A 107,577-nucleotide genomic window follows, 5' to 3' on the forward strand; every position below is an offset into this window, starting at 1 on the left:
GGTCTTCTTCAGTTTTGGGTGGCGGTGGCATTTTTGCATATTGGGGTTTCATCGGCGGTCGTCCTGATGGTTTACGGGGAATAAGTCCTTTTATGCCACTTTTTTCAAACCGTTTCAACCATGTCCCGACTAGAGCGTTGGAAGGAATATTGTAAAAACGAGCAGCTTCTCTAATACTCATTTTCTCATTCAAAATAGGTTGAAGAACCTGTAATTTAAATTTGATTGTGTAGTGTTTACCCATAAAAAATCTGCACCTCAATTGTTGGTTTGTTGAGTCCAACTTTTGGGGTGCAGATCAAATTTGACCGCACTTTTTTATTTATTATTTGGTTGCAGTTTTCATATTGCGAACAAATTCGGCAAGTTCAGATAAGCATTGAGCCTGATTATCTAAGTTTCGCTCAATGATTTTTACCGTTGCAGAGCCTGAAATAGCTCCCGCTGCACCCAGTTGAAGGGCTTCTTTCACCTGAGCTGGTTGAGCAATACCAAAACCTTGTAGAATTGGTGGAGCCTTGTGGGCTTTGAGTTGCTCTACGAGCGTATCTAAGTTTGCAGCGTGAGCTTGATTCTCCGCACTTGTTACACCTGCACGAGAAACTAAATAGGTATAACCTTCGCTGTTTTCAGCAACGCCTTGTACCGTTTTGACATCAGCATTTGGTGGGCAAATAAAGACAGGTTGAATGCCATGCTTTTTAGCAACTTGAACATAGTCTTCTTTTGCTAATAGTGGAATATCTGCCACTAAAACTGCATCCACGCCGACTTCTGCACAACGTTGATAGAAATTATCTAAGCCTTTTGCAAAAATTAAATTTGCACAAAGGAGTAAGCTAATCGGAATTTCTGGATATTTTGACCGCACTTTAGCGAGCAATTTAAAGCTATCTTCTGTGCTATGTCCAGCATTCAATGCACGATTATTAGCCGCCTGGATAACAGGACCGTCTAATAGCGGATCAGAAAATGGAAAGCCTAATTCCAAAGCATCTGCGCCATTTTCGACTAACGTGCAAATAATCTCAAAAGAGCGATCAAATGTTGGATCGCATAATGTGACGAAAGGTACAAAAGCCCCTTCTTTTTTCGCTGCAAGTTCTGCAAATTTAGTTTCAAAACGGCTCATTATTGCATTCCTTTTTCTTTTAAAACTTTATCAACAGTGAAAATATCTTTATCACCACGACCAGAGAGATTCACCACTAAGATTTGTTCTTTATTCGGTTCTTGATGAACCATTTTTAACGCATGCGCTAATGCATGCGAACTTTCCAATGCAGGAATAATTCCTTCATGTTTTGCTAATTCTTGGAAAGCATTTAACGCTTCATCATCTGTAATACTTGGGTATTCTGCACGACCAATACTTTGCAAGTACGCATGTTGAGGTCCTACAGAAGGGAAGTCTAATCCAGCAGAAATAGAGTAGGATTCTTCTACTTGACCATCTTCAGTTTGCATTAATGGTGATTTCATACCGAAATAAATACCGACTTTTGCATGGCCTAATGGTGCACCATGTTCACCACTTTCAACGCCGTGACCAGCGGGTTCCACACCAATTAAGCGTACACCTTTTTCATCAATAAAATCAGTAAACATACCAATTGCATTCGAACCACCACCGACTGCCGCAATGACAGCATCGGGTAAGCGACCTTCTTTTTCTAAAATTTGACGTTTGGTTTCTTCACCAATCATTTTTTGGAATTCACGCACAATCGTCGGGAATGGATGAGGACCAGCTGCGGTACCCAATAAATAATGGGTATTTTCATAATTAGCTGACCAATCACGCATTGCTTCACAACACGCATCTTTTAATGAGCAAGAACCTTTTTGTACAGGAATTACTTCTGCCCCCATCAAACGCATACGGAAGACGTTTGGTGATTGGCGTTCCACGTCTTTAGCCCCCATGTAAACACGGCAAGGCATATCTAACATTGCACAAGCAAGGGCTGTCGCAACACCATGTTGGCCCGCACCGGTTTCGGCGATAATGCGTGTTTTACCCATGCGTTTTGCCAATAAAATTTGACCTAATACTTGGTTGGTTTTATGGGCACCACCGTGAAGTAAATCTTCACGTTTTAAATAAATTTTTGCTTTTGTCCCTTTGGTTAAATTACGACAGAGGGTAAGAGCGGTCGGTCTGCCTGCATAATTTTTAAGTAAATCTTGAAATTCACGTTGGAATTCAGGATCGTCTTTTGCTTCAACAAAGGCTTTTTCTAGCTGTTGTAGTACCGGTACGAGAATCTCCGGGACGTACATTCCACCAAATTCACCGAAATAAGGATTTAAAAGGGTTTCTGACATAATATTTCCTTGTTATTTTTGAATTCTTGCGACATTAAGTGGTGCAAAGGTTTGTGCAGTAGGCATCACTTCAATGCGATTAATATTGACATGTTCAGGTTGTTGATTGAGCCATAGAACAATATTAGCAATATCTTGTGGACTGACATATTCCACATTTTCATAGAGTTTTTCAGCTCGGGCATCATCGCCTTTAAAACGGACATTCGAAAATTCAGTTCCACCGCAAAGACCAGGCTCAACATTGGTCACGCGAATTTGTGTGCCTGCAAGATCGGCTCGAAGATTTAAACTAAATTGTTTGATAAAAGCTTTAGTACCACCGTATATATTTCCACCTGGATAAGGATAAGTGCCTGCAATTGAGCCTAAATTAATAATATGGCCTGAATTATGTTCTACCATTTGTGGTAACACAAGACGAGTGATGGTGACGAGACCTTTAATATTGGTGTCAATCATTTTCATCCAATCATCTAAACTCGCTTTATCAGCACTTTCTAAGCCTAATGCTAATCCTGCATTATTCACCAATAAATCAATGGATTGCCAGCTAGCGGGAAGGGAATGGAAAGCATCTTCTGTTGCCTGGCGATCTGAAATATCAAAGGCAAGAAAGTGGAAGTTTTCACCTAATTCTTGCTGTAATTGTTCTAAACGAGTGACACGACGCCCTGTGCCAATTACACGATAGCCATTTTCAATGAGTGTGCGACAAATTGCCGCACCAAATCCGGCAGTTGCGCCGGTTACTAACGCTGTTCTTTGCATAATGTTTCCCCTTAGCAATCAGATTAATTTAATAAAATCGTCTTAAAAACTGACCGCACTTTTTCGCTGTCTTTTACGCCAGCAGCAGTTTCTACACCAGAATTGAGATCAACCCCTAGGCAACCTTGCTTAATGGCTTGTTCAATATTGTCAGGTGAAATACCACCAGCCAAAATAATTTTGTGTTTCAAGTTTTCAGGAATGAGTGACCAATTAAAGGTTTTTCCTGTGCCACCTTGTTGATTAGCAGATTGGCTATCGAAAATATAGCGTGCGATATTTAAATCATCCGTAAAATCAACCGCACTTTGTGTCTCAGTATCGACTGAAATGGCTTTCCAAATTTGAGTTTCCTCAGGCAGTTGGTGACGAAGTGCGGTAATAAATTCAGCCGTTTCTGAACCGTGTAGCTGAACGGCATAAAGCTGCAATTGTTTAGCGATTTTTACAATAAAATCAATTTCTTGATTCTGGAATACGCCCACAAAACGAAGTGGTGATGCTGTCACTAATTCTTGGGCTTGACGTAGGCTCACACAGCGTTTTGAATGTTCGACGAAAATTAAACCACCGTATAATGCTCCGTTTACGTAAACCTCTTTGACATCTTGTATACGAGTTAAACCGCATACTTTATTTTCGCCAAAAATCACTTCACGCACAGCATTATTTAAATCAGCACTACCCATTAGGCTGCTGCCGATTAAAAAGCCATGTGCCACTTTTTGCAAATCACGAATTTGACTGTGATTATAAATCCCTGATTCGCTGATAATACGTGCATCAGCGGGGATACGATCGGCATATTTTTGTGTAAGTTCTACCACGCGGTTTAAATCAACGGTGAGATCGTGAAGATTACGATTGTTGACTCCGATAATTTTTGCACCTAAAGCAAGGGCACGCTCAAATTCTTCTTCATTGCTGGTTTCTGTCAATACCCCCATGCCAAGAGAATGTGCAAGATCAGCCAGTACGCGATAGGTTTCATCATTCACCACTGAAAGCATCAATAAAATAGCATCAGCTTGATAGTAGCGTGCAAGATACACCTGATATTCGCTGATCATAAAATCCTTGCATAATACAGGTTGTGAGACAACGTCACGTACTTGCGGCAAATATTCAAATTTACCTTGAAAGTATTTCTCATCCGTTAGCACAGAAACAGCTGACGCATAATGTTTATATACATTGGCGATTTCTTCTAAGTTAAATTCACCACGAATCAATCCCTTAGATGGCGATGCTTTCTTACATTCCAAAATATAAGCAGGCTTTTGATGTGTGCCTTTAGCCAACGCATCATAAAAAGAGCGGTCAGATTTTTGAATGTTTTCTTTAAATTGTGAAAGCGGAAATTCGGCTTCCTTCGCTTTAACCCATTGGGCTTTGTCTAAGACGATTTTTTGTAGCACCGTAGCAGAGTCAATTGGTTTGGTGAAATCTTGCGTGATCATAAATTTTCTTCTTATTTTATTGGGGCTTTATTGCGGTGTATAAAATCGGCCTTTATCTTAATATTTTGTTAAATTTTGTAGTGTCTCAAACGCTTTGCCTGATGCGAGATGAGCCAACACATTTTGAACATTTTGTTTTAAGTCATCATGACCAAATAATTTCAACAATAATGCTACATTTGCAGCAACTGCATTGGCATGTTCCTCTTTTCCGTCACCTTGTAAAAGTGCGGTCAGATATTGGGCATTTTCTTGCGGTTCGCCGCCACGTAAATTTTCTAAAGATTGTGTTTTTAAACCAAAATCTTCCGGTGTTAAGGTGAAGTAGTCAATTTTGCCGTTTTTAATTTCGGCGACTTGCGTTTTACCGTGTACGGCGACTTCATCAAGACCGGCACCATGAACTACAAAAGTATGTTGATGACCTAATGCGACAGCGGTTTCAGCATAGGTTTTCACTAATTCAGGGGCATACACACCAAGCAAATGATAAGTTGGGCGAGCTGGATTAATTAATGGACCTAAAATATTAAAAAGCGTACGCGTTTTTAATGCCGAGCGAACAGGGGCAACATGTTTAAAACCGCTGTGATATTGTTGAGCAAATAAGAAACATACGCCAATATCATCAAGCGCTTGACAAGCTTGTTCTGGTGTGACGTTGACATTCACACCGAGTGCGGTTAATACATCACTGGCACCGGATTTACTTGATACGCTACGGTTACCGTGTTTGGCTACTTTTGCCCCCATAGAGGCTGCAACAATGGCACTAGCAGTAGAAATATTAATGGTATTTTGACCATCGCCACCTGTTCCTACAATATCCGCAAAAGGGTAGTCAGGGCGAGGGAATGGTTTGGCATTTTGCAAAGACGCAGATACCGCACCACTTAATTCATCGATGGTGGCACCACGTACTTTTAACGCAATCAGCATGGCAGCGATTTGTTCGTTATTCAGTTCGCCTTGCATAATAGCATTAAAAATGACCGCACTTTCTTCTTTATTAAGTGTTTTTCCGCTGTAAAGTTGTTCTAATAATTGAGCCGTTTGCATAATCTTGTCCCTTATACGTAAATATCGTAATCTAAATCGCGCGCTTCATCGCCAGTCATACCACGGAAACCCCAACAATGCGCCGGTTGTTCTTTAATCGTAATTTCAACGTTGTGAGATTTAATCCCAATTTTGTATTCGAGTTCGCTGAAGAGCATTTTGATTAAACGTTTTTTCGTCCCTTCCATACGACCTTGCATAAGGTTAATTTCAATAACGGTGTAATCATCGTTACGATCGATAGGATAAAGAAAATCTTCTTTATCTAAACATAAGAAACGAATCGCATGCTTTCCGCGAGGAATGTCTAAACCAAGGTTTAAACAGTTATAAATTACTTCAGCAATATCTTGACGACGAGGTGCAAGCACTTCTTTTAATCCATATACGGTAATCATTTTTCTTCCTTAATCTCTGTTTAATAACCATTCCACAGATTGTTGTAATAATTTCGAACCTTGCACGGTAAGAATGCTTTCTGGATGGAATTGGAAAGCACAAATTGGCAAGGTTTTATGACGAATTGCCATCACAATACCATTGTAATCGGCATTGACAATAAATTCGTCAGGCAGATTTTTACCCATTAAAGAGTGATAACGTGCCACAGGCATTGGGTTAGCAATATCTTTAAACATGGCTTGGTTATCATGTTGAATGCGAGATACTTTACCATGTAATACTTCGCCTGCATGTACAACCTCTCCACCAAAGGCTTGAATAAGTGCTTGATGGCCTAAGCAAATACCGATAATTGGCACATCATTTTTTAAACGTTCAATAAGTGGGAGTAAGATACCTGCCTCAGCCGGAGTACCTGGCCCTGGAGATAGCGCAAGAATCGTATCCGGTGTATTTAATGCTTCTTGTACCACTTGTTCTAAATTAGTGTCATTACGATAAATTTTTACGTTATGCCCAAGCACACGGAATTGATCCACTAAGTTATAAGTGAATGAATCAAAATTATCTAAAAAGAGAATATTAGCCATAATTTATCGTCCTTATTTTGCTTGGGTATTGATTTGTTTGATTGCTTTAAGCACTGCAGCCGCTTTATGGCGAGTTTCATCCGCTTCCATTTGAGGATCAGAATCCAATACTTCGCCACAGCCAGCTTGAATATGGGCAATGCCATTTTGTACAAAAGCAGAACGAATCACGATACAGGTATCAAAATGACCATCAGAGGTGAGATAACCGACCGCACCGCCGTAGCTGTGACGTTTTTGCTGTTCAAATTGATAGATTAACTGCATCGCTTTGATTTTAGGCGCACCAGTTAAAGTGCCCATATTCATACAAGCTTGATAAGCGTGTAAGGCATCAAGTTCAGGACGTAATTTACCCACTACGCGAGAAACCAAGTGCATGATGTGAGAATAGCGATCCACTTGCATTAGTTCAGCGACTTTACGCGTACCGCTTTGGCAAACGCGAGCAATATCATTACGGGCTAAATCCACCAACATTAAATGTTCAGCTTGTTCTTTATGATCAAGACGCAATTCTAATTCCAAACGCGCATCCAATTCAGGGTCAATATTGCCATGCGCATCAAACCCACGCGGGCGAGAACCTGCAATTGGGTAAATTTCTAATTGGCGATTGTCCGGTGCATATTTCAACGCACTTTCTGGTGATGCACCGAATAAAATGAAATCCTCATCGTTCATGTAGAACATATATGGGCTTGGATTGTTATGTTTTAATTGTGCATAGCTCGCAAGGGTATTCGGGCAGGCCAATGAAAAACGGCGAGATGGCACGATTTGGAACACATCACCAATATTAATATGATGTTTTAATGCTTTTACAATGCCGATGAATTCAGGATCTTCAAAGTTGGTGTTGACCTCATCACTTGCCGCTTTAATGGAAAGTACACCATCAATATTTCTTAATTTTTGTGCAATAGAAAGTGCGGTTTTCGCGACTTCCACTTGCTCTTCTTGGCTAAAACAGAAGCTTTTTAATGTAGCTTGTTGGCTTTGGTGATCGATGGTGATTAAGTTTTCTGCGAGATAGAAACTGTAATCCGGGCAGTTAATGCCATCATCTTTTAATTCAACATCTTGCATTGGAATAAAATTTGCCACCAAATCATAAGCAAATAAACCACCTAAAAAGACAGGTGTGCTGCTATGTTGATAATGGTTAGAAATTACACGAAGTCCATCAAAAATGGTTGCAGCTTGTAATTTGCTGTCTTCATCTAATTGATTGTCGAGCGGCGCGAATTGCACAGAAAATTCATTCTCAAAATTGACCGCACTTACGGTACCGAGTTGGCTTAACACTGGATGAATTTCGTTTAACACTTGTTTACCGTTCGCATTCAGTGCTCTAAAAGTCACTTGATTGCCTAAACAAGTAATTTTAACGGAAGCATTAATTAGAATAAGGCTCTGTAAGCTATTTTTACTACCAATTTCGGCAGAGTCGAGGAGAAGAGAATTTGAGTTCTGTTTGCAAAGCGTATTAAAAATTGCGGTGGTGTCGGCGTGATAGGGAACCGGTTGAGAGGTCACCGCAATAAAAGGGGTATTTTTCATAATCAATCCTGTATTCTGAACTTTTGCACTATTAAACTAGTACATAATGCATAAGTCAAGAAAATAATCAAAAAATTGGCGTGATTTTACAATATTTTTTTAATTTTTAACCAAAGATATTAAAAATAGAGGAAGTTGATTAGAAAAAAGCCATTTCGAGGCATATCTCAAAATGGCTTATCTGGGGATTTTAGTAATTAGAGAGATGCAACAATCTCATCAATTTTATTTCTTGCTGAACGTTGTGCTTTTTCAATTGCCTCTGCACCTAATCCAATACCTTTTGCATAAGCAAACTGAACATCGGTAATACCAACAAAACCTAAAATGGCTTCTAAGTAATTTGTCACATTGTTGTTTTCATCATACATGCCACCAAAACTTGCTAATACAATCGCTTTTTTACCTTGAAGTAAACCTTCAGGGCCATTTGCAGTGTATTGGAAAGTCACACGAGGGCGAGCGATAAAATCAAAATAAGATTTAAGTTGTGTTGGGATGCCTAAGTTATACATAGGTGCACCAATTACAATAATATCAGCGGCTTTTAATTCAGCCACTAACTCATCAGATAAGGCTAAAAGTGCATTTTCTTCTGCAGTTTTAGGTTCGCCACGTACCGCAGTTGCCGCCGTTGCATCAAAATGGGGAAGTTGTTGCGCCGCTAAATCACGTACCACAATGTTGTGGTCTTTTAATTTTTCAATGGTGTAATCGGCTAATTTATTACTTTGAGAGTTATCTACAAGGATGCTTGATTTCAATACTAATACGTTCATAGAGTTTCCTTTAATTGCTGTTTATCAAAAGTGCGGTCATTTTATCGGAAATTTTGAATAGATAAAGTAGCTATCAGGAAAATCATTATTTACTCATTGGAAAGAATTCAGCAAGATATTAACAAGTGTGGTGGAAAGTGCTAAAATTCTCCGCCGTACTTGGTTTGCTCGATAGTGGGAGTGAATGAAAGTGCGGTTTGTTTTTAATCATTATTTGCATGTTGCCTTTCGTATGGGCGACCACTGTATAAGGAAAAATTATGCCTATTATTACTTTGCCGGACGGTTCTAAACGTGAATTTGATCGTCCAGTTTCTGTGTTAGAAGTGGCTCAAGATATCGGAGCCGGTCTTGCCAAAGCAACCATCGCTGGCCGTGTAAATGGCGAACGTCGTGATGCGAGTGACATCATCAATGAAGATGCCAACCTTGAAATTATTACTGCAAAAGATGAAGACGGTTTAGAAATTATTCGTCACTCTTGCGCACACTTGCTAGGTCACGCTATCAAACAATTATTCCCAGATGTCAAAATGGCAATCGGTCCAACGATTGAAAATGGCTTCTATTATGACGTGGATTTAGACCGTTCTTTAACGCAAGAAGACATTGATGCTATCGAAAAACGTATGCTGGAATTGGCGAAAACCAATTATGACGTAATCAAAACTCCGGTAAGCTGGCAAGAAGCAAGAGATACTTTTGAAAAACGCGGCGAGCCATACAAAATGGCTATCTTAGATGAAAACATTGAACGTACCGCAACGCCTGCGCTTTATCATCACGAAGAATACATTGATATGTGTCGTGGGCCACATGTGCCAAATATGCGTTTCTGCCAACACTTCAAATTAATGAAGGTTGCAGGTGCATACTGGCGTGGTGATAGCAAAAATAAAATGTTACAACGTATCTACGGTACGGCTTGGGCAGATAAAAAACAATTAGCAGAATACTTAACTCGCTTAGAAGAAGCGGCAAAACGTGACCACCGTAAAATCGGTAAAGCGTTAGATTTATATCATATGCAAGAAGAAGCACCGGGTATGGTGTTCTGGCATAACGATGGTTGGACAATTTTCCGTGAATTGGAAACCTTCGTACGTACTAAATTAAAAGAATACGATTATCAAGAAGTGAAAGGTCCGTTCATGATGGACCGCGTGTTATGGGAAAAAACAGGTCACTGGCAAAACTACGGTGATTTGATGTTTACTACACAATCAGAAAACCGTGAATATGCGATTAAACCAATGAACTGCCCGGGACACGTTCAAATCTTTAACCAAGGTTTAAAATCTTACCGTGATTTACCAATCCGTATGGCTGAATTTGGTTCTTGTCACCGTAACGAACCATCAGGTTCTTTACACGGTTTAATGCGTGTCCGTGGCTTCACTCAAGATGATGCACACATTTTCTGTACTGAAGATCAAATTGAAAGCGAAGTAACCAGCTGTATTAAAATGGTTTACGACATTTACAGCACTTTCGGTTTCCAAAATATTCAAGTAAAACTATCTACTCGTCCTGAGAAACGTATCGGTGCAGATGATATGTGGGATCGTGCAGAAGCAGGTCTTGCGGCAGCATTAGCTCATAACGGTCTTGAATATGAAATTCAAGAAGGTGAAGGTGCATTCTACGGTCCGAAAATTGAGTTTGCGTTACGTGACTGCTTAGATCGTGAATGGCAATGCGGTACTATCCAATTAGACTTTGCATTACCAGGTCGTTTAAATGCGTCTTATGTGGCAGAAGATAATGATCGCCGTACACCAGTTATGATTCACCGTGCGATTTTAGGTTCGATTGAACGTTTCATCGGTATCATTACTGAAGAATATGCGGGTTTCTTCCCTGCATGGTTAGCACCAGTTCAAGCGATTGTGATGAACATTACAGATAGTCAAGCAGACTACGTTCAAAAAGTGGTGAAACAACTTTCTGATGCTGGATTACGTGTTAAAGCTGATTTACGTAATGAAAAAGTTGGCTTCAAGATCCGCGAACATACCTTACGTCGCGTGCCTTATATGCTCGTTTGCGGTGATAAAGAAATCGCAGAAGGCAAAGTGGCTGTACGTACCCGTAAAGGTGCAGATTTAGGTACTTTCACTATTGAAGAATTTGCTGAAATCTTAAAATCCCAAGTAAGACAACGTGAGTTGAAATTGTTGGGTGAAGAGCAATTAATTCTTTAAAATCTTAATTAAAAATGACCGCACTTTGATGTGCGGTTTTTTATATTCACGGTATAAAAATAAACTCAAGTATCTCTTTCTTCTATATAATAGCCTTATTACAAGGAGGCGCATATGACAGCTCAAATTCAACAATTAACACCAGAATTAACTTTAGAACATATTAATGAAATTCCTGTTTTAATCTTAAATCACCCAGTAGGATCGGCTCGAATTGCATTACAAGGGGCGCAGCTATTAAATTGGCAGCCTAAAGGGGCAGAGCAGGATATTTTTTGGTTAAGTGAGATTGAACCTTTCACACAAGGTGTGGCAATTCGCGGCGGTGTACCGCTTTGTTACCCTTGGTTTGGAGGCGTTAAACAACCTTCACACGGTACAGCGCGTTTACGTTTGTGGCAATTAAGTGATTATGATCTTCAAGCAAGTAAAGTGCGGTTAGAATTTTCACTGTTTTCTGAATATGGTGTGATTGAAGCCAAAATGAAAATGGAATTTACCGATAAATGCACAATGACTTTAACGCATTTAGGGCAAGAACCTGCTCAAGCCGCATTGCACAGCTATTTTAATATTGGTGATATTTCACAAATTGAAGTCGAAAATTTACCAAGTCGTTGTTTTGACTCATTACAAGGTAAATATACAGAAGTACCTGCAACTCGCAGAATTGAACAGGGCGTAGATTGTATTTATTCATTAGAAGAAAATAAAACATTGTTGGTGGATAAAGCATTTAATCGACGTATTCAAATTACCCATCATCATGCAGATTCAATTGTGCTATGGAATCCTTGGGAGAAAACACCAAGTGCGATGCAACCAGAAGGATATAGAACAATGGTATGTATTGAAACCGCAAGATTAGAAAAATTGCTTCAATTTGGAGAGAGTATTTCAGCTGAAATAAGTGCTTTAACCACTGATATTTAAAGGAATAGAAATCCTTGTTGCACAAACGTGGCAAATACTATAAAATTTTGCCCGTTTTTTGCTTGTTTTTATAGCAAATGATTGAAGAAATCTTCTGTTTTAAATGCAGTGGGTTTTATATTAAATAAATAGAAGGAATAACATTATTAAAACCGTAAAAAAAGCTCCGGCAGCTAACCGCCCGAATCGCATTAACGATGAAATTCGAGTAAAAGAAGTTCGTTTGATTGACCAAGATGGTGAACAAGCGGGGATTGTATCAATTCAACAGGCCTTAGAGATGGCAGAACAAGCAGCGCTTGATTTAGTTGAGATCAGTCCGAATGCCGAACCACCGGTTTGTCGTATTATGAACTACGGCAAGTTCCTCTATGAAAAGAGCAAAACCGCAAAAGAGCAGAAGAAAAAACAAAAAGTTGTACAAGTGAAGGAAATTAAATTCCGTCCAGGTACAGACGAAGGTGACTACCAAGTTAAATTACGTAGCTTAATTCGTTTCTTAGAAGATGGTGATAAAGCGAAAATTACCGTACGTTTCCGTGGTCGTGAAATGGCTCACCAAGATATCGGTTTAGACGTATTAGAACGCGTTAAAAACGATTTAGCTGATATTTCAGTAGTGGAATCTGCACCAGGTAAATTAGAAGGTCGCCAAGCGGTAATGGTGTTAGCACCTAAGAAAAAATAATTTTTTATTTAGATTTGATCTAGATAATCGAATTTTCACTTCGGTGAGAATACAACTGCACATTGGGCAAACTACGCAGCCTAATTGCTTTTGGATAAGGGCAATTCAATTTGCCATATTGGAATAATTAGTGCCTACAAGTAATCTCCAGATTCGCCTAATTATGTGTTTAACTTAAAATGCGGAGTTTTTTAACAATGCCTAAAATTAAAACAGTACGTGGTGCTGCTAAGCGTTTCAAAAAAACAGCTTCTGGCGGTTTCAAGCGTAAACAATCTCACTTACGTCATATTTTGACTAAAAAGACAACTAAACGTAAACGTCATTTACGTCATAAATCAATGGTTGCGAAAGCAGACCAAGTTTTAGTAGTAGCTTGCTTACCATACGCATAAGCCGTTATTTAAGCAAAACGTACGATTAGTTAAATTAGTTAAAAATATTACATAGGAGATTAAATAATGGCTCGTGTAAAACGTGGTGTTATTGCAAGAGCACGCCATAAGAAAGTTCTTAAGGCTGCTAAAGGTTATTATGGTGCACGTTCACGCGTGTATCGCGTTGCTTTCCAAGCGGTGATCAAAGCTGGTCAATACGCATATCGTGACCGTCGTCAACGTAAACGTCAATTCCGTCAATTATGGATTGCACGTATCAACGCTGCGGCTCGTCAAAATGGTTTATCTTACAGCAAATTCATCAACGGCTTGAAAAAAGCGTCTGTTGAAATCGACCGTAAGATCCTTGCTGATATCGCTGTATTCGACAAAGTGGCGTTCGCTGCATTAGTTGAAAAAGCAAAATCTGCACTTTAATTTTTTAAAGTTTAGATTCAAAGATTAGGACGCTGAAAAGCGTCCTTTTTTATTACCTCCCCAAAAGAAAAAACCGCTACTCAAAACTTGAATAGCGGGGAGGTCTTAATTTATAAGAAACTTCAAAAAGATAACTGCAATATGCAGTGCACTAGCAATGTATCAGACTGTGTGTTTTTGAAATAGTTCGATATTTTTGAAAAATATTTTTAAAAATATCAAAATTAAACCCAAATGAACGAATTTAGCCCTTTATAAAGGCGATAATTTGCTCTTCAATCCCTTTTTCATCTAATTGAATTTCAGCAAGCGCTTCTTGTTGTGTACCTTGCGGAATAAAAATATCAGGTAAACCGAGCTGTAAAAGTGCGGTTGTTTTTCCATGAGAATTTAGCACTTCTGAAACCGCAGAACCTGCACCACCTTGAATCGCATTTTCTTCCAATGTCACAATGACGTCATGGGTATTCGCCACTTCTAGAATACGAGCTTCATCAATTGGTTTCACAAAACGCATATCGACAACAGTCGCATTGAGTTTTTCTGCCACAGATAAAGCATCAGGTAAGAGTGTGCCAAAATTCAAAATCGCGATTTTTTCACCTTGACGAACCATTTTTGAACGACCAATTTCTAATTCTGCAAGTGGGGTTAATTCTACGCCGATTGCATTTCCACGCGGATAACGTACCGCAGCTGGTTTACCACATTTATACCCCGTATAAAGCATTTGGCGACATTCGTTTTCATCACTTGGTGTCATAATGATCATATTCGGAATGCAGCGCATAAAACTTAAATCAAAAGCACCTTGGTGAGTTTGACCATCCGCTCCTACAATACCAGCTCGATCGATAGCAAAGAGAACAGGTAAGTTTTGAATGGCGACATCATGAATAAGCTGATCATAAGCACGCTGTAAAAAGGTAGAATAAATAGCTACAACAGGTTTATAACCACCAATTGCAAGGCCCGCAGCAAAAGTGACAGCATGTTGTTCAGCGATGGCAACATCAAAATATTGTTGTGGGAATCGTTCTGAAAATTCTACCATGCCAGAACCTTCACGCATTGCAGGGGTAATACCGACTAATTTATCGTCTTGTTCCGCCATTCCACATAACCAATCGCCAAAGATTTTTGAATAGGTTGGTTTGGCATTTGATTTAGGAAGTTGGCCGCTTGTTGGGTCAAATTTTGGTACGCCATGGAAACCGATCGGGTCTTTTTCTGCAGGCTCGTAACCTTTTCCTTTTTTAGTTTTGATGTGTAAGAATTGCGGCCCTTTGAGATCACGCATATTGCTTAAAGTAGCAATTAATTCATCAATATTATGCCCGTCAATTGGTCCAATATAGTTAAAACCGAGCTCTTCAAAAAGCGTACTTTCTGGAGAGAACATCACACCTTTCATGTGCTCTTCAGTTTTCTTCATAAAGTTTTTAACAGTTGGCACTTTATCTAAAATTTTCTTACTGCCATCACGAACTGTTGAATATAATGAACCAGAGAAAATACGGGCTAGATGATTATTTAATGCGCCGACATTTTCAGAAATAGACATTTCATTGTCATTTAAAATGACCAACATATCCGTATGCAAGGAACCCGCATGGTTTAAGGCTTCAAATGCCATACCCGCAGTGATTGCACCGTCACCAATCACACAAACGGTTTTACGCCCCGCATTTTCACGTTCTGCCGCAACAGCAATACCTAGTCCAGCACTGATAGAAGTAGAAGAGTGACCCACACTTAATACATCAAACTCACTTTCTTCACGCCAAGGAAAAGGATGAATGCCGCCTTTTTGGCGAATAGTGGACATTTGATCACGACGACCTGTTAAGATTTTATGTGGATAAGCTTGATGGCCCACATCCCAAATTAATTGATCAAAAGGGGTTTTGTAAATGTAGTGTAGTGCAACCGTCAATTCAACGGTACCAAGACCAGATGCTAAATGACCACTGGTTTGACTAACGGATTCCAACAGATAACTCCGTAATTCCTGACAAAGTTGCGGAAGCTGATCTTTATTCAAAAGACGCAAATCTTCCGGCGAATTAATTAAGGATAAAAGAGGATAGTTGTTCATATATTCGTTAGTCCTAAAATGTGAAAAAAGTGACCGCACTTTGAAAAATCAAAGTCAGTGCTGTCACTATTAACTTTTACGGTTGACAATAAATTCAGCTAATGCGCGTAATGCGGTAGTATCAAAAGGTAAATTGTCTAATTCATGTAAGGCGGTTTGATAGAGTTCTTGCGCTTTTTGTTTTGCGCCCTCTAACCCTAATAGCTTTGGATAAGTGCTTTTATCTAAATCTAAATCAGAACCCACCGGTTTACCGATTTCCGCACTGTCGCCTTCAATATCTAAAATGTCATCTTGTACTTGGAAAGCCAGACCAATGGCTTGTGAATAACGTTCTAGTTGTTGCTCTAATTCTTTGTTTTCAAAGTGAGGAGAGCATATAAAACCCATTTTTAATGCGGCCGTTAGCAATGCACCAGTTTTGTTGCGATGAATAAGCTCTAATTCAGTTAAATTAACTTGTTTATGCTCAGAAATTAAATCTAAACTTTGCCCTAAACACATGCCTTGTACGCCAGATGCTTGAGCCAATACTTTAACTAATTGCAACTTTTGCTCTGCAGAAAGAGAAGGGGCTTGCGTAAGAATTTCAAAGGCAAAAGTTTGTAACGCATCGCCAGCTAAAATGGCCGTCGCTTCATCAAAAGCAATATGACATGTTGGTTGACCACGACGAAGTTCATCGTTATCCATGGCAGGCAAATCATCATGGATTAAAGAATAAGCATGGATAGATTCAATGGCTGCTGCCGCGTAATCTAAAGCAGGCATTTCTGCGGCTAGCATTTTTCCCGTTGCATAGACAAGGAAAGGACGAACGCGTTTGCCACCTAGCAATAAGCCATATTTCATGGCATCACGCAAAGGGGCATTATAAGAGTCAATTTCTTCAAATTGATTGGCTAAAAACTGATTAATACGATCTTGAACTTGTTTGAGTTCAGTGCCGAATTGATAACTCATGGATTACTCGTCCCCTTGATAATCACTTAATGGGGCGGTTTCGCTTTTTTGTAACAAAATTTGAATACGTTGTTCGGCTTGTTGCAAGCGTTCTTGACCAAGTTGAGTTAATTTAATGCCGTTCTCAAATTCTTTCAGCGCATCTTCCAATGGCAATTCACCGCTTTCAAGTTTTGTCACAATTGTTTCTAATTGTGCAAGTGTTGTTTCAAAATCAGGTTCAGCATTTGCTAGTTTACGCGCCATTAAATTATCCTTTTCAGATGAATAAATTGCTCCGTATTGTACTTGATTTTTATAGGGATGTTAAAAACTTATTTCAAAGTGCGGTCAGTTTTTCGTGAGAATTTGAACTTTGTGGGATCTGGAATTTAGCGTACAATACGGCCATTTTTTATTATTCAAAGATTATTATGAAATTTATCGTTAAACTTTTTCCTGAAATTATGATTAAAAGCGAAACCGTGCGTAAGCGTTTCGCAAAAATTTTGACCTCTAATATCCGCAATATTTTACAGAAATATGATGAAGAAACGGCGGTTATTCGTCATTGGGATTACATCGAAGTGCGCTCAAAAAATGAAGCCAATCGTGAAGAGTTGATTGCGCTTTTACAACGCATTCCGGGGATTCATCATTTTTTAGAAGTGGAAGAAAAACCGTTTACCGATTTACATCATATCTTTGAGTTGACCTTAGCGGATGTCGCAGCTCAGCTTGAAAACAAAACCTTTTGTGTACGTGTAAAACGTAAAGGTAAGCATGATTTCAGTTCCATTGAAGCAGAACGTTATATCGGTGGTGGTTTAAATCAGCATGTTGAAAGCGCAAAAGTACGCTTAAAAAATCCTGATGTAACCGTTCGTATTGATATTGAAGATGACAAAATGATGCTGGTGAGAGCTCGTCATGTTGGTCTTGGTGGTTATCCAATTGGGACACAAGAAGATGTGCTTTCATTGATTTCAGGTGGCTTTGACTCTGGCGTATCCAGTTATATGCTTATTCGTCGTGGTTCACGTGTGCATTACTGTTTTTTCAATTTGGGGGGAGCAGCCCATGAAATTGGCGTGAAACAAATGGCTTACCATATTTGGAATCGTTATAGTTCATCACATAAAGTCCGTTTTATTGCCATTCCTTTTGAAGGCGTAGTGGGTGAGATTTTAGAGAAAGTCGATAACGGCCAAATGGGCGTCGTGTTAAAACGAATGATGGTGCGAGCTGCAAGTAAAGTTGCACAACGTTTTGATATTCAAGCTATCGTTACTGGTGAGGCGCTCGGACAAGTTTCGAGCCAAACTTTAACCAATTTACGCTTAATTGATGAAGCATCCGATGCATTAGTATTACGTCCACTTATTACCCATGATAAAGAACAGATTATTGCAATGGCGAAAGAGATTGGTACGGATGATATTGCTAAATCAATGCCGGAATTCTGTGGGGTAATTTCTAAAAATCCAACGATTAAAGCGGTACGTGAAACAATTCTTGAAGAAGAAAATCACTTTGATTTTGTCGTGTTGGAAAGTGCGGTTGAAAATGCACAATATTTAGATATTCGCCAAATTGCAGAAGAAACTGAGAAAGAAGTGGTAGAAGTGGATACCATTTCAGTGCTTGGTGAAAACGATATTATTTTAGATATTCGTAGCCCTGAAGAGACAGATGAAAATCCATTTGAATCAGACGAGCATCAAGTGATGCAATTGCCGTTTTACAAATTATCTTCACAATTCGGCTCATTAGATCAAAGTAAAAACTATGTGCTTTACTGTGAACGAGGCGTGATGAGTAAACTGCAAGCACTTTATTTAAAAGAAAATGGTTTCACGAATGTGAGAGTTTTTGGGAAAAAATAAGGAAAAAATGACCGCACTTTAACGTGCGGTTTTTTTATTCGTAATCTAATTCACCCACTAATTCATCGATAGCTTTGGCAAGTAATGTTCTGTCATGACGATAGCTGATATCATCTGCATTCAAACGTTTAGCTAAGATTTTAACGGAAGAAATGGCAGACAAATCGACCGCACTTTGTTCACGATAAGGGGTAATAGCACCATTAATGACTGGTTCACCAACAATTTCATTAATTTTCAGAATACGATCTGCTAGTGAAAGATGAGAGGCTGCGCCAATTTCTGTCCCTAAATTATCAATAAAAATAACTTTCGCTTTGCTATTACGCAGGGCAGTCGCTACTTCAGGTAGCAATAGCGGGGGCATAATGCTTGTCATAAAACTTCCTGGGCCAAGTAAAATGACTTCCGCTTGCTCCAATGCTTGGATGGCTTCTTGTGCGGCTTTAACCATAGGCACTAAGAAAAGTGATTGGGGTAATTCTGTTAAATTATCAATGCTCACTTCACCGACAATACTGGAGCCTGAACCTAAACTCGCGGCAAGATGAACAGGTTCTTCTGACATGGGAATAATGTGAGATTTTACTTTGAGTAATTCACGAATCAAGTTAATGGCTTCAATGGGGCGAATATGCATATCTTCTAAGGCTTTGAGCATTAAATTGCCTAAATTATGCCCAGAAAGTTCACCTTCGCCAGTAAAGCGGTATTCAAATAATGCGGAGGCTGTACTTGGCTCAATGATGATTTGGTTTAAGCAATTACGTAGATCGCCCCACGCAATACCACCTTGTTCTTGGCGAATGCGACCCGTTGAACCGCCGTTATCTGTGGTGGTGACAATACCGGTTAAACGCTCTTTCATAAAACTAAGCGCCGATAATACACGTCCTAATCCATGACCACCACCAATGGCAACAATATGTTTGATTTCGTCTAAATGTTCATGACGGCTGTGACGAGATAAATCAGACATTTTTCTTCCTTTTTTACCTATAAATTATTATAAAAAATAATGTTATATATTTTTTTATATAGGTCAATTCTGTTATTTTTATCAATATAGTTGGGTTATTCTACCAAATTATTGCTATTAACCGCTTGCTTTTATTACAATACCAACACAATTTATTTTTAACGCATAACTCCGAGCTTGTTTAGCCTAAGTTTCACAAGAAATACGGTGGCAAGCCAATAACGCGGTACGTTATTCAGGGATACGCTGGAAACGGTTTATCCTCTCCATATTTAGAAAGGTGTAAAATGCAATCCATTCCTATCAAGAACGTAGGAGAGTCTCGCTTAGTCGATCCTTTCCAACGCCAATATTACTATCTACGACTTTCGATTACCGATCAGTGTAATTTTCGTTGTACCTATTGTTTACCTGATGGTTATCAACCCGAAGCTAACAAACCAAGTTTCTTAACTTTAAAAGAAATCACCTATCTTGCTCAAGCGTTTGCTGAAATGGGCACAGAGAAAATCCGTTTAACGGGTGGCGAACCGACTTTACGCAAAGATTTTATTTCTATTGCTGAAAGCATTGCTAATATTGATGGAATCCGTCAATTAGCTGTCACGACAAATGGCTATCGCATGGCAAAAGATGTGGCTGATTGGAAGAAAGCAGGGGTTACGTCTATTAACGTCAGTGTTGATAGCTTAGATCCAAAAATGTTCCATCAAATTACAGGTATCAATAAATTTGATGACGTGATGCGTGGTATCGATCGTGCATTTGAAGTGGGCTACAATAAAGTCAAAGTCAATTCAGTTTTAATGAAAAATTTGAATGACAAAGAGTTTGAGCAATTCCTTGTTTGGGTGAAAGATCGCCCAATTCAAATGCGCTTTATCGAACTGATGCAAACAGGTGAAATGGATAGTTTCTTTGATAAATTCCATCTTTCAGGACAAGTATTAGCGGATAAATTGCTGAAAAACGGTTGGCAATTACAGCATAAATCCCACACTGATGGCCCAGCTAAAGTCTTTACGCATCCTGATTATGCCGGTGAAATTGGCTTAATTATGCCTTATGAGAAGAATTTCTGCGCAAGCTGTAATCGTCTTAGAGTATCAGCGAAGGGCAAACTTCATCTCTGTTTATTCGGCGAAGAAGGCATTGAATTACGTGATTTATTACAATCGCATGAACAGCAAGATATTTTGCAAGCACGTATTTTTTCTGCATTGCAAGGCAAACGTGAACATCATTATTTGCATATCGGTGATAGTGGCGTAAGAAATCATTTAGCTTCTATCGGTGGCTAGAAGAAAATAGGTGACTTTTACTGTCACTTATTTTGCTTTCGTCACACATGTAAAACATTCAATATTTTAACCGCACTTTATTTTATTATGACTACATTTACGCATATCAACTCTCAAGGTGAAGCCAATATGGTGGATGTTTCTGCAAAAGCAGAGACTGTTCGTGAAGCTCGTGCTGAAGCCATCGTTACTATGTCAAAAGAAACCCTTTCTATGATCGTGGAAGGAAAACATCACAAAGGCGATGTATTTGCTACTGCTCGCATTGCTGGAATTCAAGCGGCAAAACGCACTTGGGAACTTATCCCACTTTGCCATCCCTTATTACTTTCTAAAGTAGAAGTGAATTTAGAACCGCTACTTGAAACCAATCAAGTTCGTATTCAATCTCTTTGTAAATTAACCGGAAAAACTGGCGTAGAAATGGAAGCATTAACGGCAGTAAGCGTAGCAGCCTTAACTATTTACGATATGTGTAAAGCCGTACAAAAAGACATGGTGATTGAGCACGTTCGCCTGTTAGAAAAGAGCGGTGGAAAATCTGGCCATTTTATTGCGGAGGAAAAATAAGATGTTAAATGTTTTATTTTTTGCTCAAACTCGTGAATTAATTGGGGAAGATTCTATTCAGCTTGAAGGTGACTTTGCGACAGCAGAAGCGGTGCGTGAACATCTTGCTCAAAAAGGTGATAGATGGGCGTTAGCGTTAGAAAAAGGGAAACTTTTAGTCGCTATCAATCAAACTTTGATGCCATTAGAAAGTGCGGTCAAAAATGGGGATGAAATTGCGTTTTTCCCACCGGTAACAGGAGGCTAAATGGCTGATATTCAAATTTCAGTACAAGAACAACCTTTTGATCAAAATGCAGTTTACCAATGGCTATCAGAGCAACATTCAGTTGGCGCAACGGTTGTTTTTGTGGGTAAAGTACGCGATCTTAATTTAGGCGATGAGGTATCCAGTTTATATTTAGAATATTATCCCGCAATGACAGAAAAAGCCTTACGTGAAATTGTAGAACAGGCGAAAGCGCGTTGGGATATTCAGCGTGTGTCTGTAATTCATCGAGTAGGATTGCTACATACTGGCGATGAGATCGTATTAGTGGGGATTAGTTCTGCTCACCGAGGTGATGCCTACCACGCTAATGAATTTATTATGGACTTCTTAAAATCTAAAGCCCCGTTCTGGAAAAAAGAACAAACCCATCAAGGCGAGCGTTGGATTGAAGCAAGAGAAAGCGATAAAGAAGCGTTAGAGAAGTGGTAATGACAAAGTGCGGTTAAACTTAACCGCACTTTTGCTTTTTATAAATTAAAGTACTTTCACAATACTTTCACATAAATAACGAATATTGTCTTCTGTGATACCCGCTACATTGATACGACCAGAGCGAACAGCGTAAATCGCAAATTCTTCTTTTAAGCGATCAACTTGTTCAGGTGATAAGCCGCTGAAAGAGAACATACCGTTTTGTTCCATGATAAAGCTGAAATCTTGTTCTGCACCGTATTCTTTTAATAACTGAACGAATAAATGACGCATTTTTTTGATGCGTTCACGCATTTCAGTTAATTCATTTTCCCATTCTTGACGAAGTTGTGCATCATTTAATACGGTCGCTACGGTCGCCCCACCGTGAGATGCTGGGTTAGAGTAGAGTGTACGAATAATTGACTTCACTTGTGTTAATGCGGTGGAAGCAATTTCTGCATTTTCAGCTACAAGGGTAAAGGCACCTACACGCTCATTGTATAAACCAAAGTTTTTAGAGAATGAACTCGCCACTAATAATTCTTTATGATTTGCCGCAAATGCACGTAAACCGTAAGCATCTTGATCTAAGCCATTGGCTAAACCTTGATAAGCAAAGTCAAAGAGTGGTAACCAGCCATTTTTTGCTGAAAGCGCAGCTAATTCTTGCCATTGTTCTGGGGTTGGGTCAATACCGGTTGGGTTGTGACAGCAACCATGTAAAAGCACCACATCACCTTCGCTTGCTTGGCTTAAATCTTCAAGTAAATGTTCCCAGTCAAGGGCTTTGCGTTCAGCATCATAATAACGATATTCACGAATCGTCATGCCCACCGCATTGAAAATGGCATTGTGGTTTGGCCATGTTGGCGTACTAATCCACACATTTTGAGCTTTGGTTTGGCGTTTGATGAATTCCGCAGCAATGCGTAATGCACCTGTGCCCCCTAAACTTTGAGCAGTTCTTGCACGGTTTGCTTTAATGACTTCTGAATCTTTACCGAAAAGGAGTTCTTTTGTGCGTTCGTTATAATCGGCAATACCATCGATAGTCAGATAGTTTTTCGTTTTTTCGTTATCAAATAAGCGTTTTTCTGCTTCTTTCACTGCACGCATAATCGGTGTTGTACCTTGTGCATCTTTATAAACGCCAATACCTAAATTGATTTTATTTTCACGGGTTTCAGATTTGAATGCTTCGCCTAAGCCTAAGATAGGATCGGCCGGAGCCGCTTTGATATGTTCAAACATAGCTTTTCCTTATGTATGTGTTGTGAGATGAGTAATTTTATACTTCAGTCAATGGATTTTATCAAGAAGAACCTGATAAAAATCAACCGCACTTTGATGTTTTTAGATATTCATCAAAAAGTGCGGTTGTTTTTTCGATTATTTTAATTTCTCAATCGTCCAATTTAAACCAGATTGATAGTCTTCAGGGAGTTCGTGACGAAGTTTTTCAAGCTGTTGAATAATGATCGTTTTATCAGGATGCGTAATATTGATATGACCTAATTTTCTACCTGGACGAACTTCCTTGCCATACCAATGTAATTGGGAGAAAGGAGTGTTCAACCATTGTGGATTATGTTCTGTACCAATTAAATTAACCATGACACTTGGTGCAATGGGCTGTAATGATGGAGTGGGTAAATCTAGTAAAGCACGTAGATGCAATTCAAATTGACTAATCGCACAGCCTAATTGTGTCCAATGTCCGCTATTATGCACTCTTGGGGCAAGTTCATTAATTAATAATTTATCGCCTACTACAAAGCATTCCATCGCCATTACACCCACATATTCAAGCTTATCCATAATTTTTCCAAGCATAGATTCAGCCTGAATTTGTTGGCTTTGTTGTTGAGGGAATGAAACATCTGTCACACTGTAACGTAAAATGCCATTTTGCTGTAGGTTATGTGTCACTGGATAGAAACGTTTTTCACCATTTTTAAATCTTGCGCCTAAGATAGACACTTCATAATCAAAAGGAATAAATTTTTCTGCGATAACTTCACCAAATAAATCGTCCGTAATGTCACGTTGATTATTTTCAGTGATAATCCATTGACCACGACCGTCATAACCACCAGTACGACGCTTTACTACGACTTTTTCACCCACGTTTTTAAATACTTCAGGCCATTGCGTTTTATCTTTTAATAAACACCATGGCGAGGTAGAGAGATTGAGTTCATCCAGTAAAGATTTTTGGGTAAAGCGATCAGCCAATAAGCCAAAAACATTCTGATTAACGAAATTCTTATGATGACCTAATAATTCGGTTAACGGTGTTTTTTCCCAACGTTCAATTTCTGCGGTGATGATGGCATCTTTGGGTAAATCAAATACAGGTGCATTGAACTCAAGCGGTTGGACATGAATATCTAAAGGTGCGCCTGCATAACGTAACATTCTGCCAAGTTGACCATTACCAAGCACATAAACAGTAGGATATAGGGTAGAGTTTTGCATAAAATTTCTCATCAAATCTAGCTAAAAAAACAACCGCACTTTGAAAAGTGCGGTCAAATTTAACGGTGTTTTATGTACGTGGATCAGGATTATCCAATACCATATTGGTTTGATTTTCGCGGAATGCTTGTAGGCGAGCGAATAACACATCATCCCAACCCGCAAGAATTTGTGCGGCGAGTAATCCTGCATTAGCAGCACCGGCTGGGCCAATCGCTAACGTACCGACAGGAATGCCTTTTGGCATTTGTACGATAGAATAGAGACTATCAACACCGCTTAACATAGAGCTTTTAACAGGGACACCCAATACGGGCACAAGTGTTTTAGCCGCAATCATACCAGGTAAATGAGCTGCACCACCTGCACCCGCAATAATCACTTTGTAACCATTCTTTTGTGCATTTTCGGCAAATTCAAACAGTTTGTCGGGGGTTCGATGTGCGGAAACGACTTCAACATGATATGCCACATTGAGTTCATCTAAAATTTGAGTGGCTTCTTGCATGGTTGCCCAATCACTTTTTGAGCCCATAACAATAGCAATTTGTGCGGTATTTGACATATTTTTAAAAATTTATCTGATAAAAAACGATGCGTAGAATAGCATACTTGCCTACTTTTAAGCAAACGTTTGCTATATGGTAAAAACTGAAAATTCCATTGCAAGTTTTCCCATAAAATCTTATCCTAGTACGAGTTTTTTTCTTAGAAATAGAGCCGATTATGTTAGCTAAAGCGAAATATAGAAAAGATTACAAACAACCTGATTTTACAGTTACGGATATTTTCCTTGATTTTCAATTGGATCCTAGCCATACCGTTGTTACAGCAAAGACAACCTTCCAACGTTTAAATGATGAAGCAACCCATCTACGATTAGATGGTCATGGCTTCCAATTTGCTTCCATTAAATTCAATGGCGAAGATTTTAAACATTATCATCAAGACCATGAAAGTTTAACGTTAGATTTAACCAATCAAAGTGCGGTCAATTTTGAACTTGAAATTGTGACGAATCTAGAGCCTGCACAAAACACCTCTTTACAAGGACTTTATCAATCTGGTGAGGGTATTTGTACACAATGTGAAGCAGAAGGTTTCCGTCAAATCACTTATATGCTTGATCGACCAGATGTATTAGTGCGCTATACAACCAAAATTACCGCAGATAAGACTAAATATCCTTACTTGCTTTCTAATGGTAACCGTATTGCAAGTGGTGAATTAGAAGATGGTCGTCATTGGGTTGAATGGAATGACCCATTTCCGAAACCAAGCTATTTATTCGCTCTAGTTGCGGGTGATTTTGATTTATTACAAGATACCTTTACGACAAAAAGTGGTCGTAAAGTGGCCTTAGAGCTTTATGTTGATCGTGGAAATCTTGCTCGTGCCTCTTGGGCAATGGAAAGTCTGAAAAAAGCGATGAAATGGGATGAAGACCGTTTCAATTTAGAATATGACTTAGATATTTACATGATTGTTGCTGTGGACTTCTTCAATATGGGCGCCATGGAAAATAAAGGGTTGAATATTTTTAACTCTAAATTTGTGTTGGCAAATCCACAAACAGCAACCGATGATGATTATCTCGCCATTGAAAGCGTGATTGCACATGAATATTTCCATAATTGGACGGGAAACCGTGTAACTTGCCGTGATTGGTTCCAATTAAGTTTGAAAGAAGGTTTAACAGTTTTCCGTGATCAAGAGTTTTCATCTGACACCGGTTCTCGAGCAGTCAATCGTATTAATAACGTGAAATTCTTACGTACGGTGCAATTTGCCGAAGATGCAAGCCCAATGTCACACCCAATTCGCCCTGAAAAAGTCATTGAAATGAATAACTTCTATACAGTGACCGTATATGAAAAAGGGGCAGAAGTGATTCGTATGTTGCACACCTTATTAGGTGAACAAGGTTTCCAAAAAGGGATGCAACTTTATATTGCTGAAAACGATGGTAAAGCGGCAACCTGTGAAGATTTTGTTTCTGCAATGGAACGTGCGAATGACGTTGATTTAGCACAATTCCGTCGTTGGTATAGCCAATCGGGTACGCCAGAATTATTAATTAGCGATGCCTATGATGAACAAACCCATACTTATCGTTTAACGGTTTCGCAATCTACGCCGCCAACAGCGGACCAAATGGAAAAAGTAAACTTACATATTCCATTGAAAATTGCGCTTTATGATGCCAAAGGCACGAAACAAATGTTACAGCATAACGGTGAGTTGTTAAGTGATGTGTTAAATGTGACAGAAAAAGACCAAGTGTTTGAATTCCATGGTATTTATGGTCGCCCAACTCCTGCGTTATTATGTGATTTCTCTGCACCGGTGAAGCTCGATTATGATTACACCACAGAGCAGTTATTAGGTTTACTTAAATTCGCTGATAACCAATTTGCTCGTTGGGATGCGGCACAAATGCTGTTTACACAAGAATTGCGTCGTAATGTGGCGCATTTCCAACAAGGTGAAGCCTTTGACATTTCGCCTGATGTTTTGACTGCACTTGCGCATGTATTGGAAAATTACGAACAGGATATCGAATTAGCCACATTAATCCTGACCTTGCCAAAAGACATTGAGTTTGCTGAAAACTTCAAAACGATTGATCCAGATGGCATTTCTGCTGCAAGAGAATTTATGTTGGTACAAATCGCAGAATACTTGAAAGAAGATTTGCTACGTATTTATACACATATTCGTCTTGAAAATTATCAAGTGGCTCAAGAAGATATTGCTTTACGAGCAATGCGTAATCTTTGTTTAAGTTATTTGGCTTACACCAATTTAGGCAATAATGTAGTGCAAAAACATTACAATAATGCCAATAATATGACGGATACTTTAGCGGCATTAAATATGGCGACCAAAGCTGCGTTACCTTGTCGTGATACCTTGTTGACCGATTTTGAACAAAAATGGCAACATGATGGTTTAGTCATGGATAAATGGTTTGCTTTACAAGCTACTCGCCCAGATGAAAACGTATTGGAAATTGTACAAGTGTTAATGGATCACCAGAGTTTTAACTTCAACAATCCAAACCGTTTACGTTCATTAGTGGGTAGCTTTGCAAATCACAACTTAAAAGCTTTCCATCATATTAGTGGTTCTGGCTATCGCTTCTTAACGGATGTCTTAATTCGTTTAAATGAAAGCAATCCACAAGTAGCTGCGCGTTTAATTGAGCCATTAATTCGTTTCTCACGTTTTGATGCACAACGTCAAACACTAATGAAACGTGCCTTAGAACGTTTAAGTGCGGTTGAAGATCTCTCAAAAGATTTATTTGAGAAGATTGAAAAAGCCTTGCAATAAAACAAAAAGTGCGGTTAATTTTGACCGCACTTTCCATTTACAGTGAACTATCCTGAGAGATAAACGAGTATGTATTCTTTGATCCGTAAAGCCATCTTTTCCCTTGATCCTGAAACTGCCCATGATTTAGTGATTAAATCATTGCACGTAGCGGGTAAATCGCCTTGTCAATTTTTATTGAAACAACTTTTGGCTTGTCCACAAGGTACGCCTAAGCAGGTAATGGGCATTACGTTTAAAAATCCTATTGGGTTAGCGGCGGGAGCAGATAAAAATGCCGAAGCGATTGATGGATTTGGTGCGATGGGATTTGGTTTTATTGAAGTCGGTACGGTTACGCCTTTAGCGCAAGAGGGGAATGCGAAACCTCGTCAATTCCGTTTAGTGGAAGCGGAAGGGATTATTAACCGTAATGGATTTAATAATTATGGCATTGATTATGTGGTCGAGAATGTTAAAAAGGCAAAATTTGATGGCGTAATAGGGATTAATATTGGTAAAAATAAAATCACGCCGCTTGAGAAGGGGAAAGATGATTACCTATTTTGCCTAAACAAAGCCTATAACTATGCGGATTATATTACGGTAAATATTTCATCACCAAATACACCGGATTTGCGTCAGTTGCAGTATGGTGATTACTTTGATGATTTACTGCAAAGTGTAAAACAACGTCAAAAAGTATTAGCTGAGCAATATAATAAATATGTGCCGATTGCAGTAAAAATAGCACCTGATTTATCTGAGGCTGAGCTCGTTCAAATTGCAGATACATTACTTCGTCATCAAATGGATGGGGTAATTGCGACTAATACGACGATTTCTCGCGACAACGTCACTGGTTTGAAAAATGCGGAACAACAAGGTGGCTTAAGTGGAAAACCGTTACAGCAAAAAAGTACAGAAATTATTCGAAGATTGCATCAAGAACTGAAAGGACAAGTTCCGATTATTGGTAGTGGTGGTATTGATGGTGTACAAAATGCACAAGAGAAGATTGAAGCTGGTGCTGAATTGTTACAAGTTTATTCAGGTTTGATTTATCACGGTCCAAGCTTAGTTAAAGAATTAGTGAAAGCGATTAAATAAATGACAAAAAAATATGATTTACATTGCCATAGTACGGCTTCAGATGGTGTTTTAACGCCTACAGAGCTTGTGCAACGAGCTCATGAACAAGGTGTCAATGTGCTCGCTTTATGTGATCACGACACTGTAATGGGCATTGATGAAGCCAAACTTGAAGCAGATAAACTAGGCATTGAGCTAATTAATGGCGTGGAAATTTCAACGAATTGGGAGGGTTGTGGCATCCATATTGTTGGATTAAATTTTGATAAAACGCATCCTAAAATGACCGCACTTTTAGCCGAACAAAAATCACTGAGAGAAAAAAGAGCGGTTGAAATTGGCCATAAATTAGAAAAAGCAGGTGTTCCCAATGCCTATGAAGGCGCAAAAGCATTAGCCAATGGGGAAGTAACTCGTGCGCATTATGCACGTTATTTGGTACAAATCGGAAAGGTTTCAAATGATGGGCAAGCCTTTAAGCGTTATCTAGGTGGTGGAAAATCATGTTTTGTCAAAGCTGAATGGGTAGATATTCCAACAGCGATTGAGACGATTCATGCAGCAGGTGGAGTTGCCATCATTGCTCATCCTATGCGTTATAACATGACAGGAAAATGGATTCGTCGATTAATTGTTGATTTCAAACAATGGGGCGGTGATGGCATGGAAGTCGCAGATAGTGGACAGACTAAAGATCAACGTCAGTACCTTGCACGTTTAGCCAATGAATATGACTTAGCCGCTTCTTTAGGGTCGGATTTTCATTTTCCTTGCGGATGGATTGAATTAGGAAAGAATTTGTTTTTACCTGAAGAGGTAAAACCGATTTGGACATTATTTGAATAATAAAGGGCGGTCAATCCGCCCTTGTTTTTTATATTTGACTGTTTTCACACAAACCGAGACTCGCTAAAAATTCAATAAATGCGCGAACTTTAGCCGGTAAATGTCGACGATTTGGATAAACCACATAAATATCTAAAGGTTTTTGTTTATATTCAGACAAAATTTCAATTAATTCACCTGAAGCAAGCGCATCTTTTACAAAGAAACCAGGTGAATTGCTGATGCCCAAGCCCGCTTTCGTCATTTCTAACAATGCCATCCCATTATTGGAAACTACTTTAGATTGAATTTTATAACGTTGAATTTGATTGGCTTTTGTTGATTGCCAATGCACTTGGTTTAACGATGATTTATAAAGTAAGCCTTGGTGATATTCTAAATCATCAGGTGTAAGCGGTGTACCTCGCGACTCCAAATAACTTGGCGAAGCAACAAAATGCATAGGGGAACTGCTAATTTTACGTGCAACAAGTGAGCTATCTTGCATATAGCCGATACGTAATGCTAAATCATAGCCTTCCGCAACAAGATCGACACGTTTGTCTTCAAATTCAATTTCTACGTGTAAATTAGGATGAAGCTCAATAAATTTAGGCAAGTTCGGTAAAATATAAAGTAAGCCAAAATCACGTGGCACAGAGATTAATAAATTACCTTGTAAGCTCGTCGCCATATTGCTGATGCTTGAATCAGCCTCGCTTAAATCTAATAGAATGGCTTGGCAACGTTGGTAATAAAGCATACCGGCTTCAGTTGGCACAATTTTTCGTGTTGTACGTTGTAATAATCGCGTTTTTAAATGTTCTTCTAATTGTGAAACTAATTTACTCGTCATTGCCACAGAAATATTCTGTTGGTTTGCGGCTTGTGTAAAACTTTGCGTTTCGATCACTTTGCAGAAAACCGAAATTGCATTGAGTTTATCCATTTATAAATCCTTTTTGAAAAAAAGCTTGATTTTATCGGCGTAAGTTTGCAGTATATCGCCAATTTTACAGAATTCTAGTTATATTTTAGGTAAGCAAATGAGCAAATCTTTAGTGATTGTGGAGTCGCCAGCCAAAGCGAAAACCATCAATAAATATTTAGGTAGCCAGTATGTGGTGAGATCCAGCGTAGGGCATATTTGTGATTTGCCTACTGCAGGGAGTAGCACAGGCGAGAAGGCTAAACCAGTTTCCACTAAAGGATTAAGTGCGGAAGAAAAAAACAAAATTAAAGCAGAAAAAGACCGTGCGGCCTTAGTGAAACGTATGGGGATTGACCCTTATCATGATTGGAAAGCCAATTACCAAATTCTACCAGGTAAAGAAAAAGTGGTAGCCGAATTAAAATCTCTCGCTAAAAAATCCGATCATGTTTATCTCGCCACCGACTTGGATAGAGAAGGAGAGGCTATCGCGTGGCATTTACGTGAAGTGATCGGTGGCGATGATAGTCGTTTTAGCCGCGTTGTATTTAATGAGATTACGAAGAAAGCGATTGAAAAAGCATTCCAGCATCCTGCTCACATTAATATGGACCAGGTTAATGCTCAGCAAACCCGTCGTTTCTTAGACCGTGTGGTGGGCTTTATGGTGTCGCCATTATTATGGAAGAAAGTGGCGCGAGGTCTATCAGCTGGACGTGTGCAATCTGTTGCCGTGAAATTGGTAGTAGAGCGTGAACGTGAAATCAAAGCATTCCAACCAGAAGAGTTTTGGGAAATTGAAGCGCTAACCCAAACGAGCAAGAAAGAAGACTTGTGTTTGGATGTGGTGCAATATAAAGGCAAGAAATTTGAGCCGAAAAATGAAAAAGAAGCGCAAAGTGCGGTAAATTTCTTAAATAAATCACATTACGTTGTCACAGATTTGGAAACGAAACCAACAGGCTCTAAGCCAAGAGCACCATTTATCACTTCAACCTTACAGCAAACTGCAAGCACGCGTTTAGGTTTTGGGGTGAAGAAAACCATGATGCTGGCACAACGTTTATATGAAGCTGGTTACATTACTTACATGCGCACTGACTCTACAAACTTGAGCCAAGATGCATTAAATATGGCACGCTCTTATATCGAAAGCCATTTTGGCAAAGATTATTTGCCCGCTAAACCGAATTTCTATTCGAGCAAAGAAAATGCACAAGAAGCGCACGAAGCGATTCGTCCTTCTGATGTCAAACTGCTTGCGGATCATTTAAGTGGCATGGATAAAGATGCGGTGCGCTTGTATGATTTAATCTGGCGTCAATTTGTAGCCTGCCAAATGCCAGCGGCACAATATGACAGCACAACCGTCACTGTAATGGCTGGCGATTATGAGTTGAAAGCCAAAGGCCGTATTTTACGCTTTGATGGTTGGACAAAAGTCTTGCCACAATTAGGTAAAAATCCAGAAGACCAAATTTTACCGGCTGTGAGTTTAAATGAAACATTAGTACTAAAAACGGTTTCGCCAAGCCAACACTTTACCAAACCGCCAGCTCGTTTTTCTGAAGCTGCATTGGTTAAAGAATTGGAGAAACGTGGTATTGGTCGTCCTTCTACTTATGCGGCAATTATTTCGACTATTCAAGAACGTGGTTATGTACGCATTGAAAATCGCCGTTTCTACGCAGAAAAAATGGGTGAAATCGTTACTGATCGCTTAAATCAATCTTTTACTGATTTGATGAGCTACGATTTCACTGCCAACATGGAAAACGTACTAGACCAAATTGCATCCGGTGAGAAAAATTGGAAGGCTGAGTTAAATCAATTCTTCAAAGATTTTTCTACCCAACTTTCTACGGCTGAATTAGATGAGTTAGAAGGTGGAATGAAGCCGAATAGCCTTGTGCTCACCGATATTGATTGCCCAACTTGTGGCCGAAAAATGGCGATTCGAACAGCAAGTACAGGTGTCTTCCTTGGTTGTTCGGGTTATGCATTACCACCAAAAGAGCGTTGTAAAACCACGATTAATCTTATTCCAGAAGCGGAATTATTAAATGTGCTAGATGAGGCTTCTGAGACCAAAGCCTTAATGGATCGTAAACGTTGTCCGAAATGCGGTACCGCGATGGATAGCTACATCATTGACCCACATCGTAAATTACATATTTGTGGTAACAATCCGAATTGTGATGGTTATTTGGTTGAACAAGGCCAATTCAAAATTAAAGGCTATGATGGACCGATTGTAGAATGCGATAAGTGTGGTTCAGATATGCACTTAAAACTCGGTCGTTTTGGTAGATATATGGGCTGTACCAGCTGTGATAACACCCGTAAGATTTTGAAAAACGGCGAGGTTGCACCACCAAAAGAAGAGCCAGTTCATTTCCCTGAACTGAAATGTGAAAAATCTGATGCATATTTTGTATTACGTGATGGTGCAAGTGGCGTGTTTATGTCTGCTCATAACTTCCCGAAATCCCGTGAAACACGACCAGCAAAAGTGGCGGAATTAGCGCTTTATCGTGATCGTTTACCGGAAAAATTACGTTATTTAGCGGATGCGCCACAAAAAGACCCTGAGGGTAATGAAGCCATTATCCGCTTTAGCCGTAAAGAAAAACATCAATATGTGACATCTGAAAAGAATGGCAAAGCCACAAAATGGATTGTGGATTATATTGATGGGAAATGGGTAGAACGGAAAAAGTAGGATGAACATCACGGTTTATTGCGGTGCGAGTTTAGGTAATGATTCTACCTATCAGGCTGCCGCAAAAAAATTAGGAAAATGGATTGCAGGTGGCCAACATACTTTAGTTTATGGTAGCGGAAAATTGGGATTAATGGGCGTGGTTGCAGATACTGTACTTGCTCATCAAGGTAAAGTAATTGGTATTATCCCTCAATTTTTACAAGATAGAGAAGTTTCACATCCTAATTTAACTAAGACCGTAATTGTTGAAAATATGTCTGAGCGAAAAAATAAAATGGTTGAGCTTGGCGATGCTTATATTGCTTTACCTGGCGGACCAGGCACTTTAGAAGAAATTGCTGAAGTGATTTCTTGGACGCGAATTGGAAAAAATAACAATCCTTGTATTCTGTTTAATGAAAAGGGGTATTTTGATTCACTAAAGTCCTTTTTTAGCCATATGGTGAAAGAAGGCTTTTTTACTCAAGATGATTTTGAGAAAATTTTATTCTCGAATGATCTTCAAGAAATTGAAACCTTTATTGAACATTACCAACCACCAGCGTTAAGAACATATTAAAAAAGTACGGTTAAATTGATTTGACCGCACTTTTTATAGTTAATGGTGATGATGTTCTGGTTTTGGTGGTAGTTTAGCACGCGCTTTACCAACAGGTAGAATTAACGTTGCGTAATTTGCTGATTGTTGACACACCTTTTGATCTTCAAATGGTTCTTTGTGAATCACTTTAAGCTTCCAAACACCTTCAATTAATGGGATAAAGTTAACTTTACCTTCACTGTTTGTTTTACCTGAAAACGCTTGTGGTTCACGGTGAGATGTCGCCGCTTCCATATCTTTTACAACAAATGTATCAGAGGTTGCGATAATCGTTTCGCCTGCAAGTGGTTGGTCTTTATAGAAAATCTGAACAGGGAAAGCTTCACCTGCTTTAATTGTTTTCGGATCTTTAAGTGGCACGATTTCAAGTGGTAAGCCGAGGCGTGTCATTGCCATATCTGTATTTAATGGTTTTTTGCCCACTACAGTAAAGGCTTTACCAAACATTTGAGTTTGTTCGCAATAGAATGCATTTGGTGTGCCTTGTAAGTTATCCATTTTCCAACCTTCATTATTTTGTGACCAGAAAGTTGGTTTATAAGTAGCTGTTACCCAATATGAACCGTCTTTTAACGGTTTTTCTGATTGATATTGGTAGTTTTCACCTTTTTGTACTAATGTTTGCATTTCACCATCTTGATTGATGAGTTCCATCGGTGGAAAAATAGCGAGACGTTTTTCAGGAATTTTTTCAACGTAGGGGTAGTCACCATAAGCTAAATCAGCTTTTAAAACGGAATTGGAAGCAAGTTGTGCTGGTGTTGCAACCCAAACTTCATGGGCTTGTGCGAGCGCAGAGAAGCCAAGTAGTGCTGCAATTAATGTTTTTTTCATTGTCTTTCCTTTTTAATCAATAAATCAATTTATATAAAGTCCCCGATAGGGCGGACGAGTATAACAAAAAGAAATGATGAGACGAATGAAAAAAGTTGATTTTGTGAGAAACTTCACATTTTTTTACAAAAAAGTGCGGTCAATAAAACGATTGTTTTTCTGACCGCACTTGTTTTAAATAAAAAGCTAAATAGGATTATTTTTTAGATGGTTTAATAGCTAATAAATTGCAGCTTAATTTACTAATTACATGCTCAGCCGTATTACCTAATAACGCTGCAGATAAACCCGTTCTACCCACTGTACCTAAAATCACTAATTCAGCTTCAATTTCTTTCGCCACTTCAGGGATTACTTCTTCAGGGAAACCTTCGCGTACATGGGTATGATCTTCATCAATACCAAATTTTTGACGTAAGGCTTTCATATTAATGAGATGTTGGCCACGAATGCCATTTTCATAACCTGAAGTATTAAATTCAGGTAAATCAATCGCCATATTAATTGGCGCAACAGGGTAGGCTGCTACTAAGTGTACGTTACCACGGTTTAAGTTTTCCGCTAAATTCATGCCTGTTGAAACTAATTCTTGATTGAATTCATCTTGATATTCTTGCTCACCGGATACATTAACAGCGACTAAAATACGGCGTTGGTGTTTCCAATCACCATCACGTACCATCAATACAGGGATTGGACATTTACGTAATAATTGCCAATCTACTGGTGTGAAAATCAATGAAGTGAAACTTTCTTCATCTTTAGTGTATTTCACAACGAGGTCATATTGATTTTTTTCAACTTCTTCACGAATTGCATCCGCTTCATTGCTGCTCCATACAATATGAGATTCAAACTCAATTTCTGGATCGGCATATTTATCTAAATAAAATTGTACGGCTTGACGCTGTTGCTCAACGGCTGTTTTATGCATTTCGCTTCGTTCTTCAGAAGAAAGAAGGGCTGACATCTCATACGATAAGTCATAAATACTCAAAAGGGTGGTGATTTTTACCTTTGTTTCATTTTGCTGTTCTTTAACAAGACGAACGGCACGAGCAAGCGCATATTGTTTTTCGTTATCAGGATTGAGTACAACAAGAATATTATTAAATTTCATAAAACCTCCAAGATATGAGATATCAATAGGATAGAAAAGATTTTAAACGATGACAAGAACCGATTATCAAAAAAGTGATCTCGTGCAAGTTTTTTTGTTTCAAATGTTAAAAAAGCGTGAAAATTCACGCTTTTAATTTATTCTGCTAATTGGATTTTGGTTTTATGTACACCGGTTAAATCAATCAATGCATTAATATCATTAATAGTAATGTATTTACCTTGAACAGAGAGTACACCCAGTTTTTGGAAACGACCAAGTAAACGACTGATAGTCTCAACAGTTAGGCCGAGGTAATTACCAATATCGCTACGAGTCATGGTTAAACGGAATTCTTTCGCAGAGAAACCACGAGCAGAATAGCGTTTAGATAGGTTATGGATGAATGCGGCTAAACGTTCTTCAGCATTCATTTTAGACAGTAATAAAATCATTTCTTGATCACTTTTGATTTCACTACTCATTAAACGCATAATTTGCTGACGAAGCTTAGGCATTTTTCCAGATAAGTCATCTAAGATATCAAATGGAATTTCACATACCATAGCGGTTTCCAATGCTTGAGCAAAACTTGGGTGTTGCATATTTGTGAGCGCATCGAAACCGACTAAATCACCCGGTAAGTGAAAAGAGGTAATTTGTTCTTCGCCCGCTTCACTAATGGTATAAGTTTTAATGGTACCAGAACGAATCGCATAAATAGAATTAAGCGTATCACCCGCTTTAAAAAGGACTTGAGATTTTTGTATAGGCTTTTTACGCTCAATAATATTATCAAGCTGATCGAGCTCATGTTCGTTTAATGTGAAAGGAATACAAAGTTGACTAATGCTGCAATCCTGGCAATGAATCGCACAACCACCAGATTGAATTCTGCGCCCTGATTTAGTTTCTGAAACGAAATTATTCATTAGTTCCTCAAATCGATAAATATAGTGTAAAATTGATCTAACGCAATTATTCTACCACTAAATAGTAAATTAAAGAAGTTATCTACGAGTAAATAGGTATGGCAGCCGAAAAATTAACCAAAAAACGTTTAATACAAATTATTATTATGTTGATTATTTTAGTCAGTGCATTTGTTTGGCGATATATGTTGTAATAAGTGCGGTCAATTTTTGATTATTTTTAAAAGAGAAAAAGAGCCACGATTTTGTGGCTCTTTATTTTGAAGATAACGTTTATTTATCAATCTGTTTACATCGCAGATTAGCCACATATAATCTCGAAAAATAAAAAGCCCGTTCAATTCACAAGAAGATTTTCAAGATTGACAAAAAATCCTGTATAATCTCACTAATTTTTTGTTCAATTTTAAGCTTTTGTAACCGAATGATCGAAACCTCACAAACTATTCCTGAACTCGTCTCATGGGCAAAAGAGCGGGAATTTTCGTTAAATCTGCCGACAGAGCGTTTGGTGTTTTTACTGGCTATTGCTATCTATAACAACGAACGTTTAGACGGTGAGATGTTAGAAGCTGATTTAGTGGATATTTTCCGCCATACAGCCAATGCCTTTGACCAATCAACGGATGCGATTGCCACTCGTGCCAATAATGCTATCAATGAATTGGTGAAGCAGCGTTTTCTTAACCGTTTCAGCAGTGAATTTACTGAAGGGCTTTCCATTTATCGTCTCACCCCATTAGGTGTTGGCGTATCAGATTATTATATTCGTCAGCGTGAGTTTTCTGCGTTGCGTCTTTCTGTACAGCTTTCTATTGTGGCTGATGAAATTCAGCGTGCATCTGATGCAGCAGAAGAAGGTGCAGCAAAAGGGGAGAATGAGCATTTTTGGCGTCGGAATGTTTTCGCTCCGTTAAAATATTCTGTGGCAGAGATTTTCGATAGCATTGATTTATCACAACGTGTGATGGATGAAAATCAGCAAAGCATTAAGGAAGAAATTGCGAATTTGCTTACCAAAGATTGGCAAGCGGCAATTTCTAGCTGTGAACGTTTATTAGATGAAACCTCAGGCAATTTACGTGAGTTACAAGATACCTTAAATGCCGCAGGTGATAAGTTGCAGGCTCAATTATTACGTATTCAAGATTGTGTAATTGGTCATGATGAGCTGTATTTTATTGAACAATTAATCACCGACTTACAATCTAAGCTCGACCGCATTATTAGCTGGGGACAACAAGCCATCGATTTATGGATTGGTTATGACCGTCACGTGCATAAATTTATCCGTACCGCCATTGATATGGATAAAAATCGTGTATTCTCACAACGCTTGCGTAATTCTATTCATAGCTATTTCGATCATCCTTGGTTCTTGTGGACTGCTCAAGCGGAACGTTTGGTCGATCTGCGTGATGAAGAAATGGTATTACGTGAAGATGATGCATTGGGTGAATTACCTGAAGAGTTGCAATATGAGTCTTTGGCTGATTTACATGATCAAATCGTCGAGCATATGCAAGGCTTATTAATTCAATACCGTGAAAATAATCGTCCAATTGATTTAAGTTTAGTCTTAAAAGAACAATTAGAGGCTTATCCGCTTTCCCGTCATTTCGATGTGGCGCGTATTATTGTGGATCAAGCAGTGCGTTTAGGTATGGCAAATGATGATTTAGCCGGTCTTTATCCGCAATGGCAGGAAATTAACGATTACGGCGCAGAAGTACAAGCGCATGTGATTGATAAATATTAATTTCGTGGCTTACCCAAAAACGAATTCATAAAATGAGAAATTAACCATGACAGATATTCAAGATGTAATTTCCCCGAAATTGGCAAATGCCATTGCAAATCCTATTTTCCCGGCAGTGGACAGCTTATTGCGTTCAGGTCGCCATATCAGCACAGATCAATTAGATAATCATGCTTTTTTAATGGATTTCCAAAATGAGTTGGATGGCTTTTATCGCCGCTACAACGTGGAATTGATTCGCGCACCTGAAGGCTTTTTCTATTTACGTCCGAAAGCGACGACGTTAATTGCCCGTTCAGTGCTTTCCGAATTAGAAATGTTGGTTGGGAAAGTGCTTTGCTATTTGTATTTAAGTCCAGAACGTTTGGCACAGCAAGGTATCTTCAGTACACAAGAAGTCTATGATGAATTACTAAATTTAGCAGACGAAGGCAAATTATTGAAAGCCGTCAATCAACGTTCTAGCGGTTCGGATTTAGATAAGCAAAAATTATCTGAAAAAGTACGCGCCGCGATCGGTCGTTTACGCCGTTTAGGTATGATTCATACCGTAGGCGAACAGCATAGCGGTAAATTTACTATTTCAGAATCAGTTTTCCGTTTTGGGGCTGAAGTACGTTCTGGCGATGACCCGTTAGAAGCACAAGCTCGCTTAATTCGTGATGGGGAAGCGGCAACACCACAATCTCTCGAATTGGAAAAACAAGCAAAAGCGGCAAGTCATGCTGATGACCTCGATGATGAAGAAAGTGTGGTCGAAATTGATGAAGAATTTGATGATGCAGGAGAACAAGAATAATGTCTGATGTATTAGAACTTGAAAACGAAATCTATCAAGACGAACCTGAGCAATCAACCGAACAGGTTGAAGAGGAATTTATTGCTCCTGTATTAAACCAACATAATGGGGTAGAACGTGGTAAATTCCGTTCACTAACCTTAATTAACTGGAATGGTTTCTTTGCCCGTACCTTTGATTTGGATGAATTGGTGACCACACTTTCCGGTGGTAACGGTGCCGGTAAATCCACAACCATGGCGGGTTTTGTCACTGCATTAATTCCAGACTTAACCTTATTGCATTTCCGTAATACCACAGAAGCAGGCTCGACAGGCGGCTCTCGTGATAAAGGCTTACACGGTAAATTACGTCCAGGTGTGTGTTATGCGGTATTGGATACCATCAACTCTCGTCACCAACGAATTCTTGTGGGGGTACGTCTGCAACAAATCGCTGGTCGTGATAAGAAAGTCGATTTAAAAACGTTCTCGATTCAAGGTGTAGAATTATCCTTAAATCCGACCGCACTTTTCACCGAAACAGTCGGTGAACGTCAAGCGCGTGTACTCAATTTAAATGAATTAAAAGACAAAATTGAAAATCTTGGTGCGCAATTTAAACAATATCATTCCATCACCGATTATCACGGCATGATGTTTGATTTGGGTATTATTCCAAAACGCTTACGTAGTGCCTCTGATCGTAGCAAATTCTATAAATTAATCGAAGCGTCTTTATACGGCGGTATTTCCAGTGCTATTACTCGTTCTTTACGTGATTACTTATTGCCAGAAAACCTTGGTGTGCGTAAAGCCTTCCAAGATATGGAAAGTGCGTTACGTGAAAACCGCATGACCCTTGAAGCCATTAAAGTCACCCAATCTGACCGTGATTTATTCAAACATTTAATCACTGAAACCACTAATTATGTGGCATCAGATTATATGCGTAATGCCAATGAACGCCGCGGTAATATCGAAGCGGCTTTATGTTTCCGCCGTGATTGGTATAAAGCAAAAGCTGAGCAAGCGTTATCACAACATCGTTTAATTGACTTAAGCCGTGAAGCTGCAGAATTGGCAGAAAATGAACGTACTTTAGAAGTCGATCACCAAAGTGCGGCGGATCATCTGAACTTGGTATTAAATGCGTTACGTCATCAAGAAAAAGTGTCGCGTTATCAAGAAGATGTGGCAGAACTTACAGAAAAATTAGAAGAACAAAAAATGGTTGTGGAAACCGCAACCGAACAGCTTGAAGAAAGCCAAGCACAATTTGAGCAAACAGAACTTGAAATTGACCAAGTACGTGCGCAACTTGCGGATTATCAACAAGCATTAGATGCACAACAAACTCGTGCATTACAATATCAACAAGCAATTGCCGCGCTTGAAAAAGCGAAAACCTTATGTGGTTTAGCGGATTTAAGCGTGAAAAATGCGGAAGATTACCAAGCAGAATTTGCTGCGCATGCTGAAAGCCTTACTGAGCAAGTGCTTGAGTTAGAACATAAAATGTCTATTTCTGAAGCGGCAAAATCGCAATTCGATAAAGCCTATCAGTTGGTATGTAAAATTGCTGGTGATATGCCACGTTCAAGTGCTTGGGAAAGCGCTAAAGAATTATTGCGTGAATATCCAACACAAAAAATTCAAGCACAACAAACTCCTCAATTACGTGCAAAATTACATGAGTTAGAGCAGCGCTATGCTCAACAACAAAGTGCGGTTAAATTATTGGCTGATTTTAATCAACGTGCTGATTTATCTTTAGAAACTGCTGATGAACTTGAAGCATATCACGCTGAACAAGAAGAACTCATTGAAAGTTTGAATGAAGAACTTGCAGAGCAAGTAGAAAACCGTTCAACCTTGCGTCAAAAACGTGAAAGTTTGACCGCACTTTACGAAGAAAATGCTCGTAAAGCACCGGCTTGGTTAACTGCTCAAGCGGCTTTAGAACGCTTACAAGAGCAAAGCGGTGAAACCTTCGAGCATAGCCAAGATGTGATGCATTTTATGCAATCACAATTGGTGAAAGAACGTGAGCTGACTATTCAACGTGACAATTTAGAGAAACAACGTCAACAATTAGATGAGCAAATTTCTCGTTTAAGCCAACCAGATGGTTCTGAAGATGCTCGCTTGAATGTGCTTGCAGAACGTTTTGGTGGTGTGTTGCTTTCTGAATTGTATGATGATGTACCAATTGAAGATGCACCTTATTTCTCTGCACTTTATGGTCCTGCACGTCATGCTATTGTTGTACGTGATCTCAACACGGTACGCGAACAATTAGCTAATTTAGAAGATTGTCCAGATGATTTATATTTAATCGAAGGTGATCCAAATGCCTTTGATGACAGCGTACTTTCAGCCCAAGAGCTTGAAATGGGCGTTGTGGTGCAAGTGTCTGATCGTGAATTGCGTTATTCCAAATTCCCGCAAATTCCATTATTTGGCCGTGCTGCACGTGAAAAACATTTAGAAGAATTACAAGCTAAACGTGATGAAATTGCGGAAGAATACGCACAAATCGCCTTTGATGTACAAAAATGTCAACGTTTGCACGAACACTTTAGTCAATTTGTTGGCTTGCATTTAGCGCTTGCGTTCCAACCAAACCCTGAAGAGGTGATGGCGGAAATCAATCAAGAACGCAATGAAATTGATCGCGAGCTCAATCAATTTTCAAGCACCGAACAACAAATTCGCATTAAATTGGATAATGCCAAAGAAAAAATGCAATTGTTGAATAAGTTAATGCCACAGCTTAACTTGCTTGCTGATGAAGAATTACTTGATCGCATTGAAGAATGCCGCGAACAATTAGACATCGCAGAACATGATGAAAGCTTTATTCGTCAACATGGCGTTGCGTTGTCACAATTAGAGCCGATTGCTAATACTTTACAAAGTGACCCAGAAAACTATGAGCGCTTAAAATCTGATTTAACCCAAGCGGTTGAACGTCAAAAACAAGTACAGCAACGTGTATTTGCTTTGGCGGATGTGGTGCAACGTAAAAATCACTTCAGCTATGAAGATGCTGGTCAAGCAGAAACATCAGAGCTTAATGAGCAACTTCGTCAACGTTTGGAGCTATTACAGGCACAGCGTGATGCTCAACGTGAACAATTACGTCAAAAACAAAGCCAATTTGCACAATACAACCAAGTATTTATCCAATTACAAAGTTCTTATGACAGTAAAAATCAATTGTTAAAAGAATTAATCGCTGAGATTGGTGAATTGGGCGTACGTGCTGATGAAGGGGCAGAGGAACGTGCAAGAAATCGCCGTGATGAGTTATATCAACAACTTTCAACCAGTCGTCAACGTCGTTCTTATGTTGAAAAACAATTAACGCTTATTGAAAGCGAAGTGGATAACTTAAATAAACGTATTCGTAAAGCAGAACGTGATTACAAAACTCAACGTGAGTTAGTTGTGGCAGCTAAAGTCAGCTGGTGCGTGGTTATCCGTTTATCTCGTAATTCCGATGTGGAAAAACGACTCAATCGCCGTGAATTAGCTTATTTATCTGCTGATGAACTACGTTCAATGTCGGATAAAGCATTAGGTGCACTACGTACTGCAGTGGCTGATAATGAATATCTCCGCGATGCATTGCGTATCTCTGAAGACAGCCGTAAACCGGAAAATAAAGTTCGCTTCTTTATTGCTGTCTATCAACATCTTCGTGAACGTATTCGTCAGGATATTATTAAAACTGATGATCCGATTGATGCAATTGAGCAAATGGAAATTGAGCTTAATCGCTTAACAGAAGAATTAACTGGCCGTGAGAAAAAATTGGCGATCAGTTCTGAAAGTGTGGCGAATATTATGCGTAAAACCATTCAACGTGAACAAAATCGTATTCGCATGTTGAACCAAGGTCTACAAAATATTGCCTTCGGTCAGGTGAAATCGGTACGTTTAGTGGTCAATATTCGCGATACACATGCGATGTTGCTTGATGCGCTGTCAGGTAAACAGGAAGAATATCAAGATTTATTCAGTGATAATCGTATCACCTTCTCTGAAGCCATTGCGAAACTTTATCAACGCATTAACCCGCATCTTGATATGGGCCAACGCACAGCACAAACTATCGGTGAGGAATTATTAGATTACCGTAATTACCTTGAGTTAGAAGTTGAAGTCTTCCGTGGTGCTGATGGCTGGTTACGTGCTGAAAGTGGCGCATTATCAACAGGTGAAGCGATCGGTACGGGTATGTCTATTCTATTAATGGTTGTACAAAGCTGGGAAGAGGAAAGCCGCCGTATTCGTGGTAAAGACATCGTACCATGTCGCTTACTATTCTTGGATGAGGCAGCGCGTTTAGATGGTAAATCCATTTCCACCTTGTTCGAACTTTGCGAACGTTTGGATATGCAATTACTTATCGCAGCACCGGAAAACATTAGCCCTGAAAAAGGGACAACCTATAAACTGGTGCGTAAAATCGCCGGCAACCAAGAACAAGTTCATGTGGTTGGTTTGCGTGGCTTTGGCGCAACAGAGTAGTTTTTTTAAAGCGGTCAAAGCAATTGGCCGCTTTTTTCATTGTTATTTTTATAAGAATTTAGGACGAATTATGCACAACCTTATTTTTGCCATTCTATGTAGTGTCGCAGTATCGGTGTTACTCAAAGTTGCGTGTAAGAAAAATATCATTATTGAACAAGCAATTGCGTTTAACTATATTATCGCCATTTCATTAAGTTATTTCTTACTCAAACCTGATTTCAAAGAATTAGAATTTACCGAATATCTAGCACAAAGTGATAGCACACCTATTTTCCTGGCGTTAGGTATTTTATTACCAACTGTATTTATCATTATGTCTAAAGCGGTTGAATTTGCAGGCATCGTGCGTTCAGATGCCGCACAACGTTTATCGTTATTTCTACCGATTATTGCCTCTTTTATTATTTTCCATGAAACATTAAGTCAGCCAAAAATCGTTGGCATTATTTTGGCATTCATCGGTTTATTCTGTATTTTGAACAAGTCGAATGAACAAAGTGCGGTCACTTTTAAAGGTATTTTAGGTTTAATCGGTGTTTGGTTTGGCTATGGCACCATTGATATTTTATTCAAACAAGTAGCCAAAAGCGGGGGAGCATTCCCAACTACATTATTCATTGCTTTCTCATTAGCCGCTTGTGTCATGTTCCTGTATTTATTCCTAAAACGCACTCAATGGAGTGTGCCAAGCTTTATTGGTGGAATCATTTTAGGTGTATTGAATTTCTTCAACATCCTGTTTTACATTAAAGCTCACCAAAGTTTCGGACAAAACCCAACCTTAGTTTTTGCGGGAATGAATGTTGGTGTTATTTGTTTAGGGACCATCACCGGCGCATTTTTCTTCAAAGAAAAAATCAGCAAAATCAACTGGCTTGGTGTGCTTGTCAGCCTTTCAGCAATTTTCTGTTTATATTATTTAGATAAAATTTTGGCTTAATTATGGCAAACGATTTTAGTTTTTTTATCTACGATTACGAAAGTTTTGGTATCAATCCGGCAAGTGATCGTCCTGCTCAATTTGCTGGTATTCGTACCGATGCAGATTTCAATATCATTGGTGAGCCGATTATGTTGTATTGCAAGCAAACCAATGATTATTTACCCGCCCCGGAAGCCGTAATGGTCACAGGAATCACGCCACAAGAATGTAATGAAAAGGGGATTCCTGAACCTGAATTTGCCGCAAAAATTCTAGCTGAATTTTCACAACCTAACACCTGTGTTGTGGGTTACAACAACATTCGTTATGACGATGAAATGACTCGTTATACCTTTTACCGTAACTTCATTGATCCCTATGAATATAGCTGGAAAAATGGCAATTCTCGGTGGGATTTACTGGATTTAGTTCGAGCCTGTTATGCTTTGCGTCCAGAGGGAATCAATTGGGCTTATGACGATGATGGAATGCCAAGCTTTCGCTTAGAAAAACTCACTAAAGCAAATGGTATTGAGCATGAAAATGCCCATGATGCGATGGCGGATGTGTATGCAACTATTGCCATGGCTAAATTAATCAAAGAAAAGCAGCCTAAATTATTTCAATTCTTCTTTGAGCATAGAGGTAAAAAGGAAATTGAAAAACTGATCGATACAGCTGAAATGACACCATTAGTGCATGTTTCGGGCATGCTAGGGAATTATTGCGGCAATTGTGCTTGGGTGGCACCATTAGCATGGCATCCAACTAATCAAAATGCCGTAATCGTTTGTGATTTATCAGGTGATATTGATAATTTACTCAGTAAAAGTGCGGTTGATTTGCGACAAGATTTATATACCAAGAAAAGCGAGCTAGAAGAAAGAGGAGTTCCATCAGTCCCACTAAAATTGGTTCATATTAATAAATGCCCAATTTTGGCTCCTGCAAAAACGTTACTACCAGAAAATGCAGCTAGTTTAGGGATAGACAGACAACATTGCTTAGATAATTTAGCAAAATTGCGCCAATCCTTAGATATTCGTGAGAAAGTTATTGAAATCTTCTCAGAAGAGCGCGAATTTGAGCCGAGCGATAATGTAGAAACTGAACTTTATAACGGTTTCTTTAGCAATGCCGATAAAAACAATATGGCTATTTTACGTGATTTACCACCTGAAAAATTAGCTGTTCATGGTTTAGCATTTGAAGATAAACGAATTCCTGAATTGTTATTCCATTATCGTGCAAGACATTTCTACAAAACCCTAAATCGTGCTGAGCAAATCAAATGGCAAAAATATCGCCAACGTAAATTAGAACAAAGTGCGGTTAAATTTGAAGAAAGTTTACAGCAGCTAGCAGAGGAATATTCGGATAATCCAACCAAACTGAATTTACTGCAACAGGTTTATGAGTACGGAGCAAAACTGTTATCTTAACCTTATACATATCGTGACACAGTCACACAAATACCATTCATCAAAAACGTAAATCTTAATCCCTGAGATTTACGTTTTTCTTTTTTTAATCTGATGATATTCACCTAATAAAATAACGCAGAATTCACGTAGCGTTGTCATTATTTGATACAAATAAACTTCTTTATTTTTTCCTTACATTACATTTTATAGTGTATAAATCATTATTTAATCTTGTTACAAGACTTTGCCTTACTAGATTTTACATTGCTTAAGCAGTATTTGTGACCTGTGCATAACTCTGTGATCTTATTAATGCGTAGCTTTCACTAACCTTGTAATTAATTTCGCATAATGGTTTTTCGGATTATGTTACAATTCGAAGCGCGGTATAATAGCGCACGCACCGCGCAAGAATTTACACATAATCCGCTATTATGCGAAATTAATTTATTGATTTTATGGCAGATATTACATTAAAAGACATAACACCGATACATTTTCTGAATGCGGTTAGATTATTGAAAATGGATGATTACCGAGTTTATTGTACGATTGATACTATTGAGATTAGGTTTGAGTCTAAGCGATTTTACACAAGACAGGAAAGCGATCTCCGGTTCGATTTATGTGAACATTTGGCTGCATTTTTGACTGAGCTTAGAAATTCAAGTGTGCCAATAGATAAGGATGATTTCATTAAAGTGTTTAGCCCGATTCCCTCAAGAAGAAGATTTTTCAGAAGAAAATAGCCAGCAATTTGCTGGCTATTTTGGCTAAAATTCAGGTAAATTTTCTAAATTATCAGACTTTCTTTTGTTTCCTGCGGTTGTGATGAACTCATCATTATAGAGAACTACATCATCCCCAGTAATCAATGTACCATTTTTTTTCGTACCAGTTTTGATTGATAATTTTTCTGTTTTCAGTAAGGAAACTATTAATTCTCTAGATAAACTGAACATGGAGCCATCTGAAGTAAACTTTACTTTGACACTACTGATAACATTGCGATCTTCATCATATTTAACTTTATAAATGTAGATATCTGGTTTATTTATTTCTTTTTCTATCATTATTTTTTGCATTAACTGTTTTATCCTTGTCATTCCTTCCTCCTGTGGTTGTTTTTTGCTCAAAAAAGTTCGGGGGTTCTGTAACACCCGAACTTTACCGCAATATTCTGCGGTATTTATTGGTTTTGTTTTTCGTTGTGTTCAATATATGCGGCTGCATCTTTCGCAAAATGATCAACTAAAACATTCATTACTTCAGTCCATTTTACTGGTCTTCCAATTTTCATGCCTACTTCCATGGCTAAGCGTTCGACTTTAATTTTCTTGTCTAATTTTATGTTAAAGCTAGCTGTAGTTTTCATGTTGGATTCTCTCTTTTCTGCATCTGTATAGATGTTGTTACACTTAAATATTTTAATATTTTAATATTTTAATATTTTAATATTTGTAGTATAAACTTTTTTACCTAATATTCATTTTACCTATTTACCTTTTAAGGTGAAAGTGATATAAATACCTAAAATACTTTTTTAGGTAAATAGGTAACAAAAGTGTCTTTATTTATTGACTGGTTAGAAATAGAGCAGGACTTTGGGGTAGAAATCCCTGAAGATGTTTTGCTTTCTATTTATGGTGAATATTTAATGGTCGTTACTGAAGGCGGCGAAATTAAAAAAAGTAGAGTAACAGGAAAGTATCGTCATAAAGGCAGTTATTGTGATGAGGTTAAAATTAAAATTTCGGGTTCTATTATTCGTATGGAAGGAAACCCAAGTAGATGGGGTCGAGTAGAAAATGTTTTTGGTTTTGATACTGTAGATAGTTGCGTTTCCTGTTTCAATTCAATTCTTTCCTCTCTTAAATTACCAATCTTTACTCGTTGCACTGAAATTTTTTATCGCCAAGGCGAAGATGGTTCTAAGGTCTCAAAATTTTCTAATGGCGCAATTATTAAACGTTTAGATATTACCACTAATAAAGCTGTTGGTAAGGGTAATGAGCGTACATTTCTAAAAGCCTTATCACAGATGCGTTATAGAAATTCTATTGGCAGACTTCATACAGATGGTTGCACCACGGATTGGCTTAGTAAAAAAGAAAAAGCCAATTTAATTTATCCAAGTTGTTATATAAAACACGAAGAAATGCGAGTTCATTCTTATAACAAGATTAAGCGTAAATTTGGTGAAGAATCAAAAGAGTTTAGATATTACAGAAGTGTTTATGAGTATTGCAGAGAAAATGGAGTAGTCCGTTTTGAGCAAAAATTAAAATCAAGATATTTGCAGCGTGAAAATTTATGTTATTGGGGAATTAGTGATTTTTCAGTATTAGAAAATTTACAGAAGGAATTTATTGACATGTATAAAAAGCTAAATGTAAGTCAGTATGATTTAGAAACCATTGCTGAACAATTAGTTTCTCAAGGGATTGTTGATACATTGAGAAAAGCAACAACTTCAGCATATTACGCAATGTTATGGGCTAGTGGAAAAGATTTAGGCCTAAAATCTCGTCAATATGAAACTCATAGAGCAAGATTAAGAAAAATAGGTATTGATATTGCTAATCCTTGCGATGTTGAGAAATTCCAAGCGGTTAGAGTTATCTCCTGTGAAAATATTATGGTTCGTCCATTTAAAGCCCCTGATTTTTATCAATTTCCAAGTAACGCTCCTCAGTTACGTTTTGTTGTTTAATAAATAAGTCTTTTCATCATTAATTAGGAGAAATCAATTATGCGTACCGGATTTTATATTGTAGGTATCTTAAAAGGTTATAAATCTTCATCTTTCACTAATCGAGAGACTGGAGAAGTAAAAGATCGTCATAACATGGGGGTTCAATTACAAGAACCTGATGGTTATGGCGGCTATAACACGTCAATTCAAGAAATCAAGATTGATGATCGTTCTATGAATGATGCGTTAAGAAATACGATTAATCGCTTAAAAGATAAGACTGTAATGGTGCTTGTTTATCCTCGTGAATGGGCTATGGAAAATGGCCGTAAAGGTATCACTTACAACTTTGATGAAAGTTCAATCATAGAAGAATTGAAATAATGCGTGAATTTATAGAAATGGTAGGAGCAAGTTTTATTGGTTGTGGTCTTGCTCTAACAATTTTTTATTTATTGGTATTTCATTTATGAGTAATGAAATCGAGATTACAACGAAGTTATGTCAATCTCAATCAGGCATTAGTTGTAATGAAGTGGTTTTGAAAATACCACAGACAGAGGCCGTCAAACTTCAATCTGTGGCATTTTCAGGTAATGAAAATCAAAACTTTTCGGCACAGGATTTTATTCATCATGTCGATAGTTTTGGCTTTTCATTTGGTCTGGTGCTTATTTTTTATTTGATAGCTAAATCTATTGGTTCAATTTTAGCTATTCTGAGATAAGCATCTCATTTTAACTCAGTACAAGGAGTTTATTATGGCAAATCTTAAAAAATATCTTGTTTCAGCAGTTGTTTTGGGTTCTTCATTAAGTGCTTTTGCTCAAGGTGAAGCAGCTCAAAAGGTACAAATTGATGTAAATAGTATGCTTGGGCAAGTGGACTTTTCTACTGTAGTAGCAGGTATTCTTGCTGCCGGTGGGGTTCTTCTTGGTCCTCGAATTGCGAAAATGGGTATTCGATTTATTTTAGGTTTATTTGGCCGTTAGGGAAAAAGGAGGGTTCCCCCTCCTTTTTTATTTATTAATCAATGATAAAGGGCTAGGTAATGTTTTTATGGGATTTAATATACTTTTTCCTTGGAATAGTTTGCGGATTGGTCGTAGTGCTTGGTTTGAACAATTTATAGTTATTGTATTTTTTGCATTTTTTTGTGGCTTATCATTTTCTGCGGATAGACCGTTTACTACTGAAAATAAAACTAAAGTAATTGTTAAAGATTTACTTGAGAGATCTTATAACAGGACATACAACTTACCTGCAGTTATTCCTAATTCTGGCGCATCTACAATGCAAGAAGTACGTAGAGCAAATGTTTTACGTAGTATTGCTAAAAAAGCGACTAGAGCATCAGGAGTTTTATATTCTAAACATCCTATTACGGGTTTAGCGGTTACTTTTGGTTTGGGATATTTTACTGATCAATTGATTGATAGTGCTTTTCAGAAATTTACTTCTGCCTCTCAAGATTCATTAGGTTTTTATGTGATGGCGCAAGATCCTAAAACAGGTATGTTAGAGAAGGTTTATTTAGAGGAAGAGCCATCTTTATTTAATCCGGTGTTTGTAAATCTTCAAGATAATATGGTTTTTACTTATGAAGATGCTTATGGTTCTTGTCAAACATCTTCTCATGATGAAACGCTTAACTGTGCGATAAATAAAGGTTTTGAAGAAGAGGCTAAGCGTGCGCCATTAAATTCAACATTCAGTGATTTTAAAGTAGTTTCTAAAGAAAAAAGCCCTATTTATTCTGATGGTTTTATAGTTAATTTTTCCTTTAAACAATGTATTAAAGGTTCAAGTGAGTGTTATATACAAAGAGATTTATTTACTGTTAGGGTTATTAAGCAAAATAAAAGAGCTGATTCTAAAAAACCTCAAGTCCTTTGGGGAAGTCAAGTAGTTCCAGAGAATAAGGTTATCCTAAAGGATGATGCACAAATTTCTAGTTTTGCAAAAAATGCGGTTTCATTAAATAGTGATGAATTCACCGATGAAGAAAGAAAAGTGATCTCTAATATTCAGCCGAGTGATGTTAGAAAATATTTTACAGACCCATCTTTAAAAGCTAAAGATTTAATTGGTTTTAGATATTCTGATGATATGTTTGATGATGTTAGTAAGCCAAATAGCTCTAGTAATACTAAACCAAAAGAAGATAAAAAACAGTCTGAATCAACATCAACTTCTACATCAACATCAGGACAAATTGACCTATCTGCTCCAAATGTTGATATGCCAGAAGTTAATCCTCCTACAGCACTTCAAATACTAGAGCCTTTTAATGAGTTTTTCCCTTCTTTAAAAGATTTTAATATTTCCGAAAGAGAAATACAGTGTCCGGTTTGGAGTGGGCATATTCCGTATTTAGAGGCCAATGTAACTTTAGATAGACATTGCGATTATGTAGAAAGGAATAAAGGCATCATATCATCTTTGATGTTATTGATTTGGGGAATTGTTTCTTTAAGAGTTTTATTGAGTGCTTAGGGAGGGCGGTTTTATGTATGGAGTTATATTTGCTGCATTATCTTCTTTAATGCAATTTTTGATTAGGGGAGTGCTTGCAAAATTTTTTGTATTTTTTGCTTTATTTTACATTACGACCGAGTTTATTCCTGTAATTATAGAGCTGTTTTTACCTAAGAATATTCCAAACATAAAGGATTTATTTAATGCGTTGCCAGATTCAATTCTTTATTTTTTATACATTTTAAAAGTTCCTACAGGTATAAGCCTTTTCATTTCTGCTTTACTGTCTCGTTTTATCATTCGCAGAATTCCTGTTATTGGATAGGGGGTAATTTATGGCTATTTCTGCTTATGTAGGGTTACCTGGGCATGGTAAATCTTATGAGGTGGTTAAATCCGTCATTATTCCTGCCATCTCATCGGGGCGCAGAGTTGTATCAAATATTTACGGATTAAATAAACAATTAATAGAAGAGTATTGTTTATCGAAAGATAAGAAATTGTCACCTGAAAATTTGGGCGAGTTAGTAGTTGTAGATAATGACGCTTGTTTAAGTGAGAATTTTTATCCTTATAAAAATGCGATAGATAATGGTATTGAAACCTTCTGTAAAGCAGGGGACTTAATTGTTATTGATGAGGCTTGGCGCTTTTTCCCTAGAAAAGAAAAAATCAAAGACAATCATTTTTCATTTTTATCTGAACATCGACATTTTACTGATGATAATGGTGTTTCTTGTGATTTTGTCATTCTTAATCAAGATTTAACTAATTTACAAAAAGAACTTGTTGAGCGTATTGAAACCACGTTCAAGATGACAAAACTTGTCGCAGCAGGTTTGAAAAGTCGTTATAGAATAGATGTTTTTTCAGGTAATAAATGCTGGAAAACATCAAGAACTTCAACTTATCAAGAAAAATATGATAAAGCTATTTTTCCACTTTATAAAAGTTATGAAACGGAAAATGGACGAGAATTAGTTACAGATAAGAGACAAAACGCATTAAACAAATCTAGCATTAAGTATTTTGCTGTTCTTTTCGTGCTTATTTTTGGTTTTTCAGTATATAAATTGATTAATTTTTTTCATCCAAATGATGTGAAAGATAGTCAAGCGGAACAAGCAATACAAGAAAATAGTGAAGTAAATTCAGTATCGGAATCTAGCAATCAGTTGCCTATTCAAATAGTACCGCCTTTATCTACTCAATGGAGAATAACAGGGGAGTTACAGAAGTCTGGAAAAAGTTTTGTGATTTTAGCGGATAACCAAGGAAATTTACGTTTAGAACCTCGTTCAAGCTTTAATTTTACAGGTCGGATGCTAGAGGGGATTATTGATAATCAACGAGTAAATTATTATTCAGGAGTAAAACAATGAGATTACAACGTAACATTTTATTTTTCTTATTTATGTTTGTTTTTGGTTATGCTCAAGCGAAAAATATTAATTTTAAATTGGAGGCTGTGCCATTACCTAAAGCTGTAGGAATGATTTATGACGAAGTTTTAGAAAAGCCTTATATGTTAGATCCCAAACTGGCCGCAGATACACGTTTGATTAGCTTTCATACAACTGAAAATCAAGATTTTGGCCAATTTATTACACGATATTTTGAAAATATGAATATCAAGGTTTACGAGAAAAATGGGGTTGTTTACCTCGCTCATATTGAGCCTAAACCCGCAAAAATTATTAAGAAAAGTTTTGTTTATAATCCCATTCATCGTGATACAGAATATCTAGCCCAATTTCTTCAAGGAGAAGGTCAAGTATCAGCAAGCGGTGATAAGCTTGTTTATTATGGAACAGTTGAAGATATTTCAAGAATTAAATCTGTTTTACAGTCTGTTGATACGCCAAGTCGTGAAGTTGTTGTGACAGGCTATGTTTTTGAAGTACAAGATGTAGCAAAAGAAGGAAGTGGCATTAATCTTTTAGCAAAATTACTTTCAGGAAAGCTAGGCATTAATATTGGATATAAACAAAATTACGAAAACTTTATTACGGTTAATGCCGGTAATCTAGATGCAATGATTGAGTTATTTCGTACTGATGAGCGTTTTCAGGTCGTGAGCAGTCCAACTTTACGTGTAAAATCAGGCTCAAAGGGCAATTTTTCGGTAGGTTCTGATGTTCCTGTATTGTCTAACGTGACTTATCAAGATGGCCGCCCAATTCAGTCTATTGAATATCGATCTTCTGGTGTGATTTTTGATATTCAACCAACTATAAAAAGCAATGTGATTGATTTAAAAATCAATCAGCAGCTCTCTAACTTTGTAAAAACAGATACTGGAGTAAATCAGTCTCCAACACTGATTAAACGTGACATAGTAACTGATGTAACGGTTAAAAGCGGTGATGTGATTGTTTTAGGTGGGTTAGCTGAAAATAAAATTACAGAAGGTGAAACTGGCTTTTCTTTCTTGCCTAAAGGTATTTTAACAGGGAAGTCTAAATCTAATACAAAAACTGATATAGTTATCTTGTTACAGGTGAAGATGATTTAAAAGTAAAAGCCGCAAAGGGTAAAGGCGTTACACGCCTGCGCTTTGAGGCTTTTACGATACAACTTAATTATAGGAGAATTGATATGTCAGAATCATTGATGATAGATAGAAATCTTATGAGATTTTCCCCATTTATAGGTGGTTTATCAAGAGATGAATATAGAGATACACTTATGGAAAATGATAGTGTTACTCCTGAGATTTTAGAGAGAGAATTATCAATATATGATTATATTGATAAAAATTATTCTAATGCCTTAAAACAAGCCAAGGAAGAGGATGTGTTATTTGAATTCGTTATGGATCAATGCAAACTTTTGAAGGATTTAAATATTGTTTTAGGTGAAACTGATGATGTTGCCATCAAAAAAATATTTGCTCGTTTATCTCAAATCCAGAAGGAAGAAGAAAATCGGATTAAAAATGAAAAGTTGCGTAAGAAACAGAAAAAAATGAAAAGAAAACTTAAGGCAAAAAATAGACAGAAATAGCTTTCCTGATAAATTGGGGTGTCGGGGGAAAATGCAGTGCATTTTCTCCTGACGTAAGGGGCAGCGGCTGCAGCCCCGTAAACCCTGCTCAATGTGTTTTGAAAAAATGAATATGTTGCGCGTTCCATTCTTAAAAAAATCACAAAATTAAAATCGCCCCCTGTTAAAAATTTATTATTTAAAACATCCTCAAAAAGTTAATGTGAAACGTTCAAAAGGCTTTGCATTTTCTTTACATTTCTAGTGTATAGTTCAATAACTTTTAAAAAACACATGTTACAGCGCATGAAATTTCCATATTTTGTATTGGCTAAGCAGTATTCGTGACCTGTGCATAACTCTGTGATCTTATTAATACGTAGTTTTCACTAACCTTGTAATTGATTTCGCATAATGTATATTATGTTAAATTGAATGTATAAATGCGTCACAAATAAAAATAGATAACTATCCTACTTTCATGCGCTGGTCAAAATAAGGCGATTTGGGATTATGGATATAAAAGAAATAAATGGATGTCTTTGTAATGGAATAATTAAATTAGAATGAAATTTTGAGATAACGCTACGTGAATTCTGAATACAATTGCATACATCACATACATCAATTCAGCAGATTTCATCATTCTTGATCTGATAATGAGAATTTATTTTACATATATCACATAAATGAGAATAATTAACATTGATTTTTCTTTTATTGTTAGTGATTTATAAAAATAATTTTAAAAAAATACTTGACCATTCTCATTTGCGGGGTTAGAATGCACACCGATAACAAGTTAAGCAGTCTTGTTTTTATTTTTAATCTCTACTTAATAAGGAAAGGAGTTGGTTATGCTTAATAAAGCAATCGCAGATAAGTTAAATGAACAAATCAATTTAGAGTTCTACTCTTCTAATGTTTATTTACAAATGAGTTCTTGGTGTAGCAAACACGGTTACGAAGGTGCTGCAGCATTTTTACTTCGTCATGCTGATGAAGAATTAGAACACATGCAAAAATTATTCAAATATGTGAGTGAAACAAGTGGTATGCCACTTTTAGGTAAAATTGATGCACCTAAGAATGACTACAAATCACTTAAAGAAGTATTTGAAACCACACTTGAACATGAAAAACTCGTTACTTCTAAAATTAATGAATTAGTTGAAGTGACTTTTGCAAACAAAGACTATTCTACTTTTAACTTCTTACAATGGTACGTTGCAGAACAACACGAAGAAGAAAAATTATTCAATAGCATTATTGATAAATTTAACTTGTTGGGTGAAGACGGTAGTTCGCTTTACTTTATCGATCGTGATTTAGCAACATTATAATTTTAGAAGGAGAATACAAAATGTTATCAGCAAACGTAATCAAATTATTAAATGATCAAATGAACCTTGAGTTCTACTCTTCAAACCTTTACTTACAAATGAGTGCATGGTGCGAACAAAATGGTTTTGAAGGTGCAGCTAAATTCTTATCAGAACACGCTGCAGAAGAAATGCAACACATGCGTAAATTATTCACTTATTTAAATGAAACTGGTGCATTAGCGGTAATCACTGCAATTGAAGCACCTGCGCATGAGTACAAATCATTGAAAGAAATCATTGAATTAACTTACGAACACGAAAAATTGATCACAAGTAAAATCAATGAATTAGTGGGTAAAACTTTTGAAGAAAAAGACTACTCTGCATTCAATTTCTTACAATGGTATGTTGCAGAACAACACGAAGAAGAGAAATTATTCAGCGGTATTTTAGACAAATTAAATCTTCTTGGCGAAGATGGCAAAGGCTTATTCTTAATCGATAAAGATTTAGGTAACCTTGCTGGTCAAACCGCTTAATTAGATAATCATAAAGCTTAGTAGAAATACTAAGCTTTTATTTTACTCATAAATTGTGACAACGTATCAAATTATTTTAAACTTCCCTTTCATCTTTGAATACAAGTTGATGAAATTTAAAACAACCACACGTTTTTAATGAAATTTTACTTGCAACGAAGTAAGATAAACGTATAATTCAGAACAACCCGAATGCCTGGGTGGCGAAATTGGTAGACGCAGCGGATTCAAAATCCGCCGGTGAATAACCGTGTCGGTTCGAGTCCGACCCTAGGCACCACAGAATTTATAAGCTCTGAAGTTATTCAGGGCTTTTTTATTAGCTAAAGTAAATCAATATGACAGAACAAAACCAAGATAAAAAACAGACTTATAATTTCAATAAATTGCAAAAACGTCTTCGTCGTAATGTAGGCAATGCAATTGCTGATTTTGGCATGATTGAAGATGGTGATAAAGTAATGGTTTGCCTTTCTGGTGGTAAAGACAGCTATACACTGCTTGATATTTTGTTGAATTTACAACAAAGCGCTCCGATTAAATTTGATATCGTTGCAGTCAATTTAGACCAAAAACAGCCTGGTTTTCCGGAGCATGTTTTACCTGAATATCTGCAAAGTATTGGTGTGGATTATAAAATCGTTGAAGAAAATACTTATGGAATTGTGAAAGAGAAAATTCCAGAAGGCAAAACAACTTGCTCTCTCTGCTCTCGTCTACGCCGTGGTATTTTATACCGTACGGCAACTGAACTTGGCGCAACAAAAATTGCACTTGGACACCATCGTGATGATATGTTGGCCACCCTGTTTCTGAATATGTTCTACGGTGGGAAACTAAAATCGATGCCACCGAAATTAATTTCAGATGACGGCAAGCAAATTGTGATTCGCCCATTGGCTTATTGTAAAGAAAAAGATATTGAAAAATATGCCGTAGCCAAAGAATTCCCAATTATCCCTTGTAATTTATGTGGTTCACAACCTAATTTACAACGTCAAGTCGTGAAAGAAATGCTGAATACTTGGGACCGTCAATATCCAGGTCGCTTAGAAACTATGTTTAGTGCGATGCAAAACATTACGTTGTCACACTTGTGTGACCCAAAACTCTTCGATTTCAAAGGCATTAAACATGGCCAATCACTTGATGGCATTGAAGGGGATACCGCATTTGATGAAGAACGTATCGAACCAATGAAATTTGATGATGAAGATGCGTCTGACTACGCCGATAATGAAATGATCAGCTTTAAAGAAGTAAATTAATATGATTACCGTGCAAGGAAAACAAATCGAAACGGACGCCTTTGGCTATTTACTTAATATGGCTGATTGGAATGAGGATGTAGCAAAACACATCGCTCAGCTAGAAGATGTAGAACTGACTGAAGCTCACTGGGAAGTAATTTATTTTGTGCGTGATTTCTATCAAGAATATAACACCTCCCCTGCAATTCGAATGCTGGTAAAAGCAATGTCAGAAAAATTAGGTGCCGACAAAGGCAACAGCCGCTATTTGCAACGACTCTTCCCTGACGGACCTGCTAAGCAAGCAACGAAACTGGCAGGTCTGCCAAAACCAGCTAAATGCTTATAAAATAACGTAACCGCACGATAAAGTGCGGTTATTTTTTTGTCTTTTTTTCTCTAATCTCTTTATTCCCCTCTTAATAAAATGCATTTTACCCTTAACTAAAATAAAATAATCTTTGCTTTATCTCTCCACTTATTGACTTTTAGATTAATAATCTGGTTTCGGATTATTCTGTTAAACTTAGGAGAGCAAATGACAAACCAACGTTTTATTACCATTTTAGGCTATGTCGCAACATTTACTTCTGTTTGTATGTATGTGTCTTACTTACAACAAATTGGTCTAAATTTATCGGGTCAAAAAGGTGGTTGGTTACAACCTTCTGCCACGATGATCAACTGTAGTTTATGGGTGGCTTATGGTTTGTTAAAAGAGAAACGTGATTTGCCTATTTCATTAGCTAATGCACCAGGTGTGATTCTAGGCTTGATTACTTTCGTCACTGCCTTATAACACTATAAAACCTCATACAAAAAAGACCGCACTTATAGAAATCTTAAAGTGCAGTCTTTTTGTTTATTAATTTAATTCATTTAAAACCTGAAAATTATGAACTTGTATAATCTTTTATTCTATTGCATTCTATTAATGAACAGACGTTTAGACGTCTAAACTAAACAAAACAATAGAAGGATTAAATATGACAACATTTCATTTAGCAGGATTTCCGCGTGTTGGTGCAAAGCGTGAACTTAAATTTGCTCAAGAGCGTTACTGGCGTGGCGAAATTGCGGAAGCGGATTTATTAGATATTGCAAAAAGATTACGTGAACTAAACTGGCAACACCAAGCTAAGGCAAATGCTGATTTTGTCGCGGTGGCTGATTTCACACTTTACGATCACATTTTAGATTTACAAGTGGCAACAGGTGCGATTCCTGCTCGCTTTGGTTTCGATAGCCAAAACTTAACACTCGATCAATATTTCCAATTGGCGCGCGGTAATAAAACCCAATTTGCGATTGAAATGACAAAATGGTTCGATACCAACTATCACTATCTCGTGCCAGAATTCCATAAAGAAACACAATTTAAAGCAAATCCAACACATTATGTAACACAAATTCGTGAAGCTAAAACGCTTGGATATCAAGTTAAACCAACAATCGTTGGTCCACTCACCTTTCTTTGGTTAGGTAAAGAAAAAGGTGCGACATTTAATCGCTTTGATTTATTAGCAAAACTCCTGCCGGTTTATGTTGAAATCTTAAATACGTTAGCTGCAGAAGGTGTGGAATACATTCAAATTGATGAACCCGCTCTCACCTTAGATTTACCGATAGAATGGATTGCGGCTTATAAAGCGGTTTACGCTACTTTTGCTGAACAAGTGAAAGCAAAATTATTGCTTGCGACTTATTTCGGTTCTGTGGCAGAACACGCTGATTTGTTAAAAGCCTTACCTGTAGCAGGTTTGCACATCGACTTAGTACGCGCACCAGAACAACTCGCTGCCTTTGCGGATTATGACAAAATCTTATCTGTGGGCATCATTGATGGTCGTAATATTTGGCGTGCAAACTTGAATCAAGTGTTAGATGTGGTTGAGCCATTAAAAGCGAAATTAGGCGATCGTTTGTGGATTGCGCCAAGCTGCTCACTTCTCCACTCGCCTTATGATTTAGAAGTTGAAACGCAACTTCAAGCAAATAAACCTGAACTATATCAATGGTTGGCTTTCACATTACAAAAAATTCAAGAATTACGTGTTATTAAGACCGCACTTGAGCAAGGTCGTGAAGCCGTTCGAGCTGAATTAGCGGCTTCTCAAGCAGCTGCAGATGCTCGTAAAAACTCACATGAAATTCACCGCTCTTGTGTGGCAGAACGTTTAGCAAACTTACCGAAAAATGCTGACCAACGTAAATCGCCATTTGCGGAACGCATTAAATTACAAAATGCGTGGTTAAATTTACCACTTCTGCCAACGACAAATATTGGTTCTTTCCCACAAACAACAGCCATTCGTCATGCCCGTGCTGCCTTCAAAAAAGGCGAACTCAGCTTAGCTGATTACGAAGCTGCAATGAAAAAAGAAATTGAATTTGTTGTACGTGAGCAAGAAAAATTAGACTTAGATGTATTGGTACATGGCGAAGCAGAACGTAACGACATGGTGGAATATTTCGGCGAACTACTCGATGGTTTTGCTTTCACCAAATTTGGTTGGGTACAAAGTTATGGTTCACGTTGCGTGAAACCACCAGTGATTTACGGTGATGTTACTCGCCCAGAACCAATGACAGTACGCTGGTCGCAATATGCCCAAAGCCTTACCAATAAAGTGATGAAAGGCATGCTAACTGGTCCAGTCACGATCTTACAATGGTCTTTCGTGCGTAACGATATTTCCCGTGAAACAGTTTGTAAACAAATTGCGGTAGCACTTTCTGATGAAGTATTAGATTTAGAAAAGGCAGGCATCAAAGTGATTCAAATTGATGAGCCGGCTATTCGTGAAGGTTTACCGTTAAAACGTGCAGATTGGGATGCTTATTTGAAATGGGCGGGCGAAGCCTTCCGTTTAAGCTCAATGGGTTGCCAAGATGATACCCAAATTCATACGCACATGTGTTATTCCGAATTTAACGACATTCTACCGGCTATTGCAGCCTTAGATGCCGATGTCATTACTATCGAAACCTCGCGTTCTGACATGGAATTACTCACCGCATTTGGTAATTTCAAATACCCGAATGATATTGGTCCTGGCGTATATGACATTCATAGTCCACGCGTACCTGCAGCAGAAGAAATTGAACATCTTCTTCGCAAAGCATTACAAGTTGTGCCGAAAGAACGTTTATGGGTAAACCCAGACTGTGGTTTGAAAACGCGCGGTTGGCCAGAAACAATTGCGGCATTAAAAGTAATGGTTGATGTCACGAAAAAATTACGTGCTGAATTAGCGTAAAACCAGTAAAAAGAAAGGCGAACATGAGAGATTATCTCTGTTCGCCCTTTCTTTTAGTTCAAAAACTCATTAACTTTTGACCGCACTTACAGGCTAATATATTCCATTTTCACCTTGCAGAGGCTCTTCAATAACTGCTCTGCCATCTTGCGGTGACTTAAACGCAACGGTTTCTCTGCAAATACCACTCGCTCAATTTTCGATACATCCAATTGATTTAAGTAAGCAAAATTAATCGCCGTTTGCATAGCCGGTAAGCTTGGGTTAAATGCTGCATTTTCTGCATATCGACCGCAAATCATTTCCCCATTTTTAAATAAAATGCCTACACCATGAGGACTTTTAGAATAAGGTGAATGTGCTCGGTTTGCCCCTAAAATGGCTTTGTTTGCCACTTCATCTTCTGTCGTCAATGTAAAGCCTTGTTCTTCTTTGTTTAATAGAAGCCAATCAACGCCTAAATCTTTCGGGCCGAAGCTATCGGGTAAATATTGAGGAAGTGGATTATTTTGGCTGTGTGGCAAATGGATCTTTAAATCTTCCGCTTGATAAAGCTCATTCATAAATTGACGGCAGTGACCACAAGGCGTGTAATTCACCACAATATCCGTGATGCGAGATTCATTACGTAACCATGCATGGCTAATCGCACTTTGTTCTGCATGGATAGTTTGAGCCATGCTACTCCCCTGAAACTCTTGATTCGCACCAAAATAAAAATCACCACTTTCACCAATCGCAATCGCGCCAACATGAAATTCTGAAATGGGTGTGTGACTATAACAAGCCGCTACGGGCAAAAGCGACAAACCTAATTGAACAGGCGTAAGTTTAAATTCATCACAAATTGACCGCACTTTTTCAGCCGGTAAAAAACCTTTCCATTCTTGTTCTTCTAATGCAGAAAGAATTGCATTTGAAAGTGGCGAATCGACTAATGCTTGTTGAATTTTTTGTTGCATGTTAAATCTCCTTATTTTTATATATCTATTCTACGCTATTTGATAAAAAACCTAAACGCTAAAAGACTTTCGGTATCTGTTTCTAACCATTTATCAATGCGTTAAAATAAAAAATAACCGCACTTTAAAGTGCGGTCATAAATTGAGATGTTTATTCACTTGTTTTATAACAATGATGGTCCAACACCGAGTAATTTTCTTGTGTAATCTACTGTTGGGTGGTTGAAAATATCTTCGGTGCTACCCGTTTCCAAAATTTGACCACCGTACATTACGACAATGCGATCAGATACTTGGCGTACGGTTTGGATATCGTGAGAGATAAACACCATGGCAAGATTGAGTTCTTTTTTCAAGTCAGCTAATAAGTTTAATACCTGAGCACGAACAGATACGTCTAATGCAGAAGTCGGCTCATCCGCAACGATAAGTTTTGGATTCAGTGCTAAAGCACGTCAATCGCTACACGTTGTTTTTGCCTGCCCGATAAACGAGTTGGCTCAACTTGCGCCGCAGAACGAGGTAATCCGACGCGAGAAAGCAAGTCATACACACGTTTTTCCCATTCATGAGGTTGTAACACATTGTGAATATCCATTGGGTCACGCAAAATATCCAACACTTTCATACGAGGATTCAGTGCTGTTGCCGGGTCTTGGAAAATGACCGAGACTTGGCGACCAAATTGTTTTATCGCTTCTGAGCTGCCATATTGCATTTGTAAACCATTGAATTTCACTAAACCTGATGTCGATTTAAGAAGCCCAATGATCACGTTGGCTAAGGTAGATTTCCCACAACCTGATTCACCTACTAAGCCAACGGTTTCTCCGGCTTTAATGCCAAGACTCACATTGTTCACTGCGGTGAATTTTTTACGTCCAAACAATGAACCGTCGCGAGAAGGAAATTGCACCACGATATTTTCTAAATCGATGATGTTTTGTTCTTTAAATATCAGCAGCAAAGGCTGTTGGTGCAAATGTGCCTAACGTACCACTAAATGCAAGACCTACCCCCACGCTAGCCATAAGTTTCATAAAATGACGACGAGATTCATTAGTTTCAAAGGAAAAATGCTTTGTCATACTAAACTCCTAATGAGTAATAAAATCATATTTTTGGTTTTTAAATCTAGCCAAACATTTCATTCGAAAATGAAGTAAAGCAATCAAATCTTAGAATAAAATGATTTATATCAATCACAATCATCCTTGCTTCATTCTGTCAAAGGGGAAATATTAAATGTGTGATCTACTTCACAGAGTTTTTTCCGTACCTTAAAATAAAAGCTTTTAACTATGTATAATTTTTTTATGATAGATTTTAACTATTGAATCACTAGATAATATGAAATAGCTATCAGAAAAAACGATGCTTATAATGACCACATTTCCCAAGCAAGGGAACAACATTTTAATCAACAATAAAGAGGAAAATACTATGTCAAAAACATCAATCGGTTTAGATAAAAAAGCATCTGAAAAATTAGCAGCAAAATTAAATGAATTATTAGCAACCTATCAAGTATTCTATACCAACGTGCGCGGTTACCACTGGAACATTAAAGGGGTAAATTTCTTTGAATTACACGCAAAATTTGAAGAAATCTACACAGATTTAGTAGTAAAAGTAGATGAAGTGGCAGAACGTATCTTAACTTTAGGTTACACACCGCATAACGGTTATTCACAATACTTCCAACACTCACGTATTAAAGAAGAGTTAGGGGTAAGTGATGCGCAATCTTGCTTAAAAGGCACATTAGAAGGATTAAAAGTATTACTTGAACAGCAACGTGAAATTCTTGAATTAGCGGGTGAGTCTGATGATGAAGGTACAGCTTCTCAAATGAGCGACTACATCAAAGAACAAGAAAAACTTGTTTGGATGTTCCAAGCTGCTTGTCAAAGTTGCCATTCCTAATTAAATATTGATTAAATACGAAAGCCGACTGATGTCGGCTTTTTTATTTTCTACACGACTGGTTTTTGTCGATAGAACAATAGTCCTGGTAAGGCTAAGCCCAAAACAAGAGCGCCCAAAATAAAGCTAGTATTGATAAAAGAGCTGATCATTTGCTCAAATAATTTATCGGAAAAGCCATAATGGTGAATTTGTACGATAGCAATCATCGCTTTATAAGCATGAACACCTGGAATCATTGGAATAATTGCCGCAACAGTAAAGACTTTCGGATGGGCTAAATAACGATGAGATAAATGCACCCCAATAAAACCAATCACACAAGTGGCGAAAAAAGTGGCAAAAACAATTGGGACACCAAAGTGTAATAATAAAGTTCGTGTGACATGTCCAAGTGCACCTAAAATCGCACAATACTTTAAGGCTTTAGGCGGAACATTAAATACTAAAGCAAATCCTACTGCGGGGATGGCAGCAAAAAGCATATCATCGAGTAAATTCAGTAAAAACATCTTATTACCCCACCCAAGAAACAATATTTAAAAGATTTAACGCAAAGACAATACCTAAACAAGCACCAAAAGTGAGAACCGTAGCGATGGTCCAGCGTCCTATTCCCATATTTACATACCCTTTTAAAATATCCGCAAGTGAATTAATTAATGGGAATCCTGGAACGAGTAATAAAACGCTAGAAGCTAATGCGATATGAGGATCATTTCCTAAACTATATTTCAAACTGACACTGGAAATCAGTGAGGCAACAAAAGCGGTAATGGCAAAAACGATGAGTGGATTGTAATGACGTTTAGAAATTTCTTGTCGAACAAACATCGCAATGGCAGAGGCAATAAAGGTGATCGCACAAATTGTCATATCTCCGCCAGAAAGGTGAGCAAAAGAGGCACAAGATAAACCAATCATAAACACCACCAAATAACGGTTATATTTTAGTGGTTTTAACTTATCCAATTTCTTTTGTGCCATAGACAAATCATACAAGTGATGCTCTACGGCAACCACAATGTGCTGAACATCCGTAACGATTTGCATATTAATGCCTTTATCGACATTCTTCCGCACGGTAGTAATACAATGTTGCTTAGAAAGTGTGGTCAATAAGACGGCATTTGCCGTTAAAGCACACTCCACGCTTTCAATGCCTAAAGCTACACCTAATCGCTGTGCCATTTGTACGACAACAGCACTTTCTGCACCATGCTGTAACAATAACAAAGCGGTTTCCACACAAATACGGGTAACCGCTCGTTGGTATTCCTGATTCATATCTCTACGCTCTTATAAAGTAAACCTTAGAGATTATAGATCGATGAATAAAAAATACTGAAAAAATGACCGCACCTATGATCCAAGTCAAAACTTCAGTATTTCAAAGCCTATGGTTCAACAGAAATTAAATGGCTTTATCAAAATATAGCGGCACATTGCTTAACTTAGCCATATTCGTGATATAAGCTAAAACTGCTGGTGGAAATTCGATTCCTTTCACACAAGTCAGATTTCGTAATACAGGGAAAACGATAATATCTTCAAGAGAAAGTTGGCTGTTTAAGGCATTTTCAGATTGAATTAATACAGTTAATTTCTCTAAATCGCCTTTTAAGCGAGTGAGATAGGTTTCAGTCTTCGCAATATTTTCAGCAAAATCACCAATAAATTCCGTTTTCTTTTTAGTGAAATAATCAACCGCACTTTGAGTTTCAAATTCTGCTAAACCAATTTGCGTAAACCGTGCAGTCGTAAGATGACCATAATAACTGCCGACTTCTTTTAACCATGCTTCAATTTCAGGACGAATGTGTGCAGACAGGATTTTTTTACCAAAATGCTCATCTACATAATGCACGATATCCAAACTTTCTGGCATCGCGGTACCATCTTCTTTGACAAGAATGGGTACAACCTTTTTACCCACTAAATCAATTGGCGTAGCTTCATCATCATTTGCCAGCACTACAAGTTCTACCGGCAAATTTTTTAAACCGAAAATCATGCGAGCACGCACACAAAACGGGCAATGATCGTAAACATATAATTTCATTTTTTACTCCTCTTTTTCCTGTAATAATTTTCCTAATCCACTTTGTCGTTTCACGGTATTTCTGACCGCACTTTGCCAGATTTTTTCATTAGCAAATACAGAAAGCTGATTTTTTGCACGGGTAACACCGGTAAATACCAGCTCTCGTGAAAGCACAGGGTTAGGTTCTGTTGGTAACACCATGACGGTATGTTCAAACTCCGAACCTTGGGATTTATGAATCGTCATCATAAACGCAGGCTCGTGAGCAGGAATGCGACTGGTTGATACTTCTCGATTGCCAAACCATACTTTGCCTTTAGCTAAACACAAGCCAATATCGCCGTTATACAGTTTAACATTATGATCGTTTTCGGCAATCATAATTGGCTTACCAATATACCAATCGTCCTCTTGGCGGAACCAAAGTAGTTTTTCTACACGCAATGCTAAAGCAATTTCACGATTTAATTCTTCCACACCTAATGCCGAAGCTCGAAGTGCTGTCAAAAATCTCACCGAATTAAAGCAATCTAAAATCGCTTCCGCATAAGTTTTCTCGCAGCCCTTTTCATCTATAAATTTTGCATTGAGATCTTTCTTCTGAGCAAAATAAGTTTGAAGTTGGGTTAAATAAACACGGTAATTTTCAACCGCACTTTTCACCACTTGTCGAACCGATTCTTTAACATCTTGTTCTTCATCAAAATGATGAAAATGTAACTCTTGTGGATATTCTGAAAAGGTTGTTACACTGCCCTTACCTTTTCCTTGTTGAATTTGCTCAGCAAGTTGTTTAATGCCCGAATCATCTCGGAAACGACGACTAAAGGTTAAATGACAAATGGCATCACGCAACGGACTATGTTCATCCGAAGTTGGAACAGTATAGCCTGTTGTTGTATGAATATAATCAGCTTGAGCAGGACTATAATCTTGCGTTAAAAATTGTGCAATTTCACCTAATACCGCGCCAGCTTCCACAGAAGCCAATTGAGCTTGGTCACCCAATAAAATTAAACGTGTTTCGGGCTTCAACGCTTGCACAAGTTTCGCCATCATAGGCAAATCAATCATCGAGGTTTCATCCACCACTAATACATCAATTTGCAGTGGATTATGTGCATGATATTTCACGCTATCGCTAAAAGGTCGAACGCCTAGTAAACGATGCAACGTTTCTGCGGTTTTAGGAATAGATGCACGTAACTCATCTGAAATTGGCATTTGTGCCAAAGCGTTTTCGATGGATTCCGTTAAACGCGCCGCGGCTTTTCCTGTTGGCGCAACCAATTTGATATGAAGCTTGCCACCAAATAATTCTTGTAATACACATAACAAGCGAGTGACTGTCGAGGTTTTCCCTGTTCCCGGTCCACCTGTAATCACAGAAAATGGGCTTTTCACCGCCGTTGCGACTGCTACTTTTTGCCAATCAACTTGCGCTTGTTGTTGAGGGAAATAACGATCTAATAAAGTTCGAATTTGTTGCGGTTCTACCGATAAAGTGCTGTCATTTTTCAAGGCGTTTTTAATATATTGCGCAACGCGGAATTCATCTTGCCAAGCTCGATAGAAATAAATCGCCCCAAATTGAAATGCGAGAGGCGCAATTTGATTTTCAGGATCTTGTGTAAAAGCAATATGCCCCGCTAAGGTTGATTGCCATTTTGATACAGGAAGCGAACCGATCTTCTCATTAATCAGCAACAAAAAATCCGTTTCGGTATGACGATAAGCCAAACCAAATAAATTACGTTCTAAAAAGCGATCTAACACACAACAAGTATTGCCTTGTGTATAGCTCCAGTTGCAAAGTGCGGCTAATAAAATTGCTAAATTTTGTACGGGCTCGGCATAGCCTTTATCTTTTTGTTTATCAGCAATTAATTGAGCAAAATAATAATCGCCTTGAGTAATCACACCTTGTTCTTGCAAGGATTTTAATAGGCTTAACATTAAAATAATTCCTCTAATTGTTGGATTAATTGCCAATCTGGTTTATCAAAAAAGATGCCCGATTGTGGCGAACCATTCATTCCTCGTAAAAATGCATAGACCACACCACCAAAATCTCGGTTGTAATCGTAGTGAGGCAAACGTGTTTTTAAATAACGATGTAATGCCACCACATACAACAAGTATTGCCAATCATAATGATGCTCTAACATGGCTTTTTTCAATGCAGCTTGATCGTAATCCTTTAATGTCTCACCTAAGAAATTCGATTTGTAATCAAGCAAATAATATTTATTTTGATAACTGAAAACTAAATCCATTGTGCCTCGCACCATGCCTTGAATATCATCAAACTGTAACGGTTCTGACGGCAAATGATGCCAAGTTGCTAACGCTCGATTAAAACCTACGACATCAAAATGGCTTGTGATATTGAGATAAAACGCCAACTCTTTTAAGCATTGTTTTTCGTTAATTTGTGCAAGGGTAAAATCATCGTTTGACAAAATTGGTGTACTGAGTATTTGTTCAAACCACTGTTGAACTGCTACAAACTGCTCTTCTACAAGATTCAAATCCTGACATAATTTTTCAATGTTTTCTTTCTCAGCCAGTTGAGCAAAAGGCACCTTTTCAAAATAACGATGTAACAACGTACCAATTTGTGTTCCCCGTGGGAAATATAAAACCATTTCATCGTTATCATGACCAAGTGCGGTCAAATTTTCAGTGATATTTTCTATTAAAATCGATGCATCATAATCTTTCGCATCATCAAAAATGAGCGATTTTTTCACCGCATTTTCATTCAAATAAGCTTTACGTTGATGAGTTTGTTCAATGCCACTAAAGCTTGTCACTCGCCAATCTTGTTCAATTTCACCTTGGAAAATTTCCGCACTTAAATTTTCTTGAGAAACATTTAAGGTAAGTGGTTCACTGGCTTGTAACACATCGGTTAATTCAATCGCTACATCATTTGGTAAAAGCTGCTTAAATTTTTCCAATAACGGTTGGGTATCCCAATTAGCTGGCAAATCGAGTTTTCGGCCAATTTCACCTTGCGTTAAAACATACAATAAAGCATTCCATTTTTTATCAAAGGCTTTCGGTAACACAAAGGCCATTTGATATTTTGCTCGGGTTAATGCCACATAAAGCAAGCGCAATTCTTCCGCAAAAACTTCTTGGGTTAGCTCATCCAAGTGTTGATCTTGCATATCCCACAAGGTTTTGTTTTGTTTCTTATCGTAATATAAATTAAATAGTTTCTTTTTAGTTGGGTCTTTTGCTGCATTTCCTAAAAATGGCAACCAAACTAAATCATATTCCAACCCTTTAGATTTATGGATAGTCACAATCTTCACTAATTGACGTTCGCTTTCTAAACGGATTTGTACTTCTTGACGACCATCATCTTGAATTTGCTTTTCAAACCAACGCAATAATGCCGCTTCACTTTCATTTAATGCCGCTGCTTGCTGTAAAATTTCGGCTAAGTGTAATAAATCTGTCAGTTTTCGTTCACCATCAGGCCGAGATAAGAGTTTTTCTGTGATATTTTCTGCTAAAAGTAAATGATGCAACATCGGCAATACGCCTTGGCGTTGCCAAATTTGTTGATACTCTGCAAATTTTTCAGCCCAACGTTGCCACTGAATTTCATCCTGGTGAATTTGGTGAATTTCAGCTGCATTTAAGCCGAAAAGTGCGGTCGCTATTGCATTCAAAATTGGGCGCTCAGTCACACTCAAACAGGCTTGCAAAATCAAGGCCAGTTCTTTTGCTGTGTTACTCTCAAAGACATTTCCTCTATCCGAAAGGTACACGGAAGCAATACCAAGCGCTTGCAATTCTTTTTTCACCAGCTCTGCTTCGATATAACCACGCACCAAAACAGCTATATTTTCTGCTCGCAATGTTTGATTTTCCGCTTTGCTTTCATTCGGAAAAACTACCGGGTTTTCTGCCGCACTTTTTAACCATTGCTGAATCGATGTCGCGCAAGCTTTCGCATAATCTTGCTGGGTGGATTTGTCTTTATCGTTAATGTAAAAACGAAAGGCTGGTTCAGGCTGATTATTTAACTGAAAAACAAGATTTTTCTTGGCTGCACCTACATTTAAAAATTCAATATTTTCATAAATAAAGGGATCATTTTTGAAATCAAATAATCGATTTACCCCTTCCACTAAAGGTTGAGAAGAACGATAGTTTGTGCCTAAGTTAAAACGTTCATTGGCTTCTTTTGCTGCTTTTAAATATGTAAAAATATCGGCGCCACGGAATCGATAAATCGCCTGTTTTGGGTCTCCGATCATCATAAAGCCAACATTACCAGACGCGGTTTCATTGTGATAAATTTTCGAGAAAATTTGATACTGTAACGCATCTGTATCTTGGAATTCGTCAATCATGGCAAAAGGATATTGAAAACGAATTAATTCCGCTAACTGTTCTCCGCCCTCACTATGTAATGCCTCTTTCAATAAGCGTAATAAATCATCAAAAGATTTTTCAGGATGATTCGCTTTGTATTCAAGAAGTTTCTTTTGAATACCTTGACGATAGTGGTAAAGAATGATTTTTTTAAATAAATTACTCGGTTGAAGTTGCTCAATTAAAGCTTCAATCTCTTCAAAAGTTGGATGTGTTATTCTCACACCTTTTTTCTTGAAAGGTGCGTTGACAGCGTTATCCAAAGCCGATTGTGTAAATTTTTTTACTAATGTTTCGTTTAAGGTGATATCTGCTCTATTTTTTGCCCATGAGGTGACTTCATCTACAAGTGATAAAATTGTTTTGCTTGAATGTGTTTTTCCATTTAAACAAGATTTCTCTTTTTTTACGACTTCTTCATCAAAAAGATCGCGAATTTCAACCGCACTTTCTAACCAAGCATCTTTAATCTTTTCAATAACTTCCGCATTTTCAGCGATATCTTTTTGCAAAAATTCTTTTAATGGCAGTTCTAACAGTTCTGGTTTATCAAGTTGCACAGAAAAATCATTTCCAATATTTGAGCCTAAATCATTCAATACATCTTCTGGCGACTTTAATTCTTTTGAGATAAATGCAGCCAAATGGAAAGGCAAATCATAAAAATGCTCTCGCCAAAATTCATTTGCAAATTGTTTGAGTAAATCAGACTGATCTTTGAGAAGTTTTAAATTGAAATGCACGCCTGAATTAAAAGCATGTTGCATCAGCATTCGGCGACAAAAACCGTGAATGGTATAAATGGAGGCTAAATCTAAATTTTGTTCGGCCAGCTTTAAGCGACGAAGTGCGGTCGGAATATCCTCTAAATAAGGCAATAACTCCGCTAAAAATTGATGTTCTCCAGTAAAAATCGCCTTGTCTTGATTTTCATAATATTCAGAAAAAACCGAAATTGCCGCCGTTAAACGTTCCCGAATTTTGCGTTTTAAATCTTCCGTCGCCATTTCAGTAAAGGTTACGACTAAAATTTCTTCCACATTCAACGGACGAGAAAAACAATTCTCACCAGCCTGTAAAAATAAACGAAGATAGATGGAACCGATAGTATAGGTTTTCCCTGTACCTGCAGAGGCTTCAATTAAATTGACTTGATTTAAGGGTAACGAAATGGCATTAAGTGCGGTTGATTTTTGGCTCATTTTTTATTTTTTTGGAAACATTAGCGTGTTCTTATTGTAGAGGAATTTCCGTAGAAATTCATTTAGTTATTATTTATTTCTTGTATAATTTGGAACATTTATAACTTAATAATGACACAAAATATTCTGAGGATTTTATGGCTGCTGCAATTCAACAACGACAACGTGATGAACTTCATCGACGCATTTGGCAAATCGCTAATGATGTGCGAGGTGCTGTTGACGGTTGGGATTTTAAACAATACGTTTTAGGGGCTCTTTTCTATCGTTTTATCAGCGAAAATTTTGCTAACTATATTGAAGGTGGCGATGATAGCGTTGATTATTCTACTTTTAATGATAATGACCCTATTATTGCGGCAATCAAAGAAGACACCATCAAAGCAAAAGGCTATTTTATTTACCCAAGCCAATTGTTTAAAAATGTCGTGGCAACAGCCAACACTAATCCGAATTTAAATACAGATCTGAAAAGCATTTTTACTGATATCGAAAACTCCGCTACTGGCTACCCTTCTGAACAGGATATCAAAGGCTTATTTGCTGATTTTGATACCACCAGCAACCGCTTGGGTAATACCGTTGCCGATAAAAACAGCCGTCTCGCTGCCGTATTAAAAGGCGTTGCAGAGTTAGATTTTGGTGACTTTGAAGATAATCATATCGATTTATTCGGTGATGCTTACGAATATTTAATTTCCAATTATGCTGCCAATGCCGGTAAATCGGGGGGCGAGTTCTTTACACCACAATGCGTTTCCAAGCTAATTGCTCGACTGGCTTTATATGGACAAGACAAAGTCAATAAAATTTACGACCCAGCAGCAGGTTCGGGTTCTTTATTATTGCAAGCAAAAAAACAATTTGATGAACACATCATTGAAGAAGGATTCTTCGGGCAGGAAATTAATCACACCACTTACAACCTCGCCAGAATGAATATGTTTTTGCATAACATCAACTACGACAAGTTTAATATCGCCCTTGGCAACACCTTAATGAATCCGCAATTTGGCGATGATAAACCCTTCGATGCTATCGTTTCTAACCCACCTTACTCCGTAAAATGGATTGGCTCAGACGATCCAACGCTAATTAACGATGAACGCTTTGCCCCTGCCGGTGTGCTTGCACCAAAATCCAAAGCGGACTTTGCCTTTATTTTGCATGCGTTAAGTTATCTTTCAGCAAAAGGCCGCGCGGCGATTGTCTCCTTCCCCGGCATTTTTTACCGCGGCGGCGCGGAACAAAAAATTCGTCAATATTTGGTGGATAATAACTATGTGGAAACGGTGATTGCCTTAGCACCTAATCTCTTTTTTGGCACCAGTATTGCAGTGAATATTTTGGTGCTTTCCAAACATAAACCTGATACCCAAACGCAATTTATCGATGCTAGCGGTTTATTTAAATCCGCCACCAATAACAATATTTTGGAAGAGGAACATATTGAGCAAATTCTCAAACTCTTTGCCGATAAAGAAGATGTACCGCATTTAGCCAAATCCGTGTCCTTTGAAGACATCGTTAAAAATGACTACAACCTTGCGGTGAGTTCTTATGTGGAACAAAAAGACACCCGAGAGGTGATTGATATCGATAAACTCAACGCAGAAATTAAACAAACCGTTGCCAATATCGACCGCTTACGTGAGGAAATTGACAAAATTGTGTCGGAGATTGAGGGGTAAAAACACCATGAAAAACAACCGCACTTTTTTAGATAAATTATTGGATGGGGCTGAGGTAAAATGGATACCACTAGGCGATGTTGCCGATTATGAACAACCCACTAAATATCTTGTTAATTCAACTGTGTACAATGATAATTATCCAACCCCAGTATTAACTGCAGGGAAAACATTCATTCTGGGATATACGAATGAGGATGAAGGGATATATTTTGCATCAAAATCACCAGTGATAATTTTTGATGATTTTACAACTGCAAATAAATGGGTTGATTTTGACTTTAAAGCAAAATCATCAGCAATGAAAATGATAACATCCAAAAATGAAAAATTTGCTTTATTAAAATATATTTATTATTGGTTAAACACATTACCAAATAACCAAACTGATGGTGATCATAAACGTCAATGGATTTCTAATTATGCTAATAAATTAATCCCCATCCCCCCACTCTCCGTCCAAACCGAAATCGTAAAAATTTTGGATGCATTGACAGCGCTTACCAGCGAGCTTACCAGCGAGCTTACACTACGCCGGAAGCAGTATGAATACTATCGGGAGAAATTGTTATCCTTTGATAGCTTAGGTCGATTAAATACAGAGGTAGCCAAGAAGAAACTTATTGATTTAGCTTATTTCCAAAATGGAAAAGGACATGAAAAAAATATTGATGAAAAAGGTTTATTTATTGTTATAAATTCAAAATTTATTTCAACAAATGGAACTGTAAAAAAATACTGCAATGAGCAAATCGTTCCTTTATTTAAAGATGATATTTTAATTGTTATGAGCGATTTACCAAATGGAAAGGCTCTTGCAAAAACATTTTTTGTAAAAAAAGACAATAAATATACTCTCAATCAACGTATAGGAAGAATTACAGTAAAAGAAGATTCTGAGTTACTCCCTAGTTTTGTTAATTATTTTTTAAATAGAAATAACCAATTGACAAAATATGATAATGGTACAGATCAGACAAACTTAAGAAAGGATCAAATACTGGATGTTGAAATTCCCATTCCTCCACTCGAAGAACAACAACGTATCGTTTCAATCCTCGATAAATTTGAAACCTTAACCAATTCCATTACCGAAGGCTTGCCTTTGGCAATTGAGCAAAGTCAAAAGCGGTATGAATATTATAGAGAATTGTTATTAAATTTCTCATAACCTGTAGGACAGAAAAAGAATCAATTAAGGAACCCTTATGACCCAATATAAAACCATCACTGAATCCAACAATTTTATTGTTTTAGATCAATATAATAAGTTTGTTGAAGAACCCAATGCAGGCTACCAAACGGAAGGGAGCCTTGAGCGTGAATTTATCCGCGATTTACAGGCTCAAGGCTATGAGTATTTACAAGGACTTAATAATCACGATGAACTGATTAAAAACTTACGGGTTCAATTACAGCGCTTAAATAATGTGGTTTTCTCTGATGCGGAATGGCGACGTTTTTTAGAGGAATATTTGGATAAACCCAGTGATAATCTGATCGAGAAAACCCGCAAAATTCATGATGACTATATTTATGATTTTGTGTTTGATGATGGACACATTCAGAATATTTATCTGCTAGATAAGAGAAATCTTGCCAATAACGCTGTGCAAGTTATCAATCAATTTGAACAAACCGGCAGCTATGACAATCGTTATGATGTGACGATTTTGGTGAATGGTTTACCGCTTGTACATATTGAATTAAAAAAACGTGGCGTGGCTATTCGTGAAGCCTTTAACCAAATTCATCGCTACAGCAAAGAAAGTTTCAATAAAGAAAATTCGCTCTTTAAATATATTCAAATTTTTGTCATTTCTAATGGCACAGATACCCGCTATTTTGCCAATACCACCAAGCGAGATAAAAACAGCTATGACTTCACAATGAATTGGGCAACGGCAAAAAATACTCTGATTAAAGATTTAAAGGATTTTACGGCGACATTCTTGCAAAAACATACCCTGCTCAATGTATTGGTAAATTACTGCGTGTTTGATGTTTCTGATACCTTATTGATTATGCGCTCATATCAAATAGCCGCCACCGAGCGTATTTTATGGAAAATTAAAAGTTCATATCAGGCGAAAAATTGGAGCAATAAAGAAAGTGGTGGCTACATTTGGCACACTACAGGCTCAGGCAAAACCCTCACCAGCTTTAAAGCCGCACGCCTTGCAACAGAATTAGACTTTATTGAAAAAGTATTCTTCGTGGTTGATAGAAAGGATTTGGACTATCAAACCATGAAAGAATACCAACGTTTTTCACCGGATAGTGTAAATGGTTCAGAAAGTACGGCTGGGCTAAAACGCAATATCGACAAAGACGACAATAAAATCATTGTTACCACTATTCAAAAACTCAACAACCTGATGAAATCGGAAGATAAATTACCGATTTACGATAAACAGGTCGTTTTTATCTTTGATGAATGCCATCGTTCTCAATTTGGTGAAGCGCAAAAAAATCTAACGAGAAAATTTAAAAAATACTATCAATTTGGTTTTACCGGTACACCGATTTTTGGCGATGACATTATTGATGGAAAATTAATTCGTAAAGGTAACGCCATAGGTGCGGAAACTACAGAAAGCGTGTTTGGAATCCAACTTCACTCTTACATTATCACCGATGCGATTCGTGATGAAAAAGTGCTGAAATTTAAAGTGGATTACAATGACGTACGGCCACAATTTAAGAGTATTGAAACCGAAAAAAATCTTGAAAAACTCACCGCACTTGAAAAGAAACAAGCTTTTTTACGCCAAGAGCGTATCGAGCAAATAGCTAAGTATATTTTAGATAATTTCAAACAAAAGACCCATCGCTTTAATGCGGGTAACAATGGCTTTAATGCCATGTTTGCAGTAAGTAGCGTAGATGCTGCTAAAGCTTATTATCAAACTTTTAAACAGTTACAAAGTGCGGTCAAAAATCCACTTAAAATTGCAACAATCTTTTCGTTTTCCGCGAATGAAGAGCAAGATGCGATTGGCGATATTGTCGATGAAACTTTTGAAGTGGAGGCAATGAACTCCTCGGCTAAGGAATTTTTAAAATCGGCTATTGATGATTACAGAGGCTATTTTGCAACCAATTTTGATGTAGATGCGAAATCGTTCCAAAACTACTATCGCGATCTCGCTAAACGCGTCAAAAACAAAGAAGTGGATTTATTGATTGTCGTTGGAATGTTTTTAACTGGTTTTGATGCCCCAACCTTAAACACGTTATTTGTAGATAAAAATTTACGTTACCATGGTTTGATTCAAGCTTATTCTCGTACAAACCGTATTTACAACAGTACCAAAAGTTTTGGCAATATCGTCACTTTCCGTGATTTGGAACAAGATACCATTGATGCGATTACCCTTTTCGGTAAATCCAATACGCGCAATGTCGTTTTGGAAAAAAGTTACCAAGAATATATGGAAGGCTTTACCGATGCTGGCGTGGCCCGTCGTGGGTATTTAGACGTTATTGCAGAGTTACAAGAACGCTTCCCTGATCCAGATGTAATTCAAACAGAAAAAGACAAGAAAGACTTTGTAAAATTATTTGGTGAATATTTGCGAGTTGAAAATATTCTGCAAAACTACGATGAGTTCGCTGCTTTACAAGCATTTCAATCGCTCGATACCAGTGATGCAAAAGCCGTTGAAGCCTTTAAAGAAAAATATTATTTAACAGATGAGGCTTTTGCTGAAATGCAACCTATTGATATGCCAAGCGAACGTAGCATTCAGAATTACCGTTCGACTTACAACGATATTCGGGATTGGCTCCGTCGTCAAAAAGATGGCGAGGAAAAAGCAAAATCGACCATTGATTGGGACGATGTGGTGTTTGAAGTGGATTTATTAAAATCCCAAGAAATCAATTTAGATTACATTTTAGAATTGATTTTTGAACACAACAAAAAAATGAAAAATAAAGCTGAGCTGATTGATGAAATTCGAACCACAATCCGAGCGAGCCTAGGTAATCGCGCCAAAGAAAGTTTAATCGTAGATTTTATCAATCAAACTGACTTAGATAGCATTGTCGATAAAGCCGGTATTATTGAATCCTTCTTCCAATTTGCCCAAAAAGAGCAACAGAAAGAAGCTGACGAATTAATTAGCAGTGAAGGGCTGAATATTGATGCTGCGAAGCGTTATATTAATGTATCCTTAAAACGCGGATATGCAAGTGAACAAGGTACGGATTTAAATGATGCCCTACCGAAAATGAGTCCGCTTAATCCGCAATATCTCACGAAAAAACAAAGCATTTTCCAAAAGATTGTTGCCTTTGTTGAGAAATTTGTTGGGATTGGTGGCGAGGTTTAAAAACTTAAACCGACTATATAGAATTAAAAAGGTGTAATCTATTGATTACACCTTTTTATTTTGTCAGTTTTATCAGGAATTAGAACGTTAAAACTTTATCCGCCCACAATGTCCACTCGGATACATCATCTAAGGTACCAAGGGTCACGCCGTCAATTAATTTAGCGTCTAATAAACCACGTGCTTTTACGCAGCTGGTGCATAATTTAATTTCAGCACCTTGTGCCGCTAAAATATCGATAAGCTGTTGGATATTGAAACCTTCATTTGGGTTTTGCCCAGCAATACCGCATAAAATCGCATCAGAAAAGCAGAATAATTTAATATTCACATCCTTGCTGTGCTCTTCTTTCATATTAATGGCGAAACGAACAGCATTGAACGTTTTTTCTCCGCTATATGTGGAATCATTGACGATAAAAAGAATATTTTGCATGACGCACTCCTTGTTGCAATACTATAAAATGAAGGCGTAATAAATTACGCCTTTATGAAATCAGCCAACCCAAACGAACTTGGCCACAAATAATAAAGACACCACCCACACAGGGGCATTGACCTCGCGTATTCTACCTGTACAGGCCTTCATGACGCAATAGCTAATAAAACCAAATGCGATACCTTCAGTAATTGAATAAGTAAATGGCATCATCGCTGCAGTGATAAAAGCAGGCGTTGCTTCAGTTAAATCATCCCAGTGTACACGGATAAGACTAGATGCCATTAAAATCCCCACATAGACTAACGCCCCTGCGGTTGCATAAGCTGGTACCACACTAGCAAGAGGTGAAAAGAAAATAGTGAGTAAGAATAAAACCCCGACTGTTACTGCAGTTAAACCAGTTCTACCGCCAACAGAAACACCTGCACCACTTTCAATATAGGTACTGATAGCGGATGTGCCGATATAAGAACCGACTACCGCACTCACGCTATCTACATAAAGAGCTTGTTTCATTTTCGGGAAACGACCTTTTTCATCACTGAAACCTGCTTTATCGGTTACACCTAATAAGGTGCCTGATGAGTCAAATAGGTTTACTAATAAGAATGAGAAAATGATGCCGAGCAAAGCCGTATCTAAAGCACCCGCAATATCGACTTTTCCTACAACCGCACCTAAACTTGGTGGCATCGAAACTATGCCGTGGAAAGTAACTTGGTCATCAATTAAAAGCGCTAATCCAGTTACTACTGCGATAGAAATTAAAACACCAGAGAAAATATTACGTGCAGCTAAAACTACGATAATAAAGAAACCTAATACGCCAAGCAGAATTTTAGGATCATGTAAATTGCCTAATGCCACTAAGGTTGCAGGATTCGCGACAACCAATCCCATATTTTTAAAGCCAATTAACGCAATAAAAAAGCCGATACCTGCACCAATTCCCACGCGCAATGAAAGCGGAATGGAAGCCATTAACCAATAACGGATTTGGAATAAGGTGAGAACAAATAAACCAATTGAGCCCCAGAAAATGGTGCCCATACCCACTTCCCAAGAATAACCAAGCTTGCCAACGACTACATAGGCGAAAAACGCATTGAGCCCCATGGCTGGCGCAAGCGCAATAGGTAAATTACTGAATAATCCCATCGCAATGGTGCCAAGTGCAGCAATTAAACAAGTAGTCACGAAAACAACTTGTTTATCCATTCCCGCATCACCTAATACGGATGGGTTTACAAACACGATATACACCATGGTAAAGAAGGTGGTGATACCAGCAATAATTTCAGTTTTGGTCGTACTGCCCTTTTCTTTAATGGAAAAAAGGCGTTCAAGTAAAGATTGTTGCATTGTCTTCCCCTTAACTTAAATTAATAACCTTGGTGATAAATCGACTCAAGTAATTTCACACCTAATAAGGCAATATTGAAACGCTGCTCATCAGCTACCGTCCAAAATTCGATACCATTTTCAACCGCACTTTGTTGGCTTATATGCAATTTTACGCTGTCTTCACCATTTTCATTTTCACCGTTAATCACGGGCGTAATAAGGCTATCGTGTAATTCAATCAATTCGTTTTGTTGTGGCTGGTAATCAAATTCATAATCCGAAAGTGCGGTCACTTTTTGTGCCATTCCGTAGAAGACTGGTACTTGAATTTGATGGAAAATCACATTGTCTAACTGTGGAAAAATTTTTTGTAATTGCAGATTTAAATTAGCCGCTTGTTGTGGAAACACATCAAAGGCAAAACGAGTTTCACCTTCTTCTAATGGCATACCATTCAGTAAACGAGCGGTTTGTCCAGCAAGTTTATTCACGGTTTCACCATCTGTATAAGAAGCCGGTAAAAGTGACGTTGCAAAGACTTGAGTTAAATTTGTTTGTTGAACGATTGGTAATAGAGATAAAGCTAATTGACTCGCTTGCGGATCGGGCAAACTCACAATGTTACGTTGTCTTAACTCAGTCAGATTTTCTTCATTGATTGTTGGGACAACAACAGGGACATCAGACAATGCAGAGCAAATCCCTTTTAAATCAATCACCACACAGCCACTTTCTGCGGCTTGAGCCAATAAGGGGGCTTGATCAATTTGACCAGCGAAGAAAAGATAATTAACGCTATCCCACTCAATCTCATCAGTAGCTAATTGAGCAACCGCTTTATTACGAAAACGTACCGCTTGCTCTTCTTCAAAAGGATAAATTTCTACAATTGAAACCTTGCCTACATCTAGCTCACTTTGTTCAAGTGCTTCGGCAATTTTTTCACATAGATCAAATTCTGCTGCAATAGCAATATTTAGGCTTGCGTCCATTTTTCTCTCCGCTGTAAAATGTTCTGAACCGATTCATTCTACAGAAAAAAGACTAATAAATACATAAGGAAATCAGATGACACCGGCAATTGATTTACTCAAGAAAAATAAAATTCCTTTTACTCTCCATACCTATGATCATGACCCTAATAATACGCATTTTGGCGATGAAGCCGCTGAAAAACTTGGGCTTGATCCGCACCAATCCTTTAAAACACTTTTAGTCGCTGAAAATGGTGATCAGAAAAAATTAGCGTGTTTTGTGCTTTCCACGGCAAATATGTTGAGTTTAAAGAAAGCGGCAAAATCAATTGGTGTGAAAAAGGTTGAGATGGCCGATAAAGATGCGGCACAAAAAAGCACGGGATATTTAGTCGGTGGCATTAGTCCATTAGGTCAAAAAAAACGGGTAAAAACAGTAATAAATTCGACCGCACTTGAGTTTGATACGATTTTTGTTTCTGGTGGAAAACGTGGATTAAGCGTCGAATTGGCCCCACAAGATTTGGCTAAATTACTGAGTGCCGAATTTGTCGATATTATTGACGAAGAATAGAAAAAGAAAAGCCCGAGTAAATCGGGCTATCTTTTTTTATGATGTTGTGTTTATTTAAATTAGAAACTTGATGTATCTTGGAATAAGCCAACTTTTAAATCGGTTGCAGTGTAGATAACACGACCATCTACTTCCACCTCACCATCAGCCATTCCCATCACTAACTTGCGGTTAATTACGCGTTTCATATTGATGCGATAAACCACTTTTTTCGCGGTTGGTAAGATTTGTCCAGTAAATTTCACTTCACCTACGCCTAATGCACGGCCTTTACCTTTACCGCCTACCCAGCCAAGGAAGAAACCCACTAATTGCCACATCGCATCTAAGCCTAAGCAGCCTGGCATGACTGGGTCACCAATAAAGTGGCAACCGAAAAACGGTAAATCTGGATGAATATCTAATTCTGCTTCAATATACCCTTTACCAAACGCACCGCCGTCCTCGGTCATTTTTACAATGCGATCCATCATCAACATTGTTGGTGCTGGAAGTTGCGGGCCTTCTTTACCAAATAATTCACCACGACCAGAAGCTAATAAATCTTCATAGGTATAGCTGCTTTTTATGTTTGGTGTACAGGTGTTTTCCATTTTTATTTCCTTGTATATGTAGTTTTGCTTGGTTACGACCAATAAGTAAGGATTCTATGAGGATTTATAAGAAATGTAAACAGCGAACACTTGTTAGCTCAACTTGTCGGATCAGTCAGTGTAATTAAGATAAAAGAAAAGCGAACACAAGGTTCGCTTTTAAGAAATTAAGATTTAAAGAAATCTAACCAGCTTTTTTTCGGCGTTTCCGAACGGAAAGCAATCCGATTTTGAATTAAACGCGCAATAGGCTCTTTACCCTTCGCATATTCTTCTTTCTCTTCCAATAAATCGCGGTCAAATAGGATTTTGGCTGTTTGGTAAATATCCTCGACTTGATAGATAAAGAACTGCTCATTTTTTACCGCCTCAACCACTTCATCAGATAAGCTTAATTGCTGAATTGTTGTGGCAGGAATAATCACCCCTTGTTTACCCGTCAAACCACGACGTTGGCAAATAGTGAAAAAGCCTTCAATTTTGTCATTCACTCCGCCTACTGCGTGCACCAAACCAAATTGGTCAATGGTACCCGTAATGGCAATATTTTGTGGCAATGGCAAATCAGATAACGCGCTGACTAATACGGAGAAAATAGCTAGAGACGCACTGTCACCATCAATTTCACCATAAGACTGCTCAAATACTAAAGAAGCAGAAAATGGTAACTGTGATGGCAACTCTAAGATACTGGCCAAGCACGCTTCAGAAATCATCATCCCTTTCCCGTGGAGGTTGCCCGCTAATTCGTTTTTACGCTCCACATCCACGACTTCACCATCACCAAACTGCACTAAACAGCTGATACGAGAAGGTTCACCAAAACAAACCGGTGTGCCTGGATATTCAATCACAGACAAGCCATTAATCTGCCCAACAATTTCGCCGTTGGTTTCCACATAAATTTGCTCATTGAGAATATCCGCATAAGTGCGTTCACGTAAAAAACCATGCTGTTCGTTCTTTTGTTTAAAAGCTTGCTCAAAATCAACCGCACTTAAGGTTTGTTTTTGTGACAACGTCGCGGCATTAAGCAACATTTCTGTTATTTTTAACGGTGAAATGTTAATTAAAAAGCGATCTTCACTCTCTCGCACCAATAACTGATAGAGTTTATTTAATGCGGTTAAATCTAAATCAAGTTCATATTTTGAGGCTAATGCCAACACATAATTAGCCCAATTTTCTTGTGCTTTAGGTTGTGCAACAGAATAATAGCTTTCAATTTCTGCGTAATCAGCCAAGCTGTAAAGATCTTCTTCTAACTCACCTAATGTCGCAATTTCAGTGCGATTGCCTAAAATCACCACTTTTAAATTAAGTGGATAACTTGGAATATCACAAGGCAAGGTTTTAAATGGATGAGCTGAATACCAATTAAAAGTTTGCGTTTGCAAAATATGTTTTAAGCGTTGCCATAAATCAAACTGGCTTAGCATCGTTGCGGCACTTAAAATCAAAATGCCCCCATTGGCTTGATGTACTAAACCTGGTGTAAGCAAAATATCTTGCGAACTTGGGTGAACACGCACACTACCAAAAAGACTAAATTGATCGGCATGTAATGCCTTCAGCACATCACCTTGTGCGGCAAAATTATCTGCTGGTGATTGAGCTGGTTCAGTATAAATACGAGGGAAAGAAAAAGAATCCCCCTGCTCAACCACATAATTTACCCCAAAAACTGACCGCTCTTTTGGCTGTTCTTGGCGAATAAATTCTGCTAATAAATCAGCATATTCTGCTTGATCATCGGCTTTTAAAACCAATAGAGAGCGACGAGGCTGTTTTAAAAATAAAGAAATCGCTTTTGTGGCATGTTTTTGTAATGACCAAAAATCAGCCTTTTCAGCTGAAAGTTCAGTAATCGATAATTCTGGTTGTAAGGCTTGCCAATTTAAGGCTTGTTCCGAAGATGTTGAAGTCACGACATATCTCGCTTTAATTAAATTGGCGGTATTATCGCACACTTCACACTGAGTGAAAATCCGTTATAAAAATCTACTGGAAAATTTTGTTTAAAGAGCGTATATTTATGAGGTTACCACGTCACTAAAAAGTATAATAAAACGATGAAATATCAGAAATTAGAAAACCAAGAAGCAAACTGGAAATGGATTTATCTCATTCGCAAACATCGCGAAGGGGAAAAAATTACCCGTTATGAAGAAAAAAGCTTAGAAGAAAGCAAAGTTCAAGAATTAATAGCATATCAGAATTATCCTGAAAAAATCGAGGAGTGGATTAAAAATCACCTCTCTCTTGATTTACCCATTAAGCTTGATCAGGCTATTCGTGCAAGACGTAAACGCTTTTTTAATGCAGAAAAACAATCAACGAAGAAAAAATCTATTGATTTAGAATATGGTGTTTGGCTTCGTTTGTCTAAATATTCAAGAAAAATGAAAATGACACTTTCTGAAACCATCACTTATATGATTGATGAACGTGAAAGCAAAGCATTATATGAAAGCCAAATGACAGCAATGAAAGCCGGTTTGAAAAATTTGCTCAATAAATAAGATAAAAAAAAACCAAGGTCGAAACCTTGGCTTTTGATTATGCTAAATAGAGAAGATTTTGAAACGTTTTTGCGTTTCGCCTATTCCGTAATCGGAATAATTTTTGTGGCGTGAGATCCTTTGTCACCGTGAATCACTTCAAATTGCACGCGTTGACCTGCTTTTAATGAACGGTAACCATCCATTTCAATCACTGAATAATGTGCAAAAATGTCTGTATCCACGCCTTCTGCAGAAATAAATCCAAATCCTTTTGCGTTGTTAAACCATTTTACTACACCAATTTCCATAGTAGACCTCTATAGGCTTCGCCCTTAATACTTAAAAACAATAAGACTCATGCCTTATCACCTCAATTGGAAATATATTCAAACATTTTATTTTTTTATGCAACAACGAAACTTTAAAAATGATACATTGATCACAAAATTTTTACTTATTTATTATCAGAAGTCTCTTTATCATCTTTTTGATGAATTTCACGTAATGCTTTTGCCACAATTTGGATGGCTTCACCGCTACTAATTCCTTGCGCCATTAATTCCTGAATTTGTTCTACTGCTTTTTGTTGCTGTTCGTGGGTTAAATTAATATCTAACATTATTTTTTCTCGTTAAATAGACCAATTAAATAATTCCATCACGTGCTTCCATTGTTCATCTAAACCAGCCTTAATTTCTATTTTGGTAAAATGAATAGGATGCTCAAAAATAAGTGTATCTGCGTGTAAAAATAAACGCTGACAGCCAGAATATTCTGTTAAAGCACGATTTTGATGCAAATCACCATATTGTGTATCACCTAAAATAGGATGAAAAATATGTTTCATGTGACGTCGTAACTGATGTTTCCTACCTGTTTGGGGAATTAGCTTCACTAATGAATATCTCGTGGTTTGATAACGCCCAACCGCATAAGGCATTTCCACAATTTTTAAGCCTTCATAATCCGTCACCGCCTCTTGAGGCGCTTTATCTTCTTGCGCAAATTTATCGGCGATCTTATCTAATTGGATTTTAAGGGGATAATCAATCCGTCCTTCGCCTTGCAAATAACCTCGCACAATCGCTAAATAAGATTTTTGCACCGTTTTCTGTTCAAATTGCTGACACATTAAATTTGCTATTTCACTATTTAAGGCAAATAGCAATACACCTGATGTGGGACGATCTAATCGATGAATAGGAAAAACATGCTGCCCGATTTGATCGCGCAAGGTTTGCATCACAAATTGCGTTTCATGAGTATCAAGCCAACTACGATGCACCAACATGCCTGCTGGTTTATTGACAGCTACAAGATATTCATCTTGATATAAAATTTCTAACATTTATTGATTTTGTAATAAGGCTTCTAATTCACGTAACGGTGTTAATAATTCCACTAAAAAATCTTCTTCTGCTTCTTTAAATGCTTCCTCTAAATAAGGGGATACCGCAATTTGTGAAGGCAAATCTGCCCCGCTTTCAAGTAATGCGAACATTCTTGGGATAAAAATCCATTGCAACCACTCTTCTGGCGACATGGTATCAATCGCAAAAGGTTCTTGGCTAAAAAAAGCTTCTTGTGCAGGAGGCGTGACTTGCCATAAATCAAGCTTTTGCATAGCAAGCTGTAATTGTTGAAGATGAAGTTTTGTTTGATTACGCATAATTTTTCCTATTTATAAATAAGCGGCGTATTCTACGAACATCAAGTAACGCTGTAAAGTGCGGTCAGTTTTAACGGTGAATAATAGAAAAGTCAGGATAGCATTTATTTTCAATATTATCCTTTAAAACTCGTTCAACACTTGCGGTTCTTGGGCCGACTTTTAACCAATTATAAAACTCCTGTAATTGATCGTCATTACCTTCGGCAACAATTTCCACGCTTCCATCAACACAATTTCTTACGGTGCCTTTAATACCAATTCTCTCCGCTTCTTTCCAAGTAAAATAACGAAATCCTACCCCTTGTACTCGACCATATACGACAAATCGTTTTGCCATGATTTGCTCCTTTATTACAAAAATTTTTTAAAAATTAACCGCACTTTCCTATTCCCATTTTTTAAAATTTAGCATAGCATTACAACCATCTAATTTCATTTAAAAAATAAAAGGAGTAATTATGAAATTATGTAAGTTTGCTTTAGGTGTTGTTGCGCTTGCTGTCAGTACGAGTAGCTTAGCTGGCATGGTAACCACTTCATCAAACCTTGAATTTCTTGCAATCAACGGCCAAAAAGCCAGCAAATCCATTCTAAAAGAAAAAAAATCATTCAACGCTGAAGCAAACCAAACACAACAAGTTGTAGTACGTTTAGGTGAAATCGTTGGTACTGGTTCTAGCCAAGCGCTTTTTGAATCTAACCCAATTATTGTGACTTTCCAAAGTCCTGCTGATGATGTTGTGGTATCTGCAGAAAAAATTCGCTCCAAAGAAGATGGTGAAAAATTCAATGCTCAACCACAAATTACTGTTAAAACGAAATCAGGTAATGTGATTGATGCTAAAATCGATACTTTAAAACAAGAAGGTTTATTCCCAGCGGCTAATATTGTTAATGATCTTGCTGAGTATAATGCATCAAATGCGCCAGCAGCCGTTTCAACTTTGGCTGCACCAGCAGTTGGTATGATGCCTGCTGCATCAGGAAAAGCTGCGAAAGGCAAAGTTGTTGTACAAGGTGAAAATGTTGCTGAACAACAGTTACAATACTGGTTCCAACAAGCCGATAAAGAAACCCAAACTCGTTTCTTAAACTGGGCGAAAAAACAAAAATAATCGTTTTTTAACCGCACTTTGATAAAGAAGTGAGCCTCCCCGCTCACTTTTTTATCATCCAATTTTTAGTCACACAATAAGCAAGGATATCAACATGAACCAATGGCTTAATGCAAAAGTAATCGCTTCAATACCTATTTTTATTGCAGTGAATATCGCAGCGTTTGGTGTCTGGTTTTTTGATATTTCTACGCAATCCATGCCCTTAATTTTGGGGATAATTGCAGGCGGTTTAGTGGATTTAGATAATCGTTTGACTGGACGATTAAAAAATATCTTTTACACATTAATTGCCTTTTCTATTTCAACCTTCATCGTTCAGCTTAATATTGGTCAACCCATCCAATATGTATTGTTGATGACCGTCATCACTTTTTTATTTACGATGGTTGGCGCTGTGGGTGAACGTTATCGTACCATTGCATTTGGTACACTGGTGGTAGCCATTTATACCACCCTCACTTATACACCGGATAATTCTGCGAGCTGGTTTATCAATCCGGTAATGATTTTATTGGGAACATTGCTCTACAGCATCGTAACCATCATCGTCTATCTCTTTTTTCCAAACCGTCCTATCCAAGAAAGTGTCGCAAAAGCTTTTTGTGCATTAGGTAATTATTTAGATGCCAAATCAGAATTTTTTGATCCTGATGAAATTGATGAAATCGAGAAAAAACACCTCAATTTCGCGATGAAAAATACCAATGTGGTGGATGCCTTTAACCAAGCAAGAACAGCACTTTTCTATCGTATTCGTGGACAACATCGACATGCTCGCACACAACGTATGATTCGCTATTATTTTGCAGCGCAAGACATTCATGAGCGTGCAAATTCCACATATTTTGATTATCGACAAATTGCTGAACAACTCAAAAATACAGATTTAATTTTTCGCATTCAGCGCTTGCTCGAATTACAAGCGCAAGCCTGCCATGATATTACTGCTTGTCTGCGTCAAAATACGCCTTATCACTATAATATTCGCGTAGAAAAAGCATTAATGGGCACAATTCAATCTCTTGAGCTTTATAGCAAAGAACACGCTGAACAAAACAATGTTTTACTTGCTCTTCAAACGCTTATTGATAACCTGAAAAGTATTAACTGGCAACTACGTCAGCTTGAGCAAGAAACCAGTGAAAATGACCAAACGGCACAAATCCATACTGAGCAAATTACAGGCCTAAAAAATATTCTGTCTGTTATCGGAAGTAATTTTACTTTTGAGTCACCACTTTTCCGCCATGCTGTACGTTTGTCTATCGTGGTATTCTTGTGTTGTACTATTGTTGAATTTTTCCAATTTAATTTGGGTTACTGGATTTTGCTTACGGCGGTCTTTGTTTGTCAACCAAACTATTCCGCAACCAAAGTGCGGTTACGTCAGCGTATTATTGGGACGATTTTAGGGGTAATTATTGGCTCTTTATTGCCTTACCTCAACCCAACATTAGAAATGAAACTTGGCTTAATGGTGGTGACCAGTACGCTCTTTTTCTTCTTCCGCAGTAATAATTACAGTTTCTCAACGTTCTTTATTACCTTACAGGTATTGATCAGTTTCGATGTGATGGGATTTGACACACAATCGGCGCTCTTCCCTCGACTCATTGATACAGTCTTAGGTTCAGCCATTGCATGGTTTGCGGTTTCTTATCTATGGCCGGATTGGAAATATCTCCAACTCGATAAAGTGAGCTGTCAAGCCATTCAAAGTGATGCACAATATTTCTTACACATTATTAGCCAACTGCAATTTGGTAAAAGCGATAATTTAAAATACCGTATTGCACGCCGTAACGCTCATCAATATGCGGCAGCATTAAGCACAACGCTTTCCAATATGAATAATGAGCCGAAGAAATATCAGGCCTATTTGCAGGAAGGTTTTGACTTGTTAAAAATGAATTATTCCCTATTAAGCTATATTTCTGCTTTAGGGGCATATCGCAATAAAATGGCGCAATTACAACAAACTACCGAGTTTTTGTCAGACTTTTATCCTGTTGCGAAAAAGGTTTTATATACACTGGAAAATATCGAAAAACTTCGTCCTGAAATTTTTGAAAGGCTCCAAAATAGTATTGAACAAAGCCTTAAAAAAATTCAGTGGGATGAAACCCAAGCCAAAAACAATGCGCTCTTTGCATTGCCATACCAGCAACTTAATTTGATTTCTCAATTGCTACCTCAGCTATATCGCTATTTCCAACATAGCCAGGTAGAACCAATGAACAAATAAAGAACAAAGGAAAAACTGACCGCACTACCCCGAATTTTTTATTGTTCTCAAGGCGATAAACAGGGATAATACGCCACTTATATAAAATAAACTTAGACACAATGACACATTATATTCTACTCGTTATCAGTACTGCATTAATCAATAACTTCGTTTTGGTCAAATTCTTAGGACTTTGTCCATTTATGGGTGTGTCCAAAAAGATTGAAACAGCAATTGGTATGGGGCTTGCTACGACATTCGTATTAACCGTGGCATCATTGTGTTCTTATTTAGTCGATAATTATATTTTAATGCCGCTAAATGCCACATTTTTGCGCACGTTAGTCTTTATTTTAGTGATTGCCGTTGTGGTTCAATTTACTGAAATGGTAATCAATAAAACGAGTCCATCACTTTATCGCTTATTAGGGATTTTCTTACCGCTGATTACCACAAACTGTGCCGTACTCGGCGTGGCATTATTAAACGTTAATTTGGCACACAACTTAACAGAATCTGTCATTTATGGTTTTGGCGCCTCTTTAGGTTTTGCGCTGGTTTTAGTTTTATTTGCAGCATTGCGTGAACGCCTTGTTGCTGCAGATGTACCTATTACGTTTCGTGGCTCGTCTATCGCATTAATTACAGCCGGTTTGATGTCTCTCGCCTTTATGGGCTTCGCCGGATTAGTAAAATGATTTATCTCTTGATGTTTATTACTGTAACAGTGATTTTTCTCGGATTATTTTGGAATAACACTAAAAAATAATGTTTATCTTAATTTCAGTAACCGTTCTCGCTTTAATTTTTGGTGCGATTTTAGGCTTTGCTTCGATTAAATTAAAAGTTGAAGCCGATCCTATCGTCGAAAAAATTGATGCCATCTTACCGCAAAGCCAATGTGGGCAATGCGGCTATCCTGGCTGCAAACCTTATGCCGAAGCGATTGCCAATGGTGACGTTATCACAAAATGTGTTCCAGGTGGTCGCCCAACGGTGGTAAAAATTGCCGAAATCATGGGTGTTGATGTACCCGCAATGGATGATGTAGCTGAACCAGAAGAAATGGTTGCCTTTATTGATGAAAATATGTGTATCGGCTGTACCAAATGTATTCAAGCCTGCCCTGTTGATGCGATTATTGGCACGAATAAAGCAATGCACACTATTATTGCCGATCTCTGTACAGGCTGTGAACTTTGCGTCGCACCTTGTCCGACTGATTGTATTTCCATGATTAAAGTGAAAAAAGATATTGATAATTGGAACTGGAAGTTTGATCCTAAATTAGTCATTCCGGTTGTAAATACCACAGAAATCGAGAAAAAGTTAGTGGTTGGGGAGTCGGAATCACATGGCTGATGTATTAACGAGATTTAAATCCGGCAAAATTTGGGATTTTAAAGGCGGTATTCATCCACCTGAAATGAAATCTCAATCAAACCAATCCCCTATTCAGCAATCAGAACTTGCTTATGATTTTTATGTGCCGATTAAACAACATGCCGGCACCGCAGGAGATGTATTAGTTAAAGAAGGCGATTATGTCCTAAAAGGCCAACCTTTAACACAAGGTGATGGCTTAAGAACCTTGCCTGTTCATGCGCCGACTTCTGGTACTGTAAAATTTATCGGAAAACATGTTGCGCCTCATCCTTCTGGTTTAACCGAGGATATGATTCATATTCAAGCGGATGGTTTAGATAAATGGCGTGAGCAATTTCCACTTGAAGAATTTTTTACACAACCGGTAGAGCAACTTATTGATCGTATTTACCAAGCTGGCATTGCCGGCTTAGGTGGTGCAGTATTCCCGACTGCAGCCAAAATCCAATCGGCTGAAAAGAAAGTTAAACTCTTAATTATTAACGGCGCAGAATGTGAACCCTATATTACCTGTGATGACCGCTTAATGCGCGATTACACCGACGAAATGATCGAAGGGATTCGCATCTTACGTTATATCTTACGCCCTGAAAAAGTGGTGATTGCAGTTGAAGACAATAAACCTGAAGCAATTCATGCTATTCAGCAATCACTACATGGTGCAAATGACATTGAATTGCGCGTTATTCCGACTAAATATCCATCCGGTGCAGCCAAACAGCTGATTTATTTACTTACCGGCATGGAAGTGACAAGTGGCGGACGATCTTACGATATTGGCGTATTAATGCATAATGTCGGCACGGCTTTTGCGATAAAAAGAGCGGTCATTGATGACGAACCGTTAATTGAGCGCGTCGTCACGCTTACGGGTGATAAAATTTCCGAGAAAGGCAATTACTGGGTTCGCTTAGGCACACCGGTTGACCACTTATTGGCACAAGTTGGCTATCAATATGACGAACGCTTCCCTGTTTTTGCAGGTGGACCAATGATGGGCTTGCAACTTTCAGATCTCAATGCCCCCGTCACCAAATTAATTAACTGTCTATTGGCACCTGATCATTTTGAATATGGTGAACCCGAACCGGAACAATCTTGTATCCGCTGCTCTGCTTGTTCTGACGCTTGCCCTGTTAATTTAATGCCACAGCAACTTTATTGGTATGCTCGCAGTGAAGATCACCAAAAATCTGAAGAATACAGCTTAAAAGATTGTATTGAATGTGGCGTGTGTGCTTATGTTTGCCCAAGCCATATTCCGCTTATTCAATATTTCCGACAAGAAAAAGCCAAAATTTGGGAAATTAAAGAAAAAGCGAAAAAAGCTGAAGAAGCAAAAATCCGTTTTGAAGCCAAACAAGCTCGTATGGAGCGTGAAGAACAAGAACGTAAAGCACGTTCACAACTCGCGGCAGAAGCTCGCCGTGAAGAGCTTGCAAAACAAAAAGGTGAAGACCCGGTTAAAGCGGCGTTAGAACGCTTGAAAGCAAAACAAGCGGGTTCAGCAGCAAATAAAGAAACGAAAACTATTGTATCTGAGAAAGGTGAAATCTTACCGGATAACCATGAGCTCATGGAACAACGTAAAGCCCGTCGTCTTGCTAAACAACAATCGCAAGCAGATACAGGCACTGTGACAAATGCAACAACGTCACAAACTGACGAAAAAGATGCGAAGAAAGCAGCTGTTGCTGCAGCTCTAGCAAGAGCGAAAGCAAAAAAAGCAGCTGCTCAAGGTGAAATAGTTGCGACAAATGCAACTGAAAGCGCAGTAGAAAAAACAGATGAAAATCCAACCGCACTTGATCCTAAAAAAGCCACGGTAGCTGCAGCCATTGCGAGAGCTAAAGCTAAGAAAGCCGCCGCTAATAGTGAAACTGTTACAACACATGCAACTGAAAGCGCAGTAGAAAAAACAGATGAAAATCCAACCGCACTTGATCCGAAAAAAGCCGCTATCGTAGCAGCCATAGCAAGAGCTAAAGCAAAAAAAGCGGCGGCTGAAGCTGCCAAAGAAACAGAATAACGCAGGAAAAGATTATGTTTAAGAAAATGGTGAGTTCGCCTCATACCCATTCAGGCAAATTAACCGCCCGTATTATGTTATGGGTGATTGCAGCCATGTTGCCTGCTCTGCTCACACAAATTTATTATTTTGGAATGGGTGTTTTGGTGCAATCCGCCTTGGCTATTTCTTTCGCATTATTGCTTGAGTTTATTGTGACCAAATTGCGTAATAAGCCAAACCTGGTCTATATTTCAGATTTTAGTGTGGTGCTTACTGCCTTAATTTTAGCGATGGCGATTCCGCCTTATGCACCTTATTGGGTGATTTTAATCGGTACGCTTTCCGCTGTTATCCTAGGCAAACACGTTTATGGTGGCTTGGGACAAAACCCATTTAATCCGGCTATGGTGGGTTATGTGGTGCTATTGATTTCTTTCCCTCTACAAATGACAAGTTGGATGCCGCCTATTTCATTATTAAATGAACCCCCAACATTTGCGGATTCGCTTTCTTTAATTTTCACAGGCTTAACCACTGACGGTTTTAGCTTAAGTCAACTCGTCCATTCCATTGATGGAATTACACAAGCGACGCCATTAGATAGTGCAAAAATCTTCTATAACTTACATCAAGGCGATGAAAGCGTATTTCATGATTTTGTAAAATTACCGATTTTATTACAAAACGGGACTGACTTTGCTGAAGGTTGGTGGCAGATTAATCTTGCATTTATGCTTGGTGGGATTGTATTAATCTTAAAGAAAAAAATTCACTGGCAAATCCCTGTTTCAATGCTCGTGACCTTTGTAACCTTAGCAACAATCACTGCGATGTCAGGCCATCATCATTTAAGTATGATAAGCCAACTCTTTAGCGGTGCCATGATGTTCGGTGCGTTCTTCATTGCCACTGACCCAGTCACAGCTTCTATTACACCTCGTGGTAAGCTTGTATTTGGTACTTTAGTCGGACTATTGGTTTACCTCATTCGTTACTTTGGAAACTACCCTGACGGTGTGGCATTTGCGATTTTGTTAAGTAATATTTGTGTGCCTCTTATCGACTACTACACCCGTCCTCGCGTAGCTGGGTACTTTGCAAAAGGGAGAAAATAATGGGTATTTTAAAAGTCACCTCCCGTTTTGGTCTTTTATTAGGTTTCATCGCATTGCTTTGTACAGCAATTTCTGCGGGCATTTATATGCTAACAAAAGATAAAATTGATGAAGCCATGGCTGAACAACAAAAAGCGTTATTGCTCCAAGTAATCCCTCAAAATTACTTTAATAATAGCTTGCTTGAAAGCGTGGATACACCCGAGCAAGATAAACTCAAAGGTATTCAAAAAGTCTATTTTGCGATCAAAGATCATGAGCCAACAGCCTATGCTTATGAAACCACAGCGCCAGATGGCTATTCAGGTAATATCCGTTTATTAGTGGGGATTACACCAAAAGGTGAAGTTTTAGGTGTGCGTGTCATTGAGCATAATGAAACCCCAGGATTAGGCGATAAAATCGAACTTCGTATTTCTGATTGGATTTTAAGTTTTACAAACCAAGTTATCGTACCGGAAAGCCTAAAAGATTGGGCGGTCAAAAAAGATGGCGGTAAATTTGATCAATTTTCTGGCGCAACCATTACGCCGCGCGCGATTGTTAATCAAGTAAAACGCTCTGCTCTCGTGATGCTTGAAAATGAAGCATCGCTCAACGAAATGGCAAAAAAATACGCGCAATAGGATATTTATTATGACTGATTTAACCGAAAAAACGACCGCGCTAGATGAGCAAAGTGCGATTGAAAATTCAGAAGAAATAACTCAAACGCCTTCTGTTTGGAAAGAAATCTTTATTCAGGGCGTATGGAAAAACAATTCAACTCTCGTGCAATTATTAGGACTCTGTCCGCTCTTAGCTGTTTCGAGTACGGCAACAAATGCCTTAGGTTTAGGGCTTGCGACGATGTTGGTTTTAACTTGCACCAATACAGTTGTTTCGCTCTTTCGTAAGCAAATTCCTCATGAAATCCGTATTCCGATTTATGTGATGATTATTGCGACTACCGTAACGGTGGTGCAATTATTAATGAATGCTTATACCTATACACTCTATCAAGCACTCGGGATTTTTATTCCTTTAATCGTAACTAACTGTATCGTCATCGGTCGTGCAGAAGCCTTTGCCTCTAAAAATAGCGTAGCACATGCTGCCTGGGATGGTTTTTCAATGGGGTTAGGCATGGCATTAAGTATCACCGTATTAGGTGCATTACGTGAAATCTTAGGCCAAGGTACCTTTTTCGAAGGGATTGAAAACTTATTTGGTCAAGGTGCGAAATTCCTTACATTACATATTTATCACGCTGACAGTAGCTTTTTACTCTTTATTCTTCCGCCAGGTGCATTTATTGGATTAGGCATTCTATTGGCGATTAAAAACCGAATTGATATGAAAAAATGAACCAAGCTAAACGAATTGAAATTCTCACTCGACTTAGGGAGCAAAACCCGCATCCCACCACGGAATTAGAGTATAATTCGCCTTTCGAATTACTCATCGCCGTGATCTTATCGGCCCAAGCCACCGATAAAGGTGTCAATAAAGCGACGGCAAAATTATTCCCTGTAGCAAATACGCCACAAGCCATTTTAGATCTTGGCTTAGAGGGGTTAAAAGAATACATTAAAACCATCGGGCTTTATAACAGCAAAGCAGAAAATATTATTAAAACCTGCCGTGATTTAGTTGAGAAACACAACGGCGAAGTACCTGAAAGTCGTGAAGCCTTAGAAGCCCTTGCAGGTGTTGGTAGAAAAACAGCGAATGTGGTACTAAATACCGCTTTCGGCCACCCCACTATTGCAGTGGACACCCATATTTTTCGCGTATGCAACCGCACGAATTTTGCCCCTGGCAAAGATGTGCTAAAAGTAGAAGAAAAGCTGCTCAAAGTTGTACCCAAAGAATTTAAAGTAGATGTACACCACTGGCTTATTTTACACGGACGCTATACTTGTACCGCACGAAAACCTCGCTGCGGTGCTTGCATTATTGAAGATCTCTGCGAATACAAAGAAAAAACAGAATATTAAACGAATAAAATCAAACGGAATATATTATGACAACAAACAATCAATCTCGCCAAACGTGGTCTAGTCGACTAACTTATGTTCTCACCGTAGCGGGGGCGACAGTTGGCTTTGGGGCAACATGGCGCTTTCCTTATTTAGTGGGTGAAAATGGCGGTGGCGCCTATGTACTCCTCTTTTGTATTGCGATGATTGTGATTGGTATCCCGATGATTTTAGTGGAAAACGTTATCGGACGCCGTTTGCGTGTGAATTCCATTGATGCTTTTGGCGATAAAATCCAAGATAAAGGTAAAAACATCTCCAAATATTGGAAGATTCTCGGCTACATGGGGCTTCTCGGCGCATTTGGTATCATGGCCTATTATATGGTGCTTGGTGGTTGGGTAATGTCTTATATCATCAGCCTAATTAATAACACCCTTGATATTTCCACACCAATTACAAAAGAAGTGGCTAAAGATTTCTACGATTTACATATCAGCAACAGCCCATGGGAAATCATGCTTTACACATTCCTGTTCGTGGCGGTGAATTACATCATTTTAGCGAAAGGTATCATTGGTGGGATTGAACGTTCTGTAAAATACTTAATGCCATTACTCTTTATCTTCCTAATTGGTATGGTAATTCGTAATCTTACCTTACCTGGCGCAATGGAAGGTGTAACTTTCTACTTAAAGCCTGATTTCAGCAAAATCACACCTAAATTATTCATCTTCGTATTAGGGCAAGTATTCTTCGCTTTAAGCCTTGGTTTCGGTGTATTGATTACCCTCTCCAGCTATTTGAACAAGGAAGAAAACCTTATTCAAACAGCCGTTATTACGGGTTTTACTAACACCATCATTGCTGTGTTATGTGGTTTTATGATCTTCCCCTCATTATTCACATTCGGCATTGAACCTAACGCAGGGCCAACCTTGGTTTTCCAAAGTTTACCAATTGTATTCTCACATTTATGGGCGGGTAAATTCTTTGCTATCGTGTTCTTCGGTTTATTGCTTATTGCAGCATTAACCACGTCAATTACGATTTACGAAGTCATCATCACCGCATTACAAGAAAAACTCAGAATGCGCCGAGGCAAAGCGATTTTTGTTACCTTAATGGGGATTTTCCTATTAGGTAACGTGCCATCTATTCTAGGTGATAACCTTTGGAAAGATTTCACCATTTTCGGTAAAAGCATTTTCGATGCCTTCGATTTCGTCAGCGGAAATATCCTCTTTATGTTGACCGCACTTGGCTGTGCCATTTTCGTTGGTTTCGTGTTAAAAGACGATGCAAAAAAAGAGCTCTCTTCGACACCAAATTCAGTCTTCACCACAATTTGGTTTAACTATGTCAAATTTGTGGTTCCTGTAATTATTTTGGTGATTTTTATTAGTAATTTAATCTAACAAAATAGACCGAAAGCAGTGCTCAAGTGCTGCTTTTTTATACGTAAAAATCAGAAAACCTACCTGCTAACCAATTGTTTATAAACAATAAAAATTCTCTATAGAATAGAATAATTTATTCAAATATTTTACTAGGATCCATTTTATACTACAACCAGAAACCTGTAAAATATACTTAATAATCAAGCTTTTATTATTTCCGAGGGCTTCAAGGCTAGGCTCAGATTTGCTTTCAATGATTTTGGACGATTTATACTGCGAAAGGTGTTGAGCAAGAAAAGTCAAAGCACGCAATTAATTTTTGTGAAAATTTGCAAACTATATCAAAAACTAAAAATATTTGAGCGTTTTCGCACAATTTTAGTCAATAATATTTCCTATAATAACGCTTCATTTACATCAGAAAAGGAAAAACAATGAAAAAAATAATCTCAACTACATTTTGTTCGCTTGTTGCTGGCGTAGCTTGTGCGCATTCATCAGTTTTTAGCATCAATGTACCCGATTTACCTGAATACGGATTTCACGTCAAAAACGTATTAAGTGCCAACTACGGTTTTGGCTGTAATGGAGAAAATCTGTCACCAGCGATTTCTTGGGCAAATGCCCCAAAAGGAACAAAAAGTTTTGTAGTGACGATCTACGATAAAGATGCGCCGACAGGCATTGGTTGGATGCATTGGATTGTTGCAAATATTCCCGCAAATACGACTTCTCTTCCTGAAGGCATTGCAGAGGACGGCAGCAATTTGCCGCGAGGTGCATTGCAAACTCGGACTGATTTTGGCATGCCAGGCTTTGGCGGCGCTTGCCCACCAAAAGGACAAAAACATCGTTACGAAATTAAGGTCACGGCAGTAGGTGTGAAAACCTTGCCAAAGGTGAAAGAAGATACAATGCCTGCTTTAGTAGGGTATTTTACTAAAGCTAATGCCCTTGCAGAAGCATCTATTATTGTGGAGTATGGTCGCTAATCATAATACCAGATTGACGAACCTCTAACGGCGAACAGCCAAAATGCTGTTTAAATTTCACCGAAAAACGTGAATGACTCTCATAACCAACTGCGTAAGCTATTTCTGAAATCGGGCGTTGAGTAACTTGTAATAAATTCAATGCTCGCATCATTCGAACTGTCGTCAATACTTCCCGAAACGATGTTTTTTCTGCAGCAAGATGGCGGCGTAATGTGGCTTCACTGGTATTTAATGCTTTTGCCATTTCACCAATTTTCCAGTGATGTTCAAAATGCTCTGAAATTTTCTTACTAATTTTACACTTTAAAGTAGGTGTATAAAAAGGGTTAAACACACCACCTTGTTCAGCTAACCAAGCCAATAATTCCCATAAACGAATTTCCACAATACGATCAGGAATTTCATCGCAGGAAAGAGCTTGTGAAACCTGAGAAAAGGCTTGTTGCATAAGAGAGTGTTTAGGCAAGTAAAACAAAATATCAAAAGATTGCGGCTCTGAAAGTTGCTCAAAAAATCGCTCAACCACAACATTATCAATGGATAACCAATCCGCTTGATATACTCCCAGTTCATCGGGTTCATTAATTACATCAAACTGTTGATTTTCTACCAACATTACCATTTCACCTGCTTGGATAATTTTCTCCCCGTTCATCCAACGCAAAATTTTCTGACCACGCAGAACCCAAATGACTGTAGGTTGTGTAAAATAGGATTTATTTAGTTTCAATTTATGACGTTGTACAATTGTATTTTTTTCAGCTAAATTAGAGCGAATAGGCATAAGTGTTCCTCATAAAAGTGCAGTTATTTTAAGTGATTTTGGGAACAAGTTATATTATGCTAACGCCTAAATGAAAGACAGATGTTATTAAAAAGACTGATGAATCATATGCTCTATTATAAAGAGGATATTAATTTATTTTACCTATTAAGAAACTGTAGTCACAAATTAATCTACTTTCTGAAGGATTTGGCAGACGATAAAAAATTGTACAACTAAGAACCTATGGGCTATACGATCCAGTATTATTTGACAAGGGAAATCAAAGCTAAATCAAGTGTAAATCTAACATTGCAAAATGACTGCGAGTAGTCATTTGACAAGCCCCTAAACAAATATCATAGTAGAAATTTGGGATGTTCTCTTCCAAATACCCCAAGATTTTCAAGAACATTTAATTTTAGGTGAAAGGCTGGGGCTGAAAAAAAGAATAACTCGCTTTTTTTATCTATTCTCTATTTTGCTTCAGCTTGAGTTTTTTTCTCTTCAAGTTCTTCCCAACGAAGAAAAGCCGTTTCAAGTTCAGCTTCGGTGTCTGATAATTCCTTGAGCTTAGCATCTGTTACATCATGGGCTTGTTGGAAAAAGTGAGGATCACCAATTTCAGCTTGAAGTGCGGTAATTTTCTCTTCCAATTCTTCCAACAATTGTGGTAGCTGTTCTAACTCACGTTGTTCTTTATAAGAAAGTTTAACAGATTTTGGCTTTTGAGAAACAACGTCATTTTTGACCGCACTTTCCTGTGTTTTTGGTGCTTCTTTTTTGGCTTTTTGGGGCTCTTGCTCTGCTTTCATCGCAAAGTAATTGGCTTGTTGTCCTTTCGCATCAAAGAAACCTCCCACGTATTTATTTAATACGCCGTCGCCTTCAAAGAAATAACACTCCGTCGCGACATTATCAATAAACTGACGATCATGGCTGACAATCAATAAGGTGCCTTGATAATCAGTGAGGATTTCTTCCAATAATTCTAAGGTTTCTACATCCAAGTCATTGGTTGGTTCATCGAGAATCAATAGATTATTAGATTTCAGTAATAATTTAGCCAATAACAAACGGTTACGTTCACCACCTGAAAGGGCTTTTACGGGTGTCATAGCGCGTTTGGGTGGAAATAAGAAATCCTGCAAATAGCCCAAGACATGACGTTTTATGCCATTGACCTCTATATCCTGCTTGCCATCGGCAACGTTATCCATCACCGTTTTTTCCGGATCGAGATCGGCACGATATTGGTCAAAATAAGCAATGTCTAATTTTGTACCGCAATGAATGCGACCGCTAGTTGGCTTGATTTCACCTAATAAAAGTTTAATAAACGTGGTTTTTCCGCAACCATTTGGGCCAACCAATGCAATTTTATCACCACGTAAAATGGTCGTGCTGAAATCTTTGAGCAGCTGTTTGCCTTCAATCTCATAGCTTACATCTTCCATTTCAAACACGATTTTGCCTGAACGACTTGAGTTATCTAATTGTAACTTAGCAGTCCCCATCACCTCACGACGTTGGCGACGTTCTTCACGCATGGCTTTTAAAGCGCGTACACGGCCTTCATTACGCGTACGACGCGCTTTAATCCCTTGACGAATCCAAACTTCTTCTTGCGCTAAACGCTTATCAAAAAGGTCATTTTGCAATGCTTCGACACGTAAGCTTTCCTCTTTAGCGGTGAGGTATAAATCATAGTTACCTGGATAAGACACTAATTTGCCGCGATCTAAATCCACAATACGGGTCGCCATTTTGCGGATAAAAGAACGATCGTGAGAAATAAACACAATACTTCCGGTAAATTCTAATAAGAAGTTTTCTAACCATTCGATTGCATCCACATCCAAGTGGTTGGTCGGTTCATCTAATAACAAGACATCAGGATTACACACCAACGCACGAGCAAGAGCGGCTTTACGCAACCAACCACCCGATAAATCAGCTAATTTAGTATCAGGGTTTAACTCTAATTTTTGCAGAACTTCATTGATTTTATTTTCAAACTGCCACCCATTGGCATGCTCTAATTTTGCTTGCACTTGCGCCAGTTGGTTAAGAATTAGCTCACTGTAATTTTGTGTCAACTCTTGCGAAATATGGTGATATTCCTTTAACAAATCAGCTAAATGCTCAATGCCTTCTGCCACATAATCAAATACATTCCCTTCAGCGTGGCGAGGCGGATCTTGCTCTAAACGTGAAACCACTAAATCTTTTTCATACTGCACCTTGCCGTCATCCATGGTAACTTGCTGTGCAATAATTTTTAATAAAGTCGATTTACCTGCACCGTTACGCCCCACTAAACACACGCGCTCATGGGGTTCAATATGCAGTTCAGCGTGATCTAGTAAGGGGTGATCACTAAAATAAAGATAAGCGTTAGTTAAACTAATTAATGCCACAAAATTGTCCTATAAATTCAAAATATCAATAAAAATAACCGCACTTTAGAGCTGGTGATAAACCTTTAAGGCATAGGCATCTGACATGCCCGCGATATAGTCACAAATAATACGTTTTTTACCCTGCTCCGGTGCATTTCTCCAACGATTAGCGGTATTCGTTGGCAATAAACGTTCTGGGTCTGACTCAAAAATCTGGAACATTTCCGTAAGAATGCGTTGCCCTTTATATTCAATACGTTGCGTTTCGACATGACGAATCACGTATTTCCACACAAACTTTTTAAATACATTTAATGCCGCAATTACATCTTGCGGTAGTTCCGCGTTATAACGTAACAATGGCTCATCAAAATTGCCGGTAACTTTCCAACGCACATGGGTAATAAAGAAATTCACTAATGCACCAATGGCATTTTTACGCTCGAAATGATGGTTGGAGAACAATCGTTGGCTAACTTGCTCTATATTTTTTGCCAACCAATCTGAAGGAATTGTTTTAAGTTCATCCAATGCTTCTTGCCATTGATGTTGATTTACCACACCAGTCACAATCGCATCTTCTAAATCATGCACGCCATATGCAATATCATCCGCCAACTCCATAATGCTGCAATCTAAAGATTTAAATTGTGTTTTTAAAAACTCGGCAGGATTTGACCGCACTTTTTGAAATGTTCCAAACAAAGTGCGGTCATTTTCAGAAAGGTTTTGCAACAGCCAAGTAAACATTGTGACGTCATCACGGAACAACCCTTTTCCAGGCTTCCAGTCGCTAATTTTGACATAACGCGGATCAGCATTTTCAGCATATGGCAACTGGGCATATTGCGGGGAAGATAAGTCTAAAATATTCGGATATTTCACCACACCTAAAATAGCACGACGCGTTAAATTCATCCCTGCTGTTTCAGTATAAGGCTCGAGTTTAGTAATAATACGAAATGTCTGAGCATTGCCTTCAAAACCACCATGATTCCGCATCATATAATTGAGTGCCACTTCTCCACCATGACCAAACGGTGGATGACCAATATCATGCGCAAAGCACAAACTTTCAATTAAATCATTGCTTGGTAATAAAGGTTTGAGCTGTTTCTGTAATTCACTTTTTTCGATATGAAGCATGTCTGAAATAGCAACATAACTTTCCGCAAATTTTAATTGGGAAACCAGGCTGCTACCGATTTGTGCTACTTCAAGGGAATGAGTTAAACGAGTTCGATAAAAATCATTTTCGCCCACTGCGTGAATTTGTGTTTTTGCTTGTAAACAACGGAAAGCGGCGGAATGTAAAATCCGCCCGCGATCACGACGAAATGGCGGTCGGTGATCTTTTTCGCGAGGCGGATCAGGAAGGAAACGTTCAGTCCAAAAATCAGCTAATTGGGTTCTCATAAAAATAGATGGATAACATGGAATACTAAGGGTGCTAAAATTGAGCTCATAATACCGCAAAGTACCAAAGAAATCGAACTATAACTACCAGCTTTCGGATCGGCTTCCATACAGCTTACCGTGCCTAATGCGTGAGAAACGGCACCAACAGATAAACCTACAGCTTCTTGTTGTTTAATACCAATCTTTTTCAAGATGAGATAACCAAAAACTGAACCTTGCAACCCCGCTACGACTACGCCTACCGCAGTCACTGCAGGAATGCCGCCTAAATGTGAAGACACTTCCATCGCAATTGGCGTGGTAATTGATTTTGGCAATACGGTCGCCACCATTTCAGAACTCGCCCCTAAAATAATCGCAAAAATAGCACCGGTAAACATGGAAAACAGAGAAGCTAATGTCACCACAGAAAGAATAATTTTCCACTGTTTCGCAATTTGACGAAGTTGTTCATACAACGGTAACGCCAGAGCAACAATACTCACCCCTAATAAATTATTAATCGGCGCATTGCCCGCCATATAATTATCATAAGGAATATCGCCCACCACTAAAATCAGCACAAGGATTGATACTGTGAGCACAAAAGTATTAAAAATCATGGATTTCCAGCGTTTACTAATTTGCAACGCAAGCCAAAATCCGAAAATCGTTAAAATGGTATAAAGATAAATTACATACTGCATAATAAAACCTTAGTCAGCTTGAAGATTGCGTTTTTCTAATACTTTTTTACGTTTATGAGCAAAGGATTGTTTGTAAAATAAATAATTCCCAAGAAATGCGATAATAAAGAGTGTCAGGAATGTACTGAGAATATTTGGAATGAGTAAAATTTTCCATTGAGCAACAAGTAAATCATAATATTTGATAATGCCCACGCTCACTGGTACAAAAAGTACCGCCATGTAGCGAATCAACAAGCTAGAACCAAAATAAATCCATTCCAAGCGAATAATACGAGTGGTTAATCCGATAAAAAGTATCAATAATCCCCAGATGCTTCCAGGAATTCCAACGGGTACATACTGCGAAATCAAATTGCCGAGTAGCAACATAATGTATAAAATCACGAGCGAGCGAACAAGTTGAACGCCTTTTTGGAGTAACATATTTCCTCTATCAACTTTTTTAATAACAATTAAAATTTATTTTACGCTTTTTTTGCTAAAATTACTCACTCTTTTTAGTTGATTTTTTCGATATAGATCAAAGAAATTTAAAATGATTAAGAAATTCTTTTTATTTTTAACCTTAATGTTGACCGCACTTTGGTGTCAATTTTCAGTCGCTACTGAACGCAAAATGGCGTGTTGGGTCGTTGGTGTTAGTGATGGCGATACCTTAACTTGCCTCTTACCCACTAAAAAACAATTCAAAGTACGATTACAAGAAATTGATGCTCCAGAAAAAGGCCAACCGTTTGGAAAGAAAGCCAAACAATATCTTTCACAACTTGTTTTCAAACAAAATGTGACGTTGTCAGTTTCCGGTTATGATCGCTACCAACGTATTTTGGCAACGGTTTATCTACAAGAACAAAACATCAACTTAGAAATGGTGAAAAACGGCATGGCGTGGGTTTATCCGCAATATGCTAAAAATCCAATCTACTTCCAGGTACAAGATTTTGCTCAACAACAAAAAATCGGATTATGGCGAGATCTCAACCCTATTGCCCCTTATGAATGGCGTAAACAGCAAAAAGCAGTCAAACACGGAGATAACCATGGCTTTTGATTACCAATCATTTAAACATGAATTCCCTTATTTTAAATCACCAAATACCGTGGTCTATTTGGATAATGCAGCGACGACATTAAAACCTCAAGAACTAATTGATGCAACGACTACTTTTTATCAATCGGCAGGCTCTGTGCATCGTAGTCAGTACGAAGCGGCACAAACAGCACAATATGAAAATGCTCGTCACTTAGTTAAAACCTTAATTAATGCGGAAGATGAAAAAGCCGTAATTTGGACGTCTGGGACAACTCATAGCATTAATTTAGTCGCTAACGGTTTACTCCCCTCTTTTCATGCAGATGACGAGATTTTAATTAGCCAAGCAGACCATCATGCAAATTATGTCACTTGGCACGAAACAGCGAAAAAATGCGGAGCGAAAATTAAAGTACTGCCCATTTCGGATAATTGGTTAATTGATGAAAATGTCTTGATTGCAGCATTGAATGAAAAAACTAAGTTAGTAGCACTCAATTTTGTCTCCAACGTAACGGGAACGGAACAACATATCCAGCATTTAATTCGACTAATCCGTCAACATAGCAATGCGCTCGTTTTAGTAGATGCAGCCCAAGCTATTAGCCATATACAAATTGATTTACAGGCATTAGATGCAGATTTTATCGCCTTTTCTGCACACAAAATTTATGGACCAAACGGCATTGGTGTATTAAGCGGAAAATTAAGCTCGCTTTCCCTGCTACAACCACTTTTTTACGGTGGAAAAATGATTGAGCGCGTATCCCATGAATGTATTACCTTTGCCGATTTACCTTATCGATTAGAAGCCGGTACACCAAATATTGCGGGCGTGATTGGCTTTGGTGTAGTGCTAGATTGGCTCAAAAAATGGGATTTTCAGGCTGCCGAGGCGCATGCCGTTGAGCTTGCCGAGCAAAGTAAAGTGCGGTTAAAAAACTATCCAAATTGTCGTTTATTTAATTCACCGCAACCAAGTTCTGTAGTATGTTTTGTTTTTGATGGGATTGCGGCATCCGATCTTGCTACGCTCCTGAGCGAACAAAAAATTGCGTTGCGTGTTGGCGAACATTGCGCCCAACCTTACTTAGCCCGTCTTGGTGAGCGTACTACATTAAGGCTTTCTTTTGCGCCTTACAATAGCCCACAAGATGTGGATGCTTTTTTTGCGGCATTAGATAAATCCTTAGAGTTATTAGCATGCTAGAAAACATTAAACAGGCAAAAAATTGGGAAGATCGTTACCGTTTCATTATTCAAGCCGGTAAGCATCTTCCTCAACCCTCTCCAGATGAATTAGCTCAAATGCAATCGATTCAAGGCTGCGAAGCAGGGCTTTGGTTTAAGACCATTCCACAAAATGACGGCACGTTTCAATTTCAAGCTTACAGCGAAGCGCGCATTATGAATGGTTTGTTATGGTTGTTGTTGCAAAACATCAACGGTCAAATCCAAGACCAATTACAACAATTTAATATTCGTCAATTTTTTGATGAACTTGGTATTGCCTCTCGCTTAAGTGAAACTCGCTTGAACGGTTTAAAGCAAATTCAAGAAATCTTACACAATCTGTAATTATGTATCTGATCGAACCCTTTTTTAAATTAGGCGCCTTAGAAAATGATATCGGCCAACAAAGCCGTTTGCTCAATGCAGTCATCGACCAATGGCGTTATAACGGACAAATTATCGGCCGTGAAATCCCTCTTTATTTAACGGAAGAAGAGGGAGAACAAGGTTTTGCGATGCGCGTCATTTGCCCTGAGCAAGATAGCCTTTTACCCGAGAATAATAACCAAACTGTGAATCTGGCGATGGAAAATGCTGAAAAGTACGGTCTACATTTTCAAGGTTTTCAAATTATTTCCGATGATTTAAATGCAGACAGCACCACAGAATGTAGCCAACCAGCATGGCAGATTCTCTATACTACACATTTGCAATCTTGCTCCCCCTTGCATAGCGGAGAAGATTTTTCTCCAATTCCACTTTATAAACAGCTAAAAAATCAAGCGCACTTAAGCCAAGATTTGATTAAATGGCAGGAAAATTGGCAGGCTTGCGATCAACTGCAAATGAATGGTTCGGCTTTAGAAAAAGAATCGTTAAGCGAAATCTCCGAGGTTAATAGCACGCTCAGCAAACATGGACGCTACCTTGCTGCTGAAATTGAAAAAGAAAGCGGCATACCGACCTATTATTATTTATACCGTGTCGGAGGCCATTCTTTAAAATCGGAACAGCAACGCTGTTGCCCGCAATGTGGTGGAGATTGGGCATTAAACGCGCCACTATTTGATATGATTTACTTTAAATGCGACCAATGTCGATTAGTCTCGAATATGTCGTGGAATTTTTTATAACGCTTTCATCATTTAGGAAAACAAATGAACTATCAAGATAAAAGTCTTCAATCTTTAAAACTCGGTCAAGCAACAGCATATGCTACGAATTATGACCGCACTTTGTTACAACCCGTGCCTCGTAAACTCAATCGTGATGGCTTAGGCATTACCGAACAACAGCCTTTTACCCAAGGCGCTGATATTTGGACAGCCTATGAAATTTCTTGGTTAAATCCAAAAGGTTTGCCGCAAGTCGCCATTGCTGATGTGGAAATTGATTATCGCAGTGAAAATTTAATTGAATCAAAAAGCTTTAAACTCTATTTAAACAGCTTTAACCAAAGTAATTTTGCTGATTTTGCTAGCGTAGAACGCACTATGCATGAAGATCTCAGTGCTTGTGCCCAAGGTGAGGTCAAGGTACGTTTACATCCATTATCTCACTATCAAGAACAAAGTATTGATACTTTAACGGGCGATTGTATTGACGAACAGGATATCGAAATCCACAGATACGAATTTAATGCAAACATTTTACAAAATTGTACGTCCGATAATGTGGCGGAAGAAACCTTAGTAAGCCATTTATTGAAATCTAACTGTCTTATCACCAGTCAGCCCGATTGGGGAACCGTGCAAATTCATTATGTGGGTAAACAAATCGATCGCGAAAAACTTCTCCGCTACATTGTGTCTTTCCGTCAACATAATGAGTTTCACGAGCAATGTGTCGAGCGTATTTTCTGTGACTTAATGCATTACGCCAAACCAGAAAAACTCACCGTCTATGCGCGTTATACGCGCCGTGGTGGATTGGATATTAATCCATTCCGTTCTAACTTTGAGGAAATTCCACAAAATTTACGCTTAGCAAGACAATAAATCACAAAACAAAAGTGTGGTGAAAATGATATGCCCCCCAAAAGTTGGACTCAACAACCAACAATTGAGGTGCAGATTTTTTTATGGGTAAACACTACACAATCAAATTTAAATTACAGGTTATCCAACCTATTCTGAATCGAAAAATGAGTATCAGAGAAATAGCTCGTTTTTACAATATTCCCTCCAATGCCTTAGTTGGGACATGGTTGAAACGGTTTGAAAAAAGTGGCATAAAAGGACTTATTCCCCGTAAACCATCAGGACGACCGCCGATGAAACCCCAATATGCAAAAATGCCACCGCCACCCAAAACTGAAGAAGACC

At 38.1% G+C, this 107,577-nt stretch carries 101 protein-coding genes, 1 tRNA gene, 3 pseudogenes and 1 riboswitch; of the genes and pseudogenes, 59 read left to right on the plus strand and 46 right to left on the minus strand.

All coding sequences use genetic code 11. The features are described 5' to 3' along the window. Window positions 1–115: 115 nt before the first annotated feature. The 10 genes and pseudogenes from DPV97_RS09735 to DPV97_RS07645 all read right to left on the minus strand — a co-directional run. Window positions 116–244 (minus strand): annotated as a pseudogene (locus DPV97_RS09735) (helix-turn-helix domain-containing protein); the annotation flags it as partial. Between the two features lie 81 nt (window positions 245–325). Further along, window positions 326–1,132, minus strand: coding sequence for a tryptophan synthase subunit alpha (gene trpA, locus DPV97_RS07605; protein ID WP_070712982.1), 807 nt, complete (start codon window positions 1,130–1,132; stop codon window positions 326–328). Next, the gene (trpB, locus tag DPV97_RS07610; protein WP_070712980.1) at window positions 1,132–2,328 is read right to left on the minus strand and encodes a tryptophan synthase subunit beta; all 1,197 of its coding nucleotides are present in this window, start codon (window positions 2,326–2,328) and stop codon (window positions 1,132–1,134) included. Before trpB ends, trpA begins: the two co-directional genes overlap by 1 nt. A 12-nt stretch (window positions 2,329–2,340) precedes the next feature. Beyond that, entirely contained in the window at window positions 2,341–3,099 is a 759-nt protein-coding gene (locus DPV97_RS07615; protein WP_070712978.1) for an SDR family oxidoreductase, read from the minus strand. Between the two features lie 23 nt (window positions 3,100–3,122). Next, window positions 3,123–4,559: a bifunctional indole-3-glycerol-phosphate synthase TrpC/phosphoribosylanthranilate isomerase TrpF gene (gene trpCF, locus DPV97_RS07620; RefSeq protein ID WP_070712977.1), complete on the minus strand. Its 1,437-nt coding sequence runs from the start codon at window positions 4,557–4,559 to the stop codon at window positions 3,123–3,125. A gap of 57 nt (window positions 4,560–4,616) precedes the next feature. Continuing rightward, a complete protein-coding gene (gene trpD, locus DPV97_RS07625; protein ID WP_070712974.1) occupies window positions 4,617–5,618 on the minus strand; it encodes an anthranilate phosphoribosyltransferase in 1,002 nt (333 codons plus the stop codon). Between the two features lie 11 nt (window positions 5,619–5,629). Next, window positions 5,630–6,016, minus strand: coding sequence for a tautomerase family protein (locus DPV97_RS07630; protein ID WP_005629316.1), 387 nt, complete (start codon window positions 6,014–6,016; stop codon window positions 5,630–5,632). Window positions 6,017–6,025: 9 nt separating this feature from the next. After that, window positions 6,026–6,610 carry an aminodeoxychorismate/anthranilate synthase component II gene (locus DPV97_RS07635; RefSeq protein ID WP_005697516.1) on the minus strand — a complete coding sequence of 195 codons (585 nt, stop codon included), beginning with the start codon at window positions 6,608–6,610 and terminating at the stop codon, window positions 6,026–6,028. 12 nt (window positions 6,611–6,622) lie between these two features. Continuing rightward, window positions 6,623–8,173 (minus strand): anthranilate synthase component I, encoded by a 1,551-nt coding sequence (gene trpE, locus DPV97_RS07640; protein WP_070712971.1) that lies wholly within the window; start codon window positions 8,171–8,173, stop codon window positions 6,623–6,625. Window positions 8,174–8,370: 197 nt separating this feature from the next. Continuing rightward, complete coding sequence (locus tag DPV97_RS07645; RefSeq protein WP_070712970.1) at window positions 8,371–8,952, minus strand: FMN-dependent NADH-azoreductase; 582 nt, start codon at window positions 8,950–8,952, stop codon at window positions 8,371–8,373. A gap of 260 nt (window positions 8,953–9,212) precedes the next feature. Between DPV97_RS07645 and thrS the strand changes: the two genes are divergently transcribed. The 5 genes from thrS to rplT all read left to right on the plus strand — a co-directional run bounded on the left by thrS (window position 9,213) and on the right by rplT (window position 13,592). Further along, window positions 9,213–11,156 (plus strand): threonine--tRNA ligase, encoded by a 1,944-nt coding sequence (thrS, locus tag DPV97_RS07650; protein WP_070712967.1) that lies wholly within the window; start codon window positions 9,213–9,215, stop codon window positions 11,154–11,156. Window positions 11,157–11,270: 114 nt separating this feature from the next. Continuing rightward, window positions 11,271–12,089: a D-hexose-6-phosphate mutarotase gene (locus tag DPV97_RS07655; RefSeq protein ID WP_070712966.1), complete on the plus strand. Its 819-nt coding sequence runs from the start codon at window positions 11,271–11,273 to the stop codon at window positions 12,087–12,089. A gap of 145 nt (window positions 12,090–12,234) precedes the next feature. Further along, the gene (infC, locus tag DPV97_RS07660; RefSeq protein WP_075875453.1) at window positions 12,235–12,777 is read left to right on the plus strand and encodes a translation initiation factor IF-3; all 543 of its coding nucleotides are present in this window, start codon (window positions 12,235–12,237) and stop codon (window positions 12,775–12,777) included. A gap of 197 nt (window positions 12,778–12,974) precedes the next feature. Beyond that, on the plus strand, window positions 12,975–13,172 hold the full coding sequence (gene rpmI / locus DPV97_RS07665; RefSeq protein ID WP_005596065.1) for a 50S ribosomal protein L35: 198 nt from the start codon (window positions 12,975–12,977) through the stop codon (window positions 13,170–13,172). A gap of 66 nt (window positions 13,173–13,238) precedes the next feature. Further along, window positions 13,239–13,592 (plus strand): 50S ribosomal protein L20, encoded by a 354-nt coding sequence (gene rplT, locus DPV97_RS07670; RefSeq protein WP_005596075.1) that lies wholly within the window; start codon window positions 13,239–13,241, stop codon window positions 13,590–13,592. A 244-nt stretch (window positions 13,593–13,836) separates the two neighbouring features. On the opposite strand, the gene dxs is transcribed toward rplT, so the two are convergent. The 3 genes from dxs to xseB all read right to left on the minus strand — a co-directional run bounded on the left by dxs (window position 13,837) and on the right by xseB (window position 16,899). Next, window positions 13,837–15,690: a 1-deoxy-D-xylulose-5-phosphate synthase gene (gene dxs, locus DPV97_RS07675; protein ID WP_070712965.1), complete on the minus strand. Its 1,854-nt coding sequence runs from the start codon at window positions 15,688–15,690 to the stop codon at window positions 13,837–13,839. Between the two features lie 69 nt (window positions 15,691–15,759). Next, window positions 15,760–16,653 carry a (2E,6E)-farnesyl diphosphate synthase gene (ispA, locus tag DPV97_RS07680; protein WP_070712963.1) on the minus strand — a complete coding sequence of 298 codons (894 nt, stop codon included), beginning with the start codon at window positions 16,651–16,653 and terminating at the stop codon, window positions 15,760–15,762. 3 nt (window positions 16,654–16,656) lie between these two features. Further along, window positions 16,657–16,899, minus strand: coding sequence for an exodeoxyribonuclease VII small subunit (gene xseB / locus DPV97_RS07685; protein ID WP_070712961.1), 243 nt, complete (start codon window positions 16,897–16,899; stop codon window positions 16,657–16,659). Window positions 16,900–17,066: 167 nt separating this feature from the next. Here xseB and thiI point away from each other — a divergent pair, with 167 nt between their 5' ends. Next, window positions 17,067–18,518 carry a tRNA uracil 4-sulfurtransferase ThiI gene (gene thiI / locus DPV97_RS07690; protein WP_070712959.1) on the plus strand — a complete coding sequence of 484 codons (1,452 nt, stop codon included), beginning with the start codon at window positions 17,067–17,069 and terminating at the stop codon, window positions 18,516–18,518. A gap of 34 nt (window positions 18,519–18,552) precedes the next feature. Here thiI and DPV97_RS07695 read toward each other — a convergent pair whose 3' ends face one another. Beyond that, the gene (locus DPV97_RS07695) at window positions 18,553–19,497 is read right to left on the minus strand and encodes a gluconeogenesis factor YvcK family protein (RefSeq protein WP_070712957.1); all 945 of its coding nucleotides are present in this window, start codon (window positions 19,495–19,497) and stop codon (window positions 18,553–18,555) included. A gap of 157 nt (window positions 19,498–19,654) precedes the next feature. After that, window positions 19,655–19,796, plus strand: a riboswitch (molybdenum cofactor riboswitch). Here DPV97_RS07695 and moaA point away from each other — a divergent pair. From moaA to moaE, 4 genes are all read left to right on the plus strand, one after another. Then, entirely contained in the window at window positions 19,785–20,798 is a 1,014-nt protein-coding gene (gene moaA, locus DPV97_RS07700) for a GTP 3',8-cyclase MoaA (RefSeq protein WP_070712983.1), read from the plus strand. It overlaps the preceding riboswitch by 12 nt. An 87-nt stretch (window positions 20,799–20,885) precedes the next feature. Further along, window positions 20,886–21,368 (plus strand): cyclic pyranopterin monophosphate synthase MoaC, encoded by a 483-nt coding sequence (moaC, locus tag DPV97_RS07705; protein WP_070712955.1) that lies wholly within the window; start codon window positions 20,886–20,888, stop codon window positions 21,366–21,368. Window position 21,369: 1 nt separating this feature from the next. Next, complete coding sequence (gene moaD / locus DPV97_RS07710) at window positions 21,370–21,615, plus strand: molybdopterin synthase sulfur carrier subunit (protein ID WP_005625813.1); 246 nt, start codon at window positions 21,370–21,372, stop codon at window positions 21,613–21,615. Further along, window positions 21,616–22,068: a molybdopterin synthase catalytic subunit MoaE gene (gene moaE, locus DPV97_RS07715; protein WP_070712953.1), complete on the plus strand. Its 453-nt coding sequence runs from the start codon at window positions 21,616–21,618 to the stop codon at window positions 22,066–22,068. A 45-nt stretch (window positions 22,069–22,113) separates the two neighbouring features. Here the strand turns inward: moaE and DPV97_RS07720 are convergent, their stop codons facing one another. The 3 genes from DPV97_RS07720 to purE all read right to left on the minus strand — a co-directional run bounded on the left by DPV97_RS07720 (window position 22,114) and on the right by purE (window position 25,096). Then, window positions 22,114–23,304, minus strand: a complete 1,191-nt coding sequence (locus DPV97_RS07720; RefSeq protein ID WP_014065407.1) for an amino acid aminotransferase — start codon at window positions 23,302–23,304, stop codon at window positions 22,114–22,116. 138 nt (window positions 23,305–23,442) lie between these two features. After that, window positions 23,443–24,531, minus strand: coding sequence for a 5-(carboxyamino)imidazole ribonucleotide synthase (gene purK / locus DPV97_RS07725; protein ID WP_070712951.1), 1,089 nt, complete (start codon window positions 24,529–24,531; stop codon window positions 23,443–23,445). A 70-nt stretch (window positions 24,532–24,601) separates the two neighbouring features. Further along, complete coding sequence (purE, locus tag DPV97_RS07730) at window positions 24,602–25,096, minus strand: 5-(carboxyamino)imidazole ribonucleotide mutase (protein WP_070712949.1); 495 nt, start codon at window positions 25,094–25,096, stop codon at window positions 24,602–24,604. Window positions 25,097–25,257: 161 nt separating this feature from the next. Here purE and pepN point away from each other — a divergent pair, with 161 nt between their 5' ends. The 3 genes from pepN (at window position 25,258) to rnm (ending at window position 29,784) form a co-directional block, all read left to right on the plus strand. Further along, window positions 25,258–27,867, plus strand: a complete 2,610-nt coding sequence (gene pepN, locus DPV97_RS07735; RefSeq protein ID WP_070712948.1) for an aminopeptidase N — start codon at window positions 25,258–25,260, stop codon at window positions 27,865–27,867. Window positions 27,868–27,936: 69 nt separating this feature from the next. Beyond that, window positions 27,937–28,956, plus strand: a complete 1,020-nt coding sequence (gene pyrD, locus DPV97_RS07740; RefSeq protein WP_070712946.1) for a quinone-dependent dihydroorotate dehydrogenase — start codon at window positions 27,937–27,939, stop codon at window positions 28,954–28,956. Continuing rightward, on the plus strand, window positions 28,957–29,784 hold the full coding sequence (gene rnm / locus DPV97_RS07745) for an RNase RNM (RefSeq protein WP_070712945.1): 828 nt from the start codon (window positions 28,957–28,959) through the stop codon (window positions 29,782–29,784). A 28-nt stretch (window positions 29,785–29,812) separates the two neighbouring features. Here the strand turns inward: rnm and DPV97_RS07750 are convergent, their stop codons facing one another. After that, window positions 29,813–30,712: a LysR family transcriptional regulator gene (locus DPV97_RS07750; protein WP_070712943.1), complete on the minus strand. Its 900-nt coding sequence runs from the start codon at window positions 30,710–30,712 to the stop codon at window positions 29,813–29,815. Between the two features lie 97 nt (window positions 30,713–30,809). Here DPV97_RS07750 and topA point away from each other — a divergent pair, with 97 nt between their 5' ends. Continuing rightward, window positions 30,810–33,416, plus strand: coding sequence for a type I DNA topoisomerase (gene topA / locus DPV97_RS07755; protein WP_070712941.1), 2,607 nt, complete (start codon window positions 30,810–30,812; stop codon window positions 33,414–33,416). Between the two features lies 1 nt (window position 33,417). Next, window positions 33,418–33,978, plus strand: coding sequence for an LOG family protein (locus tag DPV97_RS07760; protein ID WP_070712939.1), 561 nt, complete (start codon window positions 33,418–33,420; stop codon window positions 33,976–33,978). 39 nt (window positions 33,979–34,017) lie between these two features. Here DPV97_RS07760 and DPV97_RS07765 read toward each other — a convergent pair whose 3' ends face one another. From DPV97_RS07765 to fnr, 3 genes are all read right to left on the minus strand, one after another. Next, window positions 34,018–34,854, minus strand: coding sequence for a DUF4198 domain-containing protein (locus tag DPV97_RS07765; protein ID WP_049363500.1), 837 nt, complete (start codon window positions 34,852–34,854; stop codon window positions 34,018–34,020). A 196-nt stretch (window positions 34,855–35,050) separates the two neighbouring features. Continuing rightward, the gene (gene uspE, locus DPV97_RS07770) at window positions 35,051–35,974 is read right to left on the minus strand and encodes a universal stress protein UspE (RefSeq protein WP_070712937.1); all 924 of its coding nucleotides are present in this window, start codon (window positions 35,972–35,974) and stop codon (window positions 35,051–35,053) included. 137 nt (window positions 35,975–36,111) lie between these two features. Continuing rightward, window positions 36,112–36,885, minus strand: coding sequence for a fumarate/nitrate reduction transcriptional regulator Fnr (gene fnr / locus DPV97_RS07775; protein WP_049363496.1), 774 nt, complete (start codon window positions 36,883–36,885; stop codon window positions 36,112–36,114). A gap of 424 nt (window positions 36,886–37,309) precedes the next feature. On the opposite strand from fnr, the gene mukF reads away from it, so the two are divergent. The 5 genes from mukF (at window position 37,310) to sbcB (ending at window position 46,327) form a co-directional block, all read left to right on the plus strand. Continuing rightward, window positions 37,310–38,644, plus strand: coding sequence for a chromosome partition protein MukF (gene mukF, locus DPV97_RS07780; protein WP_070712935.1), 1,335 nt, complete (start codon window positions 37,310–37,312; stop codon window positions 38,642–38,644). 46 nt (window positions 38,645–38,690) lie between these two features. Then, entirely contained in the window at window positions 38,691–39,443 is a 753-nt protein-coding gene (gene mukE / locus DPV97_RS07785) for a chromosome partition protein MukE (RefSeq protein WP_111382944.1), read from the plus strand. Then, window positions 39,443–43,960, plus strand: coding sequence for a chromosome partition protein MukB (mukB, locus tag DPV97_RS07790; RefSeq protein ID WP_070712931.1), 4,518 nt, complete (start codon window positions 39,443–39,445; stop codon window positions 43,958–43,960). The genes mukE and mukB overlap by 1 nt, the downstream gene beginning before the upstream one ends. A 70-nt stretch (window positions 43,961–44,030) precedes the next feature. Next, the gene (locus DPV97_RS07795; protein WP_070712930.1) at window positions 44,031–44,903 is read left to right on the plus strand and encodes an EamA family transporter; all 873 of its coding nucleotides are present in this window, start codon (window positions 44,031–44,033) and stop codon (window positions 44,901–44,903) included. A gap of 2 nt (window positions 44,904–44,905) precedes the next feature. Beyond that, window positions 44,906–46,327: an exodeoxyribonuclease I gene (gene sbcB / locus DPV97_RS07800; RefSeq protein ID WP_070712928.1), complete on the plus strand. Its 1,422-nt coding sequence runs from the start codon at window positions 44,906–44,908 to the stop codon at window positions 46,325–46,327. A gap of 755 nt (window positions 46,328–47,082) precedes the next feature. Here sbcB and DPV97_RS07810 read toward each other — a convergent pair. Together DPV97_RS07810 and DPV97_RS07815 are read right to left on the minus strand one after the other, a co-directional pair. Next, window positions 47,083–47,415 carry a DUF3892 domain-containing protein gene (locus DPV97_RS07810; RefSeq protein WP_070712726.1) on the minus strand — a complete coding sequence of 111 codons (333 nt, stop codon included), beginning with the start codon at window positions 47,413–47,415 and terminating at the stop codon, window positions 47,083–47,085. An 83-nt stretch (window positions 47,416–47,498) separates the two neighbouring features. Beyond that, window positions 47,499–47,684, minus strand: a complete 186-nt coding sequence (locus DPV97_RS07815) for a hypothetical protein (RefSeq protein WP_070712724.1) — start codon at window positions 47,682–47,684, stop codon at window positions 47,499–47,501. Window positions 47,685–47,873: 189 nt separating this feature from the next. Between DPV97_RS07815 and DPV97_RS07820 the strand changes: the two genes are divergently transcribed. From DPV97_RS07820 to metE, 16 genes are all read left to right on the plus strand, one after another. Next, the gene (locus DPV97_RS07820) at window positions 47,874–49,022 is read left to right on the plus strand and encodes a phage/plasmid replication domain-containing protein (RefSeq protein WP_070712722.1); all 1,149 of its coding nucleotides are present in this window, start codon (window positions 47,874–47,876) and stop codon (window positions 49,020–49,022) included. A gap of 39 nt (window positions 49,023–49,061) precedes the next feature. After that, window positions 49,062–49,388: a DNA-binding protein gene (locus tag DPV97_RS07825; RefSeq protein ID WP_005698175.1), complete on the plus strand. Its 327-nt coding sequence runs from the start codon at window positions 49,062–49,064 to the stop codon at window positions 49,386–49,388. An 85-nt stretch (window positions 49,389–49,473) separates the two neighbouring features. After that, window positions 49,474–49,731, plus strand: a complete 258-nt coding sequence (locus DPV97_RS07830) for a hypothetical protein (protein WP_070712721.1) — start codon at window positions 49,474–49,476, stop codon at window positions 49,729–49,731. Between the two features lie 34 nt (window positions 49,732–49,765). Continuing rightward, on the plus strand, window positions 49,766–49,996 hold the full coding sequence (locus DPV97_RS07835) for a hypothetical protein (protein WP_070712719.1): 231 nt from the start codon (window positions 49,766–49,768) through the stop codon (window positions 49,994–49,996). A gap of 67 nt (window positions 49,997–50,063) precedes the next feature. Next, window positions 50,064–51,500 (plus strand): hypothetical protein, encoded by a 1,437-nt coding sequence (locus DPV97_RS07840; protein ID WP_083313264.1) that lies wholly within the window; start codon window positions 50,064–50,066, stop codon window positions 51,498–51,500. Between the two features lie 13 nt (window positions 51,501–51,513). Next, window positions 51,514–51,807: a DUF2523 family protein gene (locus DPV97_RS07845; RefSeq protein WP_070712718.1), complete on the plus strand. Its 294-nt coding sequence runs from the start codon at window positions 51,514–51,516 to the stop codon at window positions 51,805–51,807. 10 nt (window positions 51,808–51,817) lie between these two features. Beyond that, on the plus strand, window positions 51,818–52,864 hold the full coding sequence (locus tag DPV97_RS07850; RefSeq protein ID WP_070712716.1) for a zonular occludens toxin domain-containing protein: 1,047 nt from the start codon (window positions 51,818–51,820) through the stop codon (window positions 52,862–52,864). Beyond that, window positions 52,861–53,997, plus strand: coding sequence for a type II secretion system protein GspD (locus tag DPV97_RS07855; protein ID WP_070712715.1), 1,137 nt, complete (start codon window positions 52,861–52,863; stop codon window positions 53,995–53,997). Before DPV97_RS07850 ends, DPV97_RS07855 begins: the two co-directional genes overlap by 4 nt. A gap of 83 nt (window positions 53,998–54,080) precedes the next feature. Continuing rightward, entirely contained in the window at window positions 54,081–54,488 is a 408-nt protein-coding gene (locus DPV97_RS07860; RefSeq protein WP_070712713.1) for a hypothetical protein, read from the plus strand. 836 nt (window positions 54,489–55,324) lie between these two features. After that, window positions 55,325–55,810, plus strand: a complete 486-nt coding sequence (gene ftnA / locus DPV97_RS07865) for a non-heme ferritin (protein WP_070714011.1) — start codon at window positions 55,325–55,327, stop codon at window positions 55,808–55,810. Window positions 55,811–55,830: 20 nt separating this feature from the next. Beyond that, window positions 55,831–56,331, plus strand: coding sequence for a non-heme ferritin (gene ftnA, locus DPV97_RS07870; RefSeq protein ID WP_070714008.1), 501 nt, complete (start codon window positions 55,831–55,833; stop codon window positions 56,329–56,331). A 194-nt stretch (window positions 56,332–56,525) separates the two neighbouring features. Next, window positions 56,526–56,611, plus strand: a tRNA-Leu gene (locus DPV97_RS07875). 58 nt (window positions 56,612–56,669) lie between these two features. Beyond that, on the plus strand, window positions 56,670–57,599 hold the full coding sequence (gene ttcA, locus DPV97_RS07880; RefSeq protein WP_070714006.1) for a tRNA 2-thiocytidine(32) synthetase TtcA: 930 nt from the start codon (window positions 56,670–56,672) through the stop codon (window positions 57,597–57,599). A 1-nt stretch (window position 57,600) separates the two neighbouring features. Beyond that, window positions 57,601–57,930, plus strand: coding sequence for a TusE/DsrC/DsvC family sulfur relay protein (locus DPV97_RS07885; protein WP_070714003.1), 330 nt, complete (start codon window positions 57,601–57,603; stop codon window positions 57,928–57,930). A gap of 189 nt (window positions 57,931–58,119) precedes the next feature. Beyond that, a complete protein-coding gene (locus DPV97_RS07890; protein ID WP_070714002.1) occupies window positions 58,120–58,380 on the plus strand; it encodes a SemiSWEET family transporter in 261 nt (86 codons plus the stop codon). A gap of 187 nt (window positions 58,381–58,567) precedes the next feature. Continuing rightward, on the plus strand, window positions 58,568–60,841 hold the full coding sequence (gene metE / locus DPV97_RS07895; RefSeq protein ID WP_070713999.1) for a 5-methyltetrahydropteroyltriglutamate--homocysteine S-methyltransferase: 2,274 nt from the start codon (window positions 58,568–58,570) through the stop codon (window positions 60,839–60,841). Between the two features lie 86 nt (window positions 60,842–60,927). Here the strand turns inward: metE and cdd are convergent, their stop codons facing one another. The 3 genes and pseudogenes from cdd to DPV97_RS07910 form a co-directional block, all read right to left on the minus strand. Further along, window positions 60,928–61,803, minus strand: a complete 876-nt coding sequence (cdd, locus tag DPV97_RS07900) for a cytidine deaminase (protein ID WP_070713997.1) — start codon at window positions 61,801–61,803, stop codon at window positions 60,928–60,930. Between the two features lie 164 nt (window positions 61,804–61,967). Continuing rightward, window positions 61,968–62,767, minus strand: a pseudogene (locus tag DPV97_RS07905) (ABC transporter ATP-binding protein). Beyond that, window positions 62,763–62,891, minus strand: a pseudogene (locus DPV97_RS07910) (twin-arginine translocation signal domain-containing protein); the annotation flags it as partial. The pseudogenes DPV97_RS07910 and DPV97_RS07905, both read right to left, overlap by 5 nt. A 355-nt stretch (window positions 62,892–63,246) precedes the next feature. Here DPV97_RS07910 and DPV97_RS07915 point away from each other — a divergent pair. Further along, window positions 63,247–63,729: a Dps family protein gene (locus DPV97_RS07915; RefSeq protein WP_049363625.1), complete on the plus strand. Its 483-nt coding sequence runs from the start codon at window positions 63,247–63,249 to the stop codon at window positions 63,727–63,729. A gap of 50 nt (window positions 63,730–63,779) precedes the next feature. On the opposite strand, the gene DPV97_RS07920 is transcribed toward DPV97_RS07915, so the two are convergent. The 5 genes from DPV97_RS07920 to recB all read right to left on the minus strand — a co-directional run bounded on the left by DPV97_RS07920 (window position 63,780) and on the right by recB (window position 71,370). Further along, a complete protein-coding gene (locus DPV97_RS07920) occupies window positions 63,780–64,241 on the minus strand; it encodes a threonine/serine exporter family protein (RefSeq protein ID WP_049363622.1) in 462 nt (153 codons plus the stop codon). A gap of 4 nt (window positions 64,242–64,245) precedes the next feature. Further along, entirely contained in the window at window positions 64,246–65,016 is a 771-nt protein-coding gene (locus DPV97_RS07925) for a threonine/serine exporter family protein (protein ID WP_111382946.1), read from the minus strand. Window positions 65,017–65,143: 127 nt separating this feature from the next. Beyond that, window positions 65,144–65,791, minus strand: coding sequence for a glutaredoxin 2 (grxB, locus tag DPV97_RS07930; protein WP_070713993.1), 648 nt, complete (start codon window positions 65,789–65,791; stop codon window positions 65,144–65,146). Window positions 65,792–65,794: 3 nt separating this feature from the next. After that, the gene (gene recD / locus DPV97_RS07935; RefSeq protein ID WP_070713990.1) at window positions 65,795–67,729 is read right to left on the minus strand and encodes an exodeoxyribonuclease V subunit alpha; all 1,935 of its coding nucleotides are present in this window, start codon (window positions 67,727–67,729) and stop codon (window positions 65,795–65,797) included. Next, window positions 67,729–71,370 (minus strand): exodeoxyribonuclease V subunit beta, encoded by a 3,642-nt coding sequence (gene recB, locus DPV97_RS07940; RefSeq protein WP_070713988.1) that lies wholly within the window; start codon window positions 71,368–71,370, stop codon window positions 67,729–67,731. Before recB ends, recD begins: the two co-directional genes overlap by 1 nt. Window positions 71,371–71,507: 137 nt before the next feature. Here recB and DPV97_RS07945 point away from each other — a divergent pair, with 137 nt between their 5' ends. From DPV97_RS07945 to DPV97_RS07955, 3 genes are read left to right on the plus strand one after another with little or no spacing between them, the layout of a single operon-like run. Beyond that, window positions 71,508–73,061, plus strand: coding sequence for a type I restriction-modification system subunit M (locus DPV97_RS07945; RefSeq protein ID WP_070713984.1), 1,554 nt, complete (start codon window positions 71,508–71,510; stop codon window positions 73,059–73,061). A gap of 7 nt (window positions 73,062–73,068) precedes the next feature. After that, entirely contained in the window at window positions 73,069–74,232 is a 1,164-nt protein-coding gene (locus tag DPV97_RS07950; protein WP_070713982.1) for a restriction endonuclease subunit S, read from the plus strand. Window positions 74,233–74,269: 37 nt separating this feature from the next. Next, window positions 74,270–77,398, plus strand: a complete 3,129-nt coding sequence (locus tag DPV97_RS07955; protein ID WP_070713980.1) for a type I restriction endonuclease subunit R — start codon at window positions 74,270–74,272, stop codon at window positions 77,396–77,398. A gap of 79 nt (window positions 77,399–77,477) precedes the next feature. On the opposite strand, the gene DPV97_RS07960 is transcribed toward DPV97_RS07955, so the two are convergent. From DPV97_RS07960 to DPV97_RS07970, 3 genes are read right to left on the minus strand one after another with little or no spacing between them, the layout of a single operon-like run. Continuing rightward, window positions 77,478–77,834, minus strand: coding sequence for a DsrE/DsrF/TusD sulfur relay family protein (locus tag DPV97_RS07960; protein WP_005696059.1), 357 nt, complete (start codon window positions 77,832–77,834; stop codon window positions 77,478–77,480). Window positions 77,835–77,894: 60 nt separating this feature from the next. After that, window positions 77,895–79,202, minus strand: coding sequence for an NCS2 family permease (locus DPV97_RS07965; protein WP_049358074.1), 1,308 nt, complete (start codon window positions 79,200–79,202; stop codon window positions 77,895–77,897). A 20-nt stretch (window positions 79,203–79,222) separates the two neighbouring features. Continuing rightward, window positions 79,223–80,176, minus strand: coding sequence for an oxidoreductase (locus DPV97_RS07970; RefSeq protein WP_070713978.1), 954 nt, complete (start codon window positions 80,174–80,176; stop codon window positions 79,223–79,225). A gap of 76 nt (window positions 80,177–80,252) precedes the next feature. Here DPV97_RS07970 and ybaK point away from each other — a divergent pair, with 76 nt between their 5' ends. Then, on the plus strand, window positions 80,253–80,732 hold the full coding sequence (gene ybaK, locus DPV97_RS07975; protein ID WP_070713976.1) for a Cys-tRNA(Pro) deacylase: 480 nt from the start codon (window positions 80,253–80,255) through the stop codon (window positions 80,730–80,732). Between the two features lie 59 nt (window positions 80,733–80,791). Here ybaK and fabA read toward each other — a convergent pair whose 3' ends face one another. Both fabA and DPV97_RS07985 read right to left on the minus strand, forming a co-directional pair. After that, the gene (fabA, locus tag DPV97_RS07980) at window positions 80,792–81,325 is read right to left on the minus strand and encodes a bifunctional 3-hydroxydecanoyl-ACP dehydratase/trans-2-decenoyl-ACP isomerase (RefSeq protein WP_005698958.1); all 534 of its coding nucleotides are present in this window, start codon (window positions 81,323–81,325) and stop codon (window positions 80,792–80,794) included. Window positions 81,326–81,492: 167 nt separating this feature from the next. After that, window positions 81,493–83,295, minus strand: coding sequence for an AAA family ATPase (locus tag DPV97_RS07985; protein ID WP_070713972.1), 1,803 nt, complete (start codon window positions 83,293–83,295; stop codon window positions 81,493–81,495). Window positions 83,296–83,397: 102 nt separating this feature from the next. On the opposite strand from DPV97_RS07985, the gene matP reads away from it, so the two are divergent. Beyond that, window positions 83,398–83,847, plus strand: a complete 450-nt coding sequence (gene matP, locus DPV97_RS07990; protein WP_049363602.1) for a macrodomain Ter protein MatP — start codon at window positions 83,398–83,400, stop codon at window positions 83,845–83,847. A gap of 80 nt (window positions 83,848–83,927) precedes the next feature. Here matP and cspD read toward each other — a convergent pair whose 3' ends face one another. From cspD to DPV97_RS08010, 5 genes are all read right to left on the minus strand, one after another. Next, the gene (gene cspD, locus DPV97_RS07995) at window positions 83,928–84,137 is read right to left on the minus strand and encodes a cold shock domain-containing protein CspD (RefSeq protein ID WP_049363600.1); all 210 of its coding nucleotides are present in this window, start codon (window positions 84,135–84,137) and stop codon (window positions 83,928–83,930) included. 146 nt (window positions 84,138–84,283) lie between these two features. After that, window positions 84,284–84,448 (minus strand): YoaH family protein, encoded by a 165-nt coding sequence (locus tag DPV97_RS09585; protein WP_049363599.1) that lies wholly within the window; start codon window positions 84,446–84,448, stop codon window positions 84,284–84,286. Window positions 84,449–84,460: 12 nt separating this feature from the next. Further along, entirely contained in the window at window positions 84,461–85,177 is a 717-nt protein-coding gene (truC, locus tag DPV97_RS09590; protein WP_070713969.1) for a tRNA pseudouridine(65) synthase TruC, read from the minus strand. Then, on the minus strand, window positions 85,178–85,498 hold the full coding sequence (locus DPV97_RS09675) for a YqcC family protein (protein ID WP_070713966.1): 321 nt from the start codon (window positions 85,496–85,498) through the stop codon (window positions 85,178–85,180). It lies immediately after the preceding gene. A 70-nt stretch (window positions 85,499–85,568) separates the two neighbouring features. Next, window positions 85,569–85,838: an acylphosphatase gene (locus DPV97_RS08010; RefSeq protein WP_083313295.1), complete on the minus strand. Its 270-nt coding sequence runs from the start codon at window positions 85,836–85,838 to the stop codon at window positions 85,569–85,571. 121 nt (window positions 85,839–85,959) lie between these two features. On the opposite strand from DPV97_RS08010, the gene DPV97_RS08015 reads away from it, so the two are divergent. The 11 genes from DPV97_RS08015 to DPV97_RS08065 all read left to right on the plus strand — a co-directional run bounded on the left by DPV97_RS08015 (window position 85,960) and on the right by DPV97_RS08065 (window position 97,711). Next, window positions 85,960–86,616 carry a curli polymerization inhibitor CsgI-related protein gene (locus DPV97_RS08015; RefSeq protein ID WP_070713962.1) on the plus strand — a complete coding sequence of 219 codons (657 nt, stop codon included), beginning with the start codon at window positions 85,960–85,962 and terminating at the stop codon, window positions 86,614–86,616. Window positions 86,617–86,710: 94 nt separating this feature from the next. Next, window positions 86,711–88,864, plus strand: a complete 2,154-nt coding sequence (gene yccS, locus DPV97_RS08020) for a YccS family putative transporter (protein ID WP_070713959.1) — start codon at window positions 86,711–86,713, stop codon at window positions 88,862–88,864. Between the two features lie 101 nt (window positions 88,865–88,965). Further along, window positions 88,966–89,544 carry an electron transport complex subunit RsxA gene (gene rsxA / locus DPV97_RS08025; RefSeq protein ID WP_049363585.1) on the plus strand — a complete coding sequence of 193 codons (579 nt, stop codon included), beginning with the start codon at window positions 88,966–88,968 and terminating at the stop codon, window positions 89,542–89,544. Window positions 89,545–89,614: 70 nt separating this feature from the next. Then, window positions 89,615–90,208: an electron transport complex subunit RsxB gene (rsxB, locus tag DPV97_RS08030; RefSeq protein ID WP_070713956.1), complete on the plus strand. Its 594-nt coding sequence runs from the start codon at window positions 89,615–89,617 to the stop codon at window positions 90,206–90,208. Further along, a complete protein-coding gene (rsxC, locus tag DPV97_RS08035; RefSeq protein WP_070713954.1) occupies window positions 90,201–92,261 on the plus strand; it encodes an electron transport complex subunit RsxC in 2,061 nt (686 codons plus the stop codon). The genes rsxB and rsxC overlap by 8 nt, the downstream gene beginning before the upstream one ends. A 14-nt stretch (window positions 92,262–92,275) precedes the next feature. After that, window positions 92,276–93,358, plus strand: coding sequence for an electron transport complex subunit RsxD (gene rsxD, locus DPV97_RS08040; protein ID WP_070713951.1), 1,083 nt, complete (start codon window positions 92,276–92,278; stop codon window positions 93,356–93,358). Then, window positions 93,358–93,984 (plus strand): electron transport complex subunit RsxG, encoded by a 627-nt coding sequence (rsxG, locus tag DPV97_RS08045; protein ID WP_070713949.1) that lies wholly within the window; start codon window positions 93,358–93,360, stop codon window positions 93,982–93,984. The genes rsxD and rsxG overlap by 1 nt, the downstream gene beginning before the upstream one ends. 10 nt (window positions 93,985–93,994) lie before the next feature. Beyond that, on the plus strand, window positions 93,995–94,705 hold the full coding sequence (locus DPV97_RS08050; protein ID WP_070713945.1) for an electron transport complex subunit E: 711 nt from the start codon (window positions 93,995–93,997) through the stop codon (window positions 94,703–94,705). Continuing rightward, window positions 94,702–95,337, plus strand: coding sequence for an endonuclease III (nth, locus tag DPV97_RS08055; RefSeq protein ID WP_070713943.1), 636 nt, complete (start codon window positions 94,702–94,704; stop codon window positions 95,335–95,337). Before DPV97_RS08050 ends, nth begins: the two co-directional genes overlap by 4 nt. Before the next feature lie 26 nt (window positions 95,338–95,363). Next, window positions 95,364–96,737, plus strand: a complete 1,374-nt coding sequence (locus tag DPV97_RS08060; protein ID WP_070713939.1) for a sodium-dependent transporter — start codon at window positions 95,364–95,366, stop codon at window positions 96,735–96,737. 416 nt (window positions 96,738–97,153) lie between these two features. Continuing rightward, window positions 97,154–97,711 carry a YbhB/YbcL family Raf kinase inhibitor-like protein gene (locus DPV97_RS08065; RefSeq protein ID WP_070713936.1) on the plus strand — a complete coding sequence of 186 codons (558 nt, stop codon included), beginning with the start codon at window positions 97,154–97,156 and terminating at the stop codon, window positions 97,709–97,711. On the opposite strand, the gene DPV97_RS08070 is transcribed toward DPV97_RS08065, so the two are convergent. From DPV97_RS08070 to DPV97_RS08090, 5 genes are all read right to left on the minus strand, one after another. After that, complete coding sequence (locus DPV97_RS08070; protein WP_243585081.1) at window positions 97,689–98,498, minus strand: AraC family transcriptional regulator; 810 nt, start codon at window positions 98,496–98,498, stop codon at window positions 97,689–97,691. The genes DPV97_RS08065 and DPV97_RS08070 overlap by 23 nt on opposite strands. A 455-nt stretch (window positions 98,499–98,953) precedes the next feature. Next, window positions 98,954–100,897, minus strand: a complete 1,944-nt coding sequence (locus DPV97_RS08075; protein WP_111382948.1) for an ABC transporter ATP-binding protein — start codon at window positions 100,895–100,897, stop codon at window positions 98,954–98,956. Window positions 100,898–100,942: 45 nt separating this feature from the next. Next, window positions 100,943–102,295, minus strand: a complete 1,353-nt coding sequence (locus tag DPV97_RS08080; RefSeq protein ID WP_070713931.1) for an anti-phage deoxyguanosine triphosphatase — start codon at window positions 102,293–102,295, stop codon at window positions 100,943–100,945. After that, window positions 102,292–102,987 carry a CidB/LrgB family autolysis modulator gene (locus DPV97_RS08085; RefSeq protein ID WP_049374531.1) on the minus strand — a complete coding sequence of 232 codons (696 nt, stop codon included), beginning with the start codon at window positions 102,985–102,987 and terminating at the stop codon, window positions 102,292–102,294. Before DPV97_RS08085 ends, DPV97_RS08080 begins: the two co-directional genes overlap by 4 nt. Before the next feature lie 6 nt (window positions 102,988–102,993). After that, window positions 102,994–103,410 carry a CidA/LrgA family protein gene (locus DPV97_RS08090; protein ID WP_049374530.1) on the minus strand — a complete coding sequence of 139 codons (417 nt, stop codon included), beginning with the start codon at window positions 103,408–103,410 and terminating at the stop codon, window positions 102,994–102,996. Window positions 103,411–103,522: 112 nt separating this feature from the next. Here DPV97_RS08090 and DPV97_RS08095 point away from each other — a divergent pair, with 112 nt between their 5' ends. From DPV97_RS08095 to DPV97_RS09740, 6 genes are all read left to right on the plus strand, one after another. Beyond that, the gene (locus tag DPV97_RS08095; protein WP_070713928.1) at window positions 103,523–104,038 is read left to right on the plus strand and encodes a thermonuclease family protein; all 516 of its coding nucleotides are present in this window, start codon (window positions 103,523–103,525) and stop codon (window positions 104,036–104,038) included. Continuing rightward, window positions 104,028–105,230: a cysteine desulfurase gene (locus DPV97_RS08100; protein WP_070713926.1), complete on the plus strand. Its 1,203-nt coding sequence runs from the start codon at window positions 104,028–104,030 to the stop codon at window positions 105,228–105,230. The genes DPV97_RS08095 and DPV97_RS08100 overlap by 11 nt, the downstream gene beginning before the upstream one ends. Next, on the plus strand, window positions 105,224–105,598 hold the full coding sequence (locus DPV97_RS08105) for a SufE family protein (protein ID WP_070713924.1): 375 nt from the start codon (window positions 105,224–105,226) through the stop codon (window positions 105,596–105,598). Before DPV97_RS08100 ends, DPV97_RS08105 begins: the two co-directional genes overlap by 7 nt. A 2-nt stretch (window positions 105,599–105,600) precedes the next feature. Beyond that, window positions 105,601–106,386 (plus strand): Zn-ribbon-containing protein, encoded by a 786-nt coding sequence (locus DPV97_RS08110; protein WP_070713921.1) that lies wholly within the window; start codon window positions 105,601–105,603, stop codon window positions 106,384–106,386. A 24-nt stretch (window positions 106,387–106,410) separates the two neighbouring features. Further along, window positions 106,411–107,250, plus strand: a complete 840-nt coding sequence (gene queF, locus DPV97_RS08115; protein WP_070713918.1) for an NADPH-dependent 7-cyano-7-deazaguanine reductase QueF — start codon at window positions 106,411–106,413, stop codon at window positions 107,248–107,250. Window positions 107,251–107,396: 146 nt separating this feature from the next. Next, on the plus strand, window positions 107,397–107,577 hold a 181-nt coding region (locus DPV97_RS09740), incomplete at its 3' end, for a helix-turn-helix domain-containing protein (protein WP_431830725.1).

Origin of the sequence: Haemophilus parainfluenzae, from assembly GCF_003253005.1 — a bacterium.
Classification (GTDB): domain Bacteria; phylum Pseudomonadota; class Gammaproteobacteria; order Enterobacterales; family Pasteurellaceae; genus Haemophilus_D; species Haemophilus_D parainfluenzae_M.

Bases quoted from the DNA above. Each gene is read 5' to 3' on its own strand.
- DPV97_RS07955 (WP_070713980.1), top strand. From the start codon at position 74,270: ATGACCCAATATAAAACCATCACTGAATCCAACAATTTTATTGTTTTA.
- DPV97_RS07890 (WP_070714002.1), top strand. From the start codon at position 58,120: ATGACAAACCAACGTTTTATTACCATTTTAGGCTATGTCGCAACATTT.
- dxs (WP_070712965.1), bottom strand. From the start codon at position 15,690: ATGAACAACTATCCTCTTTTATCCTTAATTAATTCGCCGGAAGATTTG.
- rpmI (WP_005596065.1), top strand. From the start codon at position 12,975: ATGCCTAAAATTAAAACAGTACGTGGTGCTGCTAAGCGTTTCAAAAAA.
- DPV97_RS07970 (WP_070713978.1), bottom strand. From the start codon at position 80,176: ATGGACGCAAGCCTAAATATTGCTATTGCAGCAGAATTTGATCTATGT.
- moaC (WP_070712955.1), top strand. From the start codon at position 20,886: ATGACTACATTTACGCATATCAACTCTCAAGGTGAAGCCAATATGGTG.
- cdd (WP_070713997.1), bottom strand. From the start codon at position 61,803: ATGCAACAAAAAATTCAACAAGCATTAGTCGATTCGCCACTTTCAAAT.
- DPV97_RS07630 (WP_005629316.1), bottom strand. From the start codon at position 6,016: ATGATTACCGTATATGGATTAAAAGAAGTGCTTGCACCTCGTCGTCAA.
- recB (WP_070713988.1), bottom strand. From the start codon at position 71,370: ATGAGCCAAAAATCAACCGCACTTAATGCCATTTCGTTACCCTTAAAT.
- rplT (WP_005596075.1), top strand. From the start codon at position 13,239: ATGGCTCGTGTAAAACGTGGTGTTATTGCAAGAGCACGCCATAAGAAA.
- DPV97_RS07615 (WP_070712978.1), bottom strand. From the start codon at position 3,099: ATGCAAAGAACAGCGTTAGTAACCGGCGCAACTGCCGGATTTGGTGCG.
- DPV97_RS07695 (WP_070712957.1), bottom strand. From the start codon at position 19,497: ATGTCTGATTTATCTCGTCACAGCCGTCATGAACATTTAGACGAAATC.
- DPV97_RS07655 (WP_070712966.1), top strand. From the start codon at position 11,271: ATGACAGCTCAAATTCAACAATTAACACCAGAATTAACTTTAGAACAT.
- trpE (WP_070712971.1), bottom strand. From the start codon at position 8,173: ATGAAAAATACCCCTTTTATTGCGGTGACCTCTCAACCGGTTCCCTAT.
- ftnA (WP_070714011.1), top strand. From the start codon at position 55,325: ATGCTTAATAAAGCAATCGCAGATAAGTTAAATGAACAAATCAATTTA.
- ftnA (WP_070714008.1), top strand. From the start codon at position 55,831: ATGTTATCAGCAAACGTAATCAAATTATTAAATGATCAAATGAACCTT.
- DPV97_RS07645 (WP_070712970.1), bottom strand. From the start codon at position 8,952: ATGAACGTATTAGTATTGAAATCAAGCATCCTTGTAGATAACTCTCAA.
- mukE (WP_111382944.1), top strand. From the start codon at position 38,691: ATGACAGATATTCAAGATGTAATTTCCCCGAAATTGGCAAATGCCATT.
- DPV97_RS07920 (WP_049363622.1), bottom strand. From the start codon at position 64,241: ATGTTTTTACTGAATTTACTCGATGATATGCTTTTTGCTGCCATCCCC.
- rsxB (WP_070713956.1), top strand. From the start codon at position 89,615: ATGTTTATCTTAATTTCAGTAACCGTTCTCGCTTTAATTTTTGGTGCG.
- DPV97_RS07950 (WP_070713982.1), top strand. From the start codon at position 73,069: ATGAAAAACAACCGCACTTTTTTAGATAAATTATTGGATGGGGCTGAG.
- metE (WP_070713999.1), top strand. From the start codon at position 58,568: ATGACAACATTTCATTTAGCAGGATTTCCGCGTGTTGGTGCAAAGCGT.
- DPV97_RS07885 (WP_070714003.1), top strand. From the start codon at position 57,601: ATGATTACCGTGCAAGGAAAACAAATCGAAACGGACGCCTTTGGCTAT.
- rsxD (WP_070713951.1), top strand. From the start codon at position 92,276: ATGTTTAAGAAAATGGTGAGTTCGCCTCATACCCATTCAGGCAAATTA.
- DPV97_RS07855 (WP_070712715.1), top strand. From the start codon at position 52,861: ATGAGATTACAACGTAACATTTTATTTTTCTTATTTATGTTTGTTTTT.
- fnr (WP_049363496.1), bottom strand. From the start codon at position 36,885: ATGAATAATTTCGTTTCAGAAACTAAATCAGGGCGCAGAATTCAATCT.
- trpA (WP_070712982.1), bottom strand. From the start codon at position 1,132: ATGAGCCGTTTTGAAACTAAATTTGCAGAACTTGCAGCGAAAAAAGAA.
- grxB (WP_070713993.1), bottom strand. From the start codon at position 65,791: ATGAAATTATATGTTTACGATCATTGCCCGTTTTGTGTGCGTGCTCGC.
- pepN (WP_070712948.1), top strand. From the start codon at position 25,258: ATGTTAGCTAAAGCGAAATATAGAAAAGATTACAAACAACCTGATTTT.
- DPV97_RS08060 (WP_070713939.1), top strand. From the start codon at position 95,364: ATGACAACAAACAATCAATCTCGCCAAACGTGGTCTAGTCGACTAACT.
- DPV97_RS08050 (WP_070713945.1), top strand. From the start codon at position 93,995: ATGACTGATTTAACCGAAAAAACGACCGCGCTAGATGAGCAAAGTGCG.
- DPV97_RS07750 (WP_070712943.1), bottom strand. From the start codon at position 30,712: ATGGATAAACTCAATGCAATTTCGGTTTTCTGCAAAGTGATCGAAACG.
- purK (WP_070712951.1), bottom strand. From the start codon at position 24,531: ATGCAAAACTCTACCCTATATCCTACTGTTTATGTGCTTGGTAATGGT.
- rsxC (WP_070713954.1), top strand. From the start codon at position 90,201: ATGGCTGATGTATTAACGAGATTTAAATCCGGCAAAATTTGGGATTTT.
- DPV97_RS07860 (WP_070712713.1), top strand. From the start codon at position 54,081: ATGTCAGAATCATTGATGATAGATAGAAATCTTATGAGATTTTCCCCA.
- mukF (WP_070712935.1), top strand. From the start codon at position 37,310: ATGATCGAAACCTCACAAACTATTCCTGAACTCGTCTCATGGGCAAAA.
- DPV97_RS07945 (WP_070713984.1), top strand. From the start codon at position 71,508: ATGGCTGCTGCAATTCAACAACGACAACGTGATGAACTTCATCGACGC.
- matP (WP_049363602.1), top strand. From the start codon at position 83,398: ATGAAATATCAGAAATTAGAAAACCAAGAAGCAAACTGGAAATGGATT.
- DPV97_RS07810 (WP_070712726.1), bottom strand. From the start codon at position 47,415: ATGACAAGGATAAAACAGTTAATGCAAAAAATAATGATAGAAAAAGAA.
- DPV97_RS07795 (WP_070712930.1), top strand. From the start codon at position 44,031: ATGCACAACCTTATTTTTGCCATTCTATGTAGTGTCGCAGTATCGGTG.
- DPV97_RS07840 (WP_083313264.1), top strand. From the start codon at position 50,064: ATGGGATTTAATATACTTTTTCCTTGGAATAGTTTGCGGATTGGTCGT.
- truC (WP_070713969.1), bottom strand. From the start codon at position 85,177: ATGTTAGAAATTTTATATCAAGATGAATATCTTGTAGCTGTCAATAAA.
- ispA (WP_070712963.1), bottom strand. From the start codon at position 16,653: ATGAGTTATCAATTCGGCACTGAACTCAAACAAGTTCAAGATCGTATT.
- DPV97_RS08100 (WP_070713926.1), top strand. From the start codon at position 104,028: ATGGCTTTTGATTACCAATCATTTAAACATGAATTCCCTTATTTTAAA.
- DPV97_RS07635 (WP_005697516.1), bottom strand. From the start codon at position 6,610: ATGGCTAATATTCTCTTTTTAGATAATTTTGATTCATTCACTTATAAC.
- DPV97_RS07830 (WP_070712721.1), top strand. From the start codon at position 49,474: ATGAGTAATGAAATCGAGATTACAACGAAGTTATGTCAATCTCAATCA.
- mukB (WP_070712931.1), top strand. From the start codon at position 39,443: ATGTCTGATGTATTAGAACTTGAAAACGAAATCTATCAAGACGAACCT.
- DPV97_RS07915 (WP_049363625.1), top strand. From the start codon at position 63,247: ATGTCAAAAACATCAATCGGTTTAGATAAAAAAGCATCTGAAAAATTA.
- rnm (WP_070712945.1), top strand. From the start codon at position 28,957: ATGACAAAAAAATATGATTTACATTGCCATAGTACGGCTTCAGATGGT.
- DPV97_RS08095 (WP_070713928.1), top strand. From the start codon at position 103,523: ATGATTAAGAAATTCTTTTTATTTTTAACCTTAATGTTGACCGCACTT.
- DPV97_RS08105 (WP_070713924.1), top strand. From the start codon at position 105,224: ATGCTAGAAAACATTAAACAGGCAAAAAATTGGGAAGATCGTTACCGT.
- DPV97_RS08110 (WP_070713921.1), top strand. From the start codon at position 105,601: ATGTATCTGATCGAACCCTTTTTTAAATTAGGCGCCTTAGAAAATGAT.
- pyrD (WP_070712946.1), top strand. From the start codon at position 27,937: ATGTATTCTTTGATCCGTAAAGCCATCTTTTCCCTTGATCCTGAAACT.
- fabA (WP_005698958.1), bottom strand. From the start codon at position 81,325: ATGGAAAACACCTGTACACCAAACATAAAAAGCAGCTATACCTATGAA.
- moaE (WP_070712953.1), top strand. From the start codon at position 21,616: ATGGCTGATATTCAAATTTCAGTACAAGAACAACCTTTTGATCAAAAT.
- trpCF (WP_070712977.1), bottom strand. From the start codon at position 4,559: ATGATCACGCAAGATTTCACCAAACCAATTGACTCTGCTACGGTGCTA.
- thiI (WP_070712959.1), top strand. From the start codon at position 17,067: ATGAAATTTATCGTTAAACTTTTTCCTGAAATTATGATTAAAAGCGAA.
- DPV97_RS07965 (WP_049358074.1), bottom strand. From the start codon at position 79,202: ATGCAACAATCTTTACTTGAACGCCTTTTTTCCATTAAAGAAAAGGGC.
- DPV97_RS07925 (WP_111382946.1), bottom strand. From the start codon at position 65,016: ATGAATCAGGAATACCAACGAGCGGTTACCCGTATTTGTGTGGAAACC.
- xseB (WP_070712961.1), bottom strand. From the start codon at position 16,899: ATGGCGCGTAAACTAGCAAATGCTGAACCTGATTTTGAAACAACACTT.
- DPV97_RS07960 (WP_005696059.1), bottom strand. From the start codon at position 77,834: ATGCAAAATATTCTTTTTATCGTCAATGATTCCACATATAGCGGAGAA.
- DPV97_RS08015 (WP_070713962.1), top strand. From the start codon at position 85,960: ATGAAATTATGTAAGTTTGCTTTAGGTGTTGTTGCGCTTGCTGTCAGT.
- sbcB (WP_070712928.1), top strand. From the start codon at position 44,906: ATGGCAAACGATTTTAGTTTTTTTATCTACGATTACGAAAGTTTTGGT.
- DPV97_RS08010 (WP_083313295.1), bottom strand. From the start codon at position 85,838: ATGGCAAAACGATTTGTCGTATATGGTCGAGTACAAGGGGTAGGATTT.
- moaA (WP_070712983.1), top strand. From the start codon at position 19,785: ATGCAATCCATTCCTATCAAGAACGTAGGAGAGTCTCGCTTAGTCGAT.
- DPV97_RS07850 (WP_070712716.1), top strand. From the start codon at position 51,818: ATGGCTATTTCTGCTTATGTAGGGTTACCTGGGCATGGTAAATCTTAT.
- DPV97_RS09585 (WP_049363599.1), bottom strand. From the start codon at position 84,448: ATGTTAGATATTAATTTAACCCACGAACAGCAACAAAAAGCAGTAGAA.
- trpD (WP_070712974.1), bottom strand. From the start codon at position 5,618: ATGCAAACGGCTCAATTATTAGAACAACTTTACAGCGGAAAAACACTT.
- DPV97_RS07765 (WP_049363500.1), bottom strand. From the start codon at position 34,854: ATGAAAAAAACATTAATTGCAGCACTACTTGGCTTCTCTGCGCTCGCA.
- trpB (WP_070712980.1), bottom strand. From the start codon at position 2,328: ATGTCAGAAACCCTTTTAAATCCTTATTTCGGTGAATTTGGTGGAATG.
- topA (WP_070712941.1), top strand. From the start codon at position 30,810: ATGAGCAAATCTTTAGTGATTGTGGAGTCGCCAGCCAAAGCGAAAACC.
- purE (WP_070712949.1), bottom strand. From the start codon at position 25,096: ATGTCAAATACCGCACAAATTGCTATTGTTATGGGCTCAAAAAGTGAT.
- cspD (WP_049363600.1), bottom strand. From the start codon at position 84,137: ATGGAAATTGGTGTAGTAAAATGGTTTAACAACGCAAAAGGATTTGGA.
- DPV97_RS07815 (WP_070712724.1), bottom strand. From the start codon at position 47,684: ATGAAAACTACAGCTAGCTTTAACATAAAATTAGACAAGAAAATTAAA.
- DPV97_RS07825 (WP_005698175.1), top strand. From the start codon at position 49,062: ATGCGTACCGGATTTTATATTGTAGGTATCTTAAAAGGTTATAAATCT.
- nth (WP_070713943.1), top strand. From the start codon at position 94,702: ATGAACCAAGCTAAACGAATTGAAATTCTCACTCGACTTAGGGAGCAA.
- rsxA (WP_049363585.1), top strand. From the start codon at position 88,966: ATGACACATTATATTCTACTCGTTATCAGTACTGCATTAATCAATAAC.
- ttcA (WP_070714006.1), top strand. From the start codon at position 56,670: ATGACAGAACAAAACCAAGATAAAAAACAGACTTATAATTTCAATAAA.
- DPV97_RS08070 (WP_243585081.1), bottom strand. From the start codon at position 98,498: ATGCCTATTCGCTCTAATTTAGCTGAAAAAAATACAATTGTACAACGT.
- yccS (WP_070713959.1), top strand. From the start codon at position 86,711: ATGAACCAATGGCTTAATGCAAAAGTAATCGCTTCAATACCTATTTTT.
- uspE (WP_070712937.1), bottom strand. From the start codon at position 35,974: ATGAAATTTAATAATATTCTTGTTGTACTCAATCCTGATAACGAAAAA.
- recD (WP_070713990.1), bottom strand. From the start codon at position 67,729: ATGTTAAGCCTATTAAAATCCTTGCAAGAACAAGGTGTGATTACTCAA.
- DPV97_RS07720 (WP_014065407.1), bottom strand. From the start codon at position 23,304: ATGTTTGAACATATCAAAGCGGCTCCGGCCGATCCTATCTTAGGCTTA.
- DPV97_RS07835 (WP_070712719.1), top strand. From the start codon at position 49,766: ATGGCAAATCTTAAAAAATATCTTGTTTCAGCAGTTGTTTTGGGTTCT.
- queF (WP_070713918.1), top strand. From the start codon at position 106,411: ATGAACTATCAAGATAAAAGTCTTCAATCTTTAAAACTCGGTCAAGCA.
- DPV97_RS08080 (WP_070713931.1), bottom strand. From the start codon at position 102,295: ATGAGAACCCAATTAGCTGATTTTTGGACTGAACGTTTCCTTCCTGAT.
- ybaK (WP_070713976.1), top strand. From the start codon at position 80,253: ATGACACCGGCAATTGATTTACTCAAGAAAAATAAAATTCCTTTTACT.
- moaD (WP_005625813.1), top strand. From the start codon at position 21,370: ATGTTAAATGTTTTATTTTTTGCTCAAACTCGTGAATTAATTGGGGAA.
- DPV97_RS08065 (WP_070713936.1), top strand. From the start codon at position 97,154: ATGAAAAAAATAATCTCAACTACATTTTGTTCGCTTGTTGCTGGCGTA.
- DPV97_RS09675 (WP_070713966.1), bottom strand. From the start codon at position 85,498: ATGCGTAATCAAACAAAACTTCATCTTCAACAATTACAGCTTGCTATG.
- DPV97_RS08090 (WP_049374530.1), bottom strand. From the start codon at position 103,410: ATGTTACTCCAAAAAGGCGTTCAACTTGTTCGCTCGCTCGTGATTTTA.
- thrS (WP_070712967.1), top strand. From the start codon at position 9,213: ATGCCTATTATTACTTTGCCGGACGGTTCTAAACGTGAATTTGATCGT.
- DPV97_RS07845 (WP_070712718.1), top strand. From the start codon at position 51,514: ATGTATGGAGTTATATTTGCTGCATTATCTTCTTTAATGCAATTTTTG.
- DPV97_RS07760 (WP_070712939.1), top strand. From the start codon at position 33,418: ATGAACATCACGGTTTATTGCGGTGCGAGTTTAGGTAATGATTCTACC.
- rsxG (WP_070713949.1), top strand. From the start codon at position 93,358: ATGGGTATTTTAAAAGTCACCTCCCGTTTTGGTCTTTTATTAGGTTTC.